Below are 112,396 nucleotides of genomic sequence, written 5' to 3' on the forward strand. Positions count from 1 at the left end.
AGCTGCGCCGTTCCAACGCCGAGCTGGAGCAGTTCGCCTACGTCGCCTCGCACGATCTGCAGGAGCCGCTGCGCAAGGTGGCCTCGTTCTGCCAGCTGCTGGAGAAGCGCTACGGCGACCAGCTCGACGACCGTGGCAAGCAGTACATCGACTACGCGGTCGACGGCGCCAAACGGATGCAGGTGCTGATCAACGATCTGCTCACCTTCTCCCGCGTCGGGCGGGTCAACGACAGCAGCGTGCCGACCGATCTGGGCCAGACCCTGGACAAGGCGCTCAATAATCTGGCCACGGTGATCGAGGACAGCGGGGCGCGCATCGAGCGGCCCGAGGAACTGCCCGAGCTCGTCGGCGATCCGACGTTACTGACCATGATGTGGCAGAACCTGATCGGCAATGCCATAAAATTCCAGCGACCCGACGAGTCGCCGGTGATCCGGATCGACTGTGAAGCGGGTACGCCCGAGTCCGGTGGCTGGCAGTTCAGCGTCACCGACAACGGCATCGGCATCCCCGCCGAGTTCGCCGACAAGGTGTTCGTGATCTTCCAGCGTCTGCACGGCCGGGACGAATACAGTGGTACCGGCATCGGTCTGGCACTGTGTAAGAAGATCGTCGAGTTCCACGGCGGCACAATCCGTATCGACACCGACTACACCGGCGGTACGCGGTTCCGCTTCACGCTGAACCCGGCTGTCATCGACCAAGGAGTTTCTGTATGACCGTGCCGGGCCGACCGATCGACATCCTGCTCGTGGAGGACGACCCGGGCGACGAGCTCATGACTCGGGAAGCGTTCGAGGACAACAAAATCGGCAATACCCTGCACGTGGCCCGGGACGGCCAGGAGGCGCTGGATTTCCTCTACCGTCAGGGCCCGTATGCCGAGGCGCCGCGACCGGACCTGATCCTGCTCGATCTGAACCTGCCCCGTTACGACGGACGCCAGGTGCTCGAGAAGATCAAGTCCGATCCGGATCTGAACCACATCCCGGTGGTGGTGCTCACCACCTCGGCCGCGGAGGAGGACATCCTGCGCAGCTACCGGTTGCATGCCAACGCCTACGTCACCAAGCCGGTGGACCTGGACCAGTTTGTCGCCGCGATCAAGCAGATCGACGACTTCTTCGTCCAGGTGGTACGACTCCCCCCGCAGTCGTCCTGACCTACTTGGCGGTGGGTTCGCCCACCGCCAGCGCGTCCTGCAGCGAATCGAACACGGACAGCATCTGATCCAGCCCGGTCAGCTCCATGGGCCGCCGGGCCGCCGCGGTCGCGACGATCCGCAACTCGGTGTCCGGATAGGACCGGGAGGCGCCGAGCAGCACGCTCAGGCCCGCGGACCCGAGGAAGCCGACATCGGACATGTCGATCACCATCGCCGCCGGAGCCTCGCGCAGCACCTCGCCCAGTCCGGCCTCCAGCTGCGGCGCGGATGCCATGTCGATCTCGCCGCGCACAGCCACGATCACCGTGGCCGATACCGTGCGCGAATCGATCTCGAGCGACCCCGGGGCACTTTCAGCACTCACTGTCTACCTCCTGTGACGCGTAACTCCGCGGTGAACTTACCCCATCGTGTGCTTCCTAATCGCCAACCGGCACAGCGCCTCAAACACTTTCGCCGTGCTGTCGCCAAGATCACCGGCCCAGGTATGGCGGCGGCGGATTCGGGTATGCCTACTTCGAGCAGGGAGGTGACCCATGATGAATCCGCACCGACCAGCACCGTTGGACCTCAGCTTCCCCGCTGAGCCGTCCCGGCTGGCCGAAGCCCGCCGGGCGCTGCGACAGTGGCTGTCGGACCGATCCATCGACTCCGATCAGGCCTACAACATCCTGGTCGCGACCGATGAAGCATGCGCCAACGCCATCGAGCACGGCTGCCGCGAACAACCGGACGGCGCGGTGCGCCTGCGGGTGTCCGCAGAGGAACATTGTCTGCGCGTCACAGTACGTGACAATGGCCACTGGCGACCGCCGGCCACCCAGCACGACGGGTACCGCGGCCGTGGCCTGACGCTGATGCGCACCCTGATGGACCAGGTCAACGTCCAGCCGACGGCGCGCGGCACCACCGTCGACATGCACACCGAGCTCTCCGAGCACGCGCGCCGGACCGCCGGAACGCGCGGGCTGGTCGCGCACTGACGCTCAGTCGGGCTTGCGCGGCCGGGGCCGGGGGCCGATGGCGTCGAGCAGGGCGTTGACGTCGTCGCCGAAGCCGTTGCCGACCGGTTTCGGTGTCTTGGCCGGGAACCGCTTGGTGACGTGTTCCTCGGCCGCGGAGCCCTCCAGGACGTAGACCGGTTCCGGCTTGTTCTGCAACGGGCGCACCACCTCGTCGAGGTGCTGCTTGCGGCTATCGAGGAAGGGCCCGATGACGTCCTCACCGGCCGGGCAGACGGCCATGCAGTAGCCGGCCTTGTAGTTCGGCTTGAACGACAGGCTCTGCCACATCGAGAACGATTCCCCGCGCGTAACGCGCTCGTTGTAGTCCGCCCGGCTGTCGCTGTCGGCGACGGTCTCGGCCCAGTCGGTGAAGCCGCCCATGAACTCCCGGTAGTTGTGGGTGTAGCAGGCCTGGAAGTCGAAGTTGTTCTCCATGATGGCGCCGACGGGACAGGCCGAAATGCACAGCTTGCATTCCAGGCAGGGGTTGAAATCCAGGGCGGCGCTCGGCTCGTCCACGGCGGCATCGGTGACGACGGTGCCGAGCAGGATGAAATTGCCGAACTTCGGATGGATCACATTGCGGTGGATGCCCATCACACCGAGACCGGCGGCCTGGGCGATCACTTTGTGCTCGAGCACCCAGATCCGGCCGGGGAACTGCTCGACCTCCATCGGATAGCCGGGCGCGGGATAGACCGCGCGATAGCCCGCGTCCTGGAGCGCGCGGGTGATCCGCCGGGACACCTCGTTGGTGTCGTCGTCGGCGTGGTTGAACTCCGCGTTGGCCAGGCTGCGTTGCGGGGCGCGCAGATTGTCGCGGTTCATCCGCACGCAGAAGGCGATGTAGGTGCGCGCGCTGGGCAGGATGCCGCGCGCGTGCTCCAGTTCCGCGGCGACGCCGGGATGGTCGACCGCGACGAATCCCGCGTCGTCCGCGCCCGCCGCGCGGCAGATCTCCCGTAACCGCTCCGCCGAGAGCACCGGGGCGGGTGCCGCCCGTTCCCGCTCGCGCATCTTCACGACGGTCGGGTGCTCCGCCAGCCGCCGCTGACCCGTTGGTTCGTTGTCCGGTACCGACATCGGCCCTCCTGGTATCACCGAGACCGATCCGGCCTCACAGGGTAGACCGCGTGGGCGCGCGAAACTCATCGGTCCGCGCCGCGTGAATTCCTTTGCTGCGGAAAGGATGTGCGGCGAATTCCGGGGCGGGGCGCGGGCCGGGGGAATACAGTGGGTACCCGGCGATGCGGGAGGACATGGGGAGCAGACGGGCGGTGCTGCAGGCGGGCTTGATCGTCCCGCTGGCTGCTGCCTGCGCGCCGGATGTGCTGCTGGGCCGCTCCGGGGTGGTGCGCATCGCGGTGTCGTGGAGCGGCACCGAGCTGGCCGCCTTCCGGACCGTGCTGGCCGGGGTGGCCGGAACCCATGCCGTGGAGGTGATTCCGCTCGGCGACGAGATCGAGACGGCTTTCGCGGCGGGCGGGTCGACCGCACCGGACATCGTGCTGCTGCCGCGCGCCGGGCGGGTGCGCGATCTCGCCGCGCGCGGCCGGCTGCAACCGGTCGAGCCGACCCTGTGGGCGGGCGAGTACCCGGAGTACTGGCGGCCGTTGCTGACCCACGACGGCCGGCTGTACGGGGTGCCGTTCAAGGTCACCGACAAATCGATGATCTGGTACGACCGGGAAGCGATCGGGGAGCTCGGCGCGCCGGAGTTCTGGACGCTGCCCTACTGGATCGACGACGCGATGGGACAGCTGGCGCGCACCCCGCGCCGCCTGCTCTCGCTCGCCGCCGCCGACGGCTGGGTGCTCACCGATCTGTTCGAGAACATCCTGCGCTCGGAAAACCCCGGCGCCTACGAGAGTTTGGCGGCCGCCGCGCCGGGGGAGCGGGACTGGGGCATGGCGGGGGTGCCGGAGGCCCTCGAGCATTTCGGCAGGCTGTGCGGCGATCAGCAGTCCTTCCCGGGCGGGGTCGGCGCGAGCCTGACCCGTCAGTTCCCCGACGCCGTGCGCGAGGTCTTCGAGCATCGGCGCGCGGTGCTGGTCGTCGGGCCGGACTTCGCCGAACCCATTGTCCGGCGCGGCATCAGCCGCGCCGGACGCACGATGGACGTGGTCGGTGTAGCCGATTTCCCGCGGGTGACCGCGGCCAAGCAGCGCCCGCACATCATCGGCGGCGATGTCATCGTGCTGACCCAGGGCGCGGGCGAAGCGGCGCGGGCCGTCGCCGCGCGCCTGGCCGCGCCGCGGGCGCCGCTGTCCTGGATCGCGGAGCACGGCGGATTCCTCGCCGCGAACACGCTGACCCCGGCGGTGTATTCGGAGTTGCTGCGGCCGCGCGCCGAGGGCCTGGCCGCCCTGGCCCGGCCGGCCGCGAGCGCCGCCGACCGGGTCGTGTTCGACCTGTCCGACAGCATCGGCGCCGTGGGCGGGCGAAACGGCCTGTGGCGCATCCTGACCGAGTTCCTGGTGGCGGTCGGCGCGGGCGGCCCGACCCGGGTGGCGATCGCGACCGACAAGGCGGTGGCCGGGCTGAACACGGTGGAACGGCGGCAGCGATGAGCGGGCCGCTGCTGTTCGAAGCGCACGGGCTGAAGCTCGAGCTGGCGCCGCGCCGGATGCGCGGGCCGCTGGTGCCGGGTCGCCCGCCGTGGCAGTGGCCCGCGTGGGCGGCGCGAATTCCCGCGATCGTGCTGATTACCGGGCTGCTGGTGATCCCGTTCTGCTGGACCGTGGCGACGGCGGCGCGCAGCAACCCGCCGATGGTGCTCGGTTGCGCGCTGATCGTCGCCGGTGTCGCCGGGCTGCGGCGCGGCTTCCGCGTGCGCGCCGGTGCGCCCGGGCGCCCCATCGTGTGGCCGGCGCTGTCCCTCGCCGTGCTGGTCTGCGGGCTGCTGGTCACCGGATTCGCGCTGCGCGAGATCGGCCTGTGGTCCTATGTGCGGACCTTGATCTACGGGGTGGGCGGCGTCCTGCTGGTGCTGTTCTTCGGGCTGGTGCTCGCGCTGCCCGCGCGCCGGATGCGCTGGCTGTGGCTACCGCTGCTGGTGGCCTTCGGTATCTCGGCGCTGGTGTCCGGCGTCGCCTTCCGGCTGATCTTCCAGCTGCTGGGCAGCCGGATCGAGAGTCTGCACGGCTACCAGATCCTGTTCGTCGGCATGCTCGCCTCGGCCTTCCTGTGGACCTGGCTCGGCTTCGCGGTGGGCGTTTTCCGCGCGGGGTTCCGGGCGCTGGAGGCGGACCCGGCCTGTGCGCACTACCTCGAATGGCCGGGCCGGGCGCAGGGCTACGAATTCTGTAAACGACTGCTGGAGCTGTTGTTCCCGGTGCTGGTCGTGGTGGTCCTGGTGGTGGCGATCGCGGCGGCCCGGGTCTTCGACATCGTGCTGATCGGCGTGCCGGGCTCGATGCAGCACCAGGTGGACACGGCGACCGTGCAGTGGTGGCGGCTGGCGACCGAGGCCGAACCCGGTGTCGCCGCCGCGTATTCGCTGCCGCTGGCGGTGCTCGTCGGGTGTGTGGCGTGGGTATTGCAGACCTTCGTCGGCAAGCAGCGCCGAAGCCTGACCGCGATTCCGGAGCCGGGGCCCGAAATCGTTCGCGGGCGCACCAATCCGTGGTCCATCGTCACCATCGCCCTGGTCTCGGTGCTGGCACTGCTGCCGATTCTCGCCCTGGCCGCGAAAATGCTCGGCCTCCCGGACGACATCGGATTCGGGGCCCTGTTCCGCACACTGCGCGACAGTGCGCTGTGGCGGTCGCTGGCGACCACCGCGGTCGTCGCCAGCACCGCGACGATCCTGGTGGTGGCCCTGTCCGTGCCGATCGCACACCAGCTCGCCGCCTGGGATCCCACCGAGCTCGACGATCCGCACGCGCATCCGGTGGTGCGGCGACTGCGCCGGTTCGAGCCGCGAGCCATGCGCGCCGCGCTGATCGCGGTGGTCGTCCTGGCGGTGCTGCCGGTACAGAGCTATATCGGTCCGCTCGATCGCTTTCTCCAGGCCAACGAGTTGTCCGGCACCCGGGTGCCGCTGATCGTGCTGCACGTGGCGGCGGGTCTGCCGATCTCGATCCTGATTCTGCGGGGGGCGCTGCTGGCGAAGAAGGGCAGCCCCGAGGCCGACACGCTGCGCGGGCTCGCCAGCCCGGGGCGGGTGCGCGAACGGGTGCGCCGCGCCGCCGGGCCCGCCCTGATCGCGGTGGCGGTGCTCGAATTCGTCCAGGTCTGGAACGATTTCGTGGTCGGGCTGATGGTCAGCGGCGCCGGGACCAGCCCGTGGTCGCTGCTGCTGTGGGGCGAGGCGCGCCAGTTCAACGAGAACATCGGGCAATTGGCGGCCGGGGCACTGGTGTCCTCGGTGCCGCCCGTCGTGCTGGTGCTGTTCACTTGGCGCCGGTGGTTGCTGCCCGGGTTGATCGGCAAGGTGCTGTGATGACCGCGCCCGAGTCGCCCGGACGCGACGACGTGCCCGCCGCCGTCGGCTTGACCAGGTCGTCCGGCTGGCGGCGGATGGTGACGGCGGCGTCGCTGATCGGCACCGGTGTGGTGACCAAGCTGCTCGGCGACATGATGGTCAAATCGCTGACCGAGGATTCCTTTCTCGCCCAGCTCGGCCGGGCCCTGTCGGGGCTGTGGCTCGGGTTGCTCGTCCTGGCCGCGGGGTTCGCGCTGTATCGGTGGCTCGAGTCGCGGCGGGAGAAGGCGCGGGTGGCACGCGAAGTCGAATTGCTCGAGCAGTTGGTACCGCCGGGCGCGAATATCGATCCGCTCGCCCACGCGTGCCCCGGGCCGGGCGCGGGACCCGACCCGAATGCCATGACGGAGTCGAACGGCACGCTCTATGAAGTGTTGTGCGTGTTGCCGTTCCAGGAGTACGACGCCGCCGTGCTGCTGACACTGGTGGCCGCGGTCGCGGAGATTCCGCTCAAGACGCCGGGCACGCGGGACCCGCAGCGCGTGGAGCCGGCGGCAGCCCGGCTGCTGCTGCGGGATTTGATCGCGGCACGCGGGCTGCATGTCGGTGGGGGTCAGGGCTATTGCCTGGATCGTCGAGCCGGGCCCGTCGCGTCGCGGGTACAGCAGGTGCGGGAGTCGCCGGCCTGGCAGGTAGTCATGTCGGTGCTGCTGCACCACTGGGCGGATCTGGCGGGATTGTGGGCACTCGGTCTCGAGCACCGCGAACTCGCCGAGGGCGCGCGGCGCTGGTTCGAGTATCGCGACGATTTCCTCACCGATCTGGTGGACGCCGCCGTCGCCGCCTGCGGCACGTCGCGGCCCGACGCGCTGCCTCGCGACACCCTGCCCAGCGACGCGGTGCCGGCCGTGGCGCGGCTGATCGACGCCCTCGATGTGTGGAAAGCGGTGCTCGGCGAACCGCGCTACCAGGTTTCGGCCGACGGCTGGCTGCGCGACCAGCTGACCGAGCCACGCCTGGCCTGGATGCGGGCCGGCCGGCTCAACGAACGGCCGCGCTATCGCAGCCGATTCATCGTGGCGCCCGCGCGGCGGGCCCGACAGCTGCATCAGGATGCGCTGGCGAGCCTCGGCGCGATAGCGGAGCCCCAGGCGTCGCCGGAGCTGCTGGATCCGGTGGTGCGCGGCTTGACCCGGGCGTGGTGGCGGCTGCCCCGCACCGATACCGCGGGCGAGGTGTGCGCGGCCATCAACCTGGCGGTGGCGCACCTCGTGCAGGGCCGCTTCGAGGCCGCCGCCGACCGGCTCGACCTCGCCGAATCCCTCGCGCGCCGTGGCGATCCCGGCGGGCTGGCGCACGCGATCGAGATCTGGGGTGTCCTGTACTGGGCGCGCGGCGAACCGCGACGCGCGTTGACGGCCTGGAGTCGTGCGCTGGAGTCCTATCGGGGACTGGCCGACAACGTCGGGGCCGGTCGCTGCCAGCAGCACATCGGTTCCGCGCTCGTCGTCGCGCCGCAGCACGCGGGCGTTCTGATGACTCCCGAAACGGGCGCCGGGCCGACCCGGGACCAAGCCGTGCGGCACGCACACGCCCGCCTGGACGAGGCCCTGGACCTCTATCCCGGTGCGCGCCATGTAGCCGACTACAGATAGCGGCCCTGATCGTCGATCTCGTTTGTATTACTTTGTGGCACTTGTCATTCAGCAACCTTCCATGGTAACGCGACGGATGTTGCGCTCGATGGACTGCACAGTTCGTCGGGGCATTATCGGGAGGAGATGACATGAGGTCACTGGGTTTCACGGTCGCGGCGCTGGCGGCGGTCTTGGGGTTGACGGGGTGTGGTGGCGGGGACGCGGGGAATGCCGCGCCGGTGAGCACGGTATCCAGTGCGCCGGAACAGTCTTCGGGTCAGCCCAGTAAGCAGCCCGCCTCACAGCCGGTGACCGCCCCCGCGTCCCCGACCACGCTGCCCTCGCGCGACGACGCGACTGTGGACGCGCGCGACTACAAGATCGGTGACGAGTTCTATTTCCAGTCGCCGAGCGGAAACATCAAGTGCGGGTTCACCAACAACAACACCTACGGCACCGGCTGCCAGCTGAAGGACGCGAAGGTCATTCCCGCGGAGTTGCAGCCCCGCTGTGACAATAGCCCCGCCCGCAAGGTGGCCGCCTACATCAAGGGCGCGGCGGCCGAATTCATCTGCCTGAGCCAAGGCGTGTTCGTCGGCTTCCCGGAGACCACCGCGCCGGGATTCAACGAGGGTGGCGGCAAGGTGCTGAGCTACGGCGACACCATCATCGTGCGGGGCACGGCCTGCACCTCCTCGGCGGCGGGCGTGCGCTGCGATCAGGGCGGTCACGGATTCTTCATCGCCGGTGACCAGCAGTACCTATTTTGATTTGACCGCACCATGCGGGGGCGCCGGATCGTCGCCGGCTTTCCCGCGCCGCCCGCATGGTGGGCATTCGGTCAGCCCGGGCCCGCACTCGGCCGGGGCGCCCGGGCGGCCCAGCGTTGCAGCAGGTCGATCGAGAAGGGTTGCGTCATCCGGCGATTGACGCCCGGCGCGATGCGGAGCAGGGCGTAGCCCAGCCAGGCTTCGGGTCGCACCGGCACGACGGCCAAGTCGTAGCGCACCGCCCGCTGTACCGCCCGGGCCACCTGGTCGGGGGCGAGCGGGTCGAAGGGCAGGCGCGCCGCGACCGCCTGGAGGCGGCGCGTGAATTCTTTACCGCGGGCAACCAGTTCCGGATCGACGCCGACCAGTTCGGCGTGCTCGCCGATATTGGTGTTGATCACCCCGGGGCAGATCGCGCTCACCCCGATGCCCTTCGGGCCGAACTCCAGCCGCAGGCACTCGGTGAGCATCTTCACCCCGGCCTTGGACACCGAGTAGGCCGACATCACCGGCGTCGGCGTGAAGGCGGCCGCGGACGCGATATTGACGATGTGGCCGCGCTTTCCGGCGTCGATCATCTGCCGGCCGAAGGTCCGGCAGCCGTGCACGACGCCGAAAAGGTTGACGGCCAGCTGCTTGTCCCAGTCGGCGGGGGTCAGGTCCACGAACGCGCCCGACACGGCGATACCCGCGTTGTTCACCAGGACGTCCGGAACACCGTGCGCGACACGGACTTCGGTGGCGAAAGCGACCCAGGCCTCGGCGTCGGTGACGTCCAGCCGCGCGGCCGACGCGCGGCCGGCCTCGATCAGGTCCACGGTGGCTTTGGCGGCGGTCAGATCGACGTCGGAGGCCACCACGTACGCCCCGGCCCGGGCGAACCGCAGCGCGGTGGCCCGGCCGATTCCGCTGCCCGCGCCCGTGACGACCACCAGGCGCGGTCGAATGCTGTTGAGTTTCACGCCGATTCCTATCGGAGATGGTCGACGAGCTGGCCGTCGTCGCCGAACAGTTCGCGCTGCCACCGCGCCAGCAGCTCGGTGGTGTCGTGGTCGTCGGGGTGGAAGCCGGGCCGCAGATAGCGGGCCAGCTCGCGGCCGATGCCCTGGAAGATGGGGCCGGTGAACAGGGTTCGCGCCTGGCGGGCCACCAGCAGGGGATGGCGGCGGGCGTACTCGTCCAGCGCGAGGGCGGCGGCCAGACCGCCCGCGGTGAGTGGGACGGTGAGCGCGAGCAGCCCGGCCATGGTGAGGATGCGCATGGTCTCGCCGCCGCCGACCGCGCGGTAGACGTCGAAGGCCACCGACTTGTGCTCGACCTCTTCCAGCGCGTGCCAGTTCAGCAGGTTGCGTACCTCGGGGTCGACGGCGATGGCCTGGATCTCCGGTTTGGTCAGCACCCGCACCGCGAGGACGGTGGTGTAGTGCTCGGCCGCGGCGGTGGCGGCCAGGTGCAGGTGCGCGGGCATCAGCTGTTCGAGCTGTTTGGCCCGGTCCTGCACGGCGGGGGAGTCGATCCAGCCGACCGGGTAGCCGAGGGCGAGGAGTTTCGCGTTGAGTTTGCGGTGCTCGCGGCCGTGCGTGGCTTCCTGGGCGGTGAACCCGGTGGCGCGGCGCTTGAGTTGCGGGTCGCCGACCTGCCCGGCGACCCGCACCACCGAGCGGATGAAGGATTCCTCGCCGGGCGGGAACGCGGCGGAGAGGCCGGCGATGAAATGGCTGAACACCATGTCGCCGCCCGCGTAGTACTTCGACATCGGTTGTGGTTCACCGAAGCTGAAGCGGATGCGCCTGGCTTTCGGATAGGTGACGCGGTCCTTGCTGCGCATGCCCGGGTTGCTCATGAGACACCTCGTTGTATCGGTACCCGTAGTACTGGGTAACTTCACGATACCGTCCCAGACAGTGGCTGGATAGTCCCCGAAATCCGTTCATGATCACGAATTCGCTTGCGGCTCTGACGAACACGCTGCGCAAGCTTGCGTTCGCAGGCATGCTGGAAGGGGCGCGAACGCGTGGGCAGGATGGGTGGTCGAAGTGGACGACGCTGCGATGGACGCGTATTCGCGCACGGTGATCCAGGTCGCCGAATCGGTGACACCCCACGTGGCCAGCGTGCGCACCCGGCGCGGGAGCGGATCGGCGGTGGTGTTCACCGATGACGGCTTCCTGCTGACCAACGCGCACGTGGTCGGCGCGGCCCCGGGCGGCGAGGTGGTGTTCGCCGACGGCGTCGAAGACCGGTTCGACGTGGTCGGCATCGACCCGCTCTCGGATCTGGCGGTGCTGCGGGCTCGCGGCGGCGCGCCGGCGGCGGTGCGGCTCGGCGACGCGGACAAGCTCGTGGTCGGGCAATTGGTTGTCGCGGTGGGCAATCCGCTGGGGTTGGCGGGCTCGGTCACCGCGGGCGTGGTGAGCGCGCTGGGCCGCGCGGTGCCGGTGGCGTCCCGGCGCGCGGGCCGGGTTATCGAGGACGTCATCCAGACCGACGCCGCCCTCAATCCCGGCAATTCCGGTGGTGCGCTGGCCAATTCGGCCGGTCAGGTGGTGGGCATCAATACCGCCGTCGCGGGCATCGGCGTCGGCCTGGCCATCCCGATCAACGCCACCACCCGCCGCATCATCGGCACCCTGCACAGCGACGGCCGGGTCCGCCGGGCCTATCTCGGCCTGGTCGGCATCCCGGCCCCGCTGCCGGCCGCCCTGGCCACCCGCACCGGCCAGCGCGGCGGCGTGCGGATCATGGAGGTCGTGCGCGGCGGCCCGGCCGAGCAGGCGGGCCTGCGCCGCGGCGACCTGGTGCTGAGCGTCGCCCGCTCGCAGGTGCGCGACGCCCAGGGTATTCAGCGCCAGCTCTTCGGCGATGCCATCGGCAAGTCCATGCCGGTCACCGTGCTGCGCAACGGCGCGATGGTCGACGTCTTCGCCATCCCGATCGAGCTGGCGGTGGACTGAGGATCAGGCGATCTCGGCCGCGCGCTCCGGGAGCGGGGCGGGCTGCCAGCGCGCGTCCACGATCAGCCCGATGATGCCGATCGCGAAGCAGGTCGCGGTGATGACGTACATCGCGGGATGGGTGCCGCCGGTGAGGGAGTCGGCCAGGATGACGGTGCCGATGGTGCCCGGCGCCGACCCGAGGACCGAGGCGATCAGGTAGGGCCAGAAGCGAATCGCGGACAGGCCGCAGCAGTAGTTGACGATCGAGAACGGCGCGAAGGCGATCATCCGCAGCGAGCCGACGGCGAGCCAGCCGCGGCGGGCCAGGCGCGCGTTGACGTTGCGCACCGCGGGATGGGTGAGCCGGGCGGCGACCTGATCGCGATCCAGTGCCCGGACCAGCAGCAGCGCCATCGCCGCGGCGGCGGTCGTCGCGATCAGCGCGACCGCGAGCCCGAGCCCGGCGCCGAAGAGCACGCCGCAGCTGATGGTGAACACCGAGCGCGGCAGGGGCGCGACCGTCGCGACGGCGTAGACGGCACAGAACAGCAAGGGGAACCACGCTCCGAACGAGCCCGCCCACTCCTGGATCTCCAGCGGGGTGGGCAGCGGAATCAGCAGGGCGGCCACGAACAACGCGCCCAGCAGGCCGAGCAGCGCCAGCACCCGGGGGCGGCGCAGGAGCCGAATCGCCGCGGTTCCCAGCGCGCTCACGGTGCTGACGCGCGCGGGTGCGCCGACCCCGCCCGCTCCCTCGATCGCCTCGCTCACCGGCGCCAGGTTACCGGTTGGTAGTGGCGGCCTCGGTCAAGAGCGGTGCGCGCTCCAGCTAGCATCAGGAGTGACGGGACGAATGCTCGTTAACCAAAGTGCTCGCTGAGCTGGGCGAATGTGGCGGTATCGGGTGCGCACTGCTGGTGCGCTCGTGGTCGAGTGGAAGAGGGTATGGCAGCTATGCCGAATGCAGATCCGGTGCCGGATTTAGCCGCGTGGCGTAAGGGTGTGGCGGGGGTACTGGCGAAGGCCCGCAGGGTCGAGGTCGCCGATTTGCCGGACGAGCCCGAGCGCCTGCTGGACGAGACCACCTACGACGGGCTGACGATCGCCCCGCTGTACACCAGCCGGGACGAACTGCCCGAGCAGCCGTTGCCGGGCGCGTTCCCGTTCGTGCGTGGCAGCTCCGCCACCCGCGACGTGCACCGCGGCTGGTATGTCAGCGCGTATGTCGCCGGCGCGGCCGCGGTGGCCAACCGGGAGATCCTGGTGGGCCTGGAGAACGGCCTCAGCGCCGTCTGGCTCGGCGCGGGCGAGCGCGGTGTGCCGGTGGCCGAGCTCCCGGCGGCCCTGTCCGGCTTGCTCTTCGAGCTCGCGCCGCTGACGCTGGACGCCGGCCCCGCGGTCACCGAGGCGGCCGCACAGGTTTTCGCGATCCTGGACGGCTACGAGAGCCCCGATCGGGCCGCGATCCAGGTCGGGCTCGGTGCCGCGCCGCTGACCAGTGCCTTCGCCGGGACCGAGGATGTCACCCCGGCCGTGGCGGTCGAGCTGGCCGGTCAGGCCATCGCCCGGCCGGAGACCGTGCGGGCGATCACCGTGGACGGCACCGCTTTCCATGACGCCGGCGCCGCCGAGGCCCAGGAGGTGGGCGCGGCCGTCGCCGCCGGTCTGGAGTATCTGCGTCGGCTCACCGCCGCCGGGTACGACACCGCCGCCGCGCTGGGCCAGCTGGAGTTCCGCTTCGCCGCGACCGACGACCAGTTCGCCACCATCGCGAAATTCCGCGCCGCCCGCCAACTCTGGGCGCGCGTCGCCGAGGTGTGCGGCCTGCCCGACTTCGGTGGCGCCCCGCAGCACGCGGTGACCTCGGCCGCCATGATGAGCCAGCGCGACCCGTGGGTGAACCTGCTGCGCACCACCCTGGCCGCGTTCGGCGCGGGCGTCGGCGGCGCCGACACCGTGACCGTGCTGCCCTTCGACGCCGCGTTGCCCAAGGGCGAGCTCGGCGTCTCGAAGTCGTTCTCGGACCGCATGGCTCGCAACACCCAGCTGCTGCTGCTCGAGGAATCCCATCTCGGTTTCGTGCAGGACCCGGGCGCGGGCTCCTGGCACGTGGAGAGCTTCACCGCGGAGCTGGCGGCGAAGGCCTGGGAGTTCATGCAGGAGCTGGAGCGCGCGGGCGGCTATCCGGCCGCGCTGGAATCCGGGCTGCTCGCCGAGCGCATCGCCGCGACCAAGGCCGCGCGCGATGCCGATGTGGCGCACCGCAAGTCGGCGGTCACCGGCGTCAACGAATTCCCGAATCTGGCCGAGAAGCCGCTCTCGGAGGCGGCACGGGAGCCGAGTCGAGTGGCGCGCTACGGTGCCGCGTTCGAGGAGCTGCGCAACCGCTCCGATGCCTATCTCGCCGCGCACGGTGATCGCCCGAAGGCGCTGCTGGTGCCGCTGGGCACGGTCGCCGAGCACAATGTGCGGGTCACCTTCATCGCGAACCTGCTCGCCTCCGGCGGCATCGAATCGATCAACCCGGGTCCGCTCGCGGTCGAGGACATCGCCGCGGCCGCAACGGAATCCGGTGCGGCGATCGCGGTGCTGTGCGGCGCCGACAAGCGCTACGGCACCGAGGCCGGTGCGGCGGTCGCGCAGTTGCGGGCCGCCGGGGTGGCCACGGTGCTGCTGGCCGGTGCGGCGAAAGCCGTTGCCGGACTGGACGACGCCGAGCGCCCCGACGGGTACCTGGCCGCGAAGATCGATGCGGTCGCGGCCCTGTCCGGCCTGCTGGAGAAGGTGGGAGCCTGATGACGATGTCGGAAATCAAGCATGTGATCGGTAATTTCGCCGACGTACCCCTGCACGAGCACGCGCCCGAAGCCGCCGCGGTCGACGCCGAGCAGGTGCGGGAATACGTCGCGGGCGCCGCCGAGGCCAATCACTACACCCCGGATCAGCTGACCTGGCCGACCCCCGAGGGCATCGACGTGCCGCCGGTGTTCACCAAGGCGGACCGGGATGCCGTTGCGGCCGAGGGCTATCCGCTCGACAGCGTCCCCGGCCTCGCGCCGTTCCTGCGCGGGCCGTACCCGACGATGTATGTCAACCAGCCGTGGACCATCCGCCAGTACGCGGGCTTCTCCACCGCCGCCGACTCCAACGCCTTCTACCGCCGCAACCTGCAGGCCGGGCAGAAGGGCCTCTCGGTCGCGTTCGACCTGGCCACGCACCGCGGCTACGACTCCGATCACCCGCGCGTGCAGGGTGACGTCGGCATGGCCGGTGTCGCGATCGACTCCATCCTGGACATGCGCCAGCTCTTCGATCACATTCCGCTGGACCAGGTTTCGGTGTCGATGACGATGAACGGCGCGGTGCTGCCGATCCTCGCCCTCTACGTCGTGGCCGCCGAGGAGCAGGGCGTCGGGCCCGAGCTGCTGGCCGGAACCATTCAGAACGACATTCTGAAGGAGTTCATGGTCCGCAACACCTACATCTATCCGCCGAAGCCCTCGATGCGGATCATCTCCGACATCTTCGCCTACACCAGCGCGAAGATGCCGAAGTTCAACTCGATCTCGATCTCGGGTTACCACATCCAGGAGGCCGGTGCGACCGCCGACCTGGAGCTGGCCTACACCCTGGCCGACGGCGTCGAGTACCTGCGGGCCGGCATCGCCGCGGGCATGGAGGTCGACAAGTTCGCGCCGCGCCTGTCCTTCTTCTGGGCGATCGGCATGAACTTCTTCATGGAGGTCGCCAAACTCCGTGCGGGACGGCTGCTCTGGAGCGAGCTGGTCGCCAAGTTCGAGCCCAAGAGCGCGAAATCGCTGTCGCTGCGCACCCATTCGCAGACCTCGGGCTGGTCGCTGACCGCGCAGGACGCCTACAACAATGTGGCGCGCACCTGCATCGAGGCGATGGCCGCGACCCAGGGCCACACCCAGTCGCTGCACACCAACGCCCTGGACGAGGCGCTGGCGCTGCCCACGGACTTCTCCGCGCGCATCGCCCGCAACACCCAGCTGCTGATCCAGCAGGAGTCCAACACCACGCGCCCGATCGACCCGTGGGCCGGTTCGTACTACGTGGAGTGGCTGACCCACCAGCTGGCCAACCGGGCCCGCGCGCACATCGCCGAGGTCGAGGCGCACGGCGGCATGGCCCAGGCGATCGGCGAGGGCATCCCGAAGCTGCGCATCGAGGAGGCCGCCGCCCGGACCCAGGCGCGCATCGACACCGGCCAGCAGCCGGTGATCGGCGTCAACAAGTACCAGGTGGAGGAGGACCAGCAGGTCGAGGTCCTCAAGGTCGAGAACTCGCGGGTGCGGGCCGAGCAGATCGAGAAGCTGCAAAGGCTGCGCGCCGAGCGTGATTCCGCGGCCTGCGAGCGGGCGTTGAACGAATTGACCCGGGCCGCCGCCGCTTCCGAGGGCGGCATGGAGAACAACCTGCTCGCCCTGGCCATCGACGCCGCGCGCGCCAAGGCCACCGTGGGCGAGATCTCCGACGCGCTGGAGAAGGTGTACGGCCGCCATCAGGCCGAAATCCGTACGCTCTCCGGTGTGTACCGCGACGAGGCCGGAAAGGTCACCAACATCACCAAGGCGATCGAGCTGGTCGAGGAGTTCGCCGAGAACGAGGGCCGCCGCCCGCGCATCCTGGTCGCCAAGATGGGCCAGGACGGGCACGACCGCGGCCAGAAGGTGATCGCCACCGCCTTCGCCGACCTCGGCATGGACGTCGATGTGGGCCCGCTGTTCCAGACCCCCGAGGAGGTGGCTCAGCAGGCGGCGGACAACGACGTGCACATCGTCGGCGTCTCCTCGCTCGCCGCCGGTCACCTCACGCTGGTGCCCGCCCTGCGGCAGGCGCTGGCCGAGGCCGGGCGGCCCGACATCATGGTCATCGTCGGCGGCGTGATTCCGCCCGACGATTTCGCCGAGCTGTACGAGGCGGGTGCCGCGGCGATCTTCCCGCCCGGCACGGTGATCGCCGACGCGGCGATCGACCTGCTGAAGAAGCTGGCCTCCTCGCTGGGGCACGAGATCGGCGGCGACGGCGCGTAATGAACCAACGCGTCATCGATGTAGACGCACTGGCCCAGGCGGTCCGCGCGAACGAGCGGGCCGCCTTGGCGCGTGCCATCACCCTGGTCGAGTCGACCCGGTCCGATCACCGGGAACTGGCTCAGCAGTTGTTGCTGAAGCTGACGCCGGAAGCGTCGAATTCCGGCACCGCCGTGGTGTCGAATCGGGTGGGCATCACCGGTGTTCCCGGCGTCGGCAAGTCGACGTTCATCGACGCCCTCGGCATGCGCCTGATCGAACAGGGGCATCGGGTGGCCGTGCTCGCGGTCGACCCGTCCTCCACCCGTACCGGCGGGTCGATCCTCGGTGACAAGACCCGGATGGCCCGGCTCTCGGTGGAGCGCCGGGCCTACATCCGGCCGTCGCCGACCGCGGGCACGCTCGGCGGCGTCGCCAAGGCGACCCGCGAGACCATCGTGCTGCTGGAGGCGGCCGGCTACGACGTGATCCTGGTGGAGACGGTCGGCGTCGGCCAGTCCGAGGTGACGGTGGCGAACATGGTCGACGTGTTCACCTTCCTGACCCTGGCGCGCACCGGAGATCAGTTGCAGGGCATCAAGAAAGGCGTGCTGGAACTCGCCGATCTGGTGGCCGTCAACAAGGCGGACGGCAAACACGAGCTGGAGGCGAAGTCCGCGGCCCGCGAGCTGGCGGGCGCGCTGCGCCTGATCCACCCGCACGACGCCCTGTGGCGCCCGCCGGTTCTCACCATGAGCGGGCTGGAAGGCGTTGGCCTGGACAAGTTCTGGGACACCGTGCTGGAGCATCGCCGGGTCCTCACCGACGCGGGCGAGTTCGACGAGAAGCGCCGCCGCCAGCAGATCGACTGGACCTGGACCATGGTGCACGACCAGCTGCTGCGCCGCCTGGCCGACAACCCGAACGTGAAAGCCATTCGGGCACAGGTGGAAAAGCAGGTCCGCGCGGGCACGCTCACCGCCGCCCTGGCCGCCGAACAGCTGCTCGACGCCTTCGACGGCTAAATCGCTGGCTCAGCCCGGGGTTCCGGGCCTAGAGTGCTGCGGGACGGGCCGGAGACGATCGGTTATCGCCACGCAGGAGGTGCGGGTTCGAATCCCGTCGGGGCGCGAAGTGTCCCGTGGTCCAATTGGCGGGATACCTGCCCATATATACCCGGTTGTCACCACCATGACCGTCTGGGCGCCGGGGGACTCACGGGTTCTCCCGGCACCCGCCGCCCTCCGCGCGAAACTCGCGGCGCAGCGCGTAGCCGGCCGCTGCCAGGAAGACCAGCAGATAGCAGCCGGAGTAGAACGGTACGGCCAGCTGCGCCCACCAGGCCGGGATGTCATCGCGCGGCAGCATGAACAGGCCGACGCCGATCGGGTGCGGCGCGTCCCGCAGGGGCGGCCGGTCCGGGTAGTTCCACCACCAGCAGAAGCTGACGAGCAGGACGGCGGCCGGCGCCCACCAGCGCAGGCGGGCGCGGGTGGTCAGCGCGTAGTCCAGGGCGAGCACGAACAGCGGCACGAACCAGATCCAGTGATGGCCCCAGGAGAACGGGGACGCGCACGCCGAGGTCATGCCCGCCAGGGTGATCGAGAGCAGGATCCGGTCGGCCCGATACGCGCGCACGGCCGCCGCGAGACCCACCAGGACCAGCGGAATCGCCACGGCCAGCCACAGCCAGGTCGGCGGCACGTACACGGTGCCGCCGGCGCCGCGCACGGCGAAGCGATCCACGTCGTAGAACCGCAGCAGTTGCGCCAGGAATCCGTTGACGGATTGGTTGGCGGGCGAATCGACCGGGCCGACGCGCCCGGCCGCGTCGAACTGGCGACTCCAGTAGGTGGTGGAGTCGGTGGGCCGGATCAGGAAACCGAGGCCGATCGTGGCCGCGAAGGCGGCGGACGCGACGCCCAGGGCCCGCCACTGCCGGGTGCAGGCCAGGTAGATCAGGAAGAACGCGGGCGTGAGCTTGATGCCGGCCGCGATACCGACGCCCGCGCCGCGCAGTGCGGCGGTGCGCGGGCGGGTCAGGTCCCAGACGCCGAGCAGAACCAGGAAGATGTTGATCTGCCCGAGCCAGATCGTGGACCGCACCGGCTCGAACGCCGTGCACAGCACCGCGAGCGCGAGCGCGAACAGCCAAGTGCGCCTGCTGTTCCGGTAGCGCAGCGCCCGCAGGCAGACGGCGACGAGCGCGGTGAGCGCGGCCAGGATCGCCGCCCACCACAGCGCCTTGGCCACGACCGGCACGGCCAGGGTGAAGACGACGAACAGCAGGGCGGCGAACGGCGTGTAGGTGAACTCCATGTCGAAGAAGACCGGGGTGTCGTACAGGCTGACGCCGTAGCGGACCGCCTCGCCACCCGCGGTGTAGACGTACTGGTCGACGTCGTTGTTGAACAGGCCGTAATAGGGGGTCCCGATCGGTATGGCGTAGACGTGCCACACCAGCACCGCCACCGCGGCCAGCAGCGCGGTCGCGAGCGTGGTGGTCGAAATGTCCTGTCGTAGCTCCGGTCCGGCCGCGAGGGGAGTGAGGTGGTTGTCGCGTGCCGTTGTCGTCATGGGCGGTCGGAATCCTCGTGTCTCGGCGGACAGAACTCTGCGGTTATCGGATCGATTCGGGCGGGAGGTCGCAGCGGGCGATCTCGTAGGCGGGGACGCGGTCGATCTCGGTGGCGGCGAAGGTCAGCGACTGCAGGACGTTGGATCGGAAGCGGGTTGCGGTCAGCGGTGCGCGGGTGGACGCCAGCAGATCCTGGGTGGTGGGGCAGGACATGGCCGTTCGCGCGCGCCGCACCCAGACCGGATCGATGTGCGCGGGCAGCCACGGGTGCTGGTCGACCACGCCGGCGTCGACCACGGCCCAGGCGGCGTCCAGGCTCTTGTCGTGCCCGACGCGTCCGCCGGTGAGCCGGTCGGTGTGCGCCGCCAGCGGGTAGGCCAGGCCCATCGGGTCGGTAACGCGCACGGAGAGCGGCAGATTCATGCTCGTCATGCCGAGATTCAGGAAGTACACCGTGTGCCCCGCGCCGCCGTCGGGAATGGGTTGCGGCGGCGGCACGACATACCAGTAGGTCTGGTCCGGCAGGTTGATCAGCAAGCCGCCGTTCGGTGTCTCCGCGATGTTCCGCAGCATCGGGCGCATCCGGGGGTAGTCCAGGTAGTCCTCGGCCCGGATCGGGTGATCGTGCCCGGTGCCCAGCACGTAGTAGATGCGCTCGTCGACGATCCCGTTGGCGCGGATCACGAAGCCGTCGGTGACGGCCGTGATCCGGGCGGCCGCCAGCGCCCAGCCGGTGACGCCGAGCAGGGCCGCGAGGACGAGAAGCCCCGGGAACAGGCGTGTTCCGGGGGCGATCGGCAGCACCATGACGGGCAGCAGGAGGCAGAACAGCTGCGGCAGCAGCATCCGGCCGTGCATGAAGTCACCGCCGACGCGCAATTCGTACACGGTGAGGACGAGGCCGCCGCCCACCATGACGGCCACGACCACGGCCGGGGAGCGCAGGCGGCCCGCGCCGGTGCGCGCGGGCCGGTTCGCGGCGGGCGCCGCCGTGCGCCGCTGCCGGAGCAGCCCGCCCGCCGCGCCGGCCAGCAACAGCAACGGCAGCCACAACCAGTAGGGCCCGGTCAGATCCCAGAGATAGGTCCAGCCCTGCGCCCACTTCGCGCCGCCCGCGTCCTTGGCGACCGCGGTATTCGGGTAGGGCAGACCGTAGTACCCCATCCGCCAGACCTGATATGCCAGCGGCACCGATCCCGCGGCCGCGATCAGCAGCAGGCGGAAGACCCACGGCCGGGGGTGCGCGACCGGCGCGCACACCAGCACCAGCAGCGCCGCCGCGCCGATCACCGTGAGCTCGGGCCGGACCAGCGGCGCCAGCCCGGCCCAGAAGCTCAGCGCGGCAACGCCGCCCGCGCGTACCGTCGCGGCTTGCGCCCACCGCAGCAGCGCCCACCACAGCAGGGCCAGCCAGAACAGGACCAGCCCGCTCTCCAGCCCCGAGGTGGCGTAGTCGGCCGCCGGCGGCAGCGCGACATAGACGACCGCGCCGGCCGGGACCAGCAGTGCCGCTTGCGCACCGCCCCACAGCCGCGCCGCGCCCAGCATCGCGGCGACCACCGCGGCCACCGACAGGCCGAGAGCCAGTCCGAGGGCGACATATTCGAGCCGGGCCTGGGTCAGCCAGCCGAAGAACCACACGAGATAGGTCCAGGCGGCACTGGTGTTGGCTTCGACCCGCTCGTCCAGGTTGAACACCGGACCGTTGCCCGCCAGCAGGTTTCGTACGGTGCGCAGCACGATCAGTCCGTCGTCGGAGATCCAGCGGCGCTGCCACGCGCCGGCCGCGAACGCCGCCGCCGTCAGCGCGATCCCGGTCGGAAGCGCTGCGCGCCGCAGTGTTCCGGGCCGGTCGACCGCCCGATCGCGCTGCACCCTCGGCTCCGGCCGGGGCGCGGCACTGCCGTCACCGTGACGTTCCCGCGGTACGGGAGGTAACACCGACACCGACACCTGAACCCTCCGATCCCTGCGCGCTGCGACCCTCGCCCAGCGGGCTGGTCGGGTGTATCGCGGCGGAGGGGCCGAATTCGAGCCGCTACACCTGTGTCGGGGTGTGCTCCGGGCGATTGGAGAATCAAGATAGCGCTTAGGTTGCCGATGACCGGGTATTCACTCCGGTCAGTCGGCGTGCCGGGGGTTTCCATACTGTTCGGTTTCCGGACGTTCGACGAGCAGCACGTGGGCCGGAGCCTCGGCCACCGGGCGGTGCCGCAGGCCCTTCGGGACAACGAAGACGTCGCCCGCGGCGAGCACGACCGGAGGCCGATTCTCCAGCTCCAGGCGAAAAGTGCCGTCCCAGCAGAGGAAAAGTTCGTCCTCGTCGTGGTGGTGCCACGGAAACGCGCCCGCCAAGCGGGCGACGCGCAGCACGGTGTCGTTGACCAGCGCCAGTTCGTGCTGCTGGAAGGGGCCCGGGAGGCCGGCGATCGCGTCGGCAATGGAAGTGGCCCTGGTGTTTTCGCTCATGGAGCAATCTTCTGGCGGTCCGGGTGACGGGCACAGAGCCAATCCGGCAGAATTGGTTTGGATATGGAGCCAATTGATGTGCCGGAGCGGCTCGGCCGCTGGTCCTCGGGTCGTGGGCCGCTGTATGTACTGCTGGCGGGCCGGTTACGGCAGCTGATCGACGACGGCGAACTGCCGCCGGGTACGCCGCTGCCGCCCGACCGGCAGTTCGCGACGCACCTCGCGGTCGGGCGCAGCACCGTGGTCGCCGCCTACGACCTGCTCGAGACCGAGGGCCGGATCGTGCGCCGCCGGGGGAGCGGCACGCGGGTCGCCGGTGCCGCCGCGGCGGCGCATCCGCACACCACCGGCGCACCCATGTTCCTGCATCTGCTGGAGCCGTGGCCCGAGGTGATCTCCCTGGCCTGTGCCGCACCGGATGCCCCGCCGCCGGAGATCGCGCGGGCCTACGCCCGGATCGTGCCCGAGCTGGCGGCGATGACCGCCGAAATCGGTTACCACCCGGCCGGTTATCCGCCGCTGCGGGTCGCGCTCGCCGAGCGCTACACCCGCCTCGGCGCGCCGACCCGGCCCGAGCAGATCCTCGTCACCAACGGCGGCCAGCAGGCGCTGACCCTGCTCGCCCGCGCGCAGCTGCGCCCGGGCGACCGCGTCCTGCTCGAAAGCCCCACCTACCCCGGCGCCTTGGAAGCGTTCCAGGAGGCGTCCGCGGTCCTGCACCCGCTGCCGCTCGGACTGACCGGCTTCGAGGCCGCCGTGCGCCGGCACCCCGTGCGGCTCGCCTACCTCACCCCGACCTTCCAGAACCCCACCGGCGCGGTACTTTCCAGGCTGGTCCGGCGGCGCGTCGCGGAGGCGGCCGAGGCCGCGGGGGTGCCGCTCCTCGTCGACGAGGTACTGGCCGATCTCGCCTTTCCGGGCGAACCCACGCCGCCGCCGACCGCCGCCGACGTCGACTCCGTGCTCACCGTCAGCTCGCTCAGCAAGAACCTGTGGGGCGGACTGCGCGTCGGCTGGATCCGCGCCGACCCGGCCCTGATCGCGCGGCTGGCCCGGCTGCGCGCGGTCGGCGATCTCGGCGGGAACCTGCCCGCCCAGATGGCCGCCACCCATCTGGTCGCCGAGCTCGACACGCTGGTCCGGGTGCACGCGGCCGAGCGGAAAGCCGGGCACGACAAGCTGATCGCGGAGCTGGCCGCGCAGCTCCCGGACTGGGACGTCGCGCCGGTCCGCGGTGGTCAGTCACTGTGGATCCGCCTCCCGCACGGCGACGGCGGTTCCTTCGCCCAAACCGCTCTGCGCCACGACATCGCCATTCTCGCGGGGAGCGGCCTGGACATCACCGGTGCCGGTACCGACCGCATCCGCCTGCATTTCCGTCATCCACCAGAGGTGTTGTCCGAGGCCGTCGCTCGCCTGGCGGCTGCTTGGCAGGCCTATCGACCACCCGCTCGCAGTGCCGTGACCGCACCGGCGTTCGCCATGTGAGAGAAGCGGAAAGCAGTGCCGGGCAATGCTATTGCCGCCGGCCAGTCGTCTGGTCTGACCCACGCCGCAGCTGGGTTTCCAGTGCGGCCGCGAGTTCCGCGGCGGCTCCGGGCTCTAACCCGCTGGGCCGGAACAGGAGTCGGTACCACAGCACGCCGAAGGCCTGCTCCACGACGAGATCGAGGGGGACCCCGGACCCGATCTCGCCGCGGGTCCGGCTGCGTTCGAGCAGCTCGCCCAGGGCGGCGCGGCGTTGCGCCAGAAAGCCCGCCAGCGACTCGGCCAGGCCCGAATCCTGCTGGGCGGCAAGGGCGACGGCGATGAGCGCCCGGCGGTTCGATTCGGCGCCCGCCGCTTCGAAGGTCTCGCTCAGGAAGGCGGTCAGGTCCGCGCGCAGGGTCCCGGTGTCCGGCATCGCGACCGCCTGCCGCGCGTTGTGGATCAGCGCGTCCAGCAGGACCGCGTCCTTGGTGGACCACCAGCGATAGATGGTCTGGCGGCCGACGCCGGCGTGTGCGGCGAGGCGATCGATGGTGACGCCCGCGGCGCCGTGCTCGGCGAGCAGTTCGGTGGCGGCGCCGAGGATCGCGGCGCGCGCCGCCTCGTTGCGGCGGGAACCGGTGTGGGTTCGGCGAGTCGTCGGCATGGCACCAGAATAGCTTGACGAGACTAACAGTCTCGACAACACTCGAAAGATGGCTACTGCACCGAAATCCTGGCGACTGCGCTTCGACCATTTCTTCCACCGGCGGCTGGCGAATCCGATCACCACCCGGATGCCGGACCAGATCCTGCTGGAGACTCGCGGCCGGAAAACCGGTCAGCCGCGGCAGACCCCGGTCGGCGGCCGCATCGAGGGCGGGCACTTCTGGATGGTGTCCAATCACGGCGCGCACTCCGACTATGTGCGCAATATCGCGGCCGACCCCGCGGTGCGTGTCCGGGTCGACGGGGCCTGGCACAGCGGCGTCGCCCATCCGCTGCCCGACGACGATGCCCTGGCGCGGCTGAAGACATTGCCGCGGATGAACAGCGCCATGGTGCGCGCGCTCGGCACCGACTTGCTCACCGTGCGCATCGATCTCGCCGACTGAAGGCCGGTCACCAGGGCATCCGGCGGCGGCGATTAGGGTGGCTGGCGAGTTCTTCGGCTAGGGAAAGTGATGGAGCGTGACGGTGAATCCCAACCCGGGTGCCTTTGGTCGACCGCAGCGGAACGACCGCAAGATCCGGGTCCAGCTGCTGGTGGCCGCGGTGCTGGTCGCGGTGATCGCGGTGGTCGGCGCGGTGCTGGTGTTCAGCAAGACCGGGCAGGCCGACGACGTCGTCGCCGGGCAGGCGCTGGGCGTGACGCCGCAGCACGCGGGCGCGGACGGTGCGGTGCGCGTCGGTGCTCCGGACGCGAAGGTCGTCGTGCGGCTGGTCGCCGATCTGCAGTGCCCGGCCTGCCAGGCGTTCGAGAAGTACAACGGCGCGGTCCTCGAAGACGCCGTGGCCAAAGGTGAGGCGGCGGTCGAGTACAGCATCATCACCTTCCTGGACCGGGCCTCGGCCGACCAGTACTCCTCGCGGGCGGGCAATGCCGCCTACTGCGTCGCCAACACCGGTGTCGGCAACTATCAGCGGTGGCTGGCCACGATGTTCCAGCGCCAGCCGCGCGAAGGCGGCGCGGGCCTGCCCGACAGCACGCTGATCGACATCGCCGGCGCGGCCGGCTACACCGATCCCTCGGTGGCGCAGTGCATCACCGAGCGCACCTACGACACCTTCCTGCGCCAGAAGACCCAGGAGGTCTTCGCGACCGGCGTGAACTCCACCCCGACCGTTCTGGTCAACGGCATCCAGCTCGCCAACCGCGACCTTGCCACCGAAGGCTTCCTGGCCGGCGCCATCGCCGCCGCCGGCCGCTGACGCCCCGCCCCTTCCGCCGCACCGGAATTCGTCCGGAATTCCCGCCCGAGGGAACCTGTGCGAGTGCCCGTGCGTCTCTATGATCAAGCGGAACCAGCGGAAGGGGCGTGCACGGTGGCCACAGAGAGCCCGTTCGGGGCATACATCGAGGACGCGAAGACGGGGGCGTTGGCGGTTCGGATGGAACCGCAGGTGTTCCTCGATATCGACAAGGCCTGCCAGCAGTTGATCGATGAGCTGTCGATCGTCCAGCTGGACGCCCGCACCCTGGGGGAAAAGCCGTATTGGGGCCTCGGTGAGGACAACGCGCGCCTCTGGTCGGCGGTCGAACTGGTGAAGTTCTTCCGGGAGAAGGCTTTCGGCGGCCCGAACAACGCCTACGACACGATCGGTGAGTATGTCACCGTCGCCGGTGAACTCCAGGCGCTGTTCAAAACGATCTGCGCGACCTATGAGCGGACCGATGAAGACTTCGCCCGCCGGATTCGCGAGCTGCGCGTATGAGCATCGTGGTCCACACCGCCACGGCTGGTCGCCTCGTCGCGGCGGCGGCCGCTGTCACAATGCTCGCCGCGTGCGGCGGTGGCGACGGTGACGGCCCCGCCGCCACCTCCACCGGCGCGCAGCCGACCTCGGGCGCACCGACGTCCGTGGCGACGAGCACGCCGAACACCGCCACCGCCTTCGACCCGTGCACCGCGTTGACCTCCGATTTCCTGGCACAGCACCAGTGGGACGCACGGAAACCGGAGCCCAGGCAGACCGATGCCGGCACCGCGACCGCCAAGGGCTGCGTCTATCTCGCGCGTGCGCGCTACACCTTCGGCATCGAGACGACGTCGGCGACTCTCGGCCAGGTCCGCGAAAAGTTCCCCGCCGCGGCCGATCTCACCATCGGCAACCGCAAAGCTCTGCGCTACGAGGCCCGCCCCGACGTCCCCGGCGGCTGCACCGTCAACATCGAGCTGAAATCCGGCTCCCTCTCGATCCTCGTCGACGACCCGCGCGGCACCCATCCGCGCAAACTCGCGCCCTGCGACAACGCCCAGGAGATCGCCGCGGCGGTGGCGCCGCTACTGCCCGCCGGGAGCTGAGCCCGAAGTCCTGTTCACGCCGCGGCGACGGTGAAGCGGGTCTGGCGGTGGGCGGGGCGTTCGGCCTCGTCGAGCAGGGCTACGGCGAAGTCCTCCATGGAGATGGTGGAGATGCCCGCGGCATCGGTGAGCAGTTCGTCGCGGCCCAGGCGGTAGGAGCCGGTGCGGTGGCCGGGAATCAGTTCGGCGGGTGGGCTCAGATAGGTCCAGTCGATGCTGGTGTCGGCGCGCACCAGGGCCAGCTGCGCGGAGCAGGCCTGCGCGATGGGGCGCAGAAAGGCGGGGAAGTCCGGGGTTTCGTGCAGGGTGGCGCCGCCCGGCACCGTCAGCGTGGCCGCGCCACCGACGACCAGTAGGCGGGTGCCGGTGGGGGCGACACCGGACAGCATCGCCGCGGTGACGTGCACCAGTTCCGCTTCCGAACCGGCCGGCGGGCGGGTGGCGGTGATGACGAGATCCTGTCCGGCGCTGAGCCGTTCGACATCGGCGGCCACGGCGGCGTCGCCGACGGCGAGCGTGGCCCCGGTGGGGACCGCGGCCGCGCGGGCCGGGTCCCGGACCACGGCGGTGACCTCGTGGCCGCGGGTCAGGGCCTCGGCGACGACCCGGCTGCCGACCTCGCCCGCTGCTCCGAACACTGTGATGCGCATGGGATTTCCTCTCGAACCTGATTGCTTAGCTCTAAGGAACATAGTTTAGGGCTAAGAAAAATCCCGCTATGAGATAGCTCACCGCTGAGGTATTCGCTACGCTGCTGAGGTGACCGATCATGTCGACCGGGTGCTCGAACAGTGGGCAACCCAGCGCCCCGACCTGGACGTCTCGCCGATGGCGGTGCTGGGCCGCCTGAGCAGGCTGAGCCAGTTCACCGGGGCCGAGCTGCGCAAAACCTTTGCCGCACACGGCTTGGACGGCGCGTCCTTCGACGTGCTCGCGACCCTGCGCCGCAGTGATCCGCCGCACCGCCTCACCCCGACCGAGCTGATGCACTCGGCCATGGTCACCTCCGGCGCGATCACTCAGCGCCTGGATCGTCTGGAAGAACGCGGCCTGGTCACCCGCTCCCGCAGCGCCTCCGACGGCCGCGGCATCCAGGTGACTCTCACCGCGGCGGGCCGCGCCCTGGTCGACGAGGCCCTGCCCGACCACGTCGCCACCGAGGAGCGCCTGCTGGCCCCGCTGACCCCCGCGCAGCGCGCCCGGCTGGCCGCCACTCTGCGCACCCTGCTCGAATCCTTCGGCGACACCGCCTGAATCGGCGCGGCTTCGCCGAGAGCAGAACCCCGGCCGCCCCGCTGCCGCACGAACTACCGTGTGCCGCAACGGAAGGAGCCTGCCATGGCCGTACCGACATTCGCGATCCAGAACACCTTGGCCCGGGTCGAATCATGGACCGAGTTCGTCCGGGACTGTGAGCGCGACGGTTTCGACACCCTGTTGGTGCCGGATCATCCGGGCGCCTGCGCCGCGCCGTTCGCGTCGCTGGCCGCCGCCGCGGCGGTGACGCAGCGCATCCGCCTGGGCACCAATGTGATCAACGGCGGATTCTGGGAGCCGCTGCCGCTGGCCGTGGAGGCGGCCACCCTCGATCTACTGTCGGCGGGCCGCTGCGACCTCGGTGTCGGGGCGGGCCACAACCCGTTCGAATGGTCCATGCAGGGGCGCGAACGTCCCGGCCCGGGCGCGCGGATCGCGCGGATGATCGAGCTGACCGACCTCACCCGCCGGCTGCTGGCGGGGGAAACGCTCTCGGTCGCGGGCGAGCACTTCACGCTCAGCGCCGCGGTCCTGGACAGCCCGCGGCCGGTGCAGGAGCGGATGCCGCTGCGCGTCGGCGGCAACAACCCGCGCCTGCTGCGCTATGCCGCCGCCACCGCCGACATCATCGACTTCTCCGGGCTCGGGCGGACCCTCGCCGACGGCCGCGATCACGAAACCCGCTGGCAGGTGGCCCAGGTCGACGAGCAGGTGGAAACGGTCCGCACGGCGGCCGAGGCGGCGGGCCGGGCCCCGGAATTCGAGGCGCTCGTGCAGTACCTGGAGATCACCGACGACGCCGAGGCGGCGGCCGCCCGCCTGGCCGAGGAGGTGACCGGCGCCACCGCGCGGGACCTGCTGGACGCGCCGTACGTCCTGCTCGGCACCGTGGCGGAGCTGTGCGCGGAGCTGCTCGGACATCAGAAGCGCTGGGGCTTCACCAAGTTCGTCATCCGGGGTGCGCACCGGGCGGAGGCGGCGCGGGTGCTGGCCGCGCTGCGGGGCTGAAATGATCCCATTCCAATACCGGGATCGGCCCTGATCACTGCTTATGGTGAGGGGCGCGACCGGAACTTTCGGACTGGTCGTTCGCGTTGAGCCGGTAAGACGCCATAGCGGCGATCCCTAAGGAGTGCACCAATGGCCTTCCTCGGTACCCTGCTCGGTTTCGTGACCACCGTGTTCATCGTCCTGCTCATCGCGCGGATGGTGCTGGACTGGGTCATGATCCTCGCGGATCGGCCGCAGTGGGCGGAAAAGCCCCGTCAGCTCGTCACCACGCTGACCGAACCCGTGCTCGCGCCGGTCCGCAAGATCATTCCGCCGATCCGCTTCGGCGGCACCGGCATCGACCTGGCGTTCACGGTGGTCTTCATCCTGGCGCTGATCCTGCGCACGTTCTTCTACAGCTGGGGCTGAGCGGGCTCGCGGTCCGCGGTCTCGACGACCGTCACCGCGTGCCCCCGCCGCCGCCCGGGCAGCCACCAGTTCGCCGGGCCCATCAGCTGGACCAGCGCCGGGACCAGCAGCATCCGCACCAGCGTCGCGTCCAGCACCAGCGCGGTGATCATGCCGACCCCGATGAATCGCATCGGCGTGAGCGGTGAGAGCGTGAACGCCCCGGTGACGAACACCAGCAGTACCGCCGCCGCGGTGATCACCCGCGCGGTCTTGATCGTGCCGACCCGGACCGACTCGGCGGTGTCCGCACCGGCCTGATGCGCCTCGGACATCCGCGACAGCAGGAACACCTCGTAGTCGGTGGACAGCCCGAAGATCACGGCGATGATCAGCACCATCATCCCCGCGTCGATCGGGCCCGGGGCGATGCCGAGGACACCGCCGAGATGCCCCTGGTTGAAGATCCAGGTCAGCACGCCGAAGGTGGCGGCCAGGCTGAGGAACGCCATGGCGACGGCCTTGAGCGGCAACACGATCGACCGGAACGCCACCAGCAGCAACAACACCGTGGCCAGCACCATGGTCGCGATCATGAACGGCATCCGGGACATGATGGCGTCGATCCCGTCGCGGGCCGCGCCGGTGTCGCCGCCCACCCGGATCGTGGTGCCCGCGGGCGGCGTGACCTCGCGCAGGGCCGTGACCGTGTCCTGCGCGGCCGGGCTGCGATCACCCGCGTCGAGGAAGGCGTGCAGCACCACGAAGTCGCCGGTGCGCCCGACCTGGGCCACCGAACTCACCCCGGGGACCGCGTCCAGGTCGCGGATCGCGGCGGCCAGCTGCGCCGACTGGGGCACCGCCCCGTCCACACCCTGCAAGACCGCGGTGGCTCCGGTCTTCGCGCCGGGGAATTCGGCGCTGAGCTCGTCCACCGTTTGGCGCATGCTGTTGTCCGCGGGCAGCGCGCGGTGGTCGATCTCGCCGAGCTGGATGTCGAGCACCGGCGCGGCCAGCAGCAGCAGGATCGCGCCGACCGCCAGGGCCACCGTGGCGGGCCGGCGCAGCACCGCGTCCACCACCCGGCCCCAGAACCGCTCGGTGCGGTCCTGACGGGCCACCTTCTTCGGCTTCGGACGCCCGATCCGCTCGCCGAACAGCGCCAGCAGCGCCGGCAGCACGGTCAGCGACAGCAGCGCGGCCAGGGCGACCGCGGCGATGGCGCCGAACCCGAGCGAGCGCAGCACGGCCTGCGGGTAGACGAACATGCCCGCGAACGCGCAGATCAGCAGCAGTGCCGAGAACGCGACGGTGCGGCCCGCGGTGGCGCAGGTGCGCTGGATCGCGGCGGGCACGTCGCGGCCCTCGGCGATCTCCTCCCGGAACCGGTTGACCAGGAACAGGCCGTAGTCGATGGCCATGCCGAGCCCGAGCAGCGAGGCGATGTTCACCGCGAAGGTGCTCACCTCGGTGTATTCGGTGAGCACCCGGATCGCGCCCATCGATCCGGCCACCGCGAGCAATCCGACCACCACCGGCAGCGCGGCGGCGACCACGCCGCCGAACACCAGGACCAGGATCAGCAGGGTGATCGGCAGCGAAATCGATTCCGCGACAACCAGATCGCGCTGGGACTGGGTGGTGATCTCGGTGGACACCGCGCTGTAGCCCGACATGCGGGTGTCGACGCCCGGAACGCGCAGCGCCGCTTCCAGTTCCGGATAGGCGGCCAGGCGGGCGCTCTCGTCGCCCGCGGTGAACACCACCGCGATCGCCTGCTTGCCGTCGGCCGACCGCAGGAACGCCTTGCGCCCCGGCATGCTGTTCCAGTAACTCTCCACCGGCTTGGCCAGCAGCGTCGAGTCGATCTGGCCCAGCCGGGCCTGTACCTCGGGGCCGATGTCGTCGACCGTCTTGCCCTCCGGCGCGGTGTAGAGCGCGATCAGGTCGGCGTTCTGCGGCCCGAAGTGCGCACTGACCAGCTGCTCGACCTGCGTGGATTCGCTGTGCGGGTCGATGAAGCCGCCCGCGCTGAGATTCTTCGAGGCGCCCGCGCCGTAGAGCCCGAACAGCCCGATGCCGGCGACGACGATCGCCAGCACCAGCTTGGGACGGGCGATGAGCAGGCGCGCCCAGGCGGTCATCGGGCACCGCCCGCGCGGGAGCTGCGGACGTCGGACGCGATCGTGGTGCTCAAGTGTGCCTCTGCTGCGGTCTGGCGGAATCGAACTCGTCGATTCTGTCGGGGCGGCGCTGGTGTCCGGGACAGGGGGTCAGGGCTTGGCGGGAAGTTCCTGCTCGAGGGTCCGCACGAGGCGATCCAGCAGGGCCTCCAGCCGGTCCTCGATGCCGGCGCCGTTGCGCGCCGAGACGGTGAGTTCGGTGCGCCCGTCGAACTCCATCAACCCGAACAGCAGCGGCATGGCGACGCTGTGCTGGGGCAGGGTGTAGATCGAGGTCGGGGTGAAGCCGGGGACGGCCAGCTCCGCGTGGGTGAAGCGGCCCATGTGCGAGACGGTGGCCGAGGCCAGGTTGCGGCCGCGGTCGGCGCCCATCTTGTTGAGCGAGCGCAGCAGCGCGCGGTTGGCGGCGTCGGGGACCATGGTGAGCCGGGTCGCGGCCATCTGGTTCAGTTCCCGCCGCTCGGTGAGCCCGGTCTTGATCTGCTCCTTCACCGCGGTCCACGCCATGCCCGGCTCGACCTCGAGGAACAGCGGCAGCGCCAGGTTCGCGGTGGAGCGCAGCGCCGGATCGTGGCGGCGCAGGTCGACCGGCATCATGATCCGCGAGGTGCCCGTGGTCTGCTCGGCCAGCAGCGCGGCGACCCGGGCGACCGCGCCGGCACCGGTGGCGTGAATGGTGCGGCGGCGCAGCAGATGTCGCGGCGCGTCCCGGTCCTGCCGCCCGTGGCCGACCGCGGTGCGGAAGGTCGGCACCATCGCCGCCGGAAGGCCCGGCGCGCCGATCCGGCGCACCAGTTCGGCGTCGGCGATCGGATCGGCCAGCTCGGCCGGCTCCTCACCGCGCAGCACCCGCAGCACGCTGGTGGCGAACAGCACCATGCCCATGCCGTCCATCACGCCGTGGAAGACGCGGAACACCAGCGTCGTCGGCGCGCCGGTGAGCAGCAGCACCTCGACGGTCGAATCCGGGGACGGGCCGATCGGGCTGGTCAGCACCGGGTCGGTCTCGATCGCCGGATAGGCGGTGGTGTGTCCCGCCACCACCCGTACGGCGGGCGCGACGCCGCTGTCGACCCACTCCTTGCCGCGGCGGGCCAGCCGCGCGCCCGGACAGGCCTGGGCGGCGACGTGCACCGCCTGCCGCAACTGCTCGGCGTCGATCGCGCCGTCGCCCGTGATCACCAACTGCATGAGGAACGGCGGGGCCATATCGCGCATCGGGAAGTACATGCGCTCGGTGGGGGAGATCGGCCGGCGGAAGGTCATCGCACATCCTTGGTGAGTTCGACTACGCCGCCCTGGGTTTCGAGCCAGGCCAGGAAGCCTTCCAGCCCGGTCGACCGGTCCACGATCGGCCGGTAGCCGAAATCGCGTGTGGCGGCGGAGGTGTCGTAGGTGGCGCTGCGGGTCATCAGCGCGACCGCGTAGCGCGACAGCGGCGGCGACCAGCGGGTGGCGAGGAACGGTATGCGCCAGAGGATCTCGAGCACGGCGACGATGGCGTGCAGCACGCGCGGGTTCGGCTGCCGGGTCGGCGGTGCGTAGCCGAGCCGCGTGGCGACCTCGCCGAGGAAGCGCCAGACATTGGTCCGCTCGGTGTCGGCGATGAAATAGGCCTTGCCGCCCACCGCGTCCGAGCCCGCGGCCTCGACGCAGGCCTCGACGACATTGTCGACGTGGCACAGCGAGGCGTAGATGTCGCGGCCGTAGGACAGGTCGGGCAGTTTGCCCTCGGCGGTGCGGCTGAGCAGGCGCACGATCGGCCCGGACCGGTCGCCCGCACCCCAGATCGCCCGCGGGCGCAGCGCGCAGGTGCGGAATTCCGGGGTGTCGGCGGCCAGTACGGCGCGTTCGGCCGCGGCCTTGGTCTCGGAGTACAGGTTCAGGTATCGGCGCGGATAGGGCACCGACTCGTCCACGTCGAGCTGATCGCCGCCGTCGTAGTCCATCATCGCGCTGGGGCTGGAGATGAAGACGAAACGGGACGCGCCGTTGCGGCGCGCCGACTCGAGCAGCCGCTCGGTCGCGGTGACGTTCTCCGCCCAGAACTGCTCGCGGGTGCCGCGCTCGTCGACCCGGGCGGCACTGTGGAACACCACGTCGATGCCGCTGGTCGCCGCGATCAGCGACTCGGGATCGCCGAGATCGCCGTACACCGGCCGCACCTGGTCCCGGGCCGCGCCCAGATCGGCCAGGTTGCTGGTGCGCCGCACCAGGATCGACACCTCGTGCTCGCCGTCGGCGACGAGGCGGCGCACCAGCGCGCCGCCCAGGAAGCCGGACGCGCCGGTCACCAGTACCTTCATCGCGGGTCTCCGTTCGTGCGCCAGTAGGTGAGTCCGAAGATCTGGGTCAGGACCGCGGTTTTCACCGGATCCCGGCCCCCGGTAGCCCGCAGTGCCGCCGGGATCTGGGCGGCGTGCACGACGACGCTCAGGAACGCGTCGATCCACCAGATCGCCCGCAGGAAACGGTTTTCCGGTGCGTGCCCGGCCAGCGCGGCGAACAGGCCGCCGAGCAGATAGAGCCAGCCCAGGATCGGAATCGCTTGCAGTGCGTTCGTTTTCACAGGTCTTGCACCTGCTTGGCCGCCCAGATCGCGAGCTGTTCACGGCCGATCTTGGCGTTGTGCCGGATATCGACCGGGAAACCGGGATGCACGAGGAAGTGCTCGATCGGCGCGGTGAGGTCGAATTCGGTGGCGCGCGTGAGCAATGCGCCGATGACCGCGCCCTGATCCGCGCCTGCCTCCAGCTCCACGCACAGCACCGGCTTTTGCTCGCCGGGCTTACCCACCCCGACCAGGGCGGTGCGGGCGACGCCGGGCAGCGGGTTGAAGATCTGCTCCACCTGCACCGTGAACATCGGCCCGTCCGCGGTCCGCACACGCTGACTCTTGCGTCCGCAGAACCAGATTCGGCCCTGCTCGTCGATCCAGGCGAGGTCGCCGGTGCGGTGCCAGGTCACGGCGCCGTCGGCGATCTTGCCGGCGGCGTTGGCGTGCTCGGGCCAGTAGTAGTGGGTGCTCACGTTCGGGCCGGACACGACCAGTTCGCCGATCCCGCGCGCCTGCACCAGGCCGCCGGCCACCGATTCCGTGTCCGCCCAGGCCGGAATCGGGTCGTCGGTGATGCCGATCAGCCGGGCCTGGACCCGGTCCGAGGGCCGCCCGATGCAGGTGCCGTCGCCGCGGTGCGCCCGCTCGACCAGACCGTCGAGCAGTTCCCGGGATTCGATGGTGGACATCGGCAGCGCCTCGGTGGAGCCGTACCCGGCGAACACCTGCGCGTCCGCCCGCAGCACCGCGCGCAGCCCGGCGACACACCAATCCGGCACCGGCGCACCGCCGGAGAAGATGCTGCCGAGCGTGTCCAGCTCGGCCGGGGCCGACTCCAGGTGGCGCAGCAGTGGAATCAGCAAGGCCGGGGAGGCGAACATGGTCCGCACCCCGAACCGCTGGATCGCGTCGACCACGTGGGCGGGATCGGTGGAGCCGACCTTGCTCGGGATCAACGGCGGGAGCACGCACCGCGATCCGAGCAGCAGATCGAGAATTCCGACCAGCGGCAAGGTGATCAGCGAGGTGTCCGGCGCGACCTCGCCGCGTGCGGTGTGCACCTGCTCCACCATGGCGGCCAGATTGCCGTGCGTCAGTTCCACCGCCTTCGCCGGACCGGTGCTGCCCGTGGTGAACCCGATGACCAGCACGTCGGCCGGGTCACCCGGGACACGCTCGGGCAGCGCGCCGTCCGGTGTCCGGCCCCAGCTCGCCAGCGTCGGCCCGCCCCAGAACCAGCGCTTGCCGACGGTGACCGCGGTGCGGACGCGCCGGAAGCTGCGCGGGAACAGCACCCGCAGCGCGTGCGCGGGCGGGATCCCGATGAACGCCTCGGCCTCGACCGCGCGCAGGCAGTGCACCATCCGGCGCACCCCCATGCCCGGATCGATGACGACCGGCACCGCGCCGATCTTCAACAGCGCGAACAGGATCGCGTACAGCTCCGGACTCGGCAGCACCAGCACGATGGTGCGGGTGCCGCTCGCCACACCGGATGCCGTGAGCCGCTCGGCGAGCGTGTCCGACCACGCGTCCAGCTCGCGATAGGTGAGCTCGCGGTAGGCGGGCAGCCCGGCCGAATCGGTCCCGTCCGGGTAGATCACGGCCGACCGAGCCGGTTCCGCACGCGCGAACGCCCGGAACCGATCGATGGCCTGCCAGTAGGTCGCCGTCATGCGGGCAGCTGGTACAGCACGGCGGCCGCCGACGGTCCGGCGCCGGCGGCGACGAACAGCACCCGGGTGAACCCGCCGAGGGTGCCCTCGGTCACGGCGCGGTCGTAGGCCAGCGGCAGGGCCGCGGTGTGCGGGTCCCCGTCGGACAGATCCGGGGTGCGGACCGCGTCCTGGTCGATACCCAGGGCGTCGGCGAGCAGCTTCGGGAATTCCGGCGTGGGCGTGGAGGCGATCAGCGCCAGACCGGAGAGGTCCTGATCGGCGAGTGCCGCCAGCGCCGCCTCCAGGGCGACGCCGAGCAGCCGATCGGCGAAATCGGGCTCCCGCTCGACGGTCATCAGGCCGCGCCCGACGGTGCCCATGGTGGCGGTGTCGACGTAGGACTGCACCGCCGGGGTGCCCGGCGCCGTCGCGGTGTGCACCCGGCCGAAGCCCTCGGCATCCGCGGTGCGCTCCAGCAGCAGCGCGGCACCCGCGGTGGCATAGGGGAATTCGGCGTCGGCCGCGGACCGCGCCAGCGAGGGATGGGTGTCCCCGGAGACGATCAGCACGTGCTCGACCCCGCCGGTCTCCAGCACCGAGCTCGCGACCTGCACCGCGTTCAGCACGCCGATCGCGCCGTTCATCAGGTCGAAGGAGAACGTCCGCGCGTCGTCCTTGGAGTGATAGTCCAGGCCGATGCCCGCGGCCTTCTGGATCAGCGCCGAGACGGCGGGCTCCACGGTGTTGGAATCGCGGAAGACGCCCGCGTTGATCAGCACGCCCACCTGCTCGGGCTGGATTCCGGCCTGCGCCAAGCTGTTTCGCGCGGCCAGGCCGCTGTGCTCGACGATGCTGTTGGTGCCGGCGCCCCGGCTGGTTCCGGTGGCTTTGATACGCACGCCCATGGCAGAGACCTCAGACCTTCAGCGACGAGATGGTGGTGGACAGGAAGCCGGCGACGACGCCGGAGGCCGCGGGGACCATCAGCAGTTTCGAACCCGCCGCGATGTTCTGATCACCGAGCTGATCGTGCAGCACGATGAAATGCGAAGTGGTGGAGGTATTTCCGTATTTGTGGATGACGTTCAGATCCGGCGGCATCGCGGCGCCGAACTCGCGCGCGGCGATGGCGTTGGCATAGGGCACGGCCGCGGCGCCGAACTGGTGATGAATGATGTAGTCGAAATTCTCCTGCGCGAAGGTGGATTCGCGCTGCTCCAAGAACGAGCGCTGCGCGTCCGGCCACAGCATGAACCGCGCCTCGTTGTGCATTTTGCGATTGTCGGTGTAAAGCGCGACGCCCGGCGTCTTGTCGCTGGGCATGCCCAGGCACAGGTGCGAATGCTCCGCGGCGGTCAGCAACTCGATGTAGTGGATCTTGTCGGCGTCGTCGACGGCCTCGTCGAGCACCACCGCGCAGCCCGAGTCACCCACCGACAGCGACGCGAATTGCAGATCGTATTTCTCCGAAATCTCCTCGACCGCGGTTTCGGCGATCGGAGTAATGGCTTCACCGCTGACCACGAGGCCGTTGCGTACCACACCGGAGCGAATCATCCGGTCCAGAATGTAGGTACCGGTGAGCATGCCCGCGCAGGCATTGGAAACATCGAAGGTAATGGCCTTGGTGGCGCCGAGCTGCTTTCCGATGAAGGAGGCGAAGGACGGCTCCATGTACATCCGGGTGGCATCTTTGCTGCGCGTGATCGAGGTCGAAATGATCACGTCGAGTTCCGCTGCGCCATAGCGAGACCTGGACAAACAGTCGTCGGCGGCCTTGAGTGCCAGGGTGAGGGAATCTTCGTAGCTCTCCGGGCGGGTGTCGTGCACGCGCCGCTCTTTGATTCCGGTGATCTTTTCCAGATCGAATGCGGGCGTCTCTTTGAGCCGCGAGATCAGCTCGTCGGTCGAGACGATATTCGAAGGCAGATAGGCGCCGATGGATTCGAATCGAGAATGCGACACGTAAGCTCCTGGAATTCGCTGACGGATTTGACCGGCGGATCGTCGGTGATCATCGGCGGGCGGAACATTACCCGAGAGTAACAATGGGCGGGTAGGTGAAAGATCGGGCGCATCCGCCGCCGATGACGCCCTGGAAAAGTATCTGTGTCGTGAAGTGTCAGAAACTGGTGATCGCAGGGCTATGTGATCTCACGAGCGGTGTGCGCCCCGAAGTGTGCCGGTGCCACCGGCTTTCGGTGTCGATCCCGGGCCGCCCGCGCCGCCTTCGAAGGTAGCGGGTTACCGATCGGCAATTGATAGCCCAGGTGGTTTCACATGCGGAATCGTGAGCCACTTCATTGGCTCGATGTGAGTGACTTCACGCTGAAGTCGCTCGTTCAGGGGTCTTGCGATCCGCTGTCGAATTCTCCGAACCCTGCACGCGCGGAAGGGGTTCCGGACATTTAAGACACCTGGCCCGATTCCTGCCGAATCGGCAAAATTGCCGAATGGGCAAGATTCCGTATGCTGAGACCCATGGACGTGGAGGGTCTCGGACTACGGGAACGCAAGAAGCGCGCGACCCGGCTCGCGCTGAGCGCAGCCACTATTCAGCTCAGCGTCGAGCGCGGCTGGTCGAACGTGACGGTCGAGGACATCGCGGCGGCCGCGGACGTCTCGGTGCGGACTTTTCGCAACTACTTCGCCGGCAAAGGCGAGGCCGTGGCCTACCGGCAGCTGGAACGGATGCGGCAGGTCGCCGAGGAACTACGCGCCCGCCCCGCGAAAGAGCCGCTGTGGACCGCGATCTCGGCCGCGGTGCGGGAGCGTTTCCCGCTCGGGCACGACCTGAGCGAGCACGGCGGGCACGGCTCGGCGCAGCGGGAACGCCGGTGGGTCGACGGCGTGCGCCGCATGCTGGCCGAGCCTGCGGTGCAGGCCGCGCTGCTGGCGGTGCACACCCGCGCGCAGCAGGAGCTGGCCGCCGCCGTCGCGGCCCGCACCGGCACCGACGCCGAGCGCGACCTCTACCCCAAACTCGTTGCCGCCGCGGTCGGTACGGCCACGGCGGTGGCGATCGAACACAGTCAGGCGGCGGATCCACCGCTGCCGTTGCCGCCGCTGCTGACCGAAGCCCTGGATCGGCTCGCGGCGGGCCTGCCGGAACCGGCGCCACGGAGGAACTCATGATCGACGTCATCATCGCGGGCGCGGGCCCGTGCGGGCTGCTGCTGGCCTGCGAACTGGGTGCGGCCGGAATCCGGCCGCTGGTGCTGGAAAGCCTGCCCGAACCCAGCGCCGAACCGAAGGCCAACGGGCTGGTGGGGCAGGTGGTTCCGCTGCTGGACCGCCGCGGTCTCCACGAAGCCCTCAGCGGCAGTGCGGAACCGCCACGACCCAACAACTCCTACTTCATGTTCGCGGCCCTGCCACTGAATTTGAGTGTGCTGGAACAGAGTCCGCTCTATACCCTGCCGGTCCCGCAGCGCCGCCTGGTCGAAGTGCTCGAGCAGCGCGCCCGCGCGCTCGGCGCCGAGATCCGGCGCGGCACCGAAGTAGTCGGCCTCACCCAGCGCGAAGACGCTGTCACGGTGCGGGTCTCCGGCCCGGCGGGCACCGCGGAACTGCACGGCCGATACCTCGTCGGGGCCGACGGCAGCCACAGCGCGACCCGCAAGCTCACCGGAATCGATTTCCCCGGCGTCAGTTACGACCGCACCACCACCCGCACCGCGCACGCCACGGTGCCCGCCGACTGGGTGGACGCGACGACCGGCGCGCTGGTGGTGCCCGGCTACGGCAGCATCGCGCCGTTCCTCCCGCATCGCAACGATCGCGGCGGCGTCTCCTACGCGCCCTTCCCCGGGCATCCGCCGCTGGTCAGCACGACCGAGTGGGACCAGCCCGCCACCGCCGAACCGATGCGCCTGGACGAGTTGCGGGCCAGCCTGGCCCGCGTGCTCGCGGTCGAGGTGCCACTGGGTCCGCCGCCGGGGGCGGGACCGCACGTGCTGCGGCGGCTCACCGGCGGCAATACCCGGGTGGCCGAACGCTTCCGGAGCGGCCGGGTCTTCCTGGTCGGCGACGCGGCGCACGTGTTCGCCGCCGGCGGCGGCCCGGGACTCAATGTGGGGCTGCAGGATTCGCTCAATCTGGGCTGGAAGCTGGCCGCCGCGCTGGCCGGGCACGCACCCGGCGACCTGCTGGACACCTACGACCGCGAACGCCGCCACGCCGCCGAACGCACCCTGCTCTCGGCGCGCGCCCAATCCGCGCTGCTCGCACCCGGCGGTGACATCACGGCACTGCGCGAGGTGCTCGGCGAACTGCTGGCCGACGCGGCGACGGTGTGTCGCCTGGCCGAGTTGGTCGCCGGCTCCGACATCCACTACGACCGGGGCGATTCCGAGCATCCGCTGGTCGGGCGATGCGCACCGGACCTGGAGCTGGAGACGGCCGCCGGTCCGGTGCGGTTGAGTGAGCTGGCGCGTACGGCGCGCCCGCTGCTGCTCGACCTGACGGGGGACCCGGACCTGGCCGCCGTCGCCGCCGACTGGGACGACCGGGTCGACTACGTGGCGGCCCGGCCGCGCGGCGCCGCGCCCGCGAGCGCGCTGCTGCTGCGCCCGGACTCCTATATCGCCTGGGCCGCCCCGGATTCGGCCGCGCCCGAGACGCTGCGGGCGGCCCTGACCCGATGGTTCGGTATACCCGCCCGGCAGCCGCACCTGGCTCGATAGGCTGGAGGTATCGAGGCGGCGCCGCCGACGGCCCGCCGTGCCCGCGGCCGTGCCGCGCCGAGAGGATGACCAGCTATGACCACCGCGGACGAGCACGTCGACGTGCTCATCGTCGGGGCCGGACTGTCCGGCATCGGCGCGGCCTACCACCTGCAAGAGGCGTTCCCGGGCAAGAGCTACACCATCCTGGAGAGCCGGGAGAACCTCGGCGGCACCTGGGATCTGTTCCGCTACCCGGGCATTCGCTCCGACTCCGATATGTACACCCTGGGCTACCGCTTCAAGCCCTGGCTGGGGGACAAGGCGATCGCCGACGGGGACACCATTCTCGACTACCTGCGCGACACCGCCACCGAGAACGGCATCGATCGCCACATCCGGTACCGGCACACGGTGCGGCGCGCCGAGTGGTCCTCGGCCGAGAACCGGTGGACCGTGCGCGCCGAACACGGCGGCACCGGCGAAACCGTCACGCTCACCGCGAATTTCGTGGTTTCCTGCGCCGGCTACTACCGCTACGACGCGGGCTACACGCCGGAGTTCGCGGGCACCGAGACCTTCGGCGGCCGGATCGTGCACCCGCAGCACTGGCCGGGGGACCTCGAGGTCGAAGGCAAGCGGGTGCTGCTGATCGGCAGCGGCGCCACCGCCGTCACCCTGGGCCCGGCGCTCACCGAGCAGGGCGCGCACGTCACCATGCTGCAACGGTCGCCGAGCTACGTCATCTCGCTGCCCGCCACCGACGGGCTGGCGCTGCGGGCGCGAAAGTTCCTGCCGCCCAAGGCCGCCTACGCGGTGGCGCGGGCCAAGAACGTCACCCTGGCCACCACCGTGTTCCAGTACAGCCAGCGCTTCCCGAAGCGGATGCGCGCCCGGATCCGCGGGTGGCAGCAGCGCTGGCTGCCGCCCGGCTACGACATCGACACCCACTTCACGCCGCGCTACAACCCGTGGGATCAGCGCCTGTGCCTCTCGCCCGACGGTGACTTCTTCCGCGCCATCCGCAAGGGCAAACTCGATATCGTCACCGACACCGTCGAGACGTTCACCGAAACCGGGGTGCGGCTGGTCTCCGGGCAGCGCCTGGAGGCGGACATCGTCATCACCGCCACCGGGCTGAACCTGCAAGCCTTCGGCGGCGCGGAGCTGGTGGTCGACGGCGTGCCCGTGCGGATGGCCGAGCGGCTGGCCTACAAGGCGATGATGCTCTCCGACGTTCCGAATCTCGCGTTCGTGGTCGGCTACACCAACGCCTCCTGGACTTTGAAGGCCGACCTGGTCTCCGAGTATGTCGTGCGCCTGCTGCGGCACATGGACGAGCACGGTTACGACCGCTGCGTTCCGGTACACGACCCGTCGGTCGGCAAGGTGCCGCTGTTCGCGAACTTCATGCCCGGCTATGTCCTGCGGGCCGCGGCCCTGTTCCCGATGCAGGGCGATCGTGCGCCGTGGAAGCTGCGCATGAACTACTTCCGCGACCTGGTCGCGCTGCGGCACGGCTCGCTCACCGACAGCGCCATGCGCTTCGAGCGCGCCCGCGAGCGTGACTCGGTGCCCGCGCGAGGGTGAGGCGCACCGCCGGACCACGTTCCCCAAGTATCTGTAACCCTGCGTAACCTGGTACCCGCGTTCAGGGCGGACGCGGGTCGCACAGGGATAGGGACGCATGAAGCTGGAAACGGTCGCGGGCAAGAAGGTTCTCGTCACCGGCGCCGCCATGGGGCTGGGCAGGTTGTTCGCCGAACGCGCGATTCGCGAGGGCGCGACTGCGGTGGTGCTGTGGGACGTCAACGAGATCGCGTTGCAGGCCACCGCGGGTGAGCTGTCCGGTCGCGGCACGGCGGTGCACCACAACGTGGTCGACGTCGCCGACCGCGACGCGATCACCGCCGCGGCGGCCGCGGTGCGCGCCGAGGTCGGCGATATCGACATCCTGGTGAACAACGCGGGCATCGTGCGCGGCAACAGCTACTTCTGGGAAACCGAGAACCGCGCCGACATCGACAAGACCATGGCGATCAACGCGCTGGCGCCGATGTACATCACGCTGGAGTTCCTGCCCGCCATGGTCGCGGGCGCGGGCGCGGGCCGGGTGCTGACCATCGCGTCCTCGGCGGGCTTGGTCGCCAACCCTCGCATGAGCGTGTACGCCGCCTCGAAGTGGGCGGCGCTGGGCTGGTCGGATTCGGTGCGCCTGGAACTGGAACAGGCCGGCCACGACCACGTCCGGGTCACCACCGTCTGCCCGACCTACATCAACACCGGCATGTTCGACGGCGCCAAGGGTTTCTGGTTCACCCCGATCCTGGATCAGGACGAGGTCGTCGAAACCTCCTGGCGGGAAATGAAACAGGGCAATCCGCTGGTCATCCTGCCCTGGACCTCGCGGCTGAACAAGGCGCTGTCGGGCATCCTGCCGATCAAGCTGCGCGATGTCTTCCTCAGCACGGTCGGCGTCTACAACTCGATGGAGAAGTTCACCGGGCGGAAGTAACCCCGGGCCGGGTGCCGATGACGACGGTGGCGTAGTACTCCTCGGATCGGGCGACCCGGGCGCGCAGTCCGTGCTCGGTGAGGATCTCGGTGGCGGTCCGGGCCTGGGCCGCACCGGATTCCACCAGCAGATGACCCGCCGGGGCGAGCCAGTCCCGGGCGCCGGCCACTACCCGGCGGAAGATGTCGAGGCCGTCGGGGCCGCCGTCCAGGGCGGTGCGGGGTTCGTGGTCGCGGGCCTCGGCGGGCAGGCGGGCGATCAGCTCCGAGGGCACATACGGGGTGTTCGCGAGCAGGATATCGATGCGGCCGCGCAGCGCGGCGGGCAGCGGCGCGAACAGATCCCCCTGGTAGACCGGAGCATCCAGCGCGGCGAGATTGCGGCGCGCGCACTCGACCGCGGCCGGTTCGATGTCGGCGGCGGCCAGGGTCACCGAAATATCCTCGGCCGCCAGGATATTCGAGAAGGCCAGGCCCAGTGCCCCGGAGCCGCAGCACAGGTCGAGCGCGACCGGCGGCGCACCGCGGGTGCGGGCCAGGGCGACGGCCTCGTCGACGAGGAACTCGGTGCGCTGGCGCGGCACGAACACCCCGGGCGTGAGCCCGACTCGCACACCATGGAATTCGGCCCACCCGACCAGGTACTCGAGCGGCTCACCCGCGGTCCGCCGGGCGACCAGCACGTCCAGTTCGGCGCCGGTCGCCCCGGCGGCCTCGATCAGCAACCGCGCCTCGTCCTCGGCGAACACACATCCGGCCGCCCGTAACCGGGCGACCACATCCACACTGCTCGCTGCCGTCACCTGGCCATCCTGCCCTGTGCCGACGCCGGTCTGCCAGCACGAATCAGAGTGTCCGCACGACGAACGCGGCGCGGGATCCGTCCGGATCCCGCGCCGCGGCTGGAAATGACCGGGCCGTGCTACCGCGCGACGGTGAGCTGGAAGGTGCGGGTGGCGTCGAGATAGATACCGCGCTGGGCGTTGCGGGCCGGCGGCGGCAGCTGGGAGACGAGCTGCTCCATCGAGGTGGTCGCGCCCACCACACGCGTGCCCGCGACCATGAAGTCGGCGACCGCGCGGCGGATGTGATTGGGCGAGGTGACCACGACCGCGCTGTCGGCGCCCAGATCACGCAGCAAACGGGTACCGAACAGGGCGTTCTGCACCGTGGATCCCGCGCGGGTCTCGGTGTGGATGCGCTCGGGCGGCACGGCGCGGCCGAGCAGCCAGTTGCGCATGGCCTCGGCCTCGGTGATGCCGTTCTGCGGCGCCCCGCCGGTGACCACGATGGGGGAGAAGGGCGCGGCCAACGACTGGATCCAGGCCGCCGTGAGCCGGTTGACCAGCTCGGGCCGCAAGCCGCCGTCGGGCAGCAGGCCGTAGCCGAGCACGACGATGCCGGTGTTCGGGCCGACCAGTGCGGGCAGCGGGTTGGGCAGCGTGCCCGCCGCGGCGGCGACGGCGTTGATGACGCCCTGGGTGCCCGCGGCCATGCCGGGATCGAAGCCGTTGAGCCGGGCCATCGAATCGATCATGGCGGGTAGATCGTTGGCGTAGTGCGACCAGATCGCGTGCAGCGACAGCGCCTCGGCGTCGCCGGGATTCGCGTCGATGACCGCGCGCAGGTGCGCCCGGCCCGCGACGTCGTCACCGTCGGTGAACGCGCGCTGGGCGGAGTTGTAGAGGTCGTCGATGTCGGGGGCGGCCTGGGCGGGCGCGCCGGTCAAGCCGGAGAGGGAAGCGGCCGCGAACACGACGGCGGCGTAGGACTTCCAATGCCTCGAGATCTTCACTACAGGCGACACCTTTCCGCTGGTGCCGAGCGAGCAGATCTCGGCAACTGGGTCTTCAGGTAGGTCAGCTGGCAGTTAGCCGGTGGCAAGCAAACCAACGATACGACCGGTCCGGGCCATTACGGCGCAATTGCCAGGGGGGTTTCCCGGGTTTGTTTCCGGGAGCCGGTCAAACCGGGCGGAACCGACCGCCGCGCCCGGGCCGGGCGCGCGGAACCCGCCCGGGCCCGCCCATTAGGCTGTGCGAACGTGGATACTGCCTCGTTGACCGGCAAGGAACTCGCCGCCGCCATCAATGCCGACACCAAGCAGCGTGCCGCCGCGCGCGCCGCGAACGGTCCGGCCCCGCGTCTGGCCCTGGTCGTGGCCAACGACGATCCGGCGAGCACCTGGTATGTGAACTCGCTGCGCAAGGCCGCCGAACGGCTCGGCATCGCGTGCGACCGTATCGATCTCGGCGCCGACGCGACCGCTGATCAGATCCGCGCCGAACTCGCGGCGCGCAGCGCCGACGCGAGCGTGGACGCCATCATGCTGCAGACCCCGCTGCCCGCGGGCGTCGCGCTGGACGACGTCAGCTCCGCGATCGCCGCCGGCAAGGACGTCGACGGCGTGAGCCCGCTGTCGCTGGGCCTGCTGGCCTCCGGCCTCGCGGGCTTCGTGCCCGCGACCTCCGAGGCGGTGGTGGAACTGCTGAAGCACCACGAGATTCCGCTGCGCGGCCGGCACGTGGCCGTGGTCGGGCGCTCGAATATCGTCGGCAAGCCGCTGGCGCAGCTGCTGCTGGCCGAGGACGCCACCGTCACCGTGTGCCACTCCCGCACCGCCGATCTGGCCGCGATCACCGCGACCGCGGAGATCGTCGTGGCCGCGGCGGGCCGGGTCGGCCTGGTGACCGGCAAGCACGTCGCCGACGGCGCGATCGTCATCGATGTCGGCACCAACGAGGCCGCGGACGGCGGCATCGTCGGCGATGTCGACGCGGACTCGGTGCGCGGCAAGGCGGCCGGGCTGAGCCCGGTGCCCGGCGGCGTCGGTCCGGTGACGACCGCGCTGCTCATGCGGCACGTCGTGGATGCCGCGGAACGGGCGAACTAGGCCGGTTTGATCGCGGTGATCAAGGTCTTGCCGCCGTTGCGCTCGGTCACGACGAGCTGCGCGTTGTAGGTGAACGCGCCGCCGTCGGGCCGGTGCTCGGTGACCACGACGATGTACTGCCCGACGAAGGCGCTCTCGGTCACCGCGACGCAGTGCGTGGTGCCGGCGGGCACGCTGTCGATGCCCTGCTGCAAGGCCGCCACCGAGGACACCGCCGCGTCCGAGGCCACCAGCGCGTGCGCCTTCTCCGCGGAACGCTCCACGTAGAAGGCGTACTGGAAGGCGAAGATCGCGCCGGGCCCGGAGTCGACGCCGCCGACGCCGTTGCCCTGAATGCGATTGCCCACCCGCTCGTTCGGGCATTCCGCGGCCGGGGGCGTGACCGAGGCGGGTGCGACATCGATCTGCGTCGAGGTGTTCGAGGCGGCCGATTGTGGCTCGGGTGCGCCGCGGAAGACGAAGAACGCGGCGGCCAGCACCACGGCGGCGAACAGGGATCCGGCCAGCGGCACCAGCCAGCGCGGAACGGGTGAGCGGTGCTTGGACCGGTCGATCATCTGGGCGAACCTATCGGCTTCGAAGTACTCCGGGTCGCGCACGGCGGGGGATCGTTCGGGCTCGCGGCTCACCCAATCCGACCATTCCCCCTGATAGGCCTGATTACCGCCGCGTTTCGCCCGCGTCTCCGGTCGATCCATTTCCCCACCTTCATCAGGTTCTCCCGGCTCCCCAGTGCCGCAAGAACAGTCGCGCGAATTCTGGAACAACCCCGAGACTAGTGGAAACGACCGGGGGAGAAGGACTCCCGACTCGCGGATGGCCTAAGTGCGCCTACCCGGCGCGTCGCGGCTCGTTCGGGTCGCAGGCCTCGCCGGAATCGACATCGAGCAGTGCCAGCAGTTCGCCCAGGTGCCCGCGCTGCTCGGCGGAGAGGGTCGCGAACAGGTCGGCGGCGGCCCGGCGCCGATCCTCGGCCATGCGGGCGAGCACCGCGTGCCCGGCCGCGGTCGGGGACACCAGGGTGGAGCGGCGGCTGGCGGGATCGGCGGCGCGGGTGACCAGGCCCGCGGCCTCGAGCGCGTCGACCACGGTGGTCGCCGAGCGCGGCACGATATCGAGCCGCTCGGCGAGGGCGGTCATTCGCAGCGGCTGGGCCGAGCGGCCGAGGATGCGCAGCGCCCGGGCCTGGCTCGGGGTGAGCCCGAGCGGGGCGAGGCGGGCGTGCATGTTGCGGCGGATCCGGCGCGCGGTGCGCAGGAACAGATCGGGTAGGTCGTGTTCCGCATTCACCGTGCCGGAGCCGCTGTCCATGATGCCGATCATAGCTCATTGTTCTTTTCGGGAATTATGAGCCATACTCAGTGTTATGAATTTGTAGGAAGGAGGCGCCTATGCAGCCCCCCGATCAGATCCGCCGGATCCTCCGGCTCTTCCACCCCTATCGCGCCAAGCTCGGCGTGGTCGCCGCGCTCGTCGGCCTGTCCTCGCTGGTCGGCCTGGCCTCACCGTTCATGCTGCGCGAGATCCTCGACGTCGCGTTGCCCGGCGGCCGCACCGGCCTGCTCGGCCTGCTGGCCGGCGGCATGATCATCGTCGCCGCGCTGACCAGCACGTTCAGCGTGCTGCAAACCTATATCTCCACCACCGTCGGCCAGCAGGTCATGCACGATCTGCGCTCGGCGGTCTACGGGCACCTGCAGCGCATGCCGCTCTCGTTCTTCACCAGCACCCGCACGGGTGAGGTGCAGTCGCGCATCGCCAACGACATCGGCGGCATGCAGTCCACGGTCACCTCCACCGCCACCTCGCTGGTCTCCAACTTCACCACCGTGCTCGCCGCCGTCGTCGCGATGTTCGCGCTGGACTGGCGGCTCACCCTGGTCTCGCTGGCCATGCTGCCGTTCTTCGTCTGGATCAGCCGCCGGGTCGGCAACGAGCGCCGCAAGATCACCGGTCAGCGCCAGCACAAGCTCGCGGGCATGTCCGCGATCGTGGAGGAGTCGCTCTCGGTCAGCGGCATCCTGCTCGGCCGGACCATGGGCCGCTCGCCCGCGCTGGTGGCGGACTTCTCGCGGGAATCACGCGACCTGGTCGACCTGGAGATCCGGGCGAACATGGCGGGGCGCTGGCGGCAGTCGGTCATCCAGATCGTCATGTCGGCCATGCCCGCCGTCATCTACTTCGCCGCCGGCATCGCCGCGGCGGGTGGCACCCCGCTCGTCTCGATCGGCACGCTGGTCGCCTTCACCACCTTGCAGACCACCCTGCTGCGGCCGACGGTGATGCTGCTGCAAACCGGTGTCGAGGTGCAGAGTTCGATGGCGCTGTTCCAGCGGATCTTCGAGTACCTGGATCTGGAACCCGACATCACCGAGCCCGCGCGGCCGGTCTCGCTGCGCAAGGTGCGCGGTGAGGTCCGCTTCGAGCACGTCGGCTTCTCCTACGGCGCCGGTTCCGGCACCGTGCTCGACGACATCGACGTGACCGTGCCCGCCGGGACCAGCCTGGCCATCGTGGGCGAAACCGGCTCCGGGAAAACGACTCTCGGCTATCTGACGGCGCGGCTCTACGACGCCACCAGCGGCCGGATCACCATCGACGGCGTGGACGTGCGCGAGCTGTCCTTCGCGGATCTGGCCGCCGCGGTCGGCGTGGTCTCGCAGGAGACCTACCTGTTCCACGCCTCGGTCGCCGACAACCTGCGCTTCGCCAAACCCGATGCCACCGATGCCGAACTGCGCGCCGCCGCGCAGGCCGCGCAGATCCACGACCACATCGCGTCGCTACCGCAGGGCTACGACACCAAGGTCGGCGAGCGCGGTTACCGCTTCTCCGGCGGGGAGAAGCAGCGGCTGGCGGTGGCGCGGGCCATCCTGCGCAATCCGCCGATCCTGCTGCTCGACGAGGCGACCAGCGCGCTGGACACCCGCACCGAACGCGAGGTCCAGGCCGCGATCGACGCACTGGCCGAGGGCCGTACGGTGCTCACCATCGCGCACCGGTTGTCCACCGTCCGGGACGCGGATCAGATTCTGGTGCTGGATCAGGGCCGCATCGCCGAACGCGGCACGCACGCCGAGCTCATGGAGCTCGGCGGGCATTATGCGGCGCTCCTCGCGCGGGACGAACCGGCGCGACTCGCGGCCTGAGAGGTCAGGGCCGGAGGCGGTAGCGCAGCGTGACCATGTAGGCCCCCGATCAGGCCGAATCGAATACAGCGTGATCACCAGTGGATGCTGACGGGGTCGCCGATGTCGAGGACGTTGTATACCCACTGGGCGTCCTCGGGCGACAGGTTGATGCAGCCGTGGCTGACATTGGCGTAGCCCTGCGAGTCCACCGACCAGGGCGCTGAATGGATGAAAACGCCACCCCAGGTGAGTCGTTCGGCGAACTCACCGTTGATGACGTAGCCCTCCGGCGAACTCAGCGGAATGCCGATGGTGCGGGAGTCGAAGACCACCGAGCGGAACTTCTCCAGTACGGGGAAGGTGCCGGTCGGGGTCTCGTATCCGGGCTTGCCGAAGGAGGCGTTCATGGTGCGGGGGACGCCGCCGACGGTCACGGTGAAGGTGTGTGCCGACATGTCACCGTCGGCGAAGGTGCCGGCACTGGCACGGAAATCCGCAGGCGCGGCCTGCACGACGCTGGGTGCGCCGAAAGCGATGACAGCGAAGACCGATAGAGCGAGGAACAGAGATCTGAGTGCGCTCCTCATGATTTCCACCCCTTTCGAGATGGTGTGTACGCGAAAGACCAGTTTAGCCCCCTATCAGAAGGGCTAACGGTTCAATTTTGATCTATATACCGGTCGGTTACCCACTGCTCGTCGGCGTACACCCCGACGGCCGTGCTCAGCTGCTGCGGACCGCGTGCAAGACGTCGGCGTGCAGGGCATCCGCCCGCGCGGTGAGCGCCTCGATACGCAGCAGTACCGGCGCGAACTCGTCACCGTGCACGGCGTCCAGCGAGGCCACGTTGATCTCGATATTGAGCCGCGAGCTGGTCGCGGCGGCCCGGGCGGCATCGGCGGCGGCGCCGATATCGGTGACCACGTTCGGATTGCCGATCGGCAGCAGCTCACCGGCCAGGGACAGGACCTCGTCGGCCTCGTCGACCACGGCGGCGGGCACCCGGGCGGCCCCGACCAGCGCCTCGGTGATCGCCGCGGCCCGGCCCTCGGATTCCTTGGGCAGCTTGTAGGCGGCGCCGACCGCGGTGAACGCGGCGGCGTCGGCGTCGGCCAGCGCCAGCGCGCGCTCGCGGCAGGCGTCGGCGGCCTCGATGAGGCGGTCGACGACCGGCTTGTGCTCGGCGTCCTTGGCCCGGGTGGTGTAGCGCGCGACCATCGCGACCAGCGCCGCGCCCTGGGCGGCGTGCAGCGCCGCGACCGCGCCGCCACCCGGCGCCGGCACCTTGGCCGCCAGCGCGCCGAGGTACTCCCCGACGGTGGTGCCGCCGAAGGAGGACGCGGTGCCGGTGGGTGCGGTGCTCGACTGCGACACGGGAAGAGGCCTTTCGTTGCGGCAATGACGTGGAGAGCTAGCGGCAACGCTACCGCCCGGTGCGCAGCAACCTGCGAGCGGCGGTTAGGTTGAGAACCATGCGGATCGGATTGGGCATCAACTATTCGGGCGGCTTCAAGGAAGCGGCCGCCGAAGTGGCCGACCTGGAGAAGGCCGGACTCGACATCGTCTTCGTCCCGGAGGCGTACTCCTTCGACGCGGTCAGTGCCCTGGGCTACCTGGCCGCCAAGACCGAGCGGCTGGAGCTGGCCTCCGGCATCCTGCAGATCTACACCCGCACGCCGAGCCTGACCGCGATGACCGCGGCCGGTCTGGACTTCGTGTCGGAAGGCCGGTTCACTTTGGGGCTCGGCGCGTCCGGCCCGCAGGTGATCGAGGGCTTCCACGGCGTGCCCTACGACGCCCCGATCGGGCGCACCCGGGAACTGGTGGAGATCTGCCGCAAGGTGTGGCGCCGGGAGAAGCTCGAGTACCAGGGCAAGCACTACCAGATCCCGTTGCCCGCCGAGCGCGGCACCGGCCTGGGCAAGCCGCTCAAGCTGATCAATCATCCGGTGCGCGAACGCATTCCGATCCTGCTGGCCGCGCTCGGCCCGAAGAACGTGCAGCTGGCCGCGGAGATCGCCGAGGGCTGGCAGCCGATCTTCTTCCTGCCGGAGAAGGCCAAGCAGGTGTGGGGCGAATCCCTCGATGCCGGTCTGGCCAAGCGTGATCCGAGCCTGGGCGAGCTCCAGGTGTACGCGGGCCCCGCGCTGGCGATCGGCGAGAACGTCACGCCGCTGCTGGAATTCGTGAAGCCGCACCTGGCGCTCTACATCGGCGGCATGGGCGCCAAGGGCAAGAACTTCTATCACACGCTGGCCACCAACTACGGCTACGGCGCCGAGGCGGACAAGATCCAGGAGCTGTACCTGGCGGGCAAGAAGGAAGAGGCCGCCAAGGCCGTTCCGGACGACCTGGTGCGCGACGTCTCGCTGGTCGGCCCGGCCGGTTTCGTCAAGGAACGCGTCGCCGCGTTCAAGGAAGCCGGTGTGACCGTGCTGAACGTGGTGCCGATGGCGGCGACGCCCGCCGAGCGCGTCACCTTGATCGAGCAGCTGCGCGACCTGGTCTGAGACCGGGCGCCGAACACGCCGATGGCCGGGATCCCTCGACGATCCCGGCCATCGGCGTTCCCGGCTACCGCTCAGGAAGTCGTGGCGGCCAGCGCGTCCTCGAGTGTGGAGTAGAGCGCGAAAACCTGGTCCAGACTGGTCATCTTGAGCTGGCGGCTGGTGGCCGGGCCATCGGCGACGACCGCGATGGTGGTGGCCGTGCCCGCGCGCTTGTGCGCGGCGACCAGCGCGGCCATGCCCGCGGAGGCGAGGAAGCTGACGCCGGTCAGATCGATGATCAGGGCGCGCGGCGCCTCGGCGAGCACACCCTCGATCGCGGTTTCGAGGGCGGGGGCGGTCGCCAGATCGACCTCGCCGGCCACCGTCAGGACGGTGGCGCCGTCGTGCACGGCGACCGCGGTGGTCATCGTGTCCGAAAGTGGATGCGCGTCTCCGGAAGTGTTGGTCACGGTCATCAACCCTACCGGCTGCGTGCGCGGCATGGTGCCGCTCGGCGGGCCGGACCCGGAGTTTGCCCCCCGGAGGCCCGGGTATGCGGTCGTGGACCGGCGCCGCTCCCTGGTGGAGCGGCGGTAGCACGACGAAAGAGGTTTGAAGATGAGCACTTTGGCAGCCACCGTCGACGTCGAGGTTCCGGTACGTACCGCTTACAACCAGTGGACCCAGTTCGAGACCTTCCCGCAGTTCATGGAGGGTGTGGAACAGGTGCAGCAGCTCGATGACCGGCACACGCACTGGAAGATCCACGTCGGCCCGGCCACGCGCGAGTTCGACGCCACCATCACCGAGCAGCATCCGGACGAGCGGGTGGCGTGGCGCTCCGACAGCGGCCCGAATCACGCCGGTGTCATCACCTTTCACCGGCTCGACGACAACCACACCCGGGTGACCGCGCAGATGGACGTGGACCCCGAGGGTTTCGTGGAGAACATGGCCGACAAGCTCGGCGTCCTGAAGCATCGTGTCAACGGCGACATGCAGCGGTTCAAGCAGTTCATCGAGGAGCAGCACCGCGAAACCGGCGCCTGGCGCGGTGATATCCCGCGCCCGGACGCCGGCCCCACTCACAACTGACGGCTGGTACCCCGAAGCGGGTTCGCCACCGGCGATTTGATCGCCGGGAGCGTGACCGACATGCGGACCCGGGTACCGGGCTCGGCGTGGTCGATCTCGAGTTCCTCGGTCAGCGCGCGCATCATGTCGATGCCGCGGCCGCGGTTCCCGGGATCGGCCGAGCGCGGCTTCCAGTGCCCGGTGTCGCTGACCAGGATGGTCACTCGCTCGGTGTCGCATTCGGCGCCGAGCGTGACCTGGTTGGCGACCGCGCCGTTGCTCAGGTAGGCGTGCTCGATGCTGTTGCTGCACGCCTCGTTCGCCGCGGCGACCAGATCCGAGGCGAGATCGTGCGGCACCGCCGCCGCGGCCAGCCAGGACTTGAGCCGGCGGCGCAGCGCGGCCAGCTGGTCCGGATCCGCGGGCACCTCCAGCCGCAGCGACGCGGGCGGCTGGCGATAGACCACCATGGCGACGTCGTCGTCGTAACCTGCGGCCGGACGTAGCCGCGAGAGCACCGCGTCGGCCACCTCTCGCGGCAGTTTTCCGGGGGTGTCGGCCAGCACCGCGGAGATCTTGGCGAAGCTCTCGTCGATATCGACGCCGCGATGCTCGACCAGGCCGTCGGTGAACAGCACCAGCGTGGATCCGGGCGTGAGCACGGCGGTCGCCTCCGGGCGCTGCGGGGTGTCGAAGGTGGCCAGCGGCACCGCCCGCCCGTCCTCGAGCAAGCGACCGGGCTCGTCGACGTCGGCCAGGATCGGTGGCATGTGACCGGCGCTGGAGTAGCGCATCAGCCCGTTCGCGGGATCGAGCACCGCCGCGCAGACGGTGGTGCACATCGCGCCCGGTATCCGGGCCGCGACGGCGTCGAGCTCGACGAGCAGCTGCGCCGGGCCCGCCCCGCGCAGCAGCAGAGCTCTTGCGGCCGTACGCAATTGACCCATGACGACGGCGGCGGACAGGCCACGGCCGACACAGTCGCCGACCACCACGCCGATGGTGCCGTCGTTCAGCGGCACCACGTCGTACCAGTCGCCGCCGATCTCGAGCGGGGGCAGCGCGGGCTCGTAGTGCACCGAGAACCGCGGCGGCAGCTCGATCGGACCCAGCATGGCCCGCTGCAAGGTCAGCGAGGTCGAACGGGCCTGATCGAAGTTGCGGGCCCGCTGCACCGCCAGGCTCAGATGCCCGATCAGCAGCGAGAACAGCGTCCAGTCGGCCGCGGTGATAGCGCGCGGCGCGGCGAAGCGCAACCACAGCGCGGCGTCACCGACCTCGCCCAGCGGGGCCACGATGCCCTCGGAACTCTCGGTGCTCTCCGGGATCGCGAACAGGCTGCGCGGCGGGCGGCGCCGGGCGCGTTCCAGCAGCGCGGTGGCCCGCTCGTCCAGCCTAGGGGGATGGTAGCCAGCGGAGCTGGCGGGGCGGGCAAGCTCAGGGGCGTCGACGTTGGATGAATTGCGTTCTATCGCACCGGAAACGTAGACCTCGGGGCGGGAATTGCGGTTCGGCCACACCGACACCACCGCGGATTCCGCGCCGACCGTGCGCCGCAACTCGTCCAGGCCGACCGCGAGCACCTCGACCACGCTGGTGGCCGCGCCGACCGCGGTGGCCAGCCGGGACGCGGCCTGATCGCGGGCCTGCGCGTCGTGCTCGGCGGTGACGTCGCGGATGGTGCCGACGAAGATCTGCTCGTTGTTCTCCGGTTTGATCAGCGAGGACGTGCTCACCGCGAGCCACACGTCACGGCCGTCGCGATGGCGCACCGGGATCACGAAACGCTGTGCCACCGTGCCCAGGTCGGGGTAGCGCGGCCCGGTCGGCAGCGACCACGGATGCGGCAGCGGATAGGGCAGCCCGGCCGCGCCGTATCCGGTGAGCGCGCCGAAGGCGGTGTTGACCTCGATGATGGTGCCACGCGAATCGGCGACGAAGAATCCGTCCTGCAACGATTCGACCAGGGCGGTGCGGAAGGCGTCGCGGCCCGCGAGATCGTCGGCGCGCGAACGCTGTTGCTCGTAGCGGCGCAGGCCGCCGAGATAGCCGCGGGTGGCGATGTCGAGCGCGGCCAGGGTCTGCAGCAGGAATTCCAGCGCCGGTTCCGCGACCGGCCGGTCCGCGCTGTCGTTCGCGGCGACGAACCGGAAGTGGTGCTCGGTCAGGTCGAGCAGGCTGATGTCCTCGACCAGGGCGCGCCGGCCCAGCTCGTATCCTTCGGCGAGGCTGGCATGCGTCGGCGAATCCAGGTGCCGCCGTAGCGCGTTCGCGTAAGCGTCGAGGAACGCGGCCAGCACATCGCTCATGGTGATCCGTTCGACGTACCGCCGCGATGCCGGGCCGCCAGCACCAAGGCGTCATCGGTGTCCTTGGAGTGCCGGTTGAGAATCTCCGCGGTGATCTCGGCGGTGGACTTGGAAAGGTCGATGCCGTCGACGGTTTCGGCGACGATGCCGTCGGTGGTCATGAGCAGCAGGTCGCCGGCGCGCACCGGCACGGTCTGCGGTTGCAGGTGCTGTGGCAGGCGGTAACCGACGATGCCGCCGGTCATCAGGATGGTCGCGCGCACCGCGAGCCCGGCCGGGCCGACGGTGAGCACCCGGGATTCGACGTTGCCGACCCCGAGCCAGTCGATGGTCTCCTCGCAGTCGAACAGCGCCAGCGAGACCGCCGCGCCGCGAGTGTCGGCCATCGCGCGATGGCACAGCAGCATCAGCACGTCCAGGGGTTCGCCGCGGTTCTCCGAGAGGACCTGCGCCGCCCGATCGGCCGCGTCCGCGGCGGGCGCGCCGTGGCCCAGGCCGTCCAGCACGCCGAAAAGTACGGAGCCGCCGCCGGTTTCGAGGACGACGCAGCGGTCACCGGACACTCGCTGCCCGGGCAGTGCCCGTCCGGCCACCGCCCATTCGATCCGACCGATGAAGCCGTCCTCATGCACCGTTGGGCACCCACTTCCACATTTCGATCAGGGTGCCCCGCCCGGGGGCGGAGTCGATGACGAGCCGGTCCATCAGGCGGCGCGCGCCCGGAAGGCCGAGGCCCAGACCGCGTCCGGTGGAATAGCCGTCGTCCAGCGCGCGGGCGATATCGCGGATGCCCGGGCCCTGGTCCTCGGCCTGCACCACGAGTGCCTGTTTGCCGTCGCGGTCGCCGACGAGCAGGCGGATTTCGCCGCTGCCCGCGTAACTGGTGATGTTGCGGGCGATTTCGGAGATGGCCGTGGAGATCATGGTGCGGTCGGTGAGGGAGAAGCCGAGCCTTTCGGCGAGCTCCCGTCCGGCCTGGCGTGCGATCACGATGTCACCGGACACCTTCACCGCGATCACCATGGTCTCATCGGCCACTGTCACGACCATCTCGCTGGCGCCGTCCCGAGGCCTTGCGGTCCAGCCACGCAAGCCCTTCTTCCAGGTCCAGGGCGGTGTGCATGTCCTCGAAGGTGAGGCCCAACTGCACCATGGCGAACGCGACTTCCGGTTGCAGCCCGACGATCACCGTTTCGGCGCCGCGTAACTGCGTCATGTGCGCGATGGTACGCAGCGATCTGGCCGCGAACGAATCCATCACGTCGATCGCGGTGACATCGACGATGATGCCGTGCGCGCGATATCGGGAGACCTGCTTCATCAGGTCGTCCTGCAGGCGCTCGGTATCCGCGTCGGTCAAGGCTGATTGAACCGACGCGATCAGATACGTGCCCTGCTTGAGTATGGGTACCGGCATCAGCCCGCCCGACTACCGTCCGTCGCGTTCGGTCAGAAGTCGATCGGTCACGCGGGTGACTTCGTAGCCGAGCAGCCGCTCGGCCTCTTCGATACCGCCCTGGAGGTCGCCGACGGCGTTCATCTTGGACAGATCGAGGCCGATCGTCACCAGGGTGAGCGCGATCTCCGAGGACAGGCCGGTGATGATGACGTTCGCGCCCATCAGGCCGGACGCGTCGACGGTCTGCACCAGGTGGTTGGCCACCGTGGAGTCGATCTGCGGCACACCGGTGATGTCGATGACGACCACCTTGGCGCGGTTGGCGCGGATCGCGCGCAGCAGCTGCTCGGTGAGCTGGCGGGCGCGCTGGCTGTCCAGCACGCCGATGATGGGCAGAATCAGCAGCTGTTCGCGCACCTGGAGCACCGGGGTGGACAGCTCGCGGATGGCTTCCTGCTGCTGCCGGATGACGCGCTCGCGCTCCTGCACGAACGAGACGGTCACCGTGTTGGCGATGCGGTTGGCCGCCGGCTCGTAGGCGTCGAGCACGTGATTGAGCAGCTCGAAGTTGGATTGGTACTTCTCGAAGAGGCTGCGCGCCAGCACGTCACGCAGCAGCAGCACGATGCCGATGACCTCGTCGGTCTCGACGCCACGCGGAATGATGCGCTCGGACAGGTCGCGGGCGTAGGCCTGCAGCGCCTCGGCGCTACCGGTCTCGAGCACCTCGACGTAGTTGTCGTAGACGGAGGTCGCCTCGGAGAAGATCTCCTCCGGGGTCATCGCGGAGAGCAGCTGGGCGTCGCCGATGCGGCGGGCCCACTCCTCACGCAGGGCTGTGCGGTTCTGGCGCAGATGTTCGACCAGCTGCGGCAGCAGATTGTCGATCGTTCCAGCGGGCAGCGAGTCCGCCGAAAGGCTCATGGACACCTCGGACATGGAAATTCCAGCCCCTTTCGACGGTTTGATCGGGTTACAAGTGCGGTCGGCCCGCGAGCCGATACCGAGCCTAGTCATACCCCAGCCGTGCTGTCGCCGAAACCTGAGGGTAGCTCGGCGAAGCCCCGCTCCAGTGCGGACAGGGCCCGATCGAGGTAAACGGTGAGGTCGGCGTCGGCTCGGGCGAGCCAGGCGTCGAAGGCCGCGCGGGCCGCGGCCAGGGTGGTGCGCCCGACCGCCAGCGGGATCAGGTCGTTCTCGGCGGCGCCCAGGCGGCGGGCGGCGAAGGCGCTGACCGCGCGTTCCCAGGCGTCGTAGTGCGCGCCGGCGGTGGCGGCCAGCGCGGGCACGGTGGCGATCAGTCGCATGCGGGTGCGCAGTTCGGGGACGTCCTCGGCGCGGTAGGCGTTGGCGTCGAGCACCACCCGGCGGACCGCGGCCATCATCGGGAGGTCCGCGCCGATGGTGGCGAAAGCGTCTTCCAGCGCCGCGATCTCGTCGTCGAACTGGGCCCAGAGCACCTCGGCCTTGGTGGGGAAGTAGCGGAAGAAGGTGCGCCCGCTGATGCCCGCGGCGGCGGCGATCTCCTCGACGGTGGTGTTGTCGAAGCCGTGCGCGCTGAACAGCCGCATCGCGATCAGTTCGAGTTCGCGCTTGGTGGTGCCGCGGGGGCGGCCGCGCCCCGTGCTGCCCTGCACTGTCACGAAAATCATTATGGCAGGCCCTGACGTATTGATTATGTCAGCGTGTGACGTTAATCTCGGCAGCGTGGTAGAACACGTTTCAGATCTGACCTGGCCCGAGGTGGGCGCCAGGGCGGAACAGGGCGTGATCCTGGCGGTACCGGTGGGATCGACCGAGCAGCACGGCCCGCACCTGCCGCTGTCCACCGATACCGATATCGCCGCCGAGCTGTGCCGCAGGCTGGCCGCCCGGCGCCCGGATGTGCTTGTCGCCCCGGCCGTTCCGTACGGCTCCAGCGGTGAGCACGCGGGCTTTCCCGGCACGCTCTCGATCGGGCAGGCCGCGCTGGAACTGCTGATCGTGGAGCTGTGCCGCTCGGCGACCGATACGTTCGACCAGATCCTGCTGGTCAACGGGCACGGCGGGAACGCCGAACCGCTACAGCGCGCGGTGCGGCTGCTGCGCGAGGAAAGCCGCGACGTCCGGCTCTGGATGCCGCGCTACCACGGCGACCTGCACGCCGGCGCCGCCGAAACCGGCATGCAACTCGCGCTGGATCCGGCCCGGGTGCGTGCCGACCGTGCGGAACCCGGTGACCAGCGCCCGATCTCGGAGCTCTACCCGCTGCTGGCCGCCGGTGGTGTTCGTGCGGTGAGCCCGAACGGGATCCTCGGCGACCCCACCACGGCCACATCCGAGGACGGCATGCGCCTCCTCGACAGTCTCGCAATGCATTTGGAGAAAGACAGCCGGTCCTGGTGGCCGGTGGAGCTACCCGGAAGGGCCGGACAATGAATCCCTGGTTCGAAACCGTTGCCGAAGCGCAGCGGCGCGCCAAAAAACGGCTGCCCAAATCGGTGTACGGCGCGCTCGTCGCCGGGTCGGAACGCGGTCAGACCATCGACGAGAACCAAAAAGCCTTCACCGAACTGGGTTTCGCGCCGCACTGCGCGGGGTCGATCGGCGAGCGCGACCAGTCCATCACGGTGATGGGCCAGCAGCTGTCCATGCCGGTGCTGATCTCGCCGACCGGCGTGCAGGCCGTGCACCCCGACGGTGAGGTGGCCGTCGCCCGCGCCGCCGCCGCGCGCGGCATCGCGATGGGGCTCAGCTCGTTCGCCAGCAAGCCGCTCGACGAGGTGATCGCGGCCAACCCGGCCACCTTCTTCCAGCTGTACTGGTGCGGCAGCAAGGACGAGATGCTGGAGCGGATGAACCGCGCCGCGGCGGCCGGCGCGGTCGGGCTGATCCTGACCCTGGACTGGTCCTTCTCGCACGGCCGTGACTGGGGCAGCCCGGTCATCCCGGAGAAGCTGGACCTGCGCGCCATGCTGCAGTTCGCGCCGCAGACCCTGGCCCGGCCGCGCTGGCTGAGCACCTACCTGCGCTCCGGGCACATCCCCGATCTCACCGCCCCGAACATGGCGGTCGGCGGCAAGCCCGCGCCCGGCTTCTTCGGCGCCTACGGCGAGTGGATGGGCACACCCGCCCCCGACTGGGACGACGTGCGCTGGATAGTCGAGCAGTGGGACGGCCCGGTGATGCTCAAGGGCATCATGCGGGTCGACGACGCGCACCGCGCCGTGGACGCGGGCGTGGCCGCCATCTCGGTGTCCAACCACGGCGGCAACAACCTCGACGGCACCCCCGCCGCGATCCGGGCGCTGCCGGTGATCGCGGGCGCGGTGGGCGATCAGGTGGACGTGGTGATGGACGGCGGCATCCGGCGCGGCAGCGACGTGGTCAAGGCCGTCGCCCTGGGCGCCCGCGCGGTCATGATCGGCCGCGCCTACCTCTGGGGCCTCGCGGCGAACGGGCAGGCCGGCGTGGAGAACGTGCTCGACATCATGCGCGGCGGCGTCGACTCCGCGCTGCTGGGTCTGCGCAAAACCAGTGTGGCGGAACTGGATCGGAGCGATCTCGTGGTGCCGGACGGGTTCGAGCGGGCACTCGGACTGCCCTCACGCCCCGGGGTGGTCCCGGATCAGGTCGCCGCGGGCTAGTTCTCCTGCGGCGCGTGCCGGTGATGGGCGAGCAACGTGTCGTAGATGTCGGCGAGCGCCGTCAGCTGATCGCGATCCAAGGCGTCGATCATGTGGCGGCGCACGCTGCGGGCGTGCGCCGGCGCGGCGCCGGCGAGCAGGTCGGCGCCGTGCGGGGTGAGCCGGGCGGCGGTGCGGCGGGCGTCGTCCGGGATCGGTTCCCGGATGACCAGTCCGCGCTTCTCCATCCGGGTGATTTGGTGGGAGAGCCGGCTCTGCGACCACTCCAGTTGCTCGGCCAGGTCGGCGAAGGTGAGCCGGCAGTCCGGGGATTTCGACAAGCTGGCCAGTACCGAGTACTCGACGTAGGTGAGATTCGATTCGCGCGCCGAATCGCGCCCGATGGCGGCGGCGATGAGGTCGCGGGTGCGGACGAACCCGACCCAGGCCCGCATCTCGACGTCATCGAGCCACACCGGTTCCGTCATGGCTACCTCCCAACTCCGAGATGCTCCATCGAAGGACCGCGCGATGGCCTTCGCCTGCGACAACATCAGACCTGAGAGGTAGCACCACAAAGTTGAACGTGCAACCTTTTGTGACTACTACCAGGGTCTTAGGTTTGCCTTACCCCGGTCGGGCCCGGTCCGGTGGCTAGGCTTCCTGTGCTTGTGACCAGTGGGCCAGCACCCAGCCCCATGCGAAGGAGAGCGATCCGTGACCGCGCCGGAATTCCGCTATTCAGATCTGCTGCCCATCGGCGCCGATGACACCCCCTACCGGCTCATCACCACCGAGGGGGTCAGCACCTTCGAGATCGATGGTCGCACCTTCTTGAAAGTGGAGCCCGAAGCGCTGCGGCTGCTCACCGCCGAGGCGATGCACGACATCAGCCACTACCTGCGCCCCGCGCACCTGGCCCAGCTGCGCAAGATCATCGACGACCCGGAGTCCTCGGGTAATGATCGCTTCGTCGCGCTGGATCTGCTCAAGAACGTGAACATCTCCGCGGGCGGCATCCTGCCCATGTGCCAGGACACCGGCACGGCGATCGTCATGGGCAAGAAGTCCGAGGGCGTCCTCACCGGCGCCGACGACGCCGAATGGATCAGCCGCGGCGTGTTCGACGCCTACACCAAGCTGAATCTGCGCTATTCCCAGCTGGCGCCGATCACCATGTGGGACGAGAAGAACACCGGCACCAATCTGCCGGCGCAGATCGAGTTGTATTCCACCCAGGGCGATCCCGCGCAGCCGGCCTACAAGTTCCTGTTCATGGCCAAGGGCGGCGGCTCGGCCAACAAGTCGTTCCTGTATCAGGAAACCAAGGCGGTGCTGAATCCGCAGCGCATGCTGGAATTCCTGGACGAGAAGATCCGCTCGCTCGGCACCGCGGCCTGCCCGCCTTATCACCTGGCCGTGGTGATCGGCGGCACCAGCGCCGAATTCGCCTTGAAGACCGCGAAATACGCCTCCGCGCATTACCTGGACAGCCTGCCGACCGAGGGCTCGATGGCCGCGCACGCGTTCCGCGATCTGGAGCTGGAAGAAGAAGTCTTCAAGCTCACCCAGGAGTTCGGTATCGGCGCGCAATTCGGCGGTAAGTACTTCTGCCACGACGTGCGCGTGGTGCGCCTGCCCCGGCACGGCGCCAGCTGCCCGGTGGCGATCGCGGTGTCGTGTTCGGCCGACCGCCAGGCGCTGGCCAAGATCACGCCCGAGGGTGTGTTCCTGGAGCAGCTCGAGCGCGAGCCCGCGCAGTACCTGCCCGAGCAGACCGACTCCATTCTCGGCGGCGATGTGGTCCAGATCGACCTGAACCGCCCGATGGACGAGATTCGCGCCGAACTCTCGAAATACCCGGTGAAGACCCGGCTTTCGCTGACCGGGCCGCTGGTGGTGGCGCGCGATATCGCGCACGCCAAGATCAAGGAGCGGCTCGACGCGGGCGAGCCGATGCCGCAATACATGCGCGATATGGCCGTGTATTACGCCGGTCCGGCCAAGACGCCGGAGGGATACGCCTCCGGGTCGTTCGGCCCGACCACGGCCGGTCGCATGGATTCCTATGTCGACCAGTTCCAGGCGGCCGGCGGATCGCACGTGATGCTCGCCAAAGGCAATCGCTCGGCCCAGGTGACCAAGGCGTGCAACGCGCACGGCGGTTTCTACCTCGGTTCCATCGGCGGGCCCGCCGCGCGGCTCGCGCTGGACTGCATCAAATCCGTCGAGGTCCTGGAATATCCGGAACTCGGCATGGAAGCGGTCTGGAAGATCGAAGTCGAAGATTTTCCGGCGTTCATCGTCGTGGACGACAAAGGCAACGACTTCTTCGCCGAAACGCAGAAGCCGATCGCGTTGCGGGTGCGTACACGCTCCAAAGAACGCGTCTGAAAAAGGCTTTCACGCCCAGCGCCGCCTCGACCGGACATCGCGATGTCACCCCTGATCACCGGGGTCGCGTCGCGATGTTCGCGTGCACCCTTGAGGGATAGCGAGCTATCCCCGAGTCGAGGAGGGCAATGAGTACGTCGTTTCGGATCTCGGATTCAGCCAGCCGGCAGCTGGTGTCACGCGCTGTACGCGAGGGAACGAGTTCGACCGCACTGCTCAACCGGTTGATCCGCGAGGGGGTCGATCAGCTGGAACACCCGGGCATCGTCTTCCGCGGGCCCGTGCACGATCGGCGCGCGGCGCTGGCCGCCGGTCCCGAGGTGTGGGAGGTCGTGGCTCGGCTGCTCGAGCTCGACGGTCCGATGGAGCAGCGGATCGTGGTGCTGGCCCATCGATCCGACCTGCCGGACCGCAAGATTCGCGCCGCGGTGTCGTATGCGCGCGAGCACGGCGGGGAGATCTGGGAGCGGATCGGACGGCATCGCCGGTCCTCGGAGCTGGCGCGCCAGACGTAGTCCGCCGCCATCCCCGGAGCCGACTGATCGGTCTCCGATGTCCCATTCGTCGGGCTCGGAACAGCTGGGACACAGGAGGTTTCGGCTCTGGGGGCGGTCTCTGTGACTTATCCCAAACCATAGCCGAACTGTGGACAAAGTGATCCACAGCACTGGAACAACATGTGGACAGAGCCCTTTCCTGTGGATAGAGTCCCGCCGCTCGAGGTCAGCCGTGGTCACCGGCACCGTTTCACTCGGAATCGATTGGGCACCACTAGAAGCGAAGGGCGCACGCGTCCTCGGATGAAGGAGGATCATGCCGATCGAACAAACGGTCCGGATCATCCGGACCTTGGAAATAGTGGTAACTGTCCTGGCGGTGTTCTGCTTGATCGCGGCCGCGATCGTCGGCATTCCCCCCGCGATGATCGTCATCTTCGGCGCGGCCACCGCCTACGGATGCTGGACGTTCACCCGGCCGATCGCTCCGTAGGACCGATCGTTGCGTGAACCGGAGCCCGGGCATGACGAATGCCCGGGCTCCGTGGTTCCCGGGAGCAGCGGGTAGCTGCCGATAAGATCGCGGCATGATCGCAAAGCTAGCGATGTCCGCGGTGGCCCTACCGGCCCTGGTCCTACTGGCCGCCCCCACCGCTCACGCCGACCAGCGCACGGCGGTTGCCGCCGCCGCGGGGACCGAGGGGTTGACCCCCGCTCTGGCCGCGGCCTACACCCAGGCCGAGGAAGCCGCCCGGGCCGAGGGTGTCCCGCTCTACATCAACTCCGGCTACCGCTCGCCCGCCGAACAGCAGGCGATGTGGGAGGACGGCCTCGCCACCTACGGCGGCCCCGACGAGGCGCGCCGCTGGGTCCTTCCGCCGGACGAATCCACCCACGTCTCCGGTCAAGCCATCGACGTGGGCCCGCAGCCCGGTGCCCAGTGGCTGGAGAGCAACGGCAACCGCTGGGGGCTGTGCCGGATCTATGCCAACGAATGGTGGCATTTCGAGCTGGCCACCGCACCCGGCGGCAGCTGCCCGGCGCTGCGGGCCGATGCCAGCGACCGGCCCCAGGCCCCGGCCCTGCCGCCGGCCATCATTCCGCCCAACACCGGCAGCTCCAGCCTCTTCCAGTCCTGGCAGTGGGGGCCCGGCCAGTAGGCCCACATTCCGACAGCGGTTGATCAGTTCGCAGCGGGTTCCAGTTCGCCGGGCATGTTGTCCAGGGTGAGCCCACCTTCGATGCCGTTGGGGACGCGGCGGCGGTTGGGGGAGCCCAGGGCGGTGGTGAGGTCGGTGCCGTCGTGCTCGGCGAGCAGGTCGCCGCTGTCCCACACCAGCAGGGTGGCGCTGACGGAGTTCTCGGCGGTGGAGTGCGCCAGGTCGTAGTGGGCGCAGCCGGGGACGTGCGGATAGGTGATCCAGAGGTCGTAGCCGGTCATGAACAGGTCCAGATCGAACTGGACGCTCAGGCCGAGCAGCTCGCTGCGGCCGTTGTCGTCGACGCCGGCGAAGGCCTCGTCCAGGGCGAGCAGGCGCGGGGCCTGCGGGTCGGCGGAGTCGAGCATGACGTGGGCGGCCGCGAACAGCGGCAGGTGCAGCGAGACCGACTGCTCGCCGCCGGACAGGGCGCTGTGCCGGGCCACGGTGAGCTTGTCCTCGGTGCCGTCGCCGGAGATCAGCGTGAAGGAGAACACCCGCCAGGTGCGGTAATCCAGTGTCGCGGCGAGGATTTCGGGGTAGGAACGCTCCGGGTGGGCGGCGCGGGCGGCCCGGATCTCGGCCGCGAAGTGCGCGCGGATCGCCGCCAGATCCTCGGGTGACAGGACCGAGGCGTCCCGGTCGAGCAGCTTGCACATCGCGCGGGCGGCGTCGGAGAGCGCGTCGGCCAGCACCCAGTGCACGCCGATGGTGTTGCCCGAGGACATCCGCCGCTGCTTCATCTCCGAACCCATCCGGGAGATCAGCTCGCGGGCGTCGGCGGTGCGCTCGTGGATCTGCTGGGCCAGGCCGGTGAGCAGCGCGTCCTCCAGGATGCGGCGCTCGGCGTCGGTGAGCAGCAGTTCCTGATCGTGGCGGGCCTGATCGATGCGGCCGGCGAAATCGGCCAGCGCGGACATGCCGTGCTCGTCGGCGACCTGCACCACGGTCAGGCCGTCGGCGGCGTCCCACTGCAACCGGTAGTCGCGGCCGGAACCGGCCAGGGCGGCATCGAACTCCTGCAGCGCCGCGGTCACCGCGCTGCGGGTCGACTTGCGCGCTGCCTCCCCGGCCCGCACCGAAGCGGTGGCGGCGGTGAGGTTCGCGAACAGCTCGAACACCTCGTCGGGCAGGACCTGGGGTTCGGTCTCGGGCCCGGCCTGGGTGATGCGGTACAGCAACTGCTCGGGCGTCGACCAGGCGGCCTCGCTGCTCGGCCAGCGGCTCTCGACCGGTGCGCCGAGCAGCCGCAGCAGGTCCGGCTGGGCATAGGGCGCAAGGGTTTTCACGTCCGCGAGCACCTCGGTGAGCGCGGTGCCCAGGGATTCGTGCGCGGTGCGATAGGCAGCCTCGGCGTCGCCGATCGCCTCGATGGCGGAGTTGGCGGCCTTGCGGGCGGCCTTCTGCGCGGCGCGGGTGGCTTCGATCTTCTCCCGGGCCAGTTCCAGGTCGCGATCGATGTCGGCGGCGCCCGCGCCCAGCGCCTCGCGCAGGGTCTCCAGTTTGCGGGACTGCTCCTGATATCCGGCCTGGGCGGCCTCGGCCTCCTCGGCGAAGGCCTCAGCCAGGTCCCGGGCCTCGGCGAGCCGGTCCGCGCCTTCGCGTTCCCGTTCGCGTTCGCGCTCGTGATCGGTGCGCAGGCGCAGCAGGCCGGTGCCGGTGTTCTCGAAGTGCCGGATCGCGGCGGCCAGCGCGTCGATATCGCGGGGATCGCGCGGGGTGCGGTGCGCGACGGCGATGGCGCGCAGCTTCTTGTCGACGGTGGTGACCTCGGCGACCGCCTGATCGAGATCGCGTTCGGCCTGCACCACGGTTTCCGAACGCGAGCGCATCATGCCCGCGGCCTCGGCGACCGCACGCAGCGCGCCGGTGACCGCTCCGGCGCGCGGCAGGGCCTTGGCGGCCGCGGCGATCCGCGCGAGTTCCGCGGTGGCGGCGGCCTCTTCGGCTGTCGCCTGTTCCGCGGCGGCCGCGGTGGTGTCGAGCGCGGCGGCCAGTTCGGTGAGCCGGAGCTCGCGCCGCCGGGCCCGGGCGGTCGCGCCGATGTACTCGGCGTCGGCCTTGTGGTGCCGCCCGATCTGCACACCCTGCCGGAACGTACCGGCCTCGCTGACCGCGACCGCGCCGAATTCCGCTGCGGCCGAATCGGGTTCGTGCAGTGCGATGGATGCGAGGACGTCGGCGACGGTCTGCCGCGGCACCGTCAGCTGCTCGGAGTCCTCCTCCACCACAAGAACATCGGCCAGCGTGCGCCCGGACGGCCGGGACTGCGCGGGCAGCGGCAGCAGGAACTGCTCGGAGGTGTAGTCGGCCGGCAGTTCGTCCGCCGCGCAGACCCACGCGTCGAGCAACCCGGCGGCATGCAGCGCGGCCTCGATGCCGCCCGCCGCCGCGGGCGGGACGGCGTCGGCGAACCGCACCAGCTGCCACAGCGGGCCGCCGGAACGGCCGGCGCGCTCCTGGTTCCGGGTCGCCGAAGGCGGTGGCGCGTCGTCACTCTGGGCGGCGACCCGATCCCGCTCGGCGGTCAGCTCGGTGCCGCGCTCGGCCGCCGCGGCCGCCCGGGACCGGGCTTCCTGCCGGCGATTGCGCACCTCGTCGAGCAGCGGCTCGGCCCGCTCGGCCAGCACCTCCGCGATCCCGGCGGCCTCGTCGGTCCCGGCGTCGGCCAGCGCGGCGTCGAGGGCGTCGAACAGACCTTTCTCGATGGGGGAGTACACCTCTCGGTGCTGATCCCACCAGGCCCTTAGTGCGGCAGCGGCTTCGGTGCGGGCCAGCGCGACCGAGGCCTCGGCGGCGGCGACCTCGGCCGCCGCCGATTCCTTTGCCGCCACGGCACGTTCGGACTGGCGCTGCGCGCGCGACTGCTCGGCCGACGCGGCGTCCATCAGGCCCAGGGCGCGCCTAACCGCGCGCACATCGGCGTCGCGTTCCTCGGCGCGGGCCCGCACGATCGCGGTGAGGTTGTCCCCGCGCGCGTCCTCCGGCGGTGCGGTCCAGTCGATTCCGGCTTCCTCGGCGGTGGCGCGCAGCTCGTCCTCGCCGCGCGCCAGGGTCGCGGCGGCGGTGCGCACCGACGAGGTGGCGCGCTCGGCCTCCTGGACGCGCTGGTCGAGTGTTTGCCGGGCCTTGAGCGCCTTGTCGCCGTGCACACTGGCCGAGGTCTCCAGCCGGCGCACGGCGTCGGCGAGGTCGTCGAGTTGCTGCTTGCCCTCGTAAGCGCTGGAGCGCTGCAGGGTTTCGCGGTCGGTGAGCGCCTGCTCGTAGGCACGGTCGGCGTCCTCGGCGCGGGCCTCCGCGGCGGTGCGCTCGGTGTCGCGGCGCCCGCGCAGCGCGGTCGCGGCGAACAGCGCGGTGCTGGCGTGGGTCACCGCGTCGAGCCGGGTGCGCACCTGGTCGACATCCGTCTTCGCCTGCACCGCAAGGTATTTCCGGTACACGCCGACGAACGCGCGGGTCGCGGTGTCGGCGTGCACCAGGCCCTCGAGGTTGCGGCCAACCTCCTCCATATCGCTGAAGGAGCGGGCGGCGTCCAGGATCAGCTGCTCGTCCAGCGGGCGCAGACCGTCGGTGAGTGCCTGCGAGAGTCCGCGCGGGTCCAGGTTCTTGGCCAGCTGCGGGCGGCGCAGCGTGAGGATCAGGTTGATCAGCTGGTCGTAGCGCTGGGTGCCGAGCCCGAACATGCGCGCGTCGATCGCGGTGCGGTATTCGACGGGCCGGTCCACGATGCAGTCGGTGCCGATCTGCTCGGCCAGCTGCTTGCGGGTGAACGGGCGATCGTCGGGCCCGATCAGCGAGAAGTCCACGCCCACCCGGCCGTCGGCGACGAAATACCAGCGGGTGACCTTGTCGGCGGAGCGGGTCGCGCGCATGCCGATGCCGATGGTGACCACTTCCGGGTCGTCCCAGCTGCCGCGCGCGAACTCCATCCAGATGTAGGAGTAGGCCGATTCCTGCTTGCGATACAGCAGATTCGACTTCATCGTGCGTTCCTCGCCGGCGAACGGGTTCAAGCGGCGCGGTTCGATGCGCCCGTCCAGCACGAACGGGAACAGCACCTCGAGCGCCTTGGTCTTGCCCGAACCATTGGGCCCGCGCAGCACCAGCCGGCCGTCGGCGAAGCAGAACTCCTGATCGCGGTAGTCCCACAGGTTGACGATCCCGGCGCGGGTCGGGATGAAACGCACTCCGCCGTGGATAACCGACATGGTCAAACCCCTTCCATACCTGCGCCGGTTTCCGCGGCGGTAACGAACAATTCCTCGGCCCGCTTGGTGCGGACGGTGACGACCGCGCCCCGGTAGCGCGCGAGCGCGGGCAGGATCAGCACCCCTTCGGGACCGGACTCTCCCGGCACCGGCTGGATCAGGCGCAGCCGCTCCAGCAACGCCACCACCTCGGTGGTCAGACCCGGCACATCGGCCTGCCACTGCGCGGCGAAGGTGACACCGTAGCGGTCGGTCAGATCCCGCACGGTCGCGCCCACCCAGGCGTAGTCCAGGAACGGGTAGGTCGCGGGTTCGGGCGTTTCCTCCGGCGCACCGAAATCCTCGTCGTCGTCCAACCCGTCGGCGAAGGGCAGGTCGGCCAGGGGCGCGAACATCGTGGACTCGGGGATGGCGTCGTCGAGCCGGCCGACCAGGTTCGCCATCGCGTCGTCGAGCGCGGGCCGCCGCGGCACCGGGTTGTCGATATCGAGCACCAGATCGGCGATCTCGCCGACCAGCAGCAGCGCCACCTGCGCCAGCGTGCCGGTCCCGGGGAACCGGACATCGGACAGCCGCCCCGAAACATCGATCAGCGCAACGCCTTCCGCGCGCCGCTCGGCCCGCAGCCCGGTGAACAACTCCACCTCGGACACGATGCGCTCCTGCAACAGCACCGCGCGTTCGCCGGGCGGGAAGTCCTCGGCGTACACCACGGGCCGCTCCACCAGGCCGCGCCGCACCCGCCGCGCGGCATCCGAGGAGGCGGGTTGCCCCGTCGGATTGGCCTCCTCGCCGAGCAGTCCGGTCACGCTGTGCAGATGCTGCAAGGCCCGCGGCGGCCGGAAGATCGCGAACACCACCGGTCGATCGATGTCGTAGAGCGCTTCGCCCACCGAGGGATCCGAGGCCCAGCCGCCCGCGTCGCCGTCGGCGAGGGTCAGCGCGCCCCGGGTGGCGAGCCAGCCGACCGCGTCGACGAACGCGTCGCGGTCCGCGGCCCGGTCGGGTGCGAGGTCCAGGCCGTCGATGCGCCCGGTGTAGGCCGCCACCTGATCGGCCAGTTCCGAGAGCGTCACCTGATCGCCGGCCCGGCCCAGCGCGGCCAGCGCCAGCGCCAGATAGGCGTAGCGGCGGCGATCGAAGAGCCGGTCGTTGACCGTGCGCGCGGGTTTGCCCGCGTCCAGTCGATCGATGATCGGGAACAGGCGCGCGGTGGTCTCGGTGACCTCCAGGCGATAGCCGAACAGCTCCGCGAGGTCCTCGCGCAGCTCGGTGGCCCAGCGGCGGATCAGCGGCAGCGCGATGCGATCCGGGTAGGTCCGGGTCACCAGATGGTTGGCCAGGATCACCCGTGCGGCCCGCTGATAGTTGTCCAGGGCAAGGGAATCGATACGGCGTGCGTGAATCATGCGCGGCCTCCACGAGTTCGGGGGACACATAGATCGAAATGTCGGCCGCGGTGCGTCACGCGCGACCGCCCTTCGCCCGCACGTCGAGCTTGCGGCCGTTGAGATGGAGCAGCCCGCGGGAGGTGCGGACCACGGTCGAACCCGGATGACTCGAGACCGTCAGCGTCACACCGTTGTCGGACCCGGTGGTGCCCTCGACCCGGCCGCTGACCGGCACCCACGCCGTCGACGCCGCGTCGAGCAGCCGCAGCAGCACCTCGGTCTCGCCGTCGTCCAGTTCGCGCTCGTAGATATTCGCCGACGCCAGCGATTTCGCGGCCTCGGCGCGCGCCCGCTGCGCGCCCAACTGGGCTTCGCGCAACCGGCGGACGCTCGCGTCGTTGCGCTGGATCCGGGCCGGCGCGCCCGCCTGCGGTGGCCGGCCGGTCTCGGCCAGGGTGCGCGAGATCTCCAAAGGCGGTGCTTCCCACCAGGACCGGCCCGGCGGAATCAGATCCGCGTCCGGGTGCTCCATCGACAGGTGCCGCGGGCGGCCCAGGCCGAACACCGTGTCGAACAGTGCGTGCGCGCTGTCGGTGGACGGCGCGGCGTTGAACCAGCCGGCCAGGTGCCGCAGTGCCGACTCCCGGCTGACCCCGCCGCGGCGCGTCTCGGTGACCCGCCGCAGCAGCGACAGCACCGCCGCGATCGCGCTCATCGTCGCCTCGCGCAGCCGGTCCGCCTCGGTGGAATCGCCCGGCTCCGCCGCCACGAACCAGGTGCGCAGGCCCTGCCAGCGCGCCCGCCAATCCGCCTCCCGCTCCTGCGGACTCAGCAGCACCCGCTCGTCGCAGCCCGCAGCCCGTTCGATCAGCTCGTCGACGCCGGTCTCCTCGATGTCGCCGATCGCGTTCGCCAGGCGCGGCGCGAACCGCGCCAGATCCATGCTGAAGTCGCGCATGTGCGCCAGCAGCGCGTCCTTGTGCACGAGAAACGCCTCCGGCGTGATCTCGGTGGTGCGCACCATATCGCCGAGCGAGAGATAGAAATGCGCCGCCCGCGCCGCCATGTCGGTGAGCGCGGCATCCAGGCGCCGCAGCGTGCGATACACCCGCTCGGCATCGCCGGCGGTGTTCGCCGCGGCCAGCGCGTTCAGGTCGGCCAGCAACTCCGGCAGCACCAGCCGCGACAGCGCCGCCTCGTCCAGCCGCGCCGCGAGCACCCCCGCGACCGCCCGATACGCCTGGAACCCCGCCTGCGAGAACTGATACACGTAATGCCGATTGCGGTATTCGGCCAGCGTCGCCGCCCGCGTCCCGTCATAGGACCGCTCCAGCACACCCCACTGATGCAACTGATCAAGCAGCGGCCCGATCTCGGCCCCGCTCAACTCCGCCGCCCCCGCACTGTTACGCCGAATCCACTCCGCCACATCATCGGCATGCAGCAACACCACATACGCGGCCCGCGCACTGTCGAACGCCCGCAACACCCACAGGTAGTCGCCGCGCTTCTCCGCGGTCGCGAAGGAGAACAGTCGCAGCCGCTCGTCGCTGAATTCGAAGTCGGCCCGCTGCGTCTCTTCCAGCGCAGGCCCGTCGGCGGAGTCGGTCACCGGGAACAGGGTAGTAGCGGGTAGGTCGCCCTCCGACGGAAGAACCCCGCGTGTCCGGTTTGCGGCGTGTTCGCCAAGCCGGGAATGACCTGCCACTTCGGCACTTCGACGTGCGCGCCACCGCTGCCCGCTTGGCTACAGTTGTCCGAATCCGGCAACCCTGTGGTTTCGCTCACTGCCTGATTCGACTGCGCTACTTGGGCTCCGCCGCCTCCCGGCGGAAACATTCTCGACGAGTTGGATGAATGACGTGGGCGATCGAGACACGATCAAGGAGTACGAGGACCGCTGGGTGCTGCAACCGATGCGCGGGAGTCGGGTTGTGCGCACGATCTGGCATACCGGCGAGGTCGAATTCGTCACGGATAGGTCGTTTCGGATCGTGGTCGGGCTCGGAGCTGAGATGGCGTACGGGTCCATAGCCGAGGATGCGCCGGGTCGGCACGCTCTCACCTATTGGCCACAGGCCGAAGTGGAGCGGATGGTCTCGGCACCGATTCTGTCGCCGGTGCTGTTCAAATCCGGGGGCTTGCGCATCGCCCTCGGCAATGGGTGGCGACTGATCGTTCCCGAGCGCGGCCCCGAAGTCTCCGCCATGGTGTTCTTCGAGGACACCCTGATGTGGGATAGATCCGAAGTGTTCTCCCCGGCAGTGTTTCCCATTGCCGCCATCGATCCGTGGACCGGGCAGCGAATAGTGGCGCCACCGTGGCCGCCGCGTCCCGATGATCTCTCTGTCGGCACGAACTCGGACGACATCAACGGGTGAAAATGATTGGTGGACGGGCCTACTCCGGCGACAGCGACCGTAACTGATCGAGGTAGATGCGGGTGCGGGGGTCGCAGGGGAAGCGTTCGATGATTTCGCGGGCGGCTTCGCCGGCGATCCACATGAGGGAGGGGAGGGAGCGGCGTTTGCCGGAGAAGGCGCGCATGCCTTCGTCTACGGCGAGTTCGAGATCGCGGTTGCGGACGGCGACGACGGCGAGGGTGAGGTGGGCCTCGGAGACGCGCATCGGGTTGCGGATGGTGCCGTCGGCGCGGGTGGAGTTGCGGATCACTTCGCGGGCATAGGTTTCCGCGAGTTTGTCCTCGCCGGCGACGCGGCAGCAGTCCATGGCGTAGAAGTCGAACTTCTGTGGGTCGACGACGAAGTGGTTGTCGAGATTGATGGGTGGTTCGAGTCGCTCTAAGATCGCTCGGCCGGTGCCGAGGGCCCGTTCGACCTCCGCGCGGTCGCCGATACGGGCCCAGGCCTTGGCGCGCTGGGCGGCCAGCTGAACACCCACGCCAAGGGATCTGGACGGGTCGAGAGCGTTGTCGGCCGCCTCGATGGCACCCCGGTAGTTACCTTGGGTCAGGGCGAACCAGGCCGACATTTCCGCGCCCCAGCCGATGATCTCGGGATGGTCGGCTTCGTGCCCGAGCGAGCAGGCGGCGCGGCGGGTGGCTTCGGCGGAGGTGCGCCGGCCCAGGTCGTAGTCGACGCAGCCGACGAGCAGCGCGACCCACCCGGCCAGCACCAGGATTTCGCGGTGCTGGGCCAGGGTGAGCCGGCCGTCGAGCAGCGAGGTGATGCGGCGCAACCAGGCGGTTCCCTCGCTGTGCAGGGAATGCGGGTCGGCGTAAGGGTATTCGCAGCACAGCCGTTCGGCGGTGATCCGGATGGCGTCCAGGGTGGCCGCCGAGACATCGGACATCCGCAGGCGGCCAATGAATTCCAGCGTGTCCATCCCGGTCGCGGAGAGTAGTTCGTCGTCGCGGTTGGGCCGGGATTTGGGGAAGAACGCCGCGGTCACGGTGTCGAAGGCGGCGGCGATGATGGGGGCGTAGAAGTCGTCGGGGCGGGACTCGCCCGACTCCCAGCGGCGCCAATTACGCAGTAGCGTACTGTCTGTCGGCAAATTGTGCGACGATTTGGCGCGCATTACCCGCACGGCATCGGCTTGGGACCACCCCCTGGCGTCGCGCTCGGAGCGCATCCGGACAGCCCAGACGGGTCGATCGTCTCCAGCGGCCACGGTCCAAGTATCGCACCAGTTAACGCTCAGCGGACCGAATAGGGCACAGAGATGTCATCGGGTTGACACCTGCATTTGCAACATGGCGTCCGACATCCTGAAGAAGGAACGGCTACAGTTTGCCGATCTACTGCCCCACATCGCATTACCCCCGCTCCGGGGGATCCGAACAATGCACTGGCGACCCATGACCAACGGAGGTTCGGGTGGAAGCGTTGATCTATGGATACTTGCGGGACGATTTGGCCGACGGCCACTGCGAGGAGCTCGAAGACGCGATGAGCACCCTCGCGGAGGCCGAAGGACTCTGCTTCGCCGCGACTTTCCATGAATCGACTTCGGGTGACGGCACGGCGTTCGCCGAGCTGACGCAGGAACTCAAGCGCGCCGACGCGCACCACGTCGTGGTTCCCTCACTCGATCATTTTGCCGGCCAGACGATTCCCCGCGACATCTTGATCGCGAAGCTGGCCCAGGACGCGTCGGCCCAGGTGTGGACCGTCGAAGACCTGCAGGGTCCGCCCGGCCACATCGAAGCCTGAGGGTCAGGCGCGACGGATCGTCGCGCCTGCCCCCCGGATGATTACAGCCCGAAACTCCCGGGACCTCGCCTGCGCAGGTACTTTTCGAACTCGGCCGCGATGGCGTCGCCGTCGATCTTGGCGATGGCCTCGTTCATGTCGACCGCCGCGTCGCCGCGTTCCTCCAGCGAGCGCACGTACTCGCTGATCTCCTCGTCGCCGACGGTCATCTCGTTGACGGCGCCTTCCCAGTCCTCGGCCTGCTTGGGCAGTTCACCGAGCGGGACCTCGATGTCGAGCACATCCTCGACCCGGTGCAGTAACGCGATGGTGGCCTTGGGGTTGGGCGGCTGGGAGACGTAGTGCGGCACCGCCGCCCAGAACGACACCGCGGGCACGCCGGCGCGCACGCACTGATCCTGCAGGACCCCGGTGATACCGGTCGGTCCCTCGTAGCGGGTCTGTTCCAGGTTGAAGCGCTCGGCGGCTTCCTTGCTGTAGGCGGACCCGGTGACCGGCACCGGCCGGGTATGCGGGGTGTCGGCGAGCAACGCGCCCAGGATGACCACCGTGTTCACACCCAGCTGCTCGATCATCGCGAGCAGCTCACCGCAGAAACTCCGCCAGCGCATATTCGGTTCGATACCGCGCAGCAGCACCACGTCGCGCTCGCTGCCGGGCGGCGAGCACACCGACAGGCTGGTGGACGGCCACTGGATCTCCCTGGTCACGCCGTCGACCTGGCGCACCGTCGGACGGTTCACCTGGTAGTCGTAGTAGTCCTCGGAATCGAGTTCCGCTAGGGGCTCGGCGTCCCAGATCAGTTCCAAATGCTCCACCGCGCCACTGGCCGCGTCACCCGCGTCGTTCCAGCCCTCGAAGGCGGCGACCAGCACGGGATCCCGCAGCGTCGGCAGTTCCGACTCGGGAGTTTCACTGGGGTTCACCCGTTCACCCTACGGTGTGGGCACGGCACGCGCTGTGTCATATAGGAAGGACACGGCCGCGGTCCGCAGCGTGTGTGTGGTCTGGCACACGTCCCTCTCACCTGCGGTGGTGGCGGTTGATAGGTATGTCGGCGGTGCCCTTTAGGCTTGTACGCATGTCTGCGTCCCGATCCGCCGCGTTCGATACCACGCTTCTCGACACGCTGTCTCGCCGTGTCGTCATCGGCGACGGTGCGATGGGCACCATGTTGCAGGCGGCGGACCTGACGCTCGACGATTTCCGCGGCCTGGAGGGCTGCAACGAGATCCTCAACGACACCCGCCCCGATGTGCTGCGGCATATCCATCGCGCGTACTTCGAGGCCGGCGCGGACGCGGTCGAGACCAATACCTTCGGCTGCAACCTGCCGAACCTGGCCGACTACGACATCGCCGACCGGATCCGCGATCTGTCCGAGAAGGGCACCCGCCTGGCCCGCGAGGTCGCCGACGAGATGGGCCCGTCCGCGGACGGCACCCCCCGGTACGTGCTGGGCTCGATGGGCCCCGGCACCAAGCTGCCGACCCTGGGCCACGCGCCCTACACCGTGCTGCGCGACGCCTATGTCGAGTCCGCGCTCGGCATGCTCGACGGCGGCGCCGACGCCATCCTGATCGAAACCTGTCAGGACCTGCTCCAGGTGAAGGCCGCGATCACCGGCAGCCGCCGCGCGATGGAGCAGGCCGGGCGCCGGATCCCGATCATCACCCACGTCACCGTGGAGACCACCGGAACCATGCTGGTCGGTTCCGAGATCGGCGCGGCCCTGGCCGCGCTGGAGCCGCTCGGCATCGACATGATCGGCCTGAACTGCGCCACCGGCCCGGCCGAGATGAGCGAGCACCTGCGCCACCTGTCCAAGCACGCGCAGCTGCCGGTGTCGGTGATGCCGAACGCCGGTCTGCCGGTGCTCGGCCCGAACGGCGCGGAATACCCCTTGACGCCTGAGGAATTGGCGATCGCGCTGCGCGGGTTCGTCTCCGAGTACGGCTTGGCCCTGGTCGGCGGCTGCTGCGGCACCACACCCGAGCACATCCGTCAGGTCGCCGAGGCGGTGCGCGAGGTGGAGAAGTCGCTGCCCGCCGTCGAGGAGCGCCGGCACCCCGAGCACGAGCCGAGCGTGTCCAGCATGTACACGGCGGTGCCGTTCGAGCAGGACGCCTCGATCATGATGATCGGCGAGCGCACCAACGCCAACGGCTCCAAGGCTTTCCGTGAGGCGATGCTCGCCGAGGACTGGCAGAAGTGCCTCGATATCGCCAAGGACCAGACCCGCGACGGCGCGCACATGCTCGACCTGTGCGTCGACTACGTCGGCCGTGACGGCGCCAAGGACATGGAAGCCCTGGCCGCGCGGCTGGCGACCTCCTCCACCCTGCCGATCATGCTGGACTCCACCGAAACCCCCGTCCTGCAAGCCGGTTTGGAACACCTCGGCGGCCGGTGCGCGGTGAACTCGGTCAACTACGAGGACGGCGACGGCCCGGAATCGCGGTTCCAGCAGACCATGGCCTTGGTCGCCGAGCACGGCGCCGCCGTGGTGGCCCTGACCATCGACGAGGAGGGTCAGGCCCGCACCGCCGAGACCAAGGTCGCGATCGCCGAGCGCCTGATCGCCGACATCACCGGCAACTGGGGTCTGCTCGAATCCGACATCATCATCGACACCCTGACCTTCACCCTGGGCACCGGCCAGGAGGAGTCGCGCAAGGACGGCATCGAAACCATCGAGGCCATCCGCCTGCTCAAGCGGAAGCACCCGCAGGTGCAGACCACGCTGGGCCTGTCCAACATCTCCTTCGGCCTGAACCCGGCCGCGCGCCAGGTGCTGAACTCGGTGTTCATGCACGAATGTGTCGAGGCCGGTTTGGATTCGGCGATCGTGCACGCCTCCAAGATCCTGCCGATGGCCCGGATCCCGGAGGAGCAGCGCCAGACCGCGCTGGATCTCGTCTACGACCGGCGCGGTGAGGATTACGACCCGCTGCAGAAGCTGATGGCGCTGTTCGAGGGTGTGTCGACCTCCTCGACCAAGGCCTCCCGCCAGGAAGAACTCGCGGCGCTGCCGCTGTTCGAACGCCTGGAACGGCGCATCGTCGACGGCGAGAAGGCCGGGATGGACGCCGATCTGGAAGCGGCCATGGCCGAGGTGCCGCCGCTGCAGATCATCAACGAGACCCTGCTCTCGGGCATGAAGACCGTCGGTGAGCTGTTCGGCTCGGGCCAGATGCAGCTGCCGTTCGTGCTGCAGTCGGCCGAGGTGATGAAAACCGCCGTCGCCTACCTGGAACCGCACATGGAGGCCACCGACGATTCCGGCAAGGGCCGGATCGTGCTGGCAACGGTCAAGGGCGACGTGCACGACATCGGCAAGAACCTGGTCGACATCATCCTGTCCAACAACGGCTACGAGGTCGTCAACCTCGGCATCAAGCAGCCGATCGCCACCATCCTCGACGCCGCCGTGGACAAGAAGGCCGACGTCATCGGCATGTCCGGGCTGCTGGTGAAGTCGACGGTGATCATGAAGGAGAACCTGCAGGAGCTCAACGCCAAGGGCGTGGCCGAGCAGTTCCCGGTCCTGCTCGGCGGTGCCGCGCTGACCCGCTCCTACGTCGAGCAGGACCTCACCGAGGTCTACGAGGGCCACGTGCACTACGCCCGCGACGCGTTCGAGGGCCTGCGGCTGATGGACGAGATCATGACCGTCAAGCGCGGCGGCGGCATCGACCCGAACAGCCCGCAGGCCATCGCCGAGCGCGAGAAGACCGCCGAGCGCAAGGCCCGGCACGAGCGGTCCAAGCGGATCGCCGAGGAGCGCAAGGCCAAAGAGGTGCCGGTCGTGGTGCCCGAGCGCTCCGACGTGGCCGCGGACCTGCCCGTGCCGGTGCCGCCGTTCTGGGGCACCCGTGTCATCAAGGGCGTTGCGCTGCAGGATTACTCGGGGCTGCTCGACGAGCGCGCCCTGTTCCTGGGCCAGTGGGGCCTGCGCGGCCAGCGCGGCGGCGAGGGGCCCAGCTACGAGGAACTGGTCGAGACCGAGGGCCGGCCCCGGCTGCGGTACTGGCTGGACCGCCTCTCCACCGAGAACGTGCTCCAGCACGCCGCGCTGGTCTACGGCTATTTCCCGGCAGTGTCGGAGGGCGATGACGTCATCGTGCTCACCGAGCCGAATCCCGATGCCCCCGAACGGTATCGGTTCACCTTCCCGCGCCAGCAGCGCGACCGGTTCCTGTGCATCGCCGACTTCATCCGCTCCCGCGCCAAGGCGAAGGAGACCGGTCAGGTGGATGTGCTGCCGTTCCAGCTGGTCACCATGGGGCAGCCGATCGCCGATTTCGCCAACGAGCTCTTCGCCGGCGACAACTACCGCGACTACCTCGAGGTGCACGGGATCGGCGTGCAGCTCACCGAGGCGCTGGCCGAGTACTGGCACCGCCGGGTCCGTGAGGAACTGACGGTGGAGGGCCATGCGGTCGCCGAATCCGACCCCACCGATGTCCAGGACTACTTCAAGCTCGGCTACCGTGGCGCTCGCTACTCCTTCGGTTACGGCGCCTGCCCCGATCTGGAGGACCGGGCCAAACTGGTCGACCTGCTCCAGGCCGGCCGGATCGGTGTCGTCCTGTCCGAGGAACTGCAGCTGCATCCCGAGCAGTCGACCGACGCGTTCGTGCTGCTGCATCCGGAGGCGAAGTACTTCAATGCCTAGGTAATCCGACCGAGTGGGACGTTGTGACGGTCCTCACTCGGTCGGCCAGGGTCCATCGTCCGCGTAATCGCATGTCGCGGAACGTAAATCAGGGCGTTATCCGGTACCGGCAGGCACGGGATTCGACTCGTCGGCAAGAAGTTACCCGGCGAGTTGGTGGATGTCTGTCGGGTGGGTATGCCATTGTCGAAGCTGTTGCAACTGCATCCGGGGCAGTCGGCGGATGCGAACGCCACCCAACTGCCCTCGAGCTCGGCGTGAAAGCAGGAGGGGCACAACCCAATGACCGCGGACCGGTTGATCGCTGGACGGTATCGGCTGACAGATCCGATCGGTACCGGTGCCATGGGTGTGGTGTGGCGTGCCACCGATGTCCGACTACGGCGCACGGTCGCGGTCAAGCAGTTGATCCTCGGCCCGGGGCTCTCGCGCTCCGCCGCGCTGGAGGCGAAGCTGCGGGCGATGCGGGAGGGCCGGATCGCGGCCCGACTACATCACCCCAACGCCATCACCGTCTTCGACGTGGCCGAGGAAGACGGCCAGCCCTGGCTGGTCATGGAATACATGAACGCCCCCAGCCTGGCGGCCAAGCTCTCCGGCCATCAGACGCTCCCGTTCGACGAGGTCGCCCGCATCGGCGCGCAGGCCGCGGCCGCGCTGTCCGCCGCGCACGAGGCCGGCATCATGCACCGCGACGTCAAGCCCGCCAACATCCTGGTCGCCGACGACGGCACCGTGAAGATCACCGACTTCGGCATCTCCCGCGCCGTCGGCGACGTCACCGTCACGGCCACCGGTTTCCTGGCCGGCACCCCGGCCTACCTGGCCCCGGAGGTAGCGCGCGGGGAGAACCCCGAACCGTCCTCCGATGTCTTCGCCCTCGGCTCGACCCTGTACGCGGCCGTCGAGGGTCTGCCGCCGTTCGGCGAGGGTGACAATCCGCTGGCCGTGCTGCATTCCGTGGCCCGGGGGCAGATCCCGCCGCCGAAGCAGGCAGGCGAGCTCGCCCCGGTGCTGCTGCGGCTGCTCGCACCCAATATCGATGCCCGCCCGACCATGCGGGAGGCCCGCGAAGCCCTCGAAGCCGTTGCGGCCGGGCGGGTTCCGGCCTTGGCCGCCGCTCCGGTGAACACCAAGGTCATGCCCGCTCCCGGCGGGGACGCCACCACCGTGCTGTCCGCGCCCGGCGACAAGGATGGCGCCACCGAATTCATCCCGGCCGCCGCGCCCGCGGCCCAGCACGCCAGCCCGCCGCCACCCCCGAGAGCCAGCGACACGCTGCGCGGGGGAGCGGGCGAGGGTGGCGGTCCGAACAAGCAGACCCTGGCGCTGGTGGCGATTGCCGGCGTGGCCGTACTGCTGGCCGCGTTCCTGCTGCTGACCCGCAACTCGGGGGACGAGTCGCCGCCGGTGGCCCAGCAGAGCAATACCACCGAGCCCGCCGCGCCGTCGTCGGCCGAGGGCGGCGCGCCGGTGCAGCGCGAGCCGCAGAATCCGCCGACGAGCACCACCACCGCACCGCCGAGCAGCACGACCACGCCGCCGCCGTCCACCACGACGCCCCCGCCGACCACCACACCGGCCGGTCCGCCGACGCCGGAGAAGGTCGCGCAGTTCATCCAGGGCTACTACAGCATGCTGCCGGGCAATATCGACGGCGCCTGGAGTCAGCTCTCGCCCAGCTACCAGGCCCAGACCGGCGGCCTCGGCGCCTACACCTCGTTCTGGCGCTCGATCCGGTCCGTCCAGGTCGGCAACGTGAACCCGAGTGGTGACGGTGCCACCGCCTCGATCAGCTACGTGAAGACCAACGGCCAGACCAGCACCGAGACCCGCTGGTTCCGGGTCTCCTCCGAGACCGGCCGCCTGCTCATCTCCGCGTCCAACGCCTGACCATTACCCTGGTGAACGATCCGGCGACCAGCCGGGTCCCGGATCGCTTACTAGGAGATGCACCGAACGTGACAGCGCTGGCCGCGGTTCTCTGGGATATGGATGGCACGCTGCTCGATTCGGAGAAGCTGTGGGACATCGCCGTTCGTGAACTCGCCCGGGAGCTCGGGCACGAGATGACCGACGAGATCCGGCACGCGCTGATCGGCAGCGCCGGCCCGGACGCCATGCGCATCATCTTCACCGGCCTCGGCCTGGAGCCGACGGTGGGCGCGGTGGAGAAGGCGCGGGATTTCCTGGAACGCCGCGTCGCCGAGCTGATGACCGGCCCGATCCCGTGGCGCCCCGGCGCGAAGGACGCCCTGGCCATGGTTCGCGCGGCGGGCCTGCGCAGCGCGCTGGTCACCAACACCCAGCGCTCCCTGGCCGAATACGGCCTGGACACCCTGGGTCGCGACTTCTTCGACGTCTCGATCTGTGGCGACGAGGTTCTGGCGGGCAAGCCGGACCCCGCCATCTACCTGCGCGCCGCCGAACTGCTCGGCGTCGACCCGAAACACTGTGTCGCCATCGAGGATTCCCCCACCGGTGCGCGGGCGGCGGAGGCCGCCGGCTGCGCGGTGCTGGTCGTGCCCTGCGAGATAGCGGTCCCGCCCGGACCGGGCCGCGTATTCCGCGACACCCTGGTCGGGCTCACGCACGCCGACCTGGCGCGGGTGCGACGCGACATCGCCTGATCCGGGCCGCGAGAGTTCCTGTCCCGCAACATAACTGCCACCAAGTGTGGGTATATGTCGGTGGGGTGCTACGCGCGGCTCGCGCGGTGCCGCCGACGGGTCGGGTGGCGGCGCACAAAGGCCTGTGAGAAATGTTGTCCTACAACACAACTGGTCTGTTGACCGACTGTGACAGTGCTCACGGGCAGATCATTTCGGCGCGCGGATCGGATCGGTCGACAAAAATAGCGTCATGACAGTGCCGGGGGACTTGGAAGAGCTCGTCGACACCGCCCGCTATCCGCTGGCGGATCCCGCGAGTGCGGGCCGCAGCGCGGTGGTGGCGCAGGCGCGCGCGGAGCTGGCCGATCATGGCTGCACGGTGCTGCGCGGGTTCATCCGGCCCGAGCTGGTCGAGACGCTGCGGGCGCAGGGCGCGGCGCTGGCGCCGCACGCGCACTACGAGAGCGAACAGGTCAACGCCTACAACATTCCGCTCGATGCCGAACTGCCGCCGGACCATCCGGGCCGGATCGTGCTGGAACGCGGCAACGCCTTCGTGGCGCGCGACCGGATCCCCGCTGCCGCGCTGATCCACCGGCTCTACACCGATGCCGCGTTCCAGCGTTTCGTCGCCGACTGTTTCGGCCTGGCCGAGCTGCACGAATTCGCCGACCCGCTGGCGGGATTGTGCCTGAACGTGGTGGCGCCCGGCATGTCGCACCCCTGGCATTTCGACACCAACGAATTCACCGTCAGCATGCTCACCCAGCCCGCCGAGTCCGGCGGCGTCTTCGAGTACTGCCCCAATATTCGTGCGCCGCAGGCGGAGAACCTCGACGCCGTCCGCAGCGTGCTCACCGGCTCCGGCGCAGGCCACATCCAGCGCCTGGAGCTGCGCCCCGGAGATCTACAGCTCTTCCAGGGCCGCTTCTCCCTGCATCGCGTCTCGCCGGTATCCGGTGCCGCACAACGGCATTCGGCGATCTTCGCCTACACCGACCGTCCGGGTGTGATCGGCACCGTGGAACGAACCCGCCAACTGTTCGGCCGCGTCCTGCCCGATCACCTAGCCGCCCGCGCGGTCCGCGGCGACCAACTGCTCGACTGAGCGGCACCGCGCCCGCTCGAGAGGAACGACGACTGTGCCAGTGCCGTTGCATACGACCGGGAAAGCCTCCTTCGACGACATCTACGACCGTCCCGATCCTCGCGATTACTACTCCCGCCTGGCCGATCTGGACTACCGCATACCGGAATTGGCCCGCCCGCACTTCGAACAGCAGATCCGCGAGTGCCGCGCCGCGACCGGCGCCGCCGTCCTGACCGTCCTGGACATCGGGTGCTCCTACGGCGTCAACGCCGCTTTGCTGCGGCTGGGCACCGATATGGCGGAATTGTCCCGGCACTACGGCGACGCGGCCGACCTCACCCGCACCGAGCTGATCGCCCGCGATCGCGCCCGGCTGGCCACCGCGGCACAGCGGCCGGAGCTGCGCTTCCTCGGCATGGACGCCTCCCGGCCCGCACTGGACTACGCGCAGGCAGCGGGCCTGCTGGACGACACCGTGCACGCCGATCTGGAAGCCACCGAACCCACCGACGAGCAACGCGACCTGCTGGCCACCGCCGACCTGGTGATCTCCACCGGCTGCGTCGGCTACGTGACCGAGAAGACACTGGCGCGGATCGCGGCCGTGCGCCCCCAGCGCCCGCCGTGGATGGCGCATTTCGTGTTGCGAATGTTCGATTTCGCGCCGATCGAGGCGGAACTGGCGACACTGGGGTATCGCACCGAGCGACTACCCGGAATGTTCGAGCAGCGCCGGTTCGCCTCGGCCGGCGAACGTGCGCAAGTGCTCGACCAGCTGGCCGCGAAGGGCATCGACACCGCCGACCACGAAGACCAAGGCCGGCTCTACGCCAATCTCTACCTGTCCCGCCCCGAAATTCCCCGCACCATCGCATCGAATACGAGGAATCCCAGTTGAGTGATCGAACCTTTGCCGCCGACGACCACCTGCCCCGGGTGCCGCTGCCGACATTGGAGGACAGCGGCGAGCGTTTCCTGCGGTGGTGCGCCCCGTTGCTCACCGCCGCGGAATACGCGACCACCGAGGCCGCGGTCGCCGATCTGCTGCGCCCGGACGGCCCGGGCGCGACGTTGCAGGCGGCCCTCGCCGAATACGATCAGACCCCGGGCGTGGGCAGCTGGCTCGACCTGTTCTGGCCCTCGCGCTACCTCGGCCGCCGCGACCGCATCGCGCTGAACGCGAACTTCTTCTTCCTGTTCCGCGACGACACGGCGCTGGCGGCGTCCACCAGCGCGGACCAGGTGGACCGGGCGGCCGCGATCGTCTCGGCCGCGGTCGCCTACAAGCTCGCCCTGGACACCGAGACCGTCGAGGCCGCCACCCAGCGCGGTCAGCAACTGACGATGTGGCAGCACAAATACCTGTTCTCCGAGACCAGAATTCCCGGTGCGGAGCAGGACAGCGTGCGCGCGCCCTACAGCGCGGAAGCGCCCGGGCCCTCGACCGCGCGCCACATCGTGGTGTTCGCACGCGGCAACGCGTTCCGCCTCGACGTCATCGGTCCCGACGGCGCGCCCTACGCCTTCGACGACCTGACCACGGCCCTGCGCAACGTGCTGGACACCGCGCAGCCCGCCGCCGCCGACACCGCCGTGGGGCACCTCACCACCAAGGCCCGCGCGGAATGGGCGGCCGACCGGGCGGCGCTGCGCGCCGAGCCGGTCAACGTCGCGGCATTGGAGACGATCGAGACCGCGCTGTTCTGCCTGTGCCTGGAAGACCTCGCCCCGCTCGACACCTTGCAGGCCTGCGACCAGCTCCTGCACGGCGACAGCGGCAACCGCTGGTTCGACAAGGCGGTCTCCTTCCTGGTCTTCGGTGACGGCCGGGCGGGGATCAACGTCGAGCACTGCAACCTGGACGGCACCACCATCCTGTCCTTCGTGGACAGCCTGCTGGAAACGCCCGTCGCGGAGCACACCGCGCGTTCGGGTGCGCGCTCGCAGGGCGCCCCGCTCGCCAGGCCGATCGAATTCGTGCTGACCGAGGCGCAGCGTGCCGATATCGCGGCCGCGGGCGCGGACTTCGCGCGCTACGCCGCGGAAAACGCCACCACCACGGTCTCTTTCGAGGATTTCGGCACCACCCGGGCCAAGCAGCTCGGCATCTCGCCGGACGCGTTCGCGCAGCTGAGCTACCAGCTCGCGCATCGGCGCACCAAGGGCTTCACCGGCGCCACCTACGAATCCATCGCCACCCGGCAGTGGCGCAACGGGCGGACCGAGGCGATGCGGGTGGTGACGCCGGAGCTGGTGGCCTTCGTCGACGCGATGCAGGACGACGCGGCCGATCACGAGGCCCGGCTGGCGGCGGCCTCGACCGCGGCCCGCGCCCACGTCGAGCGCGCCAAACAGTGCCAAGCCGGCGAGGCGCCCGAGCAGCACCTCTGGGAACTGCAGTGGATCCAGCGCCGCCGGGGCGCCGAGCTCGGCGTCACCGAGCCGATCCCGCTCTACGACAGCCCGGGCTGGCAGATCATGCGCAACGACTACCTGAGCACCAGTTCCGCGCCCTCGGTCAATATCGAGTACTTCGGTTTCGGGTCCACCAGCCCGACCTGCATCGGCGTCGCGTATGTGCTGCTGCCGGACCGCTGGAATCTCTACCTCGCCACCCCGGAACCGGTCGCCGACCAGATGCACGCCTTCGCGGGCCACTTGCGCACGGCGGTCGCGGATCTGACGGCGCTGCTCAGCGCGCGGTAGCGCACCGCCGGGACACCCCGCCCGGGCCATTCGTGGTCCGCGGCGGGGTGAGCAACCCGGCCGCATCCGGGTCTGAAAGAATCTCCTCCGTGAAGAACTTCGAATCCCTGTTCGCCGAGCTGCAGGATCGTGCCGCCACCCGCCCCGCGGGTTCGGGCACCGTGGCCGCATTGGACGCCGGCGTGCATGCCCAGGGTAAGAAGGTGCTCGAGGAGGCCGGCGAGGTCTGGCTGGCCGCCGAGCACGAGAGCGACGAGTCGCTCGCCGAGGAGATCTCGCAGCTGCTCTACTGGGTTCAGGTGCTGATGGTGGGCCGGGGGCTGAAGCTCGAAGACGTGTACCGACATCTGTGATGTCCGCACCTCTTCCCGCTGACCCTCCCCGAAAGGAAACCCCTCCCATGCTGCGCGTCGCAGTCCCCAACAAGGGCGCTCTGTCCGAATCCGCCACCTCCATCCTGGCCGAGGCCGGCTACCGCAAGCGCACCGATTCCCGCGATCTGACCGTGCTGGATCCGGCCAACCAGGTGGAGTTCTTCTTCCTGCGGCCCAAGGACATCGCCATCTACGTCGGCTCCGGCGAGCTCGACCTCGGCATCACCGGCCGTGATCTCGCGCTGGATTCCGGTGCGCCGGTACAGGAACGGCTCTCGCTCGGCTTCGGCCGCTCCACCTTCCGCTACGCCGCACCCGCCGGGCGCGAATGGCAGGTCGCGGACCTGCAGGACAAGCGCATCGCGACCTCCTACCCGAGCCTGGTGCTGGCCGACCTGCAGGCCAACGGCGTCGAGGCCGAGGTGATCCGCCTGGACGGCGCGGTGGAGATCTCCATCCAGCTCGGCGTCGCCGACGCCATCGCCGACGTGGTCGGCTCCGGTCGCACCCTGCGCCAGCACAACCTGGTCGCGTTCGGCCCCTCGCTGTGCGACTCCGAGGGCGTGCTGATCGAGCAGGTCGGCTCCGACCAGAACGAGCGGGCCCGCAACCAGCTCATCGCCCGCATCCAGGGCGTGGTCTTCGGCCAGCAGTACATCATGCTGGACTACGACTGCCCGCGGGAACTGCTGGAGCAGGCCGTCAAGATCACTCCCGGCCTCGAATCGCCCACGGTCTCGCCGCTGGCCGACGAGAACTGGATCGCGATCCGCGCCATGGTGCCGCGCAAGCAAGGCAACGAGGTCATGGACCAGCTCGCGGATCTGGGCGCCAAGGCGATCCTGGCCTTCGATATCCGGTCCTGCCGCGCCTTCTGACTCCTGGCGCGTCCACCGATGAATTCACGGTGAGCACAACGGGTGTGCGCGGTTTTCGGCCGTCGTACCTTGTGTCCTTCAGATGAGGAACGCAAGGAGTCACCGACCGTGTCGCAGCCACCACCCGAGGAAAGCCCGGGCCGCACTTTTGCTTTGAACGAGGACTGGCTGGCGGCGATCGTCGGCCTGATCCTCATCGCGCTGGTCCTGGCCGGGGCGATCCCGGCCTGGCTGGTGTCGCCGGAATGGCTGGTGAAGTGATGTCCGAGCAAACCGCGGAGACACCGGTCAAGTCGGAAACGGCCGCGCTACAGGCGATTCCGAAGCCGTCCAAGGGCGAGATCGCGGCGGGCATCGCCGTGGTGCTCGCTCTCGGCCTGGTGACCCGCTACCTGGACGCGCACGGGCCGATCTGGGCCAAGGACACGCCGTTCCAGCGCATCGCCAAGTCGGTCGAGTTCCCGGTGTACGCCATCGTGCTCGGCCTGATCGGCAACGTGGTGCTCACGAAGTTGAATCTGCGGGAACGGCTTTCGGCCGGATTCCGCACCGAGTTCTTCATCAAGACCGGCGTGGTGCTGCTCGGCGCCTCGATCAACCTGAAGATCCTGGTGACCGCGGCGGGCCCGTCGATCCTGCAGGCGCTGCTGCTGATCACCGCGGTGTTCGGCTTCACCTGGTGGTTCGGCGGCGTGCTCGGCCTGGACGACAAGCTGCGCGCGCTGCTGTCCTCGGCGGTGTCGATCTGCGGTGTGAGCGCGGCCATCGCCGCCGCGGGCGCGGTGCAGGCCAAGCGCGAGCAGATCGCCTACGCGGCCTCGCTGGTGATCATCTTCGCGCTGCCCTCGATCTTCCTCCTGCCGTGGCTGGCCGACGTGCTCAACCTGTCGGACGCGGTGGCGGGTGCGTGGATCGGCGGCAATATCGACACCACCGCCGCGGTCGCCGCGTCCGGTGCGCTGGCGGGCGAGGACGCGCTCAAGATCGCCACCATCGTCAAGACCACCCAGAACGCCCTGATCGGCGTCGTGGCGATCGCGCTGACGGCCTACTTCACCCTGCGGGTGGAGCGACAGCCCGGTGCGGCCCGGCCCTCGGCCCGCCAGTTCTTCGAGCGGTTCCCGAAGTTCGTCCTCGGGTTCGTGGCGGCGTCGGTGATCGGCACCCTCTACCTGCAGTCGGCGGACAAGAAGAGCGGCGCCGCGCATATCGCGATCGTCAACGATCTGCGCACCTCGTTCCTGATCCTGGCATTCGTCTCGATCGGCCTGGAGTTCTCGCTGCGCGGGCTGCGCGAGGCGGGCTGGCGGCCGATCGCCGTGTTCGGCTCCGCGGTCGTCGTCAACCTGATTGTCGGCCTGGGCCTTTCGGTACTGCTGTTCCGTAACTTCAGTATCTGAGCGGGACGCCGGCCGGCGCCGTCTACTCCGCGACGGCGTCGGCCAGCGTCTCCTCGGGCGACTCCTGGACACCGGCGGGCCAGCCGGGATAGGGCGGGGGAGTGCCACCGAAGGCGGGGCACAGGGGTTTGTAGTCGCAATAGCCGCACAGCCAGCTGGTGTTCGGCTGGAACTCGCCGGTGCGCCCGGCCTCCAGAATCGCCTCCCACAATGCCGAGAGGGTGCGCTCGAAGCGGAGCAGCTCCTCCTCGTCGGGGGCGTAGGTCAGGATCTGCTCATCGGACAGGTAGATCAGGCGCAGCTGCGCGGGCAGGATGCCGCGCACGCGTAAGACCATGAGCGCGTAGAACTTCAGCTGGAACAGCGCCTTGGTCTCCTGGGCGAGCCCGGGGGCGCGGCCGCTCTTGTAATCGACCACCCGCAGCTCGCCCGTGGGCGCGACATCGATCCGGTCGACGAACCCGCGCAGCACCACGCCGTCGCCGAGCTCCACCTCGACCTGCGCCTCCCGCGATTCCGGCTCGAAGCGCGTCGGATCTTCCAGGCGGTAGTAGCTGTCGAGCAGCGTGCGCACCTCGCCGAGGAACTGTTCCAGCCCGTCCGTGTCGATCAGCGACCCGACCTCGGGGCGGCCCGCCAGCACGCGGGCCCAGGCCGGCGCGATCAGCGCGGCCGCACGCTCGGGCACGCGGTCGGGCGCCGGCAGGCCGTACAGGTCTTCCAGGACGGCGTGCACCACCGTGCCGCGCACCGCGCCGCGCGACGGCGCCTCGGGGATCCGATCGATCGCTCGCAGCCGGTATTTCAGCGGGCACTGTTTGAAATCGATTGCCCGCGAGGGCGACAGCGCCGGCCTGCGCCGCGCCGAAACACGCTCCGGCCCGGCCTCGGGGGTGAGATCGGCGGGGGGCTTGCACGCGGACGCAGACATACCTGGCAGGCTATCCGGGGGCACTGACATAAAGACAGCAAGCGGAACGGAGATACATGACGGCCAGACGGACCGGGCCTTTCACCATCGGTGACCGGGTGCAGCTGACCGATGCCAAGGGGCGGCTCTACACGGTCGTCCTGGAGGAGGGCAAGGAGTTCCACACCCATCGCGGCGGCATCAAGCACGACGCGCTGATCGGCGCCGACGAGGGCACGGTGGTCACCTCCACCAACAACACCCCGTATCTGGCGCTGCGCCCGCTGCTGGTCGATTACGTGCTCTCGATGCCCCGCGGCGCGGCCGTCATCTACCCGAAGGACGCCGCCCAGATCGTGCACGAGGGCGACATGTTCCCCGGCGCGCGCGTGCTGGAGGCCGGCGCGGGCTCCGGCGCGCTGACTTGCTCGCTGTTGCGCGCGGTCGGCCCGCAGGGTGAGGTCATCTCCTACGAGATCCGCGACGACCACGCCGAGCACGCCGTCCGGAACGTGGAGACGTTCTTCGGCGAACGTCCGGCTAACTGGTCGCTGACGGTCGCCGACGTCGCGAACTACGACGGCGCGCCCGTGGATCGGGTCGTGCTGGACATGCTGGCCCCCTGGGACGCCCTGCCGGCGGTATCCAAGGCGCTGGTTCCCGGCGGTGTCCTGATCGTCTATGTGGCGACCGTCACGCAGTTGTCGAAAGTAGTCGAGGCGCTGCGCGAACAGGAGTGCTGGACCGAGCCGCGGTCCTGGGAATCCATGGTCCGGGGCTGGCACGTGGTCGGCCTCGCGGTGCGGCCCGAGCACCGTATGCAGGGCCACACCGCGTTCCTGGTGAGCGCGCGCCGCCTGGCCGAGGGTACGGTCACCCCGAAACCGCAGCGGCGGCCCTCGAAGGGCTGAGCTAGGGCGCGCAGGGCGCCACGAAAGCCAGCATGGTGCACGCGCTCGCGTCCGTCAGCTTCCACTTGCCATCGACATGTTCCCAGGTCATGGGCATGGCGGGCGCGGCGCCGTGCGGCGAGGTGGTGACCACCTGCGCGGTCGCCTTGGTGCCCTCGACCTTGACGTCGCTGACCGCGAAGGTCAGCGCGCCGTAGCCCGCGAGCGCCTGGTTCAACGCTTCGATGTTGGCCTGGCGCTTGGCGCCGTCGACGACGACCGCGGTCTTGTCGGCGGTCGGCTTGGCCGGATCAGCCAGCAGCAGCAGCGTGGCCTGCAGGTCAGCGGCCGAAGGGGCGGTCGCGGCGGCGTGGTCGCCGTGACCCGCGGCACTGGTTGTCGCCGAGGTACTGGTGCCGGTGGCGGTGTCGGACTTATCGTCGGAACCACAACCGGTTACACCGGCCGTAACGGCAAGGGCCACCAGGGCGCTAGCCATAGACAGACGGACTTTCCCTTTGGGAAGGAGCATTGAGTCAGCAACCTTTCGGCTCGAGCGGCGAGAGTGCTCGCCAGGTTCGGGTTAGGGCAGGCTAACATGGATGGATGGCGGTCGATCGCAGCCCAGATGTGATCACGACGAAACCGTGTCGGAAGGCGAGAACCGTTCACGCCCGGTAGCGTTGATAGACCGGGACTGGGAGGAGCAGCACATGAGCCCCATCGAGAATTCGGATTCGGCGGCCTGGAGAGAGCTCGAGGCGGTACGCGCCGAAGCAGCTGCGCTCCGCAGGCAACTTGCCGATTCACCCGATCGCGCACGGGAATTGGAGTCCCGCGTAGATTCGCTGACCATTCGCAATACCAAGCTGATGGACACCCTCAAGGAAGCGCGGCAGCAACTCGTCGCGTTGCGCGAGGAAGTCGATCGGCTCGGCCAGCCGCCGAGCGGATACGGCGTGCTGATCGGGGTGTATGACGATCAGACGGTCGACGTGTTCACCTCCGGGCGCAAGATGCGGTTGACCTGTTCGCCGAACATCGATACCGCGACCCTCGAATACGGCCAGACGGTCCGCCTCAACGAGGCGCTCACCGTCGTGGAGGCCGGCGTCTACGACGCGGTCGGCGAAATCGGCAGTCTGCGAGAGATTCTCGACGACGGACGCCGCGCGCTGGTGGTCGGCCATGCCGACGAGGAGCGGGTGGTGTGGCTGGCGGGTCCGCTGTCCAAGCTCGCCGAGGAAGACGATATGGACGATCCCGATCGTCCGATTCGCAAACTGCGGCCGGGTGATTCGCTGCTGGTCGACAGCAAGGCGGGTTTCGCGTTCGAGCGCATCCCCAAGGCCGAGGTCGAAGACCTGGTGCTGGAGGAAGTGCCGGATGTCGATTACACCGACATCGGTGGCCTGGGCCGGCAGATCGAGCAGATCCGCGACGCCGTGGAGCTGCCCTTCCTGCACAAGGACCTGTTCCGCGAGTACGCGCTGCGCCCGCCCAAGGGCGTGCTGCTCTACGGTCCGCCCGGTTGCGGTAAGACGCTGATCGCCAAGGCCGTCGCCAACTCGCTGGCCAAGAAGATCGCCGAAGCCCGCGGTGAGGATGCCAAGGAGGCCAAGTCCTTCTTCCTCAACATCAAGGGTCCCGAGCTGCTGAACAAGTTCGTCGGCGAGACCGAGCGTCACATCCGGATCATCTTCCAGCGGGCCCGGGAGAAGGCTTCGGAAGGCACCCCGGTGATCGTGTTCTTCGACGAGATGGACTCGATCTTCCGCACCCGTGGTTCGGGCGTCTCCTCCGATGTGGAGACCACCGTTGTGCCGCAGCTGCTTTCGGAGATCGACGGTGTCGAAGGCCTGGAGAACGTCATCGTCATCGGCGCCTCCAACCGCGAGGACATGATCGACCCCGCGATCCTGCGCCCCGGCCGCCTCGATGTGAAGATCAAGATCGAGCGTCCGGACGCGGAGTCGGCACAGGACATCTTCTCCAAGTACCTGATCGACAATCTGCCGCTGCACGCCGACGATCTCGCCGAATTCGGCGGGGACAAGTCGGCTTGCCTGCGCGCGATGATCGATCGGGTCGTGGAACGGATGTACGCCGAGAGCGAGGACAACCGCTTCCTGGAGGTCACCTACGCCAACGGTGACAAGGAGGTCCTGTACTTCAAGGACTTCAACTCCGGCGCCATGATCCAGAACATCGTGGACCGGGCCAAGAAGTACGCCATCAAGGCCGTCCTCGACAGCGGCACGCCGGGCCTGCGCATCCAGCATCTCTTCGATTCGATCGTGGACGAGTTCGCCGAGAACGAGGACTTGCCCAACACCACGAATCCCGATGACTGGGCACGCATCTCGGGCAAGAAGGGCGAGCGGATCGTCTACATCCGCACGCTGGTCACCGGCAAGAACGCCAGTGCCAGCCGCGCTATCGACACCGAGTCGAATACGGGTCAGTACCTGTAAGACGCAGTCGCAGAGGCCGCGCTTCCGTTCGGAAGCGCGGCTTTTGTGTGCGGAAAGGGTTTCACTCGGCGCCCCGGCGGCGATACTCGTGTGCCAGGTCATTGGAAATCGGACAATCCGGGTAGCGTTTCCGGTGCCGATTGAGGAGGAGATCGAATGTCTTACCCGCCGCCCGAGCCCTACCCGAGTTCGCCGGAGCCCTATCCGGGCTCCTACCAGCCCTACGGTCCGGGGGCGGGCGCCAAGCCGCCGGTCCCGCCGAGCGTGCAGAACGCCTTCTACGCGATGCTCGCGGGCGCCGGGTTGACCGTGCTGAGCACGCTGCTGATCTTCACCCAGCTCGATGCCGTGCGCGAGGAACTGCTGAAGCAGGAGACCGGTGAGCTCAGCCAGGAAACGCTGGATTCGCTGGTGGTGTTCTCGGTCGCCATCGGGGTCGTCGTGAACCTGATCTCCGCGGGCCTGTGGATCTGGATGGCCTTCGCCAATCGGGCGGGCAAGAACTGGGCCCGGATCACCGCGTCGGTCTTCTTCGGCCTGAACACCCTGTTCGTGGTCCTCGGGCTGGTGGGTGCCGGGGTACTGGGCACGACCGGTGGCAATAGTCCGGTGAGCCTGATCTCGAGCGGGCTGCTCTGGCTGGTCGGGCTCGCCGCGATCGTGCTGCTGTGGCAGAAGCAGTCCAGCGCCTTCTTCAAGCCCGCGCCGCCCGCGGGGCAGGGTCCGCCACCGGGCTATGGTCCGCCGCCGGGGTACGCCCCGCCGCCGAACGCCTGAGCTCGACCCGAAGGGCCGCGTTTCCACCCGGAAACGCGGCCCTTCGCGGTGTGCAGGGTCAGTTCTTCACGGCCACCGAGTCGATCACCACGTCCGCGGCCGGTGCGCCGTCGCTCGTGCCGTCCTTGGTGCCGCCGTCGGCGACCGCGGTGAGCTTGTCCATGCCGGCCGTGACCTTGCCGAACGGCGTGTAGTTCGGCGGCAGCTGGGAGTCCTTGGTGACCAGGAAGAACTGGCTGCCGTTGGTGTTGGGGCCCGCGTTGGCCATCGCGAGGGTGCCCGCGGGGTAGGTGGCGCCCGCCAGGTTCTCGTCGGGGACCTGGTAGCCGGGGCCGCCGGTGCCGGTGCCGGTGGGATCGCCGCACTGGAGCACGAAGATGCCCTGGGTGGTCAGGCGGTGGCAGCGGGTGTGGTTGTAGTAGTTCTCGTTGGCCAGGAAGACGAACGAGTTGACCGTGCGCGGGGCCTTGGCCGCGTCCAGCGCGATGCTGACCGCACCGCAGCTGGTGTTGAGCGTCGCGGTGTAGTTCGTGCCCGGATCGAGGGACATGCCGGGCTCCGCGGGCCACTGCTTGCCGTTGGGCTGACCGGCATCGGGGGTGCAGTTCGGCACTGCGGCGGCGGCCTGGGGCATTGCCACCACACTTCCGAGACCGAGCACCGCCAGGGCCGCTCCGGCGGCGAAAAGTCGCGCGCCGCCTAGGATCCGCCGCTGCTGTCCCTTACGCGTGCCGTGGACGAATTGCCGCTGTTCGCTGCTCAACGTTCTCCAGTCTCCTTCAGTAGGTTCGCGCATCGGGCGATGCTGTGCGGCATCATGCCACCTCGCGCGAGAACGCGGAGCGGGATGCGCAGACAGGAGTGCGCGGGTGCGGTATCGTCACGCTGGCTGTGCGCCACGCCACTCGAAGGGCCGGAGGCGCATAACCGGAGCCGGAAACTCGTTGTCCACCGCGCCGTTTCCCGCTCAGTGGACTTTTTCCGCGAATTCGCCGATCAAACGGTTGTGAATCATTCATGCTTCACATTGCTCGGCCCGCAAGGGTGGGTCGACAGAAGATGAGGAGCACCATCATGAGCGGATCTGCAGCGGATTTCATTGTCGACGTGCTGGTCAAGACGATTACGCAGCTGATCAGCGGCAGCGCCGGCTAGGCCGCCACACCTTCGGAGGCCGCGTTTCCCGCTGGGGGACGCGGCCTTTCGGCGTTTGCGGGGCGGGACTTCTCTCGAACATTTTCTGGCCGTGCGTGTTAAAATTTGGCCGTGCGGTCAGAAAGTAGTACGGAGGGCCGGCGAAGGTCGTTCATCGAGGAGGCCCGGCGCCGCCAGATCATCGCCGCGGCCGTGGAGGTGATCTCCGAGGTCGGCTACGCGGGCGCCGCGCTGGCGCGGATCGCGGAGCGGGCCGGTATCTCCAAGGGCGTGATCTCCTACCACTTCGCGGGCAAGGACGATCTGATGGCGCAGTTGGTCATCCAGCTCTACGTCTCCGCGGGGGAGTACATGGGGCCCAAGATCGGGGCGGTCGAGACGGCGCGCGATCAGCTGCTCACCTATCTCGCCACGAATCTGGAATTCATCGACGCGAACCGCACCTACATTGCTGCGCTGCACCAGGTGGTGCTGAATCTGCGCGACGCCGAGGGCAATCCGCGCTTCGCCACGTCCGACGGGGAGCACGAGATCATCCAGCCCTTGATCGAGGGGCTGATCCGGGGGCAGCAACTCGGGGAGTTCGGCACGGAATTCGACCCGGCTCCGATGGCGCAGTCGATGCGCGATGCCATCGACGGCGCGGCCGTGCGCGCGGCCCGGGAACCGGAATTCGATGTGGCCGCCTACTCGGCGCACCTCTGCCGGATGTTCGACATCGCGACGCGGAAAGGCGAGCGGCAATGACCGAAGTGCTGGAAACCCGGACGGCGCCGGCCGATGGCGAACGGCCGCCGTTCGCGTTCGCCGGCGTCGGCGCGATCGTCGCCGTCGCGGCGGTCGCGCTGTTCGCCTCGCTGGGGCGCTACGGCTGGTTCGGCGACGAGCTGTACTTCGTCTCGGCCGGGCGGCGACTGGCCTGGGGATACGCCGATCAGGGCCCGCTGGTGCCCGCGATCGCGCGCGCGATGGATCTGCTCGCGCCGGGATCGATGGTGGCCCAGCGTATTCCGGCGGTGCTGGCGACGCTGGCCGCGATCGTGCTCAGTGCCCAGATCGCGCGCGAGTTCGGTGGGTCGCGCGGCGCGCAGGTGCTGACCGCGGCCGCGTATGCGACCTCGCCGTTCCTGCTGGTGCAGGGGACACAGCTGGCCACCAACACGATCGACACCGCGCTCTGGGTGCTGATCAGCTGGCTGGTGCTCCGCTGGGTCCGCACCCGGCAGGACGCCCTGCTGCTCGCGGCCGCCCTGGTGACCGCGCTGGACATGCAGGTGAAGTGGCTGATTCCGTTCTTCTGGGTCGCCGTCGCGATCGGCGTGCTGGCCTTCGGGCCGCGGGAGCTGCTGCGGCGCAAGGCGCTGTGGCTGGGCGGCGCGCTCGTGCTGGCGGTGTCGGTGCCGATGCTGCTGTGGCAGGCCGCGCACGGCTGGCCGCAGCTGGAGATGGGCGCGACGGTCGCCGCCGAGCAGGAGACCATCGGCGGCCGCTACAGCTGGATTCCGCTGGCCGTCGCCTCGGCGGGCCTGTTCGGCGGCGTGCTGCTCATCGCCGGGATCTGGGCGCTGCTGCGCTGGGACCCGTTGCGCCGCTTCCGTTTCCTCGGACTGGTGCCGCTGGTTCTGGTGCTGATCTTCGTCGGCACCAACGGCCGGCCGTACTACGCGGCGGGCTGCTACGCGGCGCTGATGGCCGCCGGGGCCGTCTGGTGGACCCGGGACGCTGCGCGCCGGCGCCGGATCGGGGCGCTGGTGCTGGTCGCGCTGTCGGCCGCGATCGTGCTGTGGAGTCTGCCGTGGCAGGCCGAGTCCGCGATCGACCCGGTGGACAGTGAGCTGGAGGCGGGCCTGGCGATCGGGGTCTACGGCAAGTTCGGCTGGAACGAACTGCGCGACGCCACCGCCACCGCTTATCAGCGGCTGCCACGGGCCGAGCGGGAGCGCACCGTGCTCATCGCCCACTCCTATTGGCAGGCTTCGGCTCTCGACATCGAGCGGGATCGCTACGGCTTGCCGCCGGTGTACAGCCCGAATCGGGGCTTCGGCTACTTCGGCACGCCGCCGGATTCGGCGACCTCGGTGCTGTGGATCGGCGGCGACGAGGACGAGCTCCGCCGGATGTTCGCCGTGGTGGTTCCGGCCGGGCGGGCCGATTCCCGCCTCGGGTTCCCCGGGATCACCCGCGATGTCACGATCTGGCACTGCGAGCGGCCGGTGCGGCCGTGGTCGCAGACCTGGCCGGGCCTGCTGCGCTTGAACTGAGCGCGATTCCCCGGAGGGAATCGGCGCGGGCCCGCGCGCTGGAATACCCTGGCCGGGTGGGAGATTTGGGACTCGACACCGCGGTCGAGGGCGCTGCGGGGCACTACACCGCGACGCTGTCGCCGGATTGGGAAGCCTGGGGTCCGGTCGGCGGTTACCTTGCGGCCCTTGCCGTTCGAACGGCGCGCGCGCACGGCGGCCTGCCGCGGGTCGCCTCGGCCGCCTGCCAGTTCCTGTCGGTCGCCGAGTTCGGGCCGGTCGAACTGCGCGCGGACACGCTGCGGGCGGGGCGGCGGGCGGAATCGATCCGGGTCACCATGACCCAGTCCGGCCGCCCGATCCTGGCCGCGCTGGTGTGGCTGGTCGCCGACGGGCTCGACGCGGGCATCCGGCACGACGTGGCCCGCGCGCCGGCGGCGCCACCGCCGGAAGGGCTGCGCTCCTGGGACGAGCTGACCGTGCCGCTGCCCTCGGTGTGGAAGAGCATCGAGGGCAGACCCGCTGTCTGGCACGACCATTGGAGCCTTCGCCCGCTGGGCGCGCCGGAATGGCGCGGCTGGTTCCGGTTCCGCCCGGGCTCCCAGGATCTCGCCGCCGACCTCGCGCGCCAGCTGATCCTGCTCGACCTGACGCCCTACCAGGCGCTGCTGGCCGCGCACCGGGAACAACTGCTGGCCCCGAACCTGGATCTCGCGGTGCAGTTCCATCGCGCCGGCCCGGTCGACGAGTGGCTGCTCGCCGAGGCCTCCTGCGACATCGTGGATTCCGGGCTGGCCGGCTTCCGCAGCCGGGTGTGGACCCGCGACGGGACGTTGCTGGCCTCCGCCTCGGGTCAATTACTCTGCGGTCCCATGCCGTCCGCGCTGCTATAGTCCTGGCCTAGTCGGGTTGCGGTGCGGCGCTTGCGAACTGCGCCGTCGCGCACCTGACTGTTCGGGAAGGGAGGCCCGGATGGTCGGTGTAGAGGGCACCACCGTCGGTGGGTATATCATCGAGCGACAGCTCGGCAAGGGCGGCATGGGCACCGTCTACTCGGCGCGCCATCCCCGCCTGCCCCGGGTGGACGCGGTGAAGATCCTCTCCGAGGAGCGCAGCGGCGATCCGCATTTCCGCGCGCGGTTTCTCCGGGAGGCCGAGGTTGCCGCGCGCTTGCAGCACCCGAATCTGGTGGCCGTGCGCGACCGCGGCGAGCAGGACGGCCGACTATGGATTGCGATGCAGTACGTCGAAGGCGTCGACGTCGGGGTGCTGATCACCCGCGGTCCCGCTGTCCTGGATGTCGCACGCGCCGTGCACATCCTGACCGAAGCGGCCCGGGGCCTGGACGAGCTGCATCGGGCCGGACTGCTGCACCGCGACGTGAAGCCCGCGAACCTGCTGGTCGCGGCGCAGCCCGGCGGGCCGGACCGGGTGCTCGTCACCGATTTCGGAATCGCCAGGGCCGCCGACGATTCCACCACGCTGGCCGGGGCGGGCGGGATCGCCGCCACGCTGGCCTACGCGGCGCCCGAGCAGATCAGCGGCGCGGCGGTCGATCGGCGCGCGGACGTGTACGCGCTGGGCGCGACCCTCTATCACATGCTCGCCGGGACGATCCCGTTCCCGCGCAACAGCCCCGGCTCCGCGATGTACGCGCATCTGCACGAGCCGCCGCCGCGGCCGTCGGCGCGAAATCCGCGGGTGCCCAAGGCTTTCGACGCGGTGATCGCGCGGGCCATGGCCAAACGGCCGAGTGACCGCTACGACAGTTGCGGTGCGCTTGCCGAGGCCGCCGCCGCGGCCCTGAACGGTGACCGGTCGCCGCGCCGTGCGTGGCGCGGCGTGCTGGCGGCGGCCGCGTTCGCGCTGGTGCTCGTGCTGCTGGGGGCGGGCTGGATCGTGAGCGCCCGGGAGACGCCCTCGGTCGCGGGCCCGCACCTGCCGGTCGCCGACAGCGTCGACCCGGCGCAGTGGGGTGCGTACGCCTATATGGTCGAAGCCCTTCCGGAATTGCTGCCCGCCTTCCCGTTCGGCACGGGCTATCAGGATCTCGCGGTGTGCTACCCCCTGGCCACGACCGCGGACACCATCTCCCTCGACGCGTCCGCGCCGGTCGGGCACCTGTTCTGCCTCGGCGACCGGGATCCGGCGGAGTCGGTGGAGGTGTACTGCAACGCCGACCGCTCGCCGATGGGCCCGAACCGTTCCTTCGCGAAGGTCGAGGGTGACCAGTCGTGGACCCGCCGGTCCGGCAGCGGGCACGTGTTTTGGGGCAGCGACCTCTATTCCGGCACCGGCACGTTTCTCGACGGCAAGACCTGGGGTGTGCTCGAGGTGTACTTCAACGATCCGGCCCGGAACTTCTGCCGGGTCCGGGTGATCGGCGCCGGCCCGACCGGCACGATCCTGCGCGACCGGTGGTGGGCCGATGCGCCGCTGTAACTTGTTGTGGGCGTTGCCGACGCTGGCGCTGGTCGCGGGCTGCACCGTCGCGGGCACCCCGCAACCGCAGTTCGACGACCCGGCCACCTTCGATGTCGGCGCCTATAGTGTCGTTCCGCTCGAGGCGCCGGTCAACACCAGTGAACGGTACGGCCGGGTCCTGGAATCGGCCCGGCTGGCCGAGGTGCTCGTCGACCCGATCGAGGTGGACGGCGCGCTGACGAAGGCGGCGGGCGCCAACGGTCTGGCCGCGATGCCGACCCCCGCGAAGGTGACCACACTGCTCGCCGAGACGGTGCGCCCGGTGCTGGAGACCAACGGCATGCTGGCCGGGGCCGCGATCGGCGGCGCGGATGTCGAGCCGGGCTCGCGCGGACCGGTGGTCGGCGAGTCCCGCGTCCTGACCGTGATCGTGCTCCGTTTTCCCGACGCCGCGGCGGCGACCAAGGCGGCCCGGGAGATCGACGCCGCCGATGCCGGAGTGAGTCCGGAGAACGTGCCGGTCACGCTGCCGGAATACCCGGCGGCACTGGGTCATTGGCGACCGGGTGTCCCGACGCTGGCGATGACGCTGGCCCAGGACAGCTACGTGGTGAGTCTGCTCACCGGTGATCGGTCGCCGGACCTGCCGGTCCTGACCGACCTGGCACGCAAGGCCTTCGCGGCACAGCTGTCCCGGTTGCGGGATTTCGTGGCGACGCCCCGCGCGCAGCTGGCGACCCTCCCGCTGGATCCGGAGGGCTTGCTGCGCCGTATGGTGCCGCAGGCGCCGAGCCGGTGGCCCTACCCGGCGGTGATCGGGGTTTCCCGCAGTGTGAACGCGGGATGGGGGGTGACGCTGCAACCGAGTGGCGTGGTCCTGGGTCCGCGTGCCGCGCAGCTCTACATCGATCTGCCGGGTTCGGTGGATGCGCTGGCGTTCAACGGTTTGAACGTCCTGGCGCGGTTTCCGGACGCGGCCGGGGCCCGCCGGGCATTCGAGGTATTGAGCCGCAAGGACACCGAGGACGGGCGGCAGCGAGTGGCCGGCCCGGCCGGACTGGCCGATGTCCGCTGCGTGCTGGACCCGGCGGAGGGCATCACCGAGTCGATCCGGTACGTCTGCCGCGTGCTCTACGGCCGCTACTTCGTCACCCTGTTCGCCAAAGAGCCGAAGAACGCGCAGCAGAAGGCGGCGGCGCAGTACGGCCTGCTGGTGAACGGCGGGTAGCGCGATGGCGGAAAAGATCGCGCCCGGAACGATTTTCGCCGGGTACCGGATCGAGCGGGTGCTGGGCAGCGGCGGTATGGGCACGGTGTATCTGGCCGCGCATCCCCGGTTGCCGCGCCACGACGCGGTGAAGGTGCTCTCGGGCGAGCACGCCGCCGACCCGGAGTTCCGCACGCGGTTCGGCCGGGAGGCCGAACTCGTTGCCCGGCTGGATCATCCGAACATCGTGGCCGTGCGCGACCGGGGCGCCGAGCACGGGCGGCTCTGGATCGCCATGCAGTTCGTCGCGGGCACCGATGCCGCGGCGCTGATCGCGGCGCATCCCGGCGGCGTGGCGCCGGCGGTGGCCGTGCACATCCTCACCGAAGCCGCGGCGGGCCTGGACGCGGCGCACGGCGCGGGGCTGCTGCACCGCGACGTCAAACCGGCGAACCTGCTGCTGGAAGTCCGGCCCGACGCGCCGGATCGGGTGTACGTCACCGACTTCGGGATCGCCCGCGCCGCCGACAGCGCGGCGCTGACCGACGTGGGCGCGGTGCTGGCGACGCCGGCCTACGCCGCGCCGGAGCAGATCACGGCCGGCGCGCTCGATCACCGCGCCGATGTGTACGCGCTGGGCTGCACGCTCTACGAACTGCTCACCGGCGCGAAGCCGTTCCCGCGCGCGAGCGCGGTCGCGGTGATGCACGCGCACCTCAACGATCCGCCGCCGCGCGCGTCGGCGGTGCGGCCGGCGCTGCCCGCCGCGATCGACGACGTGATCGCGACGGCGCTGGCCAAGCACCCGGATCGGCGGTATGAATCGTGCGGGGAGCTGGCGGCGGCGGCCGCCGCGGCGTTCGGGGGCAGCGCCCGCCCGCGCCCGCCGGTCCGGCGGCGCCGACGCCCGATCGCCGCCGTGGTGGCCGTCGCGCTGGTGCTGGCCGGGCTGCTGGCCGTGGGACTCGTTGTGCGCGACCGTGATCCGGGCCCGACCGGGTCCGCGCCGACCACGAGCAGCGTGCCGGTGACCTCCAGCACGGCGGCAGCCGTCTCCCCGGTGTCGTGGGGCAATTACGCCTATGTCGCCGCCGCGCTGCCGACCCTGCTGCCCGCCAACCCGATCGGCGGTGGGTACCAGGGGATCCGGTGCTATCCGGTGGACGCCGAGATGAAACAGATCAGCCTGACCGACCGATCCGGGTCGGTGCTGCGGCTGTCGTGCACCGGCAACCAGGATCCGGTCGAATGGATCGTGGTGAGCTGCAACGCGAACCGGGCCCCCACCACCTTGCCGCCGAGCGGTCCCGGGCAGATGACGGTCACCGGCGAGCAGCGGATGACGCGATCCGCGGGCCCGGTCCGCCTGATCTGGGGCGATGCCCTCGATTCGGACGGCAAGCAGGCGGGCTTGATGCGCGTCGAATTCGACGACGTCGCCCGGAATTTCTGTAGCCTGCTGGTCTGGGGCGGCGGGTCGGGGCAGGAACTGATCGATCGGTGGTGGCGTGATGCGCCGCTGTGAACAGGGGGGAGCCGCACGGTGCACAGCGATGAGGGCTTGACCGTCGCCGAGATGATCCCGCGCGGGACCTTGGACGTGGCGCGCACGGTGCACATCGTCACCGAAACGGCGCGGGTGCTCGACGAACGCCGCCGCGCCGGCGCGGCGGCGGCGACCGTGCGGGTCTCCGATATCCGGGTAGCCGAGCAGCCGGGCGCGCCCGATCTGGTCGCGGTGCGTGCCGAACCGGCGTCTGCCGAGAATGCTTCGGGCGCACCGGGTTCCGACACCGAGACGGTGCGACTTCCGGATTCCGGCACGGACGCCGCGACCGTTCGACTGCACGAGGGCGCGAACGCGGTGACCGAGCGCGGCGAGGGAGCGCGCGCCGACGTGCGTGCGCTGGGTTCGGTGCTGTACGAGATGCTCACCGGCGCACCGGCTTTTCCGCCCGGCGCGGTGACCGAGGGCCGGCTGCCCCCGCCGCCCACTCAGGTGAACCCTTGGGTGCCAACGGCTTTCGACGCCGTGCTCGCACGGGCGCTGACCGGCGGCTACGCGGATTGCGCGGACCTGGCCGCCGCGGCGGCCGCGGCGGGCCAGCCGGCCCGGCCCGCGCGTGCCAAGCCCTGGCGCGCGGTGCTGCTCGGCGCGGTGCTGCTGCTGATCGTGGCGCTGGTGGTGGGCGTCGTGGTGACCCGGACCTCCGACACCGCCCCGGCCGCCGCTCCGACCACGGCGAACCCCTCCGGCAGCCGCTCTCCGGAGCTGAAAGACGCGCTGTGGGGACCGTATTCGTTCATCGTCGACGCGTTTCCCGAGCTGCTGCCGCCGTCGATCGACAGCATGGGCTACCAGGACCTCTACGAATGCTCGCCGGTGACCGACCGTTTCGAGATCGTCGACCTGAGCATCGCGCCGCGCATCGGTCGCCTGAGCTGCCTCGGTGACCAGGCGCCGATCGTGGTGCTGTTGGCGACCTGCAAGGCGGATCGGTCCAAGATGGCCGTCGAGCCGGGGACCGGATGGCAGGTCGCCGGCGAGCAGCGCTGGACGCGCACGTCGGGAAGCGGCTACCTGCGCTGGGGCAGTTTCGTGAGCGCCCAATCCAGGACCATGGGCCGGCTGGACGTGTATTTCGACGATCCGCAGCGCAGTCACTGCTTCCTGCGGCTCACCAGCTTCGGCCCGGCGACCGAATTGCGCGATGGGTGGTTCCCCGATGCTCCGCTCTGATCTCGGACGGCAGGCCGCGGCCGCGGCGCTGGCGGTGCTGTTCTTGGCGACGGGGTGCGCCGCTGCGGGCCACCCGATCCCGGAACAACCCGACCTGGCCCGGATGGACACCGGACCGTTCGGCGTCGATCCGCTGCGCGCCCCGCGCAACGACAGCGAGGCCAACGGTCGGGTGCTGGAATCGGTGCGGATGGGCGAAGCGGTGATCGACCCGATCGAAGCGGAGCCCGCGCTGACCTTCGGGCTCGGCACCGCCGCCTCGGTCCCCATCCCCACGCCCGGCCAGGCCGGGTTCCTGGCCCAGCCGGTGCGCGCGGTCCTGGAGAAGCACGGCATGCTGGCCGGATTCTCGGTGGGCGGCATGGATGCCGACGTGGCCGCCAATGTCGCCGTGGGCCGGGCGCGGCTGCTGACGGTGATGCTGCTGCGCTTCCCCGACGCGGCGGCCGCGCAGCGCGCCGCGGCCGACATCGATGCCGTCGACGCCGCGGTGAGCCCCGACAACGTCGCCGTGCGGCTCCCGGAGCACGCCGGCGCGTTCGCGCATTGGCGGCCCACCGTGCCGACGCTCGCGGCCACCCTCGCCGACGGGCCGTTCGTGATCAGCCTGCTCGCCGGGCACACCGCGCCGGATCTGAACGTGCTGACCGCGCTGGCGCGGGCGGCGTTCACCGCGCAGACGGCGCGGCTGCGCGAGTTCACGCCGACGCCGCGGGACAAGTTGGCCACGCTGCCGCTGGACGAGGCGGGGTTCCTGGCGCGGGTGCTGCCCGACGTGCCCGGAGTGTGGCCGGTGCCCCGGGTGATCTCCGATCGGGGCGACGAGAATGCCGGATGGCGCACGGTTTTCCGGACCTCCGGCATCGTCTACGGACCGCGTGCCACGCACCGCTACGGGCCCTGGGAGAAATCGTCCAAGACCGGCACCATGCAACTCGCCCGCAGCGGAACCAATGAACTGGTCCGGTACGCCGGGGCGGTGAACGCGCGCGCGGGCTTCGTCGAGACCGCCTATGAGGTCAACGACCCGGGCCTGCGGCCGGCGCCGACCCCGGTCGGGGTGCCGGACGTGCGGTGCGTGGAGTCGCTGACGAAGATCAAGAACGCCAACCGTTTCGCCTGCCGGGTGCTGTTCGGGCGCTACAACGCCATCGTGTTCGCCCGAACGCTGAAGCTGGCCCATCAGAAGATCGCGGCGCAGTACGTGCTGCTGGTGCGCAGCGAGTGAGGCGATGACCACGAAACTACGCCCCGGCACCGTGTTCGCCGGGTATCTGATCGAAGCCGTGCTCGGCGGCGGTGGCATGGGCACCGTGTACCTGGCCCGGCATCCGCGCCTGCCGCGCCGCGACGCGGTGAAGGTGCTCGAGGTCGCCGACCCCGAATTCCAGGCGCGGTTCATCCGGGAGGCCGAGCTGACGGCCCGGCTCAACCATCCCAATATCGTTGCCGTGCACGACCGCGGCGTCGAGGGCGACCGGCTCTGGATCGCCATGCAGTACGTCGACGGCGCCGACGCCGCGCAGCTGGTGCGGTCCGGCAACGCCCCGGCCGTCGAGCGGGTGCTGCACATCGTCGACCAGGCGGCCCGCGGCTTGGACGAGGCGCATCGCCACGGCATGGTGCACCGTGATGTGAAGCCCGCCAACATCATGATCGAACCGCTGGACGGGCGGCCCGACCGCGTGCTGGTCACCGATTTCGGGATCGGCCGGGCGACCAGCGAGACCAGCGCGCTGACCGAGGTGGGCTCGGTGCTCGCGACGCTCGCCTACGCCGCCCCCGAACAGCTGGCCGGCGCGCGGGTGGATCATCGCGCCGACATCTACGCCCTGGGCTGCACCCTGTTCGAACTGCTCACCGGCGCCAAACCGTTCCCGCGCGGCACACCCGCGGCGATCATCGCGGCGCATCTGCACGACCCGCCGCCCCGGCCGACGGACCTGCGTCCCGGCCTGCCGCCCGCCATCGACGCGGTCGTCGCGCGCGCCCTGGCCAAGCACCCCGACACGCGCTACAGCTCGTGCGGTGCGCTGGCCGCCGCCGCGGCCGCCGCCTTCGGCGGCGTCGAGGTCACCCGGCAGGTCCATCCGCTCGCGCCGCCGCCGGCGCGCCGCCGCCGCACCGGACCGGCCGTCGCGCTGGCTGCCGCCGTCCTGGCGGTTGTCCTGGCTGTCACGGGAATCATTGTCTGGCAACGGGATCTGACCGATACGGCGGCACCGGCGACGACGGTGACAACGACCGCGGCCGAACCCGTCACCACGACCCCGGCCACCGCCACCTGGGGCAGCCACGCCTTCATCGCCCGGTCCTTCCCGGGCCTGTTGCCGGGAAACCCGCAGGCGAGCGGGTATCAGGGCATGCGGTGCAGCGCCATCGACGCCGACCGCCGCCCGGTCGACCTGACCGCGCCGGTCGAGGGGGAGAGCCGCCTGTCCTGCAACGGCGACAAGGAGCCGCTGCATCTGCTCATCGCGCTGTGCAACGCCGACGGCAGCCGCAACACCCGGGCGGTCGTCAACGACGGGGACGTCGTCGTGGGTGACGAGCGCTGGGAACGCTTCTCCGGCACCGGCCGCATCGTCTGGCGCGACACCACCAGTCCGACCGGCCAACCGGCCGGAGCCCTGTCGATCCTCTTCGACGATTCCGGGCGCAGCAAGTGCCAGCTGATCGTCTACGGCGGCACCTCGGGGCAGGATCTGCGGGACCGGTGGTGGCAGTCCGCGCCGATCTGACGGCGGCTCAGTCGCTGCGGCGGGCGAGCAGATACCCGCGCTGGGTGTCCACCTCGCTGGGGTAGGCGCGGCGTTCGACCGCCGCGTCGATCAGGAACCCGGCCTCGGCCAGCAGCGCCTCGATCTGCGGCCGCTCGAAGAAGTGGAAGTCCAGATCGACCGGGTGGCCGAGCATGTCGTCCAGGTGCAGCACCTCGCTGCCGAGGTGGAACGACAGCAGGATCAGCCCGCCGGGGCGCAGCGTCCGGTGGAACTCCGCGAACGCGGCGGGCAGCTCGGCCGCCGGCAGATGAATGATCGAGTAGAACGCGACGATCCCACCCCACGCGGCGTCGGGGACGTCGAGTTTGCGCATGTCACCGACGTGGAACTCGAGTTCCGGGTGCGCCGCCCGCGCCACCTCGATCATGCCCGGCGACAGATCGAACCCGGTCGCGCGGGCCCCCAGATGATCGAGATACCAGGTCACATGCCCGGGGCCGCAACCGATGTCGGCGACCGTCGCCTCCGCGCCGACGGTGTCGGCGAACACCCGCAGCAACGCCCGATCCAACGGCTTGTCCCGCAACTCCGCACCGAACCGCACGGCGTAGTCCCCGGCGATCTCGTCATAGCTGTCCCGCGTACCCATCCCGCCCATCCTGCCCGGCCCGGCACCCGCCCGCAGTGCTAAGCGCCCGTTCGGTTCCCGGACGGGCCCTGGCGAGCCGCCACGGCGCCGGTTATGTTCGACCGGTTGTCCGGTGAGAGGAGATCCCTATGGGTTCAACAGTTTTCGCTGTGCTGCTGCCGGTGGCGCTGGCGTTGATCATGTTCGGGCTCGGCTTGACCCTGACGGTGGACGATTTCGTCCGGGTGCTGCGCTATCCCAAGGCCGCGGTGGTGGCGCTGGTCTGCCAGATGCTGGTGCTGCCGGTGGTCTGCCTCGGGCTGATCTACGCCTTCGGGCTCGGCGGAGCGCTGGCCGCCGGAATGATGCTGCTGGCGGCCTCGCCGGGTGGGCCCTCGGCAAATCTGTTCAGCCATATCGCCGGCGGGAACGTGGCGCTCAACATCACGCTGACGGCGGTGAATTCGGTGCTGGCGGTCTTCACCATGCCGCTGGTGGTGGCACTGTCGTTCCACCTGTTCCTCGACGACGCGGACTCGATCGGGCTGCGGCCGGACAAGTTCGCGCAGGTCTTCGCGATCGTGCTGGTGCCGGTCGCGGTCGGCATGCTCGTGCACCGGCGCTACACCGGCTGGGCCGAGCGGATGCGCGGCAAGGTGAAGGTGCTCTCGATCGTGGTCCTGGCGCTGGTGGTCACCGCGGCCGTGGCGAAGAACTTCGCGACGCTCACCGAGAACATCGGGACCCTGGCGGCGATCTGCCTGGTGTTCGCGGTACTCAGCCTGACCGTCGGCTATTTCGCGCCCAGGCTGCTGCGGGTCGAGGAGGAGCAGGCGATCGCCTCGGCCATGGAGATCGGTATCCACAACGGTGCTATCGCGATCGCCGTCGCGGCGACGGTGTTGCGGAACGACGCGATGGCCGTGCCGGGCGCGGTCTACGGGGTGCTGATGAACATCCCCGCCGCCGCGGCCGCCTACCTGCTGGCGCGGCGGGCGCGGCAGCGGTCAGTCGAACCGGCGGTCACCGCCTGATCATCCGGCCGGGGGGAACTGGCCCTGTGCGGTCACGGTGGTGCCGTTCAAGGTGAACGTGACGGTGCTGGGGCCGCCGGTGGGGCAGCACAGGGCGTCTTCCGGGAGCGGCCACTTGTATTGGGCCTGCACGGTAGTGCGGGTTTTGCCCAGCAGGTGGGTGTAGGCGTAGGGCTCCGAGGAGGCGGTGCCGAGGTACTTGCCGCCGGTGAAGAACAGGATGTGGGTGACCGGGTGGATGCCCGTGCCCTCCATCAGCAGGTAGGACAGCACGCCGGAGCAGCCGTCGGCGATCAGGTCCTCGCTGGCGCCCGGGATCGCCCAGTCGGTGCCGGGCTCGGCCGCCGCCACCTTGGTGAACGCGGTGTTGGCGAGTTCGGAGTTCAGATCGAAGCACAGGCCGTGCCCGCTGCCGGGCGGCGGACCCGCGGGCGTGGACGCGACGGGACTGGTGGCCGGCGCGGACGGGGACTCGGTATCGGGCTGCCCGGACGCGGTGGGGTTGGCCGCGGTCCCGGTCTGCGGTGCGGTGCTGGCCGCCCGGGAGGTGGAGGTGGTGCCGGCCGACGGGGGCGGTGTATCGGTCCCGCACCCGGCCACGGCGGCCACGACCCCGGCGGCGAGCACGATGGCTAGCGGTTTGATGCCCATTGTTTCCTCGATCGGCTCGACTGAATGGAGCGGTACCCCTGCTAGCGAAATCGCGGCCGTCGCCCGCGTCGTTACCCGCGGTGGCGGCACCTCACGAGCGGCGGACCCGGCGATAGGTCGGCGCAGCGGCCGCGGCGGCCGCCAATTCCGTTGCCAGCCAGAGGGAGTCGGCGTCGGCCAGCGCCGAGACGGTGAGCCGCAGATGATCGGAGGCCGGGCGGTCGCCGACCTCGAACGGGCCACCGGGCGCGACCTTGATCCCGGCGGCGGCCAGGGAGATCATGGCCGCGTTCTCGTCGGCCACCGGCAGCCAGAGGTTGATGCCGTCGCCGCGCGGCAGGGTGATACCGCGCTTGGCCAGCGCGCGCCGGAGTTCGGTGGCGCGCCTGCGGTATTCGGCCCGCGCCGCGGTGACGGTATGGCCGGCCGCCGCGTCGTCGAGCATGGTCAGCAGCACCCGCTGGAGCAGGCGGCTGGTCCAGCCCGCGCCGAGCATGCGGCGTTCGATCACCGGGTCGAGCAGGTCGGCGGGCCCGCCGGCGACGGCCAGGCGCAGGTCGGCCCCGTGTGATTTGGAGTAGGACCGCACGTGCACGGTGCGCTGCGGCAGCCGCGTGCCCAGCGACCGCAGCGCGGCGGTGGCGATGCCCGCGCTGTGGTCGTCCTCGATCACGAGCACCTCGCCGGCGCGCAGGATCTCGGTGAGTTCGCGGGCTCGGGCCGCCGAGAGCGAGACCCCGGTGGGGTTCTGCGCGCGGGGTTGGACCAGGAAGACAGTGGCGCCGAAATCGGTGATCGCCCGGGCGAGTTCGGCGGGCAGCGGCCCGGATTCGTCCAGATGCACCGGCACGGGCCGCGCGCCGAGGCGGGCCAGCAGGTCGAGAAACGGGGGGAAGCAGGGATCTTCGACGGCAACGGAATCGCCGAGCCGGACGTGGGTGGACAGCAGCCGGTCGATGGCGTCCAGCGCGCCGTCGAACACCGCGAGGCGTTCGGCCCGGAACGGCCAGTCGGCCCGGACTCTGGCCGCGAGTTCGGGCAGCATCGCCTCGCCGAGATAGTCGGCGGCGAGGTCCCCGGCGTCGTGCGCGGTGATCTCGCGTAGCGCGGCGGCGAGGTCGGGCAGCAGGGCGGGATCGGGGGTGCCGCGCGAGAGGTCGATCCGGAAGGCGCTGTCCGAGGGCGGGTGCAGCCGCTGATAGCGGCCCGCGGGGCGACCGGCGACGGTTGCGGCCGGTTCGCCGACGAAGGTGCCCGCGCGGCCGCGCGCGATGATCGCGCCGGTGGCGGCCAGCGCCCGCCAGGCCTGGTTGACGGTGGCGGGTGAAACCCTCAGCTGCTTGGCGACCTCCCGGACCGTGGGTAGTCGCGAGCCGGGAGGCAAAGCGCCGGAACGGATTCGGCGGCCGATGCCGGCGGCGATGCCGGCCGGGGTGCGGTCGTCCAGGTCGGCGGTGAGATCGGCCGGCGACATGAGCGTGGCCGGCGCCGCCCCCGCGGGGAGCGCGCCGTCCAGGCTCGCGCTTTCGATCGTCACGGCTCAATTCTGCGACAGCCACGGTCGGGCAACCGGCACCGGCCCCAAGATTTACTGCGCCGAAATTGTTTCCGCGCAGATGTAACACATTGGACCTGCTTCAGGGTGCACGATAACAATCATGCCAACCGTTCGAGCCGCGCTCGTCCAGACCAGCTGGACCGGCGACAAAGAGTCGATGATCAAGGTGCACGAGGATTACGCGCGGCAGGCGGCCGCGCAGGGAGCGCAGGTGATCTGCTTTCAGGAGCTGTTCTACGGCCCCTACTTCTGCCAGCAGCAGGACGCGAAGTTCTACGAGTACGCGGAATCGGTCCCCGGGCCGACGACGGAGCGATTCGCCGCCCTGGCCGCGGAGCTGGGCCTGGTGATGGTGCTGCCGGTCTACGAGCAGGAGCAGCCGGGGGTGCTCTACAACACCGCCGCCGTGCTCGATGCCGACGGCAGCTACCTCGGTAAATACCGCAAGCACCACATTCCGCAGGTGCGCGGCTTCTGGGAGAAGTTCTACTTCCGGCCCGGCAATGTGGGCTTCCCGGTGTTCGACACCGCGGTCGGCAAGGTCGGCGTCTACATCTGCTACGACCGGCACTTCCCGGAGGGCTGGCGCGCCCTGGGCCTGGCCGGCGCGGAAATCGTGTTCAACCCCTCGGCGACCTCACGCGGCCTGTCCGCCTACCTGTGGAAGCTGGAGCAGCCGGCCTCGGCGGTCGCCAACGAGTACTACATCGGCGCGATCAACCGGGTGGGCGTGGAAGAGCTCGGCGACAACGACTTCTACGGCACCAGCTACTTCGTGGATCCGGAGGGCAAGTTCGTCGGCGAGGTCGCCTCCGACACCGCGCCCGAGCTGGTCATCCGGGACCTGGACCTGGATCTGCTGAAGACGGTGCGGGATCGGTGGGCGTTCTATCGCGATCGCCGGCCGGACGCCTACGGCTCGCTGCTGGAGCCGTGAGATGACTACTTTCATTCATGGCGGCACCGTCGTCTCCGCCACCGGGTCCCAGCCGCTGGATGTCCTGATCGACGGCGAAACCATCGTCGCGGTCCTGCAACCGAACTCGACCGCGCTGGGCGCGGATCTGCGCGCCACCGCGACGACCGTCATCGACGCCACCGGCAAGTACGTGATCCCCGGCGGGGTGGACGGCCACACCCACATGCAGCTGCCGTTCGGCGGCACCGAGGCCTCCGACACCTTCGAGACCGGCACCCGGGCCGCCGCCTGGGGCGGCACCACCACCATCGTCGACTTCGCGGTGCAGAAACCCGGTGAGCGCGTCCAGGACACCCTGGGCCTGTGGCATCAGAAGGCCGCGGGGAACTGCGCCGTCGACTACGGGTTCCATCAGATCATCGGCGAGGTCAACGACGAATCCCTCAAAGGCATGAGCGAATTGGTGTCCGAGGGCGTCACCAGCTTCAAGCTGTTCATGGCCTACCCGGGCGTCTTCTACTCCGACGACGGCCAGATCCTGCGGGCCATGCAGACCGCGGGCGAGCTGGGCGGGCTGCTGATGATGCACGCGGAGAACGGGATCGCCATCGACGTGCTCGTCGCGCAGGCGCTCGCGCGCGGCGAGACGGCGCCGTATTTCCACGGCACCTCGCGGCCCTGGCAGATGGAGGAGGAGGCCACCCACCGCGCGATCATGCTGGCGCAGTTGACCAAGGCGCCGCTCTACATCGTGCACGTCTCGGCCAAGCAGGCACTCGAGCAGATCGCCACGGCCCGGGGCAACGGGCAGAACGTCTTCGGTGAGACCTGCCCGCAGTACCTGTACCTCTCACTCGAAGAACAGCTGGGCGCACCGGGTTTCGAGGGCGCCAAATGGGTCTGCTCGACCCCGCTGCGGGCCCGGGCCGAAGGGCACCAGGACGAGCTGTGGCGCTATATCCGCACCGGCGACGTCTCCACGGTCGGCACCGACCACTGCCCGTTCTGCATGAAGGATCAGAAAGAGCTGGGCCGCAACGACTTCAGCAAGATCCCGAACGGGATCGGCGGTGTCGAGCATCGGATGGACCTGATGTTCCAGGCCGTCAAGAACGGCTGGATCTCGCTGGAACGCTGGGTGGAGGTCTGCTGCACCACCCCGGCCCGGATGTTCGGGATGTACCCGCGCAAGGGCGTCATCTCGCCGGGCGCCGACGCCGACGTCGTCATCTACGACCCGAACGGGCACACCAGCATCGGCTACGACAAGACCCACCACATGAACATGGATCACTCGGCCTGGGAGGGCTTCGAGATCGACGGCCACGTCGACACCGTGCTCTCGCGCGGCCGGGTGATCGTGGATCGCGGGCAGTACCTGGGCAGCGCGGGTCACGGCCGCTTCGTCAAACGCGAACTCGCGCAGAACCTCATCTAGATCGGAGACGGCCCGATGGACATCGGTGTGGTGCTGCAGTGCACGCCCCCGGCCTCGCGCGTGGTCGAACTGGCCCGCCAGGCCGAGACGCACGGGTTCTCGCATGTGTGGACCTTCGACTCGCACCTGCTGTGGCAGGAGCCGTACGTCATCTACAGCCAGATCCTCAGTGCCACCAGGAAAGTCGTCGTCGGACCGATGGTGACCAACCCGGCGACCCGGGACTGGACGGTGACGGCCTCGACCTTCGCGACGCTGAACGACATGTTCGGCAACCGCACCATCTGCGGAATCGGCCGCGGCGACTCGGCGGTGCGCACGCTCGGCGGCCGGCCGTCGAACCTTGCGACCCTGCGCGATTCGATCGAGGTGATCCGCGAGCTCGGCAACGGGCGCAGCGCTCGGATCGGCGACACCATGGTGCGGTTGCCGTGGGCCTCGGCCTCCCGGCTGGAGGTCTGGGTCGCGGGATACGGCCCGAAGGCGCTCGAGCTGACCGGCGAGGTGGCCGACGGGTTCATCCTGCAACTGGCCGATCCGGACATCACCGCGTGGACCATCGCCCGGGTGCGGGCGGCGGCCGAACGCGCGGGCCGGGACCCGGCGGCGGTGCGGATCTGCGTCGCCGCACCGGCCTACGTCACCGACGGCACCGAGGCCGGGCTCGCCCATGCCCGCGAGCAGTGCCGCTGGTTCGGCGGGATGGTCGGCAACCACGTCGCCGACATCGTCACCAAATACGGTACGGGCGGCGCGATTCCGGCCGCGCTCACCGACTACATCGCGGGCCGGCAGGGCTACGACTACAACCAGCACGGCCGGGCCGGGAACACGCACGCCGACTTCGTGCCGGACGCCATCGTCGATCGGTTCTGCCTGCTCGGCACCCCCGACGACCAGGTGGCCCGGCTGCGTGAGCTGGAGAAGCTGGGCGTGGACCAGTTCGCGGTCTACCTCCAGCACGACGCCAAGACCGCGACGCTGGAGGCGTACGGGGAGTCGGTGCTGCCCCGCATCGCGCATCCGGTGACGGCCACGGAGACCGTCGGATGAGCTCGGCCCGCTGGGCGCGGCTCGCCTATCCGGCCGGTGCGCTGCTGCTGGTCGCGGCGGCGTGGGAGCTGATCAAAGTGCTTGTCCCGGAGCAGGGGGTGAGCATCGACGGGCAGCGCGTCCTGCCGCGCACCACCGATGCCGCGCTGCCGCACGTGTGGTCGGTGTTCACCGTGCTCGGTGAGGCCGACGGCAAGCGGACCGTCGGTGCGACGCTGCTGAATACGGCGGGATTCACCTTCGGGCTGGCCATGCTGGCGCTGCTGATCGGCACCGCGGTCGGTGTCGCGCTGGCGGTGCTGATGCAGCGGTTCGCCTTCGTCGA

The 112,396-nt window shown here is 69.8% G+C and carries 103 protein-coding genes and 1 pseudogene (2 of these 104 running past the window's edge); 62 read left to right on the forward strand and 42 right to left on the reverse strand.

The window, feature by feature from the left end; all coding sequences use genetic code 11:
• Together AB0H76_RS08705 and AB0H76_RS08710 are read left to right on the forward strand one after the other, a co-directional pair.
• Nucleotides 1-722 carry the 3' end of an ATP-binding protein gene (locus AB0H76_RS08705; protein WP_357319343.1) on the forward strand. The gene continues 865 nt to the left of window position 1, outside the view, so the window shows 722 of its 1,587 coding nt (coding positions 866-1,587); its start codon lies beyond the left edge, outside the window; the stop codon is at nucleotides 720-722.
• On the forward strand, nucleotides 719-1,165 hold the full coding sequence (locus tag AB0H76_RS08710; protein WP_357319346.1) for a response regulator: 447 nt from the start codon (nucleotides 719-721) through the stop codon (nucleotides 1,163-1,165). Before AB0H76_RS08705 ends, AB0H76_RS08710 begins: the two co-directional genes overlap by 4 nt.
• Before the next feature lies 1 nt (nucleotide 1,166).
• Here the strand turns inward: AB0H76_RS08710 and AB0H76_RS08715 are convergent, their stop codons facing one another.
• Nucleotides 1,167-1,532 carry an STAS domain-containing protein gene (locus AB0H76_RS08715; protein ID WP_357319349.1) on the reverse strand — a complete coding sequence of 122 codons (366 nt, stop codon included), beginning with the start codon at nucleotides 1,530-1,532 and terminating at the stop codon, nucleotides 1,167-1,169.
• A gap of 172 nt (nucleotides 1,533-1,704) precedes the next feature.
• Between AB0H76_RS08715 and AB0H76_RS08720 the strand changes: the two genes are divergently transcribed.
• Nucleotides 1,705-2,151 (forward strand): ATP-binding protein, encoded by a 447-nt coding sequence (locus AB0H76_RS08720; RefSeq protein ID WP_357319352.1) that lies wholly within the window; start codon nucleotides 1,705-1,707, stop codon nucleotides 2,149-2,151.
• A 3-nt stretch (nucleotides 2,152-2,154) separates the two neighbouring features.
• Here the strand turns inward: AB0H76_RS08720 and AB0H76_RS08725 are convergent, their stop codons facing one another.
• Entirely contained in the window at nucleotides 2,155-3,255 is a 1,101-nt protein-coding gene (locus tag AB0H76_RS08725; RefSeq protein ID WP_357319354.1) for a 4Fe-4S binding protein, read from the reverse strand.
• A 176-nt stretch (nucleotides 3,256-3,431) separates the two neighbouring features.
• Here AB0H76_RS08725 and AB0H76_RS08730 point away from each other — a divergent pair, with 176 nt between their 5' ends.
• The 4 genes from AB0H76_RS08730 to AB0H76_RS08745 all read left to right on the forward strand — a co-directional run bounded on the left by AB0H76_RS08730 (nucleotide 3,432) and on the right by AB0H76_RS08745 (nucleotide 9,005).
• On the forward strand, nucleotides 3,432-4,742 hold the full coding sequence (locus AB0H76_RS08730; RefSeq protein WP_357319357.1) for an ABC transporter substrate-binding protein: 1,311 nt from the start codon (nucleotides 3,432-3,434) through the stop codon (nucleotides 4,740-4,742).
• Nucleotides 4,739-6,616, forward strand: a complete 1,878-nt coding sequence (locus AB0H76_RS08735; protein WP_357319360.1) for a hypothetical protein — start codon at nucleotides 4,739-4,741, stop codon at nucleotides 6,614-6,616. The genes AB0H76_RS08730 and AB0H76_RS08735 overlap by 4 nt, the downstream gene beginning before the upstream one ends.
• A complete protein-coding gene (locus tag AB0H76_RS08740) occupies nucleotides 6,616-8,253 on the forward strand; it encodes a tetratricopeptide repeat protein (RefSeq protein WP_357319363.1) in 1,638 nt (545 codons plus the stop codon). Before AB0H76_RS08735 ends, AB0H76_RS08740 begins: the two co-directional genes overlap by 1 nt.
• A gap of 131 nt (nucleotides 8,254-8,384) precedes the next feature.
• Nucleotides 8,385-9,005, forward strand: coding sequence for a hypothetical protein (locus AB0H76_RS08745; protein ID WP_357319365.1), 621 nt, complete (start codon nucleotides 8,385-8,387; stop codon nucleotides 9,003-9,005).
• A gap of 71 nt (nucleotides 9,006-9,076) precedes the next feature.
• Here the strand turns inward: AB0H76_RS08745 and AB0H76_RS08750 are convergent, their stop codons facing one another.
• Both AB0H76_RS08750 and AB0H76_RS08755 read right to left on the reverse strand, forming a co-directional pair.
• Nucleotides 9,077-9,967, reverse strand: coding sequence for an SDR family NAD(P)-dependent oxidoreductase (locus AB0H76_RS08750; RefSeq protein WP_357319368.1), 891 nt, complete (start codon nucleotides 9,965-9,967; stop codon nucleotides 9,077-9,079).
• 8 nt (nucleotides 9,968-9,975) lie between these two features.
• Entirely contained in the window at nucleotides 9,976-10,848 is an 873-nt protein-coding gene (locus AB0H76_RS08755; protein ID WP_357319370.1) for a metal-dependent hydrolase, read from the reverse strand.
• A gap of 208 nt (nucleotides 10,849-11,056) precedes the next feature.
• Between AB0H76_RS08755 and AB0H76_RS08760 the strand changes: the two genes are divergently transcribed.
• The gene (locus AB0H76_RS08760) at nucleotides 11,057-11,959 is read left to right on the forward strand and encodes a trypsin-like peptidase domain-containing protein (RefSeq protein ID WP_357320536.1); all 903 of its coding nucleotides are present in this window, start codon (nucleotides 11,057-11,059) and stop codon (nucleotides 11,957-11,959) included.
• 3 nt (nucleotides 11,960-11,962) lie between these two features.
• Here the strand turns inward: AB0H76_RS08760 and AB0H76_RS08765 are convergent, their stop codons facing one another.
• Nucleotides 11,963-12,712, reverse strand: a complete 750-nt coding sequence (locus AB0H76_RS08765) for a TVP38/TMEM64 family protein (protein WP_357319372.1) — start codon at nucleotides 12,710-12,712, stop codon at nucleotides 11,963-11,965.
• Nucleotides 12,713-12,886: 174 nt separating this feature from the next.
• Between AB0H76_RS08765 and AB0H76_RS08770 the strand changes: the two genes are divergently transcribed.
• From AB0H76_RS08770 to meaB, 3 genes are read left to right on the forward strand one after another with little or no spacing between them, the layout of a single operon-like run.
• Complete coding sequence (locus tag AB0H76_RS08770) at nucleotides 12,887-14,737, forward strand: methylmalonyl-CoA mutase family protein (protein WP_357319374.1); 1,851 nt, start codon at nucleotides 12,887-12,889, stop codon at nucleotides 14,735-14,737.
• Nucleotides 14,737-16,998 (forward strand): methylmalonyl-CoA mutase, encoded by a 2,262-nt coding sequence (gene scpA, locus AB0H76_RS08775; protein WP_357319377.1) that lies wholly within the window; start codon nucleotides 14,737-14,739, stop codon nucleotides 16,996-16,998. Before AB0H76_RS08770 ends, scpA begins: the two co-directional genes overlap by 1 nt.
• Nucleotides 16,998-18,002: a methylmalonyl Co-A mutase-associated GTPase MeaB gene (gene meaB, locus AB0H76_RS08780; RefSeq protein WP_357319379.1), complete on the forward strand. Its 1,005-nt coding sequence runs from the start codon at nucleotides 16,998-17,000 to the stop codon at nucleotides 18,000-18,002. The genes scpA and meaB overlap by 1 nt, the downstream gene beginning before the upstream one ends.
• A 190-nt stretch (nucleotides 18,003-18,192) precedes the next feature.
• Here the strand turns inward: meaB and AB0H76_RS08785 are convergent, their stop codons facing one another.
• The 3 genes from AB0H76_RS08785 to AB0H76_RS08795 form a co-directional block, all read right to left on the reverse strand.
• Entirely contained in the window at nucleotides 18,193-19,554 is a 1,362-nt protein-coding gene (locus tag AB0H76_RS08785; protein WP_357319382.1) for a glycosyltransferase 87 family protein, read from the reverse strand.
• Between the two features lie 43 nt (nucleotides 19,555-19,597).
• The gene (gene zomB, locus AB0H76_RS08790) at nucleotides 19,598-21,430 is read right to left on the reverse strand and encodes a flagellar motor control protein ZomB (RefSeq protein ID WP_357319385.1); all 1,833 of its coding nucleotides are present in this window, start codon (nucleotides 21,428-21,430) and stop codon (nucleotides 19,598-19,600) included.
• A 246-nt stretch (nucleotides 21,431-21,676) separates the two neighbouring features.
• Nucleotides 21,677-22,024 (reverse strand): cupin domain-containing protein, encoded by a 348-nt coding sequence (locus tag AB0H76_RS08795; protein ID WP_357319388.1) that lies wholly within the window; start codon nucleotides 22,022-22,024, stop codon nucleotides 21,677-21,679.
• Nucleotides 22,025-22,087: 63 nt separating this feature from the next.
• On the opposite strand from AB0H76_RS08795, the gene AB0H76_RS08800 reads away from it, so the two are divergent.
• Nucleotides 22,088-23,512, forward strand: a complete 1,425-nt coding sequence (locus AB0H76_RS08800; RefSeq protein ID WP_357319391.1) for a PLP-dependent aminotransferase family protein — start codon at nucleotides 22,088-22,090, stop codon at nucleotides 23,510-23,512.
• A gap of 28 nt (nucleotides 23,513-23,540) precedes the next feature.
• Here AB0H76_RS08800 and AB0H76_RS08805 read toward each other — a convergent pair whose 3' ends face one another.
• The gene (locus AB0H76_RS08805) at nucleotides 23,541-24,158 is read right to left on the reverse strand and encodes a TetR/AcrR family transcriptional regulator (RefSeq protein WP_357319394.1); all 618 of its coding nucleotides are present in this window, start codon (nucleotides 24,156-24,158) and stop codon (nucleotides 23,541-23,543) included.
• A gap of 49 nt (nucleotides 24,159-24,207) precedes the next feature.
• Between AB0H76_RS08805 and AB0H76_RS08810 the strand changes: the two genes are divergently transcribed.
• From AB0H76_RS08810 to AB0H76_RS08825, 4 genes are all read left to right on the forward strand, one after another.
• A complete protein-coding gene (locus AB0H76_RS08810) occupies nucleotides 24,208-24,606 on the forward strand; it encodes a nitroreductase/quinone reductase family protein (RefSeq protein WP_357319397.1) in 399 nt (132 codons plus the stop codon).
• A gap of 82 nt (nucleotides 24,607-24,688) precedes the next feature.
• Nucleotides 24,689-25,423, forward strand: coding sequence for a thioredoxin domain-containing protein (locus AB0H76_RS08815; protein ID WP_357319400.1), 735 nt, complete (start codon nucleotides 24,689-24,691; stop codon nucleotides 25,421-25,423).
• 114 nt (nucleotides 25,424-25,537) lie between these two features.
• A complete protein-coding gene (locus AB0H76_RS08820; RefSeq protein WP_357319402.1) occupies nucleotides 25,538-25,927 on the forward strand; it encodes a hypothetical protein in 390 nt (129 codons plus the stop codon).
• Nucleotides 25,924-26,517 (forward strand): DUF3558 domain-containing protein, encoded by a 594-nt coding sequence (locus AB0H76_RS08825; protein ID WP_357319405.1) that lies wholly within the window; start codon nucleotides 25,924-25,926, stop codon nucleotides 26,515-26,517. The genes AB0H76_RS08820 and AB0H76_RS08825 overlap by 4 nt, the downstream gene beginning before the upstream one ends.
• A gap of 14 nt (nucleotides 26,518-26,531) precedes the next feature.
• On the opposite strand, the gene AB0H76_RS08830 is transcribed toward AB0H76_RS08825, so the two are convergent.
• Nucleotides 26,532-27,167: an NAD(P)H-binding protein gene (locus tag AB0H76_RS08830; protein WP_357319408.1), complete on the reverse strand. Its 636-nt coding sequence runs from the start codon at nucleotides 27,165-27,167 to the stop codon at nucleotides 26,532-26,534.
• 109 nt (nucleotides 27,168-27,276) lie between these two features.
• Here AB0H76_RS08830 and AB0H76_RS08835 point away from each other — a divergent pair, with 109 nt between their 5' ends.
• The 3 genes from AB0H76_RS08835 to AB0H76_RS08845 all read left to right on the forward strand — a co-directional run bounded on the left by AB0H76_RS08835 (nucleotide 27,277) and on the right by AB0H76_RS08845 (nucleotide 29,193).
• Nucleotides 27,277-27,771, forward strand: coding sequence for a MarR family transcriptional regulator (locus tag AB0H76_RS08835; RefSeq protein WP_357319411.1), 495 nt, complete (start codon nucleotides 27,277-27,279; stop codon nucleotides 27,769-27,771).
• 84 nt (nucleotides 27,772-27,855) lie between these two features.
• Complete coding sequence (locus tag AB0H76_RS08840; protein ID WP_357319414.1) at nucleotides 27,856-28,782, forward strand: TIGR03621 family F420-dependent LLM class oxidoreductase; 927 nt, start codon at nucleotides 27,856-27,858, stop codon at nucleotides 28,780-28,782.
• A gap of 132 nt (nucleotides 28,783-28,914) precedes the next feature.
• Complete coding sequence (locus AB0H76_RS08845; RefSeq protein ID WP_357319417.1) at nucleotides 28,915-29,193, forward strand: YggT family protein; 279 nt, start codon at nucleotides 28,915-28,917, stop codon at nucleotides 29,191-29,193.
• On the opposite strand, the gene AB0H76_RS08850 is transcribed toward AB0H76_RS08845, so the two are convergent.
• The 7 genes from AB0H76_RS08850 to AB0H76_RS08880 all read right to left on the reverse strand — a co-directional run bounded on the left by AB0H76_RS08850 (nucleotide 29,178) and on the right by AB0H76_RS08880 (nucleotide 37,535).
• Nucleotides 29,178-31,316: an MMPL family transporter gene (locus AB0H76_RS08850; RefSeq protein WP_357319420.1), complete on the reverse strand. Its 2,139-nt coding sequence runs from the start codon at nucleotides 31,314-31,316 to the stop codon at nucleotides 29,178-29,180. The two genes, AB0H76_RS08845 and AB0H76_RS08850, sit on opposite strands and share 16 nt — an antisense overlap.
• A gap of 129 nt (nucleotides 31,317-31,445) precedes the next feature.
• Nucleotides 31,446-32,621: a peptide synthetase gene (locus tag AB0H76_RS08855; protein WP_357319422.1), complete on the reverse strand. Its 1,176-nt coding sequence runs from the start codon at nucleotides 32,619-32,621 to the stop codon at nucleotides 31,446-31,448.
• The gene (locus AB0H76_RS08860) at nucleotides 32,618-33,661 is read right to left on the reverse strand and encodes an NAD-dependent epimerase/dehydratase family protein (RefSeq protein ID WP_357319425.1); all 1,044 of its coding nucleotides are present in this window, start codon (nucleotides 33,659-33,661) and stop codon (nucleotides 32,618-32,620) included. The genes AB0H76_RS08855 and AB0H76_RS08860 overlap by 4 nt, the downstream gene beginning before the upstream one ends.
• On the reverse strand, nucleotides 33,658-33,924 hold the full coding sequence (locus AB0H76_RS08865) for a hypothetical protein (protein WP_357319428.1): 267 nt from the start codon (nucleotides 33,922-33,924) through the stop codon (nucleotides 33,658-33,660). Before AB0H76_RS08865 ends, AB0H76_RS08860 begins: the two co-directional genes overlap by 4 nt.
• Nucleotides 33,921-35,588 carry a fatty acid CoA ligase family protein gene (locus tag AB0H76_RS08870; protein ID WP_357319430.1) on the reverse strand — a complete coding sequence of 556 codons (1,668 nt, stop codon included), beginning with the start codon at nucleotides 35,586-35,588 and terminating at the stop codon, nucleotides 33,921-33,923. Before AB0H76_RS08870 ends, AB0H76_RS08865 begins: the two co-directional genes overlap by 4 nt.
• Nucleotides 35,585-36,475, reverse strand: a complete 891-nt coding sequence (locus AB0H76_RS08875) for a hypothetical protein (protein WP_357319433.1) — start codon at nucleotides 36,473-36,475, stop codon at nucleotides 35,585-35,587. The genes AB0H76_RS08870 and AB0H76_RS08875 overlap by 4 nt, the downstream gene beginning before the upstream one ends.
• 10 nt (nucleotides 36,476-36,485) lie before the next feature.
• Entirely contained in the window at nucleotides 36,486-37,535 is a 1,050-nt protein-coding gene (locus AB0H76_RS08880; RefSeq protein WP_357319436.1) for a 3-oxoacyl-[acyl-carrier-protein] synthase III C-terminal domain-containing protein, read from the reverse strand.
• A 516-nt stretch (nucleotides 37,536-38,051) separates the two neighbouring features.
• Here AB0H76_RS08880 and AB0H76_RS08885 point away from each other — a divergent pair.
• The 4 genes from AB0H76_RS08885 (at nucleotide 38,052) to AB0H76_RS08900 (ending at nucleotide 42,749) form a co-directional block, all read left to right on the forward strand.
• Nucleotides 38,052-38,705 carry a TetR family transcriptional regulator gene (locus AB0H76_RS08885; protein ID WP_357319439.1) on the forward strand — a complete coding sequence of 218 codons (654 nt, stop codon included), beginning with the start codon at nucleotides 38,052-38,054 and terminating at the stop codon, nucleotides 38,703-38,705.
• Nucleotides 38,702-40,255: an FAD-dependent monooxygenase gene (locus tag AB0H76_RS08890; RefSeq protein WP_357319442.1), complete on the forward strand. Its 1,554-nt coding sequence runs from the start codon at nucleotides 38,702-38,704 to the stop codon at nucleotides 40,253-40,255. Before AB0H76_RS08885 ends, AB0H76_RS08890 begins: the two co-directional genes overlap by 4 nt.
• Nucleotides 40,256-40,330: 75 nt before the next feature.
• Nucleotides 40,331-41,824 (forward strand): NAD(P)/FAD-dependent oxidoreductase, encoded by a 1,494-nt coding sequence (locus AB0H76_RS08895; RefSeq protein WP_357319445.1) that lies wholly within the window; start codon nucleotides 40,331-40,333, stop codon nucleotides 41,822-41,824.
• Nucleotides 41,825-41,921: 97 nt separating this feature from the next.
• Nucleotides 41,922-42,749, forward strand: coding sequence for an SDR family NAD(P)-dependent oxidoreductase (locus AB0H76_RS08900; RefSeq protein ID WP_357319448.1), 828 nt, complete (start codon nucleotides 41,922-41,924; stop codon nucleotides 42,747-42,749).
• On the opposite strand, the gene AB0H76_RS08905 is transcribed toward AB0H76_RS08900, so the two are convergent.
• A complete protein-coding gene (locus AB0H76_RS08905) occupies nucleotides 42,733-43,551 on the reverse strand; it encodes a putative protein N(5)-glutamine methyltransferase (RefSeq protein ID WP_357319450.1) in 819 nt (272 codons plus the stop codon). The genes AB0H76_RS08900 and AB0H76_RS08905 overlap by 17 nt on opposite strands.
• Before the next feature lie 119 nt (nucleotides 43,552-43,670).
• Complete coding sequence (locus AB0H76_RS08910; protein WP_357319453.1) at nucleotides 43,671-44,543, reverse strand: YdcF family protein; 873 nt, start codon at nucleotides 44,541-44,543, stop codon at nucleotides 43,671-43,673.
• A gap of 249 nt (nucleotides 44,544-44,792) precedes the next feature.
• On the opposite strand from AB0H76_RS08910, the gene AB0H76_RS08915 reads away from it, so the two are divergent.
• On the forward strand, nucleotides 44,793-45,641 hold the full coding sequence (locus tag AB0H76_RS08915; RefSeq protein WP_357319456.1) for a bifunctional 5,10-methylenetetrahydrofolate dehydrogenase/5,10-methenyltetrahydrofolate cyclohydrolase: 849 nt from the start codon (nucleotides 44,793-44,795) through the stop codon (nucleotides 45,639-45,641).
• Here the strand turns inward: AB0H76_RS08915 and AB0H76_RS08920 are convergent.
• Together AB0H76_RS08920 and AB0H76_RS08925 are read right to left on the reverse strand one after the other, a co-directional pair.
• Nucleotides 45,638-46,339: a hypothetical protein gene (locus AB0H76_RS08920; RefSeq protein ID WP_357319459.1), complete on the reverse strand. Its 702-nt coding sequence runs from the start codon at nucleotides 46,337-46,339 to the stop codon at nucleotides 45,638-45,640. The two genes, AB0H76_RS08915 and AB0H76_RS08920, sit on opposite strands and share 4 nt — an antisense overlap.
• Before the next feature lie 133 nt (nucleotides 46,340-46,472).
• On the reverse strand, nucleotides 46,473-46,952 hold the full coding sequence (locus AB0H76_RS08925; protein ID WP_357319462.1) for a MarR family transcriptional regulator: 480 nt from the start codon (nucleotides 46,950-46,952) through the stop codon (nucleotides 46,473-46,475).
• An 80-nt stretch (nucleotides 46,953-47,032) separates the two neighbouring features.
• Between AB0H76_RS08925 and AB0H76_RS08930 the strand changes: the two genes are divergently transcribed.
• On the forward strand, nucleotides 47,033-48,790 hold the full coding sequence (locus AB0H76_RS08930) for an ABC transporter ATP-binding protein (RefSeq protein WP_357319465.1): 1,758 nt from the start codon (nucleotides 47,033-47,035) through the stop codon (nucleotides 48,788-48,790).
• Nucleotides 48,791-48,864: 74 nt separating this feature from the next.
• Here AB0H76_RS08930 and AB0H76_RS08935 read toward each other — a convergent pair.
• Nucleotides 48,865-49,230: pseudogene (locus AB0H76_RS08935) on the reverse strand (L,D-transpeptidase); the annotation flags it as partial.
• Nucleotides 49,231-49,495: 265 nt separating this feature from the next.
• Nucleotides 49,496-50,146, reverse strand: coding sequence for a cyclodeaminase/cyclohydrolase family protein (locus AB0H76_RS08940; RefSeq protein WP_357319468.1), 651 nt, complete (start codon nucleotides 50,144-50,146; stop codon nucleotides 49,496-49,498).
• A 98-nt stretch (nucleotides 50,147-50,244) separates the two neighbouring features.
• Between AB0H76_RS08940 and AB0H76_RS08945 the strand changes: the two genes are divergently transcribed.
• Entirely contained in the window at nucleotides 50,245-51,282 is a 1,038-nt protein-coding gene (locus AB0H76_RS08945) for an LLM class F420-dependent oxidoreductase (RefSeq protein WP_357319471.1), read from the forward strand.
• Between the two features lie 71 nt (nucleotides 51,283-51,353).
• Here AB0H76_RS08945 and AB0H76_RS08950 read toward each other — a convergent pair whose 3' ends face one another.
• The gene (locus AB0H76_RS08950) at nucleotides 51,354-51,689 is read right to left on the reverse strand and encodes an STAS domain-containing protein (protein ID WP_357320539.1); all 336 of its coding nucleotides are present in this window, start codon (nucleotides 51,687-51,689) and stop codon (nucleotides 51,354-51,356) included.
• Nucleotides 51,690-51,879: 190 nt separating this feature from the next.
• On the opposite strand from AB0H76_RS08950, the gene AB0H76_RS08955 reads away from it, so the two are divergent.
• Complete coding sequence (locus tag AB0H76_RS08955; RefSeq protein ID WP_357319474.1) at nucleotides 51,880-52,356, forward strand: SRPBCC family protein; 477 nt, start codon at nucleotides 51,880-51,882, stop codon at nucleotides 52,354-52,356.
• On the opposite strand, the gene AB0H76_RS08960 is transcribed toward AB0H76_RS08955, so the two are convergent.
• From AB0H76_RS08960 to mftR, 6 genes are all read right to left on the reverse strand, one after another.
• Nucleotides 52,347-54,644 carry a SpoIIE family protein phosphatase gene (locus AB0H76_RS08960; RefSeq protein ID WP_357319477.1) on the reverse strand — a complete coding sequence of 766 codons (2,298 nt, stop codon included), beginning with the start codon at nucleotides 54,642-54,644 and terminating at the stop codon, nucleotides 52,347-52,349. The genes AB0H76_RS08955 and AB0H76_RS08960 overlap by 10 nt on opposite strands.
• Nucleotides 54,641-55,276: a SpoIIE family protein phosphatase gene (locus AB0H76_RS08965; RefSeq protein ID WP_357319480.1), complete on the reverse strand. Its 636-nt coding sequence runs from the start codon at nucleotides 55,274-55,276 to the stop codon at nucleotides 54,641-54,643. Before AB0H76_RS08965 ends, AB0H76_RS08960 begins: the two co-directional genes overlap by 4 nt.
• Nucleotides 55,269-55,694, reverse strand: coding sequence for an ATP-binding protein (locus AB0H76_RS08970; protein ID WP_357319483.1), 426 nt, complete (start codon nucleotides 55,692-55,694; stop codon nucleotides 55,269-55,271). The genes AB0H76_RS08965 and AB0H76_RS08970 overlap by 8 nt, the downstream gene beginning before the upstream one ends.
• On the reverse strand, nucleotides 55,672-56,061 hold the full coding sequence (locus AB0H76_RS08975; RefSeq protein WP_357319486.1) for an STAS domain-containing protein: 390 nt from the start codon (nucleotides 56,059-56,061) through the stop codon (nucleotides 55,672-55,674). Before AB0H76_RS08975 ends, AB0H76_RS08970 begins: the two co-directional genes overlap by 23 nt.
• 12 nt (nucleotides 56,062-56,073) lie before the next feature.
• Entirely contained in the window at nucleotides 56,074-56,982 is a 909-nt protein-coding gene (locus tag AB0H76_RS08980) for an STAS domain-containing protein (RefSeq protein ID WP_357319489.1), read from the reverse strand.
• A gap of 74 nt (nucleotides 56,983-57,056) precedes the next feature.
• Nucleotides 57,057-57,686, reverse strand: coding sequence for a mycofactocin system transcriptional regulator (gene mftR, locus AB0H76_RS08985; protein ID WP_357319492.1), 630 nt, complete (start codon nucleotides 57,684-57,686; stop codon nucleotides 57,057-57,059).
• A 64-nt stretch (nucleotides 57,687-57,750) separates the two neighbouring features.
• On the opposite strand from mftR, the gene mftE reads away from it, so the two are divergent.
• On the forward strand, nucleotides 57,751-58,461 hold the full coding sequence (mftE, locus tag AB0H76_RS08990; protein WP_357319495.1) for a mycofactocin biosynthesis peptidyl-dipeptidase MftE: 711 nt from the start codon (nucleotides 57,751-57,753) through the stop codon (nucleotides 58,459-58,461).
• On the forward strand, nucleotides 58,458-59,669 hold the full coding sequence (gene mftD, locus AB0H76_RS08995) for a pre-mycofactocin synthase MftD (protein ID WP_357319498.1): 1,212 nt from the start codon (nucleotides 58,458-58,460) through the stop codon (nucleotides 59,667-59,669). The genes mftE and mftD overlap by 4 nt, the downstream gene beginning before the upstream one ends.
• Here mftD and AB0H76_RS09000 read toward each other — a convergent pair.
• The gene (locus AB0H76_RS09000; protein ID WP_357319501.1) at nucleotides 59,666-60,136 is read right to left on the reverse strand and encodes a MarR family winged helix-turn-helix transcriptional regulator; all 471 of its coding nucleotides are present in this window, start codon (nucleotides 60,134-60,136) and stop codon (nucleotides 59,666-59,668) included. The genes mftD and AB0H76_RS09000 overlap by 4 nt on opposite strands.
• Nucleotides 60,137-60,365: 229 nt before the next feature.
• Between AB0H76_RS09000 and AB0H76_RS09005 the strand changes: the two genes are divergently transcribed.
• The 4 genes from AB0H76_RS09005 to AB0H76_RS09020 all read left to right on the forward strand — a co-directional run bounded on the left by AB0H76_RS09005 (nucleotide 60,366) and on the right by AB0H76_RS09020 (nucleotide 63,699).
• Nucleotides 60,366-62,042, forward strand: coding sequence for a fumarate hydratase (locus tag AB0H76_RS09005; RefSeq protein WP_357319503.1), 1,677 nt, complete (start codon nucleotides 60,366-60,368; stop codon nucleotides 62,040-62,042).
• A gap of 128 nt (nucleotides 62,043-62,170) precedes the next feature.
• Nucleotides 62,171-62,557, forward strand: a complete 387-nt coding sequence (locus AB0H76_RS09010) for a hypothetical protein (RefSeq protein ID WP_357319506.1) — start codon at nucleotides 62,171-62,173, stop codon at nucleotides 62,555-62,557.
• 298 nt (nucleotides 62,558-62,855) lie between these two features.
• Entirely contained in the window at nucleotides 62,856-63,032 is a 177-nt protein-coding gene (locus AB0H76_RS09015) for a hypothetical protein (protein ID WP_357319509.1), read from the forward strand.
• Between the two features lie 94 nt (nucleotides 63,033-63,126).
• Nucleotides 63,127-63,699 (forward strand): M15 family metallopeptidase, encoded by a 573-nt coding sequence (locus tag AB0H76_RS09020; protein ID WP_357319512.1) that lies wholly within the window; start codon nucleotides 63,127-63,129, stop codon nucleotides 63,697-63,699.
• A gap of 23 nt (nucleotides 63,700-63,722) precedes the next feature.
• Here AB0H76_RS09020 and AB0H76_RS09025 read toward each other — a convergent pair whose 3' ends face one another.
• The 3 genes from AB0H76_RS09025 to AB0H76_RS09035 are packed head-to-tail and all read right to left on the reverse strand — an operon-like array spanning nucleotide 63,723 to nucleotide 70,922.
• Nucleotides 63,723-67,946 carry a TIGR02680 family protein gene (locus AB0H76_RS09025; protein WP_357319515.1) on the reverse strand — a complete coding sequence of 1,408 codons (4,224 nt, stop codon included), beginning with the start codon at nucleotides 67,944-67,946 and terminating at the stop codon, nucleotides 63,723-63,725.
• Between the two features lie 2 nt (nucleotides 67,947-67,948).
• Nucleotides 67,949-69,352 (reverse strand): TIGR02678 family protein, encoded by a 1,404-nt coding sequence (locus AB0H76_RS09030; protein WP_357320542.1) that lies wholly within the window; start codon nucleotides 69,350-69,352, stop codon nucleotides 67,949-67,951.
• Between the two features lie 58 nt (nucleotides 69,353-69,410).
• Nucleotides 69,411-70,922, reverse strand: coding sequence for a TIGR02677 family protein (locus AB0H76_RS09035; RefSeq protein WP_357320545.1), 1,512 nt, complete (start codon nucleotides 70,920-70,922; stop codon nucleotides 69,411-69,413).
• Nucleotides 70,923-71,190: 268 nt separating this feature from the next.
• On the opposite strand from AB0H76_RS09035, the gene AB0H76_RS09040 reads away from it, so the two are divergent.
• Nucleotides 71,191-71,718: a hypothetical protein gene (locus tag AB0H76_RS09040; RefSeq protein WP_357319518.1), complete on the forward strand. Its 528-nt coding sequence runs from the start codon at nucleotides 71,191-71,193 to the stop codon at nucleotides 71,716-71,718.
• A 19-nt stretch (nucleotides 71,719-71,737) separates the two neighbouring features.
• On the opposite strand, the gene AB0H76_RS09045 is transcribed toward AB0H76_RS09040, so the two are convergent.
• Nucleotides 71,738-72,853: an XRE family transcriptional regulator gene (locus tag AB0H76_RS09045; protein ID WP_357319521.1), complete on the reverse strand. Its 1,116-nt coding sequence runs from the start codon at nucleotides 72,851-72,853 to the stop codon at nucleotides 71,738-71,740.
• Between the two features lie 323 nt (nucleotides 72,854-73,176).
• Between AB0H76_RS09045 and AB0H76_RS09050 the strand changes: the two genes are divergently transcribed.
• Nucleotides 73,177-73,512, forward strand: a complete 336-nt coding sequence (locus AB0H76_RS09050) for a hypothetical protein (RefSeq protein ID WP_357319524.1) — start codon at nucleotides 73,177-73,179, stop codon at nucleotides 73,510-73,512.
• A gap of 41 nt (nucleotides 73,513-73,553) precedes the next feature.
• On the opposite strand, the gene AB0H76_RS09055 is transcribed toward AB0H76_RS09050, so the two are convergent.
• Entirely contained in the window at nucleotides 73,554-74,438 is an 885-nt protein-coding gene (locus AB0H76_RS09055; protein WP_357319527.1) for a PAC2 family protein, read from the reverse strand.
• Between the two features lie 155 nt (nucleotides 74,439-74,593).
• Here AB0H76_RS09055 and metH point away from each other — a divergent pair, with 155 nt between their 5' ends.
• The 10 genes from metH to AB0H76_RS09105 all read left to right on the forward strand — a co-directional run bounded on the left by metH (nucleotide 74,594) and on the right by AB0H76_RS09105 (nucleotide 87,250).
• A complete protein-coding gene (gene metH / locus AB0H76_RS09060; protein ID WP_357319529.1) occupies nucleotides 74,594-78,190 on the forward strand; it encodes a methionine synthase in 3,597 nt (1,198 codons plus the stop codon).
• 282 nt (nucleotides 78,191-78,472) lie between these two features.
• Entirely contained in the window at nucleotides 78,473-80,083 is a 1,611-nt protein-coding gene (locus AB0H76_RS09065; RefSeq protein WP_357319532.1) for a serine/threonine-protein kinase, read from the forward strand.
• Between the two features lie 68 nt (nucleotides 80,084-80,151).
• Nucleotides 80,152-80,820, forward strand: coding sequence for an HAD family phosphatase (locus tag AB0H76_RS09070; RefSeq protein WP_357319534.1), 669 nt, complete (start codon nucleotides 80,152-80,154; stop codon nucleotides 80,818-80,820).
• Between the two features lie 232 nt (nucleotides 80,821-81,052).
• Nucleotides 81,053-81,910, forward strand: coding sequence for an arpA protein (locus tag AB0H76_RS09075; protein WP_357319537.1), 858 nt, complete (start codon nucleotides 81,053-81,055; stop codon nucleotides 81,908-81,910).
• 34 nt (nucleotides 81,911-81,944) lie between these two features.
• Entirely contained in the window at nucleotides 81,945-82,790 is an 846-nt protein-coding gene (locus tag AB0H76_RS09080) for a class I SAM-dependent methyltransferase (protein WP_357319540.1), read from the forward strand.
• Complete coding sequence (locus AB0H76_RS09085; RefSeq protein ID WP_357319543.1) at nucleotides 82,787-84,598, forward strand: choline/carnitine O-acyltransferase; 1,812 nt, start codon at nucleotides 82,787-82,789, stop codon at nucleotides 84,596-84,598. The genes AB0H76_RS09080 and AB0H76_RS09085 overlap by 4 nt, the downstream gene beginning before the upstream one ends.
• An 89-nt stretch (nucleotides 84,599-84,687) precedes the next feature.
• Nucleotides 84,688-84,951, forward strand: a complete 264-nt coding sequence (locus AB0H76_RS09090) for a phosphoribosyl-ATP diphosphatase (protein WP_194813789.1) — start codon at nucleotides 84,688-84,690, stop codon at nucleotides 84,949-84,951.
• Nucleotides 84,952-84,998: 47 nt separating this feature from the next.
• On the forward strand, nucleotides 84,999-85,850 hold the full coding sequence (hisG, locus tag AB0H76_RS09095; RefSeq protein ID WP_357319546.1) for an ATP phosphoribosyltransferase: 852 nt from the start codon (nucleotides 84,999-85,001) through the stop codon (nucleotides 85,848-85,850).
• A 108-nt stretch (nucleotides 85,851-85,958) separates the two neighbouring features.
• Complete coding sequence (locus tag AB0H76_RS09100) at nucleotides 85,959-86,111, forward strand: hypothetical protein (RefSeq protein ID WP_357319548.1); 153 nt, start codon at nucleotides 85,959-85,961, stop codon at nucleotides 86,109-86,111.
• Nucleotides 86,111-87,250, forward strand: a complete 1,140-nt coding sequence (locus AB0H76_RS09105; RefSeq protein WP_357319551.1) for a putative sulfate exporter family transporter — start codon at nucleotides 86,111-86,113, stop codon at nucleotides 87,248-87,250. The genes AB0H76_RS09100 and AB0H76_RS09105 overlap by 1 nt, the downstream gene beginning before the upstream one ends.
• Nucleotides 87,251-87,272: 22 nt before the next feature.
• On the opposite strand, the gene AB0H76_RS09110 is transcribed toward AB0H76_RS09105, so the two are convergent.
• Nucleotides 87,273-88,181, reverse strand: a complete 909-nt coding sequence (locus tag AB0H76_RS09110) for a RecB family exonuclease (protein ID WP_357319554.1) — start codon at nucleotides 88,179-88,181, stop codon at nucleotides 87,273-87,275.
• Between the two features lie 56 nt (nucleotides 88,182-88,237).
• Here AB0H76_RS09110 and AB0H76_RS09115 point away from each other — a divergent pair, with 56 nt between their 5' ends.
• Nucleotides 88,238-89,071: a tRNA (adenine-N1)-methyltransferase gene (locus AB0H76_RS09115; RefSeq protein ID WP_357319557.1), complete on the forward strand. Its 834-nt coding sequence runs from the start codon at nucleotides 88,238-88,240 to the stop codon at nucleotides 89,069-89,071.
• Nucleotide 89,072: 1 nt separating this feature from the next.
• On the opposite strand, the gene AB0H76_RS09120 is transcribed toward AB0H76_RS09115, so the two are convergent.
• Nucleotides 89,073-89,549: a hypothetical protein gene (locus tag AB0H76_RS09120; RefSeq protein ID WP_357319560.1), complete on the reverse strand. Its 477-nt coding sequence runs from the start codon at nucleotides 89,547-89,549 to the stop codon at nucleotides 89,073-89,075.
• Between the two features lie 214 nt (nucleotides 89,550-89,763).
• Here AB0H76_RS09120 and arc point away from each other — a divergent pair, with 214 nt between their 5' ends.
• Both arc and AB0H76_RS09130 read left to right on the forward strand, forming a co-directional pair.
• Nucleotides 89,764-91,524, forward strand: a complete 1,761-nt coding sequence (gene arc / locus AB0H76_RS09125) for a proteasome ATPase (RefSeq protein WP_357319563.1) — start codon at nucleotides 89,764-89,766, stop codon at nucleotides 91,522-91,524.
• 156 nt (nucleotides 91,525-91,680) lie between these two features.
• Nucleotides 91,681-92,301 carry a hypothetical protein gene (locus AB0H76_RS09130; RefSeq protein ID WP_357319566.1) on the forward strand — a complete coding sequence of 207 codons (621 nt, stop codon included), beginning with the start codon at nucleotides 91,681-91,683 and terminating at the stop codon, nucleotides 92,299-92,301.
• Nucleotides 92,302-92,359: 58 nt separating this feature from the next.
• Here AB0H76_RS09130 and AB0H76_RS09135 read toward each other — a convergent pair whose 3' ends face one another.
• Complete coding sequence (locus AB0H76_RS09135) at nucleotides 92,360-93,064, reverse strand: peptidylprolyl isomerase (RefSeq protein WP_357319569.1); 705 nt, start codon at nucleotides 93,062-93,064, stop codon at nucleotides 92,360-92,362.
• A gap of 503 nt (nucleotides 93,065-93,567) precedes the next feature.
• Between AB0H76_RS09135 and AB0H76_RS09140 the strand changes: the two genes are divergently transcribed.
• The 9 genes from AB0H76_RS09140 to AB0H76_RS09180 all read left to right on the forward strand — a co-directional run bounded on the left by AB0H76_RS09140 (nucleotide 93,568) and on the right by AB0H76_RS09180 (nucleotide 104,808).
• Nucleotides 93,568-94,203 carry a helix-turn-helix domain-containing protein gene (locus AB0H76_RS09140; RefSeq protein ID WP_357319572.1) on the forward strand — a complete coding sequence of 212 codons (636 nt, stop codon included), beginning with the start codon at nucleotides 93,568-93,570 and terminating at the stop codon, nucleotides 94,201-94,203.
• Nucleotides 94,200-95,717 carry a glycosyltransferase family 39 protein gene (locus AB0H76_RS09145; RefSeq protein ID WP_357319574.1) on the forward strand — a complete coding sequence of 506 codons (1,518 nt, stop codon included), beginning with the start codon at nucleotides 94,200-94,202 and terminating at the stop codon, nucleotides 95,715-95,717. The genes AB0H76_RS09140 and AB0H76_RS09145 overlap by 4 nt, the downstream gene beginning before the upstream one ends.
• A 56-nt stretch (nucleotides 95,718-95,773) precedes the next feature.
• Nucleotides 95,774-96,589, forward strand: coding sequence for a thioesterase family protein (locus AB0H76_RS09150; protein ID WP_357319576.1), 816 nt, complete (start codon nucleotides 95,774-95,776; stop codon nucleotides 96,587-96,589).
• A gap of 79 nt (nucleotides 96,590-96,668) precedes the next feature.
• Entirely contained in the window at nucleotides 96,669-98,138 is a 1,470-nt protein-coding gene (locus AB0H76_RS09155) for a serine/threonine-protein kinase (protein ID WP_357319579.1), read from the forward strand.
• Entirely contained in the window at nucleotides 98,125-99,348 is a 1,224-nt protein-coding gene (locus AB0H76_RS09160) for a hypothetical protein (RefSeq protein WP_357319582.1), read from the forward strand. Before AB0H76_RS09155 ends, AB0H76_RS09160 begins: the two co-directional genes overlap by 14 nt.
• A 4-nt stretch (nucleotides 99,349-99,352) precedes the next feature.
• Entirely contained in the window at nucleotides 99,353-100,852 is a 1,500-nt protein-coding gene (locus AB0H76_RS09165) for a serine/threonine-protein kinase (protein ID WP_357319585.1), read from the forward strand.
• Nucleotides 100,853-100,870: 18 nt separating this feature from the next.
• Complete coding sequence (locus AB0H76_RS09170) at nucleotides 100,871-102,067, forward strand: hypothetical protein (RefSeq protein WP_357319588.1); 1,197 nt, start codon at nucleotides 100,871-100,873, stop codon at nucleotides 102,065-102,067.
• Complete coding sequence (locus AB0H76_RS09175) at nucleotides 102,054-103,295, forward strand: hypothetical protein (RefSeq protein ID WP_357319591.1); 1,242 nt, start codon at nucleotides 102,054-102,056, stop codon at nucleotides 103,293-103,295. Before AB0H76_RS09170 ends, AB0H76_RS09175 begins: the two co-directional genes overlap by 14 nt.
• Nucleotides 103,296-103,299: 4 nt before the next feature.
• Nucleotides 103,300-104,808 (forward strand): serine/threonine-protein kinase, encoded by a 1,509-nt coding sequence (locus AB0H76_RS09180; RefSeq protein WP_357319594.1) that lies wholly within the window; start codon nucleotides 103,300-103,302, stop codon nucleotides 104,806-104,808.
• 7 nt (nucleotides 104,809-104,815) lie between these two features.
• On the opposite strand, the gene AB0H76_RS09185 is transcribed toward AB0H76_RS09180, so the two are convergent.
• Nucleotides 104,816-105,439, reverse strand: coding sequence for a class I SAM-dependent methyltransferase (locus tag AB0H76_RS09185; protein WP_357319597.1), 624 nt, complete (start codon nucleotides 105,437-105,439; stop codon nucleotides 104,816-104,818).
• A gap of 128 nt (nucleotides 105,440-105,567) precedes the next feature.
• On the opposite strand from AB0H76_RS09185, the gene AB0H76_RS09190 reads away from it, so the two are divergent.
• On the forward strand, nucleotides 105,568-106,452 hold the full coding sequence (locus AB0H76_RS09190; RefSeq protein WP_357319599.1) for a bile acid:sodium symporter family protein: 885 nt from the start codon (nucleotides 105,568-105,570) through the stop codon (nucleotides 106,450-106,452).
• Here the strand turns inward: AB0H76_RS09190 and AB0H76_RS09195 are convergent, their stop codons facing one another.
• Nucleotides 106,453-107,103, reverse strand: a complete 651-nt coding sequence (locus tag AB0H76_RS09195) for an LppP/LprE family lipoprotein (RefSeq protein ID WP_357319601.1) — start codon at nucleotides 107,101-107,103, stop codon at nucleotides 106,453-106,455.
• A 91-nt stretch (nucleotides 107,104-107,194) separates the two neighbouring features.
• Nucleotides 107,195-108,640: an aminotransferase class I/II-fold pyridoxal phosphate-dependent enzyme gene (locus AB0H76_RS09200; protein WP_357319604.1), complete on the reverse strand. Its 1,446-nt coding sequence runs from the start codon at nucleotides 108,638-108,640 to the stop codon at nucleotides 107,195-107,197.
• 121 nt (nucleotides 108,641-108,761) lie between these two features.
• Between AB0H76_RS09200 and AB0H76_RS09205 the strand changes: the two genes are divergently transcribed.
• The 4 genes in view from AB0H76_RS09205 to AB0H76_RS09220 are tightly spaced (at most 15 nt apart) and all read left to right on the forward strand, a layout consistent with a single transcriptional unit that may run on beyond the window.
• Entirely contained in the window at nucleotides 108,762-109,598 is an 837-nt protein-coding gene (locus AB0H76_RS09205) for a nitrilase-related carbon-nitrogen hydrolase (RefSeq protein ID WP_357319606.1), read from the forward strand.
• 1 nt (nucleotide 109,599) lies between these two features.
• A complete protein-coding gene (gene hydA / locus AB0H76_RS09210) occupies nucleotides 109,600-111,018 on the forward strand; it encodes a dihydropyrimidinase (protein ID WP_357319609.1) in 1,419 nt (472 codons plus the stop codon).
• Between the two features lie 15 nt (nucleotides 111,019-111,033).
• Complete coding sequence (locus AB0H76_RS09215) at nucleotides 111,034-112,071, forward strand: TIGR03842 family LLM class F420-dependent oxidoreductase (protein ID WP_357319612.1); 1,038 nt, start codon at nucleotides 111,034-111,036, stop codon at nucleotides 112,069-112,071.
• Nucleotides 112,068-112,396 carry the 5' portion of an ABC transporter permease subunit gene (locus AB0H76_RS09220; protein ID WP_357319615.1) on the forward strand. It continues 556 nt past the right edge of the window, so the window shows 329 of its 885 coding nt (coding positions 1-329); it begins with the start codon at nucleotides 112,068-112,070; the stop codon falls past the right edge of the window. Before AB0H76_RS09215 ends, AB0H76_RS09220 begins: the two co-directional genes overlap by 4 nt.

Source organism: Nocardia sp. NPDC050712 (assembly GCF_040654295.1).
Taxonomy (GTDB): Bacteria; Actinomycetota; Actinomycetes; order Mycobacteriales; family Mycobacteriaceae; genus Nocardia.

What these genes read in the sequence shown, in the direction of transcription:
- AB0H76_RS08710 (WP_357319346.1), top strand. Translation starts at nt 719, where the DNA reads ATGACCGTGCCGGGCCGACCGATCGACATCCTGCTCGTGGAGGACGAC.
- AB0H76_RS08720 (WP_357319352.1), top strand. Translation starts at nt 1,705, where the DNA reads ATGATGAATCCGCACCGACCAGCACCGTTGGACCTCAGCTTCCCCGCT.
- AB0H76_RS08725 (WP_357319354.1), bottom strand. Translation starts at nt 3,255, where the DNA reads ATGTCGGTACCGGACAACGAACCAACGGGTCAGCGGCGGCTGGCGGAG.
- AB0H76_RS08730 (WP_357319357.1), top strand. Translation starts at nt 3,432, where the DNA reads ATGGGGAGCAGACGGGCGGTGCTGCAGGCGGGCTTGATCGTCCCGCTG.
- AB0H76_RS08735 (WP_357319360.1), top strand. Translation starts at nt 4,739, where the DNA reads ATGAGCGGGCCGCTGCTGTTCGAAGCGCACGGGCTGAAGCTCGAGCTG.
- AB0H76_RS08740 (WP_357319363.1), top strand. Translation starts at nt 6,616, where the DNA reads ATGACCGCGCCCGAGTCGCCCGGACGCGACGACGTGCCCGCCGCCGTC.
- AB0H76_RS08745 (WP_357319365.1), top strand. Translation starts at nt 8,385, where the DNA reads ATGAGGTCACTGGGTTTCACGGTCGCGGCGCTGGCGGCGGTCTTGGGG.
- AB0H76_RS08755 (WP_357319370.1), bottom strand. Translation starts at nt 10,848, where the DNA reads ATGAGCAACCCGGGCATGCGCAGCAAGGACCGCGTCACCTATCCGAAA.
- AB0H76_RS08760 (WP_357320536.1), top strand. Translation starts at nt 11,057, where the DNA reads ATGGACGCGTATTCGCGCACGGTGATCCAGGTCGCCGAATCGGTGACA.
- AB0H76_RS08770 (WP_357319374.1), top strand. Translation starts at nt 12,887, where the DNA reads ATGGCAGCTATGCCGAATGCAGATCCGGTGCCGGATTTAGCCGCGTGG.
- scpA (WP_357319377.1), top strand. Translation starts at nt 14,737, where the DNA reads ATGACGATGTCGGAAATCAAGCATGTGATCGGTAATTTCGCCGACGTA.
- meaB (WP_357319379.1), top strand. Translation starts at nt 16,998, where the DNA reads ATGAACCAACGCGTCATCGATGTAGACGCACTGGCCCAGGCGGTCCGC.
- AB0H76_RS08785 (WP_357319382.1), bottom strand. Translation starts at nt 19,554, where the DNA reads ATGACGACAACGGCACGCGACAACCACCTCACTCCCCTCGCGGCCGGA.
- AB0H76_RS08795 (WP_357319388.1), bottom strand. Translation starts at nt 22,024, where the DNA reads ATGAGCGAAAACACCAGGGCCACTTCCATTGCCGACGCGATCGCCGGC.
- AB0H76_RS08800 (WP_357319391.1), top strand. Translation starts at nt 22,088, where the DNA reads ATGGAGCCAATTGATGTGCCGGAGCGGCTCGGCCGCTGGTCCTCGGGT.
- AB0H76_RS08805 (WP_357319394.1), bottom strand. Translation starts at nt 24,158, where the DNA reads ATGCCGACGACTCGCCGAACCCACACCGGTTCCCGCCGCAACGAGGCG.
- AB0H76_RS08810 (WP_357319397.1), top strand. Translation starts at nt 24,208, where the DNA reads ATGGCTACTGCACCGAAATCCTGGCGACTGCGCTTCGACCATTTCTTC.
- AB0H76_RS08825 (WP_357319405.1), top strand. Translation starts at nt 25,924, where the DNA reads ATGAGCATCGTGGTCCACACCGCCACGGCTGGTCGCCTCGTCGCGGCG.
- AB0H76_RS08830 (WP_357319408.1), bottom strand. Translation starts at nt 27,167, where the DNA reads ATGCGCATCACAGTGTTCGGAGCAGCGGGCGAGGTCGGCAGCCGGGTC.
- AB0H76_RS08840 (WP_357319414.1), top strand. Translation starts at nt 27,856, where the DNA reads ATGGCCGTACCGACATTCGCGATCCAGAACACCTTGGCCCGGGTCGAA.
- AB0H76_RS08845 (WP_357319417.1), top strand. Translation starts at nt 28,915, where the DNA reads ATGGCCTTCCTCGGTACCCTGCTCGGTTTCGTGACCACCGTGTTCATC.
- AB0H76_RS08850 (WP_357319420.1), bottom strand. Translation starts at nt 31,316, where the DNA reads ATGACCGCCTGGGCGCGCCTGCTCATCGCCCGTCCCAAGCTGGTGCTG.
- AB0H76_RS08855 (WP_357319422.1), bottom strand. Translation starts at nt 32,621, where the DNA reads ATGACCTTCCGCCGGCCGATCTCCCCCACCGAGCGCATGTACTTCCCG.
- AB0H76_RS08860 (WP_357319425.1), bottom strand. Translation starts at nt 33,661, where the DNA reads ATGAAGGTACTGGTGACCGGCGCGTCCGGCTTCCTGGGCGGCGCGCTG.
- AB0H76_RS08870 (WP_357319430.1), bottom strand. Translation starts at nt 35,588, where the DNA reads ATGACGGCGACCTACTGGCAGGCCATCGATCGGTTCCGGGCGTTCGCG.
- AB0H76_RS08875 (WP_357319433.1), bottom strand. Translation starts at nt 36,475, where the DNA reads ATGGGCGTGCGTATCAAAGCCACCGGAACCAGCCGGGGCGCCGGCACC.
- AB0H76_RS08885 (WP_357319439.1), top strand. Translation starts at nt 38,052, where the DNA reads ATGGACGTGGAGGGTCTCGGACTACGGGAACGCAAGAAGCGCGCGACC.
- AB0H76_RS08890 (WP_357319442.1), top strand. Translation starts at nt 38,702, where the DNA reads ATGATCGACGTCATCATCGCGGGCGCGGGCCCGTGCGGGCTGCTGCTG.
- AB0H76_RS08895 (WP_357319445.1), top strand. Translation starts at nt 40,331, where the DNA reads ATGACCACCGCGGACGAGCACGTCGACGTGCTCATCGTCGGGGCCGGA.
- AB0H76_RS08900 (WP_357319448.1), top strand. Translation starts at nt 41,922, where the DNA reads ATGAAGCTGGAAACGGTCGCGGGCAAGAAGGTTCTCGTCACCGGCGCC.
- AB0H76_RS08920 (WP_357319459.1), bottom strand. Translation starts at nt 46,339, where the DNA reads ATGGATCGACCGGAGACGCGGGCGAAACGCGGCGGTAATCAGGCCTAT.
- AB0H76_RS08925 (WP_357319462.1), bottom strand. Translation starts at nt 46,952, where the DNA reads ATGGACAGCGGCTCCGGCACGGTGAATGCGGAACACGACCTACCCGAT.
- AB0H76_RS08930 (WP_357319465.1), top strand. Translation starts at nt 47,033, where the DNA reads ATGCAGCCCCCCGATCAGATCCGCCGGATCCTCCGGCTCTTCCACCCC.
- AB0H76_RS08945 (WP_357319471.1), top strand. Translation starts at nt 50,245, where the DNA reads ATGCGGATCGGATTGGGCATCAACTATTCGGGCGGCTTCAAGGAAGCG.
- AB0H76_RS08950 (WP_357320539.1), bottom strand. Translation starts at nt 51,689, where the DNA reads ATGACCACCGCGGTCGCCGTGCACGACGGCGCCACCGTCCTGACGGTG.
- AB0H76_RS08955 (WP_357319474.1), top strand. Translation starts at nt 51,880, where the DNA reads ATGAGCACTTTGGCAGCCACCGTCGACGTCGAGGTTCCGGTACGTACC.
- AB0H76_RS08960 (WP_357319477.1), bottom strand. Translation starts at nt 54,644, where the DNA reads ATGAGCGATGTGCTGGCCGCGTTCCTCGACGCTTACGCGAACGCGCTA.
- AB0H76_RS08970 (WP_357319483.1), bottom strand. Translation starts at nt 55,694, where the DNA reads ATGGTCGTGACAGTGGCCGATGAGACCATGGTGATCGCGGTGAAGGTG.
- AB0H76_RS08975 (WP_357319486.1), bottom strand. Translation starts at nt 56,061, where the DNA reads ATGCCGGTACCCATACTCAAGCAGGGCACGTATCTGATCGCGTCGGTT.
- AB0H76_RS08980 (WP_357319489.1), bottom strand. Translation starts at nt 56,982, where the DNA reads ATGTCCGAGGTGTCCATGAGCCTTTCGGCGGACTCGCTGCCCGCTGGA.
- mftD (WP_357319498.1), top strand. Translation starts at nt 58,458, where the DNA reads ATGAATCCCTGGTTCGAAACCGTTGCCGAAGCGCAGCGGCGCGCCAAA.
- AB0H76_RS09000 (WP_357319501.1), bottom strand. Translation starts at nt 60,136, where the DNA reads ATGACGGAACCGGTGTGGCTCGATGACGTCGAGATGCGGGCCTGGGTC.
- AB0H76_RS09010 (WP_357319506.1), top strand. Translation starts at nt 62,171, where the DNA reads ATGAGTACGTCGTTTCGGATCTCGGATTCAGCCAGCCGGCAGCTGGTG.
- AB0H76_RS09015 (WP_357319509.1), top strand. Translation starts at nt 62,856, where the DNA reads ATGCCGATCGAACAAACGGTCCGGATCATCCGGACCTTGGAAATAGTG.
- AB0H76_RS09020 (WP_357319512.1), top strand. Translation starts at nt 63,127, where the DNA reads ATGATCGCAAAGCTAGCGATGTCCGCGGTGGCCCTACCGGCCCTGGTC.
- AB0H76_RS09025 (WP_357319515.1), bottom strand. Translation starts at nt 67,946, where the DNA reads ATGTCGGTTATCCACGGCGGAGTGCGTTTCATCCCGACCCGCGCCGGG.
- AB0H76_RS09040 (WP_357319518.1), top strand. Translation starts at nt 71,191, where the DNA reads ATGAATGACGTGGGCGATCGAGACACGATCAAGGAGTACGAGGACCGC.
- metH (WP_357319529.1), top strand. Translation starts at nt 74,594, where the DNA reads ATGTCTGCGTCCCGATCCGCCGCGTTCGATACCACGCTTCTCGACACG.
- AB0H76_RS09065 (WP_357319532.1), top strand. Translation starts at nt 78,473, where the DNA reads ATGACCGCGGACCGGTTGATCGCTGGACGGTATCGGCTGACAGATCCG.
- AB0H76_RS09075 (WP_357319537.1), top strand. Translation starts at nt 81,053, where the DNA reads ATGACAGTGCCGGGGGACTTGGAAGAGCTCGTCGACACCGCCCGCTAT.
- hisG (WP_357319546.1), top strand. Translation starts at nt 84,999, where the DNA reads ATGCTGCGCGTCGCAGTCCCCAACAAGGGCGCTCTGTCCGAATCCGCC.
- AB0H76_RS09105 (WP_357319551.1), top strand. Translation starts at nt 86,111, where the DNA reads ATGTCCGAGCAAACCGCGGAGACACCGGTCAAGTCGGAAACGGCCGCG.
- AB0H76_RS09110 (WP_357319554.1), bottom strand. Translation starts at nt 88,181, where the DNA reads ATGTCTGCGTCCGCGTGCAAGCCCCCCGCCGATCTCACCCCCGAGGCC.
- AB0H76_RS09115 (WP_357319557.1), top strand. Translation starts at nt 88,238, where the DNA reads ATGACGGCCAGACGGACCGGGCCTTTCACCATCGGTGACCGGGTGCAG.
- AB0H76_RS09120 (WP_357319560.1), bottom strand. Translation starts at nt 89,549, where the DNA reads ATGGCTAGCGCCCTGGTGGCCCTTGCCGTTACGGCCGGTGTAACCGGT.
- arc (WP_357319563.1), top strand. Translation starts at nt 89,764, where the DNA reads ATGAGCCCCATCGAGAATTCGGATTCGGCGGCCTGGAGAGAGCTCGAG.
- AB0H76_RS09130 (WP_357319566.1), top strand. Translation starts at nt 91,681, where the DNA reads ATGTCTTACCCGCCGCCCGAGCCCTACCCGAGTTCGCCGGAGCCCTAT.
- AB0H76_RS09145 (WP_357319574.1), top strand. Translation starts at nt 94,200, where the DNA reads ATGACCGAAGTGCTGGAAACCCGGACGGCGCCGGCCGATGGCGAACGG.
- AB0H76_RS09155 (WP_357319579.1), top strand. Translation starts at nt 96,669, where the DNA reads ATGGTCGGTGTAGAGGGCACCACCGTCGGTGGGTATATCATCGAGCGA.
- AB0H76_RS09160 (WP_357319582.1), top strand. Translation starts at nt 98,125, where the DNA reads ATGCGCCGCTGTAACTTGTTGTGGGCGTTGCCGACGCTGGCGCTGGTC.
- AB0H76_RS09165 (WP_357319585.1), top strand. Translation starts at nt 99,353, where the DNA reads ATGGCGGAAAAGATCGCGCCCGGAACGATTTTCGCCGGGTACCGGATC.
- AB0H76_RS09175 (WP_357319591.1), top strand. Translation starts at nt 102,054, where the DNA reads ATGCTCCGCTCTGATCTCGGACGGCAGGCCGCGGCCGCGGCGCTGGCG.
- AB0H76_RS09180 (WP_357319594.1), top strand. Translation starts at nt 103,300, where the DNA reads ATGACCACGAAACTACGCCCCGGCACCGTGTTCGCCGGGTATCTGATC.
- AB0H76_RS09185 (WP_357319597.1), bottom strand. Translation starts at nt 105,439, where the DNA reads ATGGGTACGCGGGACAGCTATGACGAGATCGCCGGGGACTACGCCGTG.
- AB0H76_RS09190 (WP_357319599.1), top strand. Translation starts at nt 105,568, where the DNA reads ATGGGTTCAACAGTTTTCGCTGTGCTGCTGCCGGTGGCGCTGGCGTTG.
- AB0H76_RS09195 (WP_357319601.1), bottom strand. Translation starts at nt 107,103, where the DNA reads ATGGGCATCAAACCGCTAGCCATCGTGCTCGCCGCCGGGGTCGTGGCC.
- AB0H76_RS09205 (WP_357319606.1), top strand. Translation starts at nt 108,762, where the DNA reads ATGCCAACCGTTCGAGCCGCGCTCGTCCAGACCAGCTGGACCGGCGAC.
- hydA (WP_357319609.1), top strand. Translation starts at nt 109,600, where the DNA reads ATGACTACTTTCATTCATGGCGGCACCGTCGTCTCCGCCACCGGGTCC.
- AB0H76_RS09215 (WP_357319612.1), top strand. Translation starts at nt 111,034, where the DNA reads ATGGACATCGGTGTGGTGCTGCAGTGCACGCCCCCGGCCTCGCGCGTG.